The organism is Halomonas sp., assembly GCF_033549285.1.
GTDB lineage: Bacteria > Pseudomonadota > Gammaproteobacteria > Pseudomonadales > Halomonadaceae > Halomonas.
The window spans coordinates 1-90,646 of the sequence record NZ_JAWSUJ010000003.1 but is presented as its reverse complement, the minus strand read 5'-3'; the positions used below and the strand labels follow the sequence as shown (position 1 = coordinate 90,646).

The 90,646-nt window shown below is 62.0% G+C and carries 72 protein-coding genes and 1 pseudogene; 19 read left to right on the top strand and 54 right to left on the bottom strand.

Annotated features, from left to right (window positions below; genetic code table 11):
* Positions 1-54 precede the first annotated feature (54 nt).
* On the top strand, positions 55-432 hold the full coding sequence (locus tag SCI24_RS01600) for an ISAs1 family transposase (RefSeq protein ID WP_318723634.1): 378 nt from the start codon (positions 55-57) through the stop codon (positions 430-432).
* A gap of 186 nt (positions 433-618) precedes the next feature.
* On the opposite strand, the pseudogene SCI24_RS21510 reads toward SCI24_RS01600, so the two are convergent.
* The 7 genes and pseudogenes from SCI24_RS21510 to SCI24_RS01560 all read right to left on the bottom strand — a co-directional run bounded on the left by SCI24_RS21510 (position 619) and on the right by SCI24_RS01560 (position 15,933).
* Positions 619-8,156: pseudogene (locus SCI24_RS21510) on the bottom strand (SDR family NAD(P)-dependent oxidoreductase).
* Positions 8,153-9,757, bottom strand: coding sequence for an LTA synthase family protein (locus SCI24_RS01585; RefSeq protein WP_318723632.1), 1,605 nt, complete (start codon positions 9,755-9,757; stop codon positions 8,153-8,155). Before SCI24_RS01585 ends, SCI24_RS21510 begins: the two are co-directional and overlap by 4 nt.
* 5 nt (positions 9,758-9,762) lie before the next feature.
* Positions 9,763-10,539: an SDR family NAD(P)-dependent oxidoreductase gene (locus tag SCI24_RS01580; RefSeq protein WP_318723631.1), complete on the bottom strand. Its 777-nt coding sequence runs from the start codon at positions 10,537-10,539 to the stop codon at positions 9,763-9,765.
* Positions 10,518-11,750: a capsular biosynthesis protein gene (locus SCI24_RS01575; protein ID WP_318723630.1), complete on the bottom strand. Its 1,233-nt coding sequence runs from the start codon at positions 11,748-11,750 to the stop codon at positions 10,518-10,520. Before SCI24_RS01575 ends, SCI24_RS01580 begins: the two co-directional genes overlap by 22 nt.
* 27 nt (positions 11,751-11,777) lie before the next feature.
* Positions 11,778-13,814, bottom strand: coding sequence for a capsular polysaccharide biosynthesis protein (locus SCI24_RS01570; RefSeq protein ID WP_318723628.1), 2,037 nt, complete (start codon positions 13,812-13,814; stop codon positions 11,778-11,780).
* A gap of 771 nt (positions 13,815-14,585) precedes the next feature.
* Entirely contained in the window at positions 14,586-15,404 is an 819-nt protein-coding gene (locus SCI24_RS01565; RefSeq protein WP_318723627.1) for a GGDEF domain-containing protein, read from the bottom strand.
* Between the two features lie 217 nt (positions 15,405-15,621).
* Entirely contained in the window at positions 15,622-15,933 is a 312-nt protein-coding gene (locus SCI24_RS01560) for a transposase (RefSeq protein ID WP_318723626.1), read from the bottom strand.
* 514 nt (positions 15,934-16,447) lie between these two features.
* Here SCI24_RS01560 and SCI24_RS01555 point away from each other — a divergent pair.
* The 4 genes from SCI24_RS01555 (at position 16,448) to SCI24_RS01540 (ending at position 25,020) form a co-directional block, all read left to right on the top strand.
* Positions 16,448-16,975 (top strand): hypothetical protein, encoded by a 528-nt coding sequence (locus SCI24_RS01555; RefSeq protein ID WP_318723625.1) that lies wholly within the window; start codon positions 16,448-16,450, stop codon positions 16,973-16,975.
* A 1-nt stretch (position 16,976) separates the two neighbouring features.
* Positions 16,977-19,478 (top strand): hypothetical protein, encoded by a 2,502-nt coding sequence (locus SCI24_RS01550; RefSeq protein ID WP_318723624.1) that lies wholly within the window; start codon positions 16,977-16,979, stop codon positions 19,476-19,478.
* Positions 19,471-22,662 carry a tyrosine-type recombinase/integrase gene (locus SCI24_RS01545; RefSeq protein WP_318723623.1) on the top strand — a complete coding sequence of 1,064 codons (3,192 nt, stop codon included), beginning with the start codon at positions 19,471-19,473 and terminating at the stop codon, positions 22,660-22,662. The genes SCI24_RS01550 and SCI24_RS01545 overlap by 8 nt, the downstream gene beginning before the upstream one ends.
* Positions 22,663-23,193: 531 nt before the next feature.
* The gene (locus SCI24_RS01540) at positions 23,194-25,020 is read left to right on the top strand and encodes a diguanylate cyclase (RefSeq protein WP_318723622.1); all 1,827 of its coding nucleotides are present in this window, start codon (positions 23,194-23,196) and stop codon (positions 25,018-25,020) included.
* Between the two features lie 184 nt (positions 25,021-25,204).
* Here the strand turns inward: SCI24_RS01540 and SCI24_RS01535 are convergent, their stop codons facing one another.
* Together SCI24_RS01535 and SCI24_RS01530 are read right to left on the bottom strand one after the other, a co-directional pair.
* A complete protein-coding gene (locus SCI24_RS01535; RefSeq protein WP_318723621.1) occupies positions 25,205-25,903 on the bottom strand; it encodes a flagellar motor protein MotB in 699 nt (232 codons plus the stop codon).
* Positions 25,896-26,711: a motility protein A gene (locus SCI24_RS01530; protein WP_318723620.1), complete on the bottom strand. Its 816-nt coding sequence runs from the start codon at positions 26,709-26,711 to the stop codon at positions 25,896-25,898. Before SCI24_RS01530 ends, SCI24_RS01535 begins: the two co-directional genes overlap by 8 nt.
* A 265-nt stretch (positions 26,712-26,976) precedes the next feature.
* On the opposite strand from SCI24_RS01530, the gene SCI24_RS01525 reads away from it, so the two are divergent.
* Positions 26,977-28,161 (top strand): EAL and HDOD domain-containing protein, encoded by a 1,185-nt coding sequence (locus tag SCI24_RS01525; protein WP_318723618.1) that lies wholly within the window; start codon positions 26,977-26,979, stop codon positions 28,159-28,161.
* 43 nt (positions 28,162-28,204) lie between these two features.
* Here the strand turns inward: SCI24_RS01525 and SCI24_RS01520 are convergent, their stop codons facing one another.
* The 24 genes from SCI24_RS01520 to SCI24_RS01410 form a co-directional block, all read right to left on the bottom strand.
* Positions 28,205-28,906, bottom strand: coding sequence for an RNA polymerase sigma factor FliA (locus tag SCI24_RS01520; RefSeq protein WP_318723617.1), 702 nt, complete (start codon positions 28,904-28,906; stop codon positions 28,205-28,207).
* Positions 28,907-28,927: 21 nt separating this feature from the next.
* A complete protein-coding gene (locus tag SCI24_RS21505; protein WP_412928781.1) occupies positions 28,928-29,269 on the bottom strand; it encodes a flagellar protein FlhE in 342 nt (113 codons plus the stop codon).
* Positions 29,270-29,771: 502 nt separating this feature from the next.
* Complete coding sequence (gene flhF, locus SCI24_RS01515; protein ID WP_318723616.1) at positions 29,772-32,027, bottom strand: flagellar biosynthesis protein FlhF; 2,256 nt, start codon at positions 32,025-32,027, stop codon at positions 29,772-29,774.
* Positions 32,028-32,030: 3 nt separating this feature from the next.
* Positions 32,031-34,112, bottom strand: a complete 2,082-nt coding sequence (flhA, locus tag SCI24_RS01510; RefSeq protein WP_318723615.1) for a flagellar biosynthesis protein FlhA — start codon at positions 34,110-34,112, stop codon at positions 32,031-32,033.
* Positions 34,109-35,275: a flagellar biosynthesis protein FlhB gene (flhB, locus tag SCI24_RS01505; protein ID WP_318723614.1), complete on the bottom strand. Its 1,167-nt coding sequence runs from the start codon at positions 35,273-35,275 to the stop codon at positions 34,109-34,111. Before flhB ends, flhA begins: the two co-directional genes overlap by 4 nt.
* Before the next feature lie 144 nt (positions 35,276-35,419).
* Positions 35,420-36,106 (bottom strand): protein phosphatase CheZ, encoded by a 687-nt coding sequence (gene cheZ / locus SCI24_RS01500; RefSeq protein WP_318723613.1) that lies wholly within the window; start codon positions 36,104-36,106, stop codon positions 35,420-35,422.
* A gap of 42 nt (positions 36,107-36,148) precedes the next feature.
* Positions 36,149-36,538: a chemotaxis response regulator CheY gene (gene cheY, locus SCI24_RS01495; protein ID WP_089677136.1), complete on the bottom strand. Its 390-nt coding sequence runs from the start codon at positions 36,536-36,538 to the stop codon at positions 36,149-36,151.
* Between the two features lie 53 nt (positions 36,539-36,591).
* Positions 36,592-38,316, bottom strand: a complete 1,725-nt coding sequence (locus SCI24_RS01490; RefSeq protein WP_318723612.1) for a methyl-accepting chemotaxis protein — start codon at positions 38,314-38,316, stop codon at positions 36,592-36,594.
* A gap of 53 nt (positions 38,317-38,369) precedes the next feature.
* Entirely contained in the window at positions 38,370-39,431 is a 1,062-nt protein-coding gene (locus tag SCI24_RS01485) for a chemotaxis response regulator protein-glutamate methylesterase (protein ID WP_318723638.1), read from the bottom strand.
* A 96-nt stretch (positions 39,432-39,527) separates the two neighbouring features.
* Positions 39,528-40,379 carry a protein-glutamate O-methyltransferase CheR gene (gene cheR, locus SCI24_RS01480; RefSeq protein ID WP_232911451.1) on the bottom strand — a complete coding sequence of 284 codons (852 nt, stop codon included), beginning with the start codon at positions 40,377-40,379 and terminating at the stop codon, positions 39,528-39,530.
* Positions 40,380-40,402: 23 nt separating this feature from the next.
* Positions 40,403-42,586: a methyl-accepting chemotaxis protein gene (locus SCI24_RS01475; RefSeq protein WP_318723611.1), complete on the bottom strand. Its 2,184-nt coding sequence runs from the start codon at positions 42,584-42,586 to the stop codon at positions 40,403-40,405.
* A 61-nt stretch (positions 42,587-42,647) separates the two neighbouring features.
* Positions 42,648-44,366 carry a methyl-accepting chemotaxis protein gene (locus tag SCI24_RS01470; RefSeq protein ID WP_318723610.1) on the bottom strand — a complete coding sequence of 573 codons (1,719 nt, stop codon included), beginning with the start codon at positions 44,364-44,366 and terminating at the stop codon, positions 42,648-42,650.
* A gap of 18 nt (positions 44,367-44,384) precedes the next feature.
* Positions 44,385-46,040, bottom strand: a complete 1,656-nt coding sequence (locus SCI24_RS01465; protein ID WP_318723609.1) for a methyl-accepting chemotaxis protein — start codon at positions 46,038-46,040, stop codon at positions 44,385-44,387.
* 18 nt (positions 46,041-46,058) lie between these two features.
* On the bottom strand, positions 46,059-46,559 hold the full coding sequence (locus SCI24_RS01460) for a chemotaxis protein CheW (RefSeq protein ID WP_232911447.1): 501 nt from the start codon (positions 46,557-46,559) through the stop codon (positions 46,059-46,061).
* Positions 46,556-48,751 (bottom strand): chemotaxis protein CheA, encoded by a 2,196-nt coding sequence (gene cheA, locus SCI24_RS01455; RefSeq protein WP_318723608.1) that lies wholly within the window; start codon positions 48,749-48,751, stop codon positions 46,556-46,558. Before cheA ends, SCI24_RS01460 begins: the two co-directional genes overlap by 4 nt.
* A 42-nt stretch (positions 48,752-48,793) precedes the next feature.
* Positions 48,794-49,735: a flagellar motor protein MotB gene (motB, locus tag SCI24_RS01450; protein ID WP_318723607.1), complete on the bottom strand. Its 942-nt coding sequence runs from the start codon at positions 49,733-49,735 to the stop codon at positions 48,794-48,796.
* Positions 49,732-50,604 (bottom strand): flagellar motor stator protein MotA, encoded by an 873-nt coding sequence (gene motA, locus SCI24_RS01445; protein ID WP_318723606.1) that lies wholly within the window; start codon positions 50,602-50,604, stop codon positions 49,732-49,734. Before motA ends, motB begins: the two co-directional genes overlap by 4 nt.
* 126 nt (positions 50,605-50,730) lie before the next feature.
* Positions 50,731-51,315, bottom strand: a complete 585-nt coding sequence (gene flhC, locus SCI24_RS01440; RefSeq protein WP_318723605.1) for a flagellar transcriptional regulator FlhC — start codon at positions 51,313-51,315, stop codon at positions 50,731-50,733.
* Positions 51,308-51,640 (bottom strand): flagellar transcriptional regulator FlhD, encoded by a 333-nt coding sequence (flhD, locus tag SCI24_RS01435; protein WP_318723604.1) that lies wholly within the window; start codon positions 51,638-51,640, stop codon positions 51,308-51,310. Before flhD ends, flhC begins: the two co-directional genes overlap by 8 nt.
* 260 nt (positions 51,641-51,900) lie before the next feature.
* Positions 51,901-52,191 carry an EscU/YscU/HrcU family type III secretion system export apparatus switch protein gene (locus SCI24_RS01430; RefSeq protein ID WP_318723603.1) on the bottom strand — a complete coding sequence of 97 codons (291 nt, stop codon included), beginning with the start codon at positions 52,189-52,191 and terminating at the stop codon, positions 51,901-51,903.
* Positions 52,178-52,498, bottom strand: coding sequence for a flagellar hook-length control protein FliK (locus SCI24_RS01425; protein ID WP_318723602.1), 321 nt, complete (start codon positions 52,496-52,498; stop codon positions 52,178-52,180). The genes SCI24_RS01430 and SCI24_RS01425 overlap by 14 nt, the downstream gene beginning before the upstream one ends.
* 899 nt (positions 52,499-53,397) lie before the next feature.
* Positions 53,398-53,787, bottom strand: a complete 390-nt coding sequence (locus SCI24_RS01420; protein ID WP_318723601.1) for a flagellar protein FliT — start codon at positions 53,785-53,787, stop codon at positions 53,398-53,400.
* Positions 53,788-53,792: 5 nt separating this feature from the next.
* Positions 53,793-54,215 (bottom strand): flagellar export chaperone FliS, encoded by a 423-nt coding sequence (gene fliS / locus SCI24_RS01415; protein WP_318723600.1) that lies wholly within the window; start codon positions 54,213-54,215, stop codon positions 53,793-53,795.
* A 188-nt stretch (positions 54,216-54,403) separates the two neighbouring features.
* On the bottom strand, positions 54,404-56,086 hold the full coding sequence (locus SCI24_RS01410; RefSeq protein ID WP_318723599.1) for an HD domain-containing phosphohydrolase: 1,683 nt from the start codon (positions 56,084-56,086) through the stop codon (positions 54,404-54,406).
* Between the two features lie 588 nt (positions 56,087-56,674).
* Between SCI24_RS01410 and SCI24_RS01405 the strand changes: the two genes are divergently transcribed.
* Positions 56,675-58,015 (top strand): phosphodiesterase, encoded by a 1,341-nt coding sequence (locus SCI24_RS01405; RefSeq protein WP_318723598.1) that lies wholly within the window; start codon positions 56,675-56,677, stop codon positions 58,013-58,015.
* Here SCI24_RS01405 and SCI24_RS01400 read toward each other — a convergent pair.
* Genes SCI24_RS01400 through flgA form a run of 3 tightly spaced genes read right to left on the bottom strand, consistent with a single transcriptional unit; the run spans position 58,007 to position 59,541 of the window.
* The gene (locus tag SCI24_RS01400) at positions 58,007-58,456 is read right to left on the bottom strand and encodes a flagella synthesis protein FlgN (RefSeq protein ID WP_318723597.1); all 450 of its coding nucleotides are present in this window, start codon (positions 58,454-58,456) and stop codon (positions 58,007-58,009) included. The two genes, SCI24_RS01405 and SCI24_RS01400, sit on opposite strands and share 9 nt — an antisense overlap.
* Positions 58,453-58,794, bottom strand: a complete 342-nt coding sequence (flgM, locus tag SCI24_RS01395; protein ID WP_318723596.1) for a flagellar biosynthesis anti-sigma factor FlgM — start codon at positions 58,792-58,794, stop codon at positions 58,453-58,455. The genes SCI24_RS01400 and flgM overlap by 4 nt, the downstream gene beginning before the upstream one ends.
* 60 nt (positions 58,795-58,854) lie before the next feature.
* Entirely contained in the window at positions 58,855-59,541 is a 687-nt protein-coding gene (gene flgA, locus SCI24_RS01390) for a flagellar basal body P-ring formation chaperone FlgA (protein WP_318723595.1), read from the bottom strand.
* 173 nt (positions 59,542-59,714) lie between these two features.
* Between flgA and flgB the strand changes: the two genes are divergently transcribed.
* The 11 genes from flgB to flgL all read left to right on the top strand — a co-directional run bounded on the left by flgB (position 59,715) and on the right by flgL (position 70,008).
* Positions 59,715-60,122 carry a flagellar basal body rod protein FlgB gene (flgB, locus tag SCI24_RS01385; RefSeq protein WP_318723594.1) on the top strand — a complete coding sequence of 136 codons (408 nt, stop codon included), beginning with the start codon at positions 59,715-59,717 and terminating at the stop codon, positions 60,120-60,122.
* Between the two features lie 14 nt (positions 60,123-60,136).
* Positions 60,137-60,544 carry a flagellar basal body rod protein FlgC gene (gene flgC, locus SCI24_RS01380; protein ID WP_318723593.1) on the top strand — a complete coding sequence of 136 codons (408 nt, stop codon included), beginning with the start codon at positions 60,137-60,139 and terminating at the stop codon, positions 60,542-60,544.
* Positions 60,545-60,547: 3 nt separating this feature from the next.
* A complete protein-coding gene (gene flgD, locus SCI24_RS01375; protein ID WP_318723592.1) occupies positions 60,548-61,252 on the top strand; it encodes a flagellar hook assembly protein FlgD in 705 nt (234 codons plus the stop codon).
* 42 nt (positions 61,253-61,294) lie between these two features.
* A complete protein-coding gene (flgE, locus tag SCI24_RS01370) occupies positions 61,295-62,518 on the top strand; it encodes a flagellar hook protein FlgE (RefSeq protein WP_318723591.1) in 1,224 nt (407 codons plus the stop codon).
* Positions 62,519-62,534: 16 nt separating this feature from the next.
* On the top strand, positions 62,535-63,296 hold the full coding sequence (gene flgF, locus SCI24_RS01365) for a flagellar basal-body rod protein FlgF (protein WP_318723590.1): 762 nt from the start codon (positions 62,535-62,537) through the stop codon (positions 63,294-63,296).
* A 35-nt stretch (positions 63,297-63,331) separates the two neighbouring features.
* Entirely contained in the window at positions 63,332-64,114 is a 783-nt protein-coding gene (gene flgG / locus SCI24_RS01360) for a flagellar basal-body rod protein FlgG (RefSeq protein WP_232911416.1), read from the top strand.
* Positions 64,115-64,137: 23 nt separating this feature from the next.
* Entirely contained in the window at positions 64,138-64,821 is a 684-nt protein-coding gene (locus SCI24_RS01355; RefSeq protein WP_318723589.1) for a flagellar basal body L-ring protein FlgH, read from the top strand.
* Between the two features lie 61 nt (positions 64,822-64,882).
* Positions 64,883-65,965 carry a flagellar basal body P-ring protein FlgI gene (locus SCI24_RS01350; protein WP_318723637.1) on the top strand — a complete coding sequence of 361 codons (1,083 nt, stop codon included), beginning with the start codon at positions 64,883-64,885 and terminating at the stop codon, positions 65,963-65,965.
* A 1-nt stretch (position 65,966) separates the two neighbouring features.
* On the top strand, positions 65,967-67,058 hold the full coding sequence (gene flgJ / locus SCI24_RS01345; protein ID WP_318723588.1) for a flagellar assembly peptidoglycan hydrolase FlgJ: 1,092 nt from the start codon (positions 65,967-65,969) through the stop codon (positions 67,056-67,058).
* 62 nt (positions 67,059-67,120) lie between these two features.
* A complete protein-coding gene (flgK, locus tag SCI24_RS01340; protein ID WP_318723587.1) occupies positions 67,121-68,767 on the top strand; it encodes a flagellar hook-associated protein FlgK in 1,647 nt (548 codons plus the stop codon).
* 17 nt (positions 68,768-68,784) lie between these two features.
* Positions 68,785-70,008, top strand: a complete 1,224-nt coding sequence (gene flgL, locus SCI24_RS01335; protein ID WP_318723585.1) for a flagellar hook-associated protein FlgL — start codon at positions 68,785-68,787, stop codon at positions 70,006-70,008.
* Between the two features lie 99 nt (positions 70,009-70,107).
* Here flgL and fliR read toward each other — a convergent pair whose 3' ends face one another.
* The 13 genes from fliR to fliF form a co-directional block, all read right to left on the bottom strand.
* Positions 70,108-70,905, bottom strand: a complete 798-nt coding sequence (gene fliR, locus SCI24_RS01330) for a flagellar biosynthetic protein FliR (RefSeq protein WP_318723584.1) — start codon at positions 70,903-70,905, stop codon at positions 70,108-70,110.
* A 4-nt stretch (positions 70,906-70,909) separates the two neighbouring features.
* A complete protein-coding gene (fliQ, locus tag SCI24_RS01325) occupies positions 70,910-71,179 on the bottom strand; it encodes a flagellar biosynthesis protein FliQ (protein WP_232911406.1) in 270 nt (89 codons plus the stop codon).
* A gap of 51 nt (positions 71,180-71,230) precedes the next feature.
* The gene (gene fliP, locus SCI24_RS01320) at positions 71,231-71,929 is read right to left on the bottom strand and encodes a flagellar type III secretion system pore protein FliP (protein ID WP_318723635.1); all 699 of its coding nucleotides are present in this window, start codon (positions 71,927-71,929) and stop codon (positions 71,231-71,233) included.
* Between the two features lie 56 nt (positions 71,930-71,985).
* Positions 71,986-72,432, bottom strand: coding sequence for a flagellar biosynthetic protein FliO (fliO, locus tag SCI24_RS01315; RefSeq protein ID WP_318723583.1), 447 nt, complete (start codon positions 72,430-72,432; stop codon positions 71,986-71,988).
* A complete protein-coding gene (gene fliN, locus SCI24_RS01310) occupies positions 72,429-72,938 on the bottom strand; it encodes a flagellar motor switch protein FliN (protein WP_318723582.1) in 510 nt (169 codons plus the stop codon). The genes fliO and fliN overlap by 4 nt, the downstream gene beginning before the upstream one ends.
* The gene (gene fliM / locus SCI24_RS01305; protein ID WP_318723581.1) at positions 72,931-73,989 is read right to left on the bottom strand and encodes a flagellar motor switch protein FliM; all 1,059 of its coding nucleotides are present in this window, start codon (positions 73,987-73,989) and stop codon (positions 72,931-72,933) included. The genes fliN and fliM overlap by 8 nt, the downstream gene beginning before the upstream one ends.
* Positions 73,990-74,014: 25 nt before the next feature.
* On the bottom strand, positions 74,015-74,485 hold the full coding sequence (gene fliL, locus SCI24_RS01300) for a flagellar basal body-associated protein FliL (protein WP_318723580.1): 471 nt from the start codon (positions 74,483-74,485) through the stop codon (positions 74,015-74,017).
* A 118-nt stretch (positions 74,486-74,603) separates the two neighbouring features.
* On the bottom strand, positions 74,604-75,932 hold the full coding sequence (locus SCI24_RS01295; RefSeq protein WP_318723579.1) for a flagellar hook-length control protein FliK: 1,329 nt from the start codon (positions 75,930-75,932) through the stop codon (positions 74,604-74,606).
* A gap of 19 nt (positions 75,933-75,951) precedes the next feature.
* Positions 75,952-76,410 carry a flagellar export protein FliJ gene (gene fliJ / locus SCI24_RS01290; protein WP_318723578.1) on the bottom strand — a complete coding sequence of 153 codons (459 nt, stop codon included), beginning with the start codon at positions 76,408-76,410 and terminating at the stop codon, positions 75,952-75,954.
* Positions 76,407-77,798 carry a flagellar protein export ATPase FliI gene (gene fliI / locus SCI24_RS01285; RefSeq protein ID WP_318723577.1) on the bottom strand — a complete coding sequence of 464 codons (1,392 nt, stop codon included), beginning with the start codon at positions 77,796-77,798 and terminating at the stop codon, positions 76,407-76,409. The genes fliJ and fliI overlap by 4 nt, the downstream gene beginning before the upstream one ends.
* Positions 77,795-78,574 (bottom strand): flagellar assembly protein FliH, encoded by a 780-nt coding sequence (gene fliH, locus SCI24_RS01280; protein ID WP_318723576.1) that lies wholly within the window; start codon positions 78,572-78,574, stop codon positions 77,795-77,797. Before fliH ends, fliI begins: the two co-directional genes overlap by 4 nt.
* Positions 78,567-79,571: a flagellar motor switch protein FliG gene (gene fliG, locus SCI24_RS01275; protein WP_232911390.1), complete on the bottom strand. Its 1,005-nt coding sequence runs from the start codon at positions 79,569-79,571 to the stop codon at positions 78,567-78,569. Before fliG ends, fliH begins: the two co-directional genes overlap by 8 nt.
* A complete protein-coding gene (gene fliF / locus SCI24_RS01270) occupies positions 79,564-81,294 on the bottom strand; it encodes a flagellar basal-body MS-ring/collar protein FliF (protein ID WP_318723575.1) in 1,731 nt (576 codons plus the stop codon). The genes fliG and fliF overlap by 8 nt, the downstream gene beginning before the upstream one ends.
* A gap of 265 nt (positions 81,295-81,559) precedes the next feature.
* Here fliF and fliE point away from each other — a divergent pair, with 265 nt between their 5' ends.
* Entirely contained in the window at positions 81,560-81,889 is a 330-nt protein-coding gene (gene fliE, locus SCI24_RS01265; protein WP_318723574.1) for a flagellar hook-basal body complex protein FliE, read from the top strand.
* Between the two features lie 24 nt (positions 81,890-81,913).
* Here the strand turns inward: fliE and SCI24_RS01260 are convergent, their stop codons facing one another.
* From SCI24_RS01260 to SCI24_RS01240, 5 genes are all read right to left on the bottom strand, one after another.
* Positions 81,914-82,285, bottom strand: coding sequence for a flagellar protein FlaG (locus SCI24_RS01260; protein ID WP_318723573.1), 372 nt, complete (start codon positions 82,283-82,285; stop codon positions 81,914-81,916).
* Positions 82,286-82,412: 127 nt separating this feature from the next.
* Positions 82,413-84,392 (bottom strand): methyl-accepting chemotaxis protein, encoded by a 1,980-nt coding sequence (locus SCI24_RS01255; protein ID WP_318723571.1) that lies wholly within the window; start codon positions 84,390-84,392, stop codon positions 82,413-82,415.
* 212 nt (positions 84,393-84,604) lie between these two features.
* Positions 84,605-85,084 (bottom strand): hypothetical protein, encoded by a 480-nt coding sequence (locus tag SCI24_RS01250; RefSeq protein ID WP_318723570.1) that lies wholly within the window; start codon positions 85,082-85,084, stop codon positions 84,605-84,607.
* 100 nt (positions 85,085-85,184) lie between these two features.
* Complete coding sequence (locus tag SCI24_RS01245) at positions 85,185-89,375, bottom strand: EAL domain-containing protein (RefSeq protein ID WP_318723569.1); 4,191 nt, start codon at positions 89,373-89,375, stop codon at positions 85,185-85,187.
* Positions 89,376-89,387: 12 nt separating this feature from the next.
* The gene (locus SCI24_RS01240; RefSeq protein ID WP_318723568.1) at positions 89,388-90,545 is read right to left on the bottom strand and encodes a diguanylate cyclase domain-containing protein; all 1,158 of its coding nucleotides are present in this window, start codon (positions 90,543-90,545) and stop codon (positions 89,388-89,390) included.
* Positions 90,546-90,646 lie beyond the last annotated feature (101 nt).

Sequence of the window (90,646 nt, the reverse complement as noted above, 5' to 3'; positions counted from 1 at the left end):
AGGCGGCTCAGATTCTTGCCCCTTTGAGGGGCTAACAATATAAAGCCCCCGGCTTTGCCGGGGGATACTTACTGGCCAGGGCTGAAATCGGTAGGCGTGGTGATGAGTTTCCGCCAGGAAGGAGATGAGGTGCCAGAAGCACCGATGATCCGCTACTACATCAGCTCTGCCGATCTGAGCGCCAAGAAGCTCGCCGAAGCGGCCCGCCAGCATTGGCATGTGGAGAATAAGCTCCACTGGTCCCTGGACGTGGCGTTGCGCGAAGATGCCTGCAAAATCCATCGTGGTCAGTCTGCTGAAAACCTCGCCAGGATTCGTCATATCGCCTTGAATTACCTGAAAGGGGAGACCCGTTTCAAAGGCGGTATTCGGCGGAAACAGAAGAAAGCCGCGCTGGATGAGACCTATCTGGCGGACATTCTCGCGGTGTGATGGCTTTCATGCGTTTTCCCTGATAGCCCGGATGGGCATCGAAGCGTGTAAAGCGCTCCGGTACCGCGCGGCGAGGGCCTGCACCGTCGGGCATCTCTGTGGTGGCGTTGGGTGCGGCCGCGCGTGGCTTGCCTTGCTTGCGAGCCCGAGCCAGCAGCTGCTGTTTGAGGTCGGTGCGACGCTCCTTCATCGTGTGACCTCCTCCACGTTCTCATCAGGAGTTTCGAGCCCCTTGGCGCCGTGGCGGGCGGCGAGGGCAGCCATGCCATCGGCGCTCGTTTCCTCATCATCGCTGGCGTGCTGCTGCAGTTTCTGGATCAGCACACCGGCCAGCTTGTCGAGGGTTGATGCCTCACTGAGCACCATCACCGGCACCTGGACACCCAGGCGCGATTCGATGGCGGTCATCAGCTCCACGCCCATCAGCGAGTCGAACCCCATGTCGTAGACCGAGCGATGCACATCGATCTTCTCTTCGTCGAGCAGCAGAATACCCGCCAGTTCGGCCCGCAGCAGATCAGTCACCGCGCCATGCAGTTCTTCCGGGGAGAGAGCCGCGAATAGATCGGCGAGATTGTCGCCGCCATCGTCGGCTCGGCCATCGTCCTCAGCCTCGCGGGCAAGCTCACTGAAGCGCGGGCTCGCCGCCGTGGGCAGGAAGCGAGCCAGGGCGCTCCAGTCGAGCTCCAGCACGCCAAGGCTGCGGCCTCCCCGCTCGCCATGCACCAGCAGCTGTTCGAGTACACGTAGGGCATCGTCCGACTGCAAGGCCGAGCCGCCCAGGCGTTCCTGCAGGGCATCCCGGGTGCGCGTGTGGCGGGCCAGGAAGCCGACGTCCTCGATGGCGCCCCAACGCAGGCAGGTGGCCGGTAGGCCCTGGCGGCGACGCGCGGCGGCCAGCGCCTCGAGCCAATGGTTGGCCGCCACATAGTTGGCTTGGCCGGGATTGCCGAACAACGTGGTGGCCGAGGAGTACATGACAAAGAAGTCGAGACGGTCGTCACGGGTCAGGGCGTCGAGGTGGCGGGCGCCGTCGATCTTGGGCGCCAGCACGCGGCGGATGCGTTCGGTATCGAGATTGCGGATCAAGCCGTCGTCGATCAGCGTGGCGGCATGCACCACGCCACGCAGCGGCGGCAGTGTCTCGCGGCAGGCATCGAGCAGGGCGGCCAATGCTTCGCGACCGGTGACGTCACAGGCGGCGGCTTTCACCGTCACGCCCTGGGCTTCCAGTTCTGCCACCCCGGCCTTGGCCTCGTCACTTGCCGCGCCGCGACGGCCGATCAGGATCAGGTGGCGCGCGCCGCAGCTGGCCAGCCACTGGGCGGTCTTCAGCCCGAAGCCGCTGAGGCCGCCGGTGATCAGATAGCTGGCCTCGGCTGGCAGCGCCAGGGTGTCGCGTGACCGATGGGACGTCGGAGGGGACAAGCTAAGGGGCTGCTCGTAGGTCACGACCACCTTGCCGATCTGTCGTGCCTGCTGCATGTAGCGGAAGGCCTCGACCACCTGGCGGGTGCTGAAAGCGGTGTAGGGCAGGGGGCTGAAAGTGCCGTCCTCGAACAGCGCCATCATCTCGCCAAACAGCTGACCGGTGAGCTCGGGCTGTTCCTTCATCAGCTGATCGGAATCGATGCCGAAGTAGCTCAGGTTGTTGCGGAACGGGCGCAGGCCGATATGGGTGTTCTCGTAGAAGTCCCGCTTGCCCAGCTCCAGGAAACGCCCGAACGGACGCAGCGCCCGCAGGTTCTGGTTGATTGCTTCTCCAGCCAGGGAGTTGAGCACTACGTCGACTCCGCGGTCGTCGGTGGCGTCGAGGATCTCTTCGGCGAAGGTCAGCGAGCGGGAATCATAGAGGTGCTCGATGCCCATCAGGCGCAGGAAGTCGCGCTTTTCGGCTGACCCCACGGTGGCATGGACCTCCGCGCCCAGCCACTGGGCGACCTGAATGGCGGCGATACCCACGCCGCCGGCGGCGCCATGGATCAGCACCTTCTCGCCCGGTGTGAGCCGGGCCAGATGCTTCAGCGCGTAGTAGACGGTAAAGAAGGTCGTGGGGATGGTCGCGGCAGCGGCGAAGCCCACGCCCTCGGGAAGCGGTGCGATGGCGTGCCGGCTGGCGATCAACCGGTCGCTGAAGCTCGCCGGGCCAAAGCCGACCACAGCATCTCCCACTGCCACGTCGTTTGTCCAAGGCCCCACGGCCTCGACGATGCCGGCGAACTCCAGGCCCAGGGTAGGACCGGCGAAGCCGTTCTCGATCGCCTCGTCGGAAAGCAGTCCGAGGGTGTACATCACGTCGCGGAAGTTCAGACCGGTGGCCTGCACCTTGATGGCCACCTGGCCCTCGGCCGGCTGAGGCAGGGACGTGGGGGTCCAGGTCAGGTTGCGCAGCTGGCCGGGCAAGGGGAATCCCAGCGTCATGGCATGCTGCGATGCCCCGTTTTCTTGCGCTGTTGCGCCGGGGGCCGGCAGGGTGCGCAACCGCGTCGCGAAGCGGCGGCCTTGAGCGTCCAGCACGAGCTCGGTTTCGGCATCGGGCTGGCTCAGCTCGTCGAGCAGTGCCCCGATCAGGGTGTCGTCGAGGTCACCCTCGGGCAGGTCGAGCAGCCGCACCGGGTAGCCGGCGGATTCGTTGGCCAGCGAGCGGGCGAAGCCCCATAGCGCGGCATCCGGGCCAGGGAGCCCCTCACCACTCCCTCCTGACTCCTCACCACTCACCGATTCCCCATTCTCCCACATGCGGGCCACGCCCCGGGTGATCAGCCATAGCGCGCATTGGTCACCGTGGGCCTCGAGATCCTGTGCCCACTGCATGGCCTGTTCGCAGCGTGCCTCCCCTTGTCGCAGGTCGACGATGTGGACCGGGGCTTGGCCTTCGTTCGCGAAGGCGTCAACGACACGGGCCTGCTGGCCGCGTTCGATCAGGCCGGCAGCAAGCCGTTCGGCCAGCGCGCGCGTGCCGGCATCCGCCACCAGCTGGACGCTGCCCCGGTTAAGCGCGATGTCTGTCTTCCGCGTTGGTTGAGAGGTCTGAGGCCACTGGGCGTGGATCAGGTAAGCACCGCGAGACTCGTCCTCCAGCGGGATCGGCTGGATGTGGGTGGCCCCGAGACGCCCGAGGGTGTCGATGACATCGGCTTGTTCCGTTACGAGCAGGGGGGTGCCGTCGTCTTCGAGGCCCGGCGCGGCCAGCAGGGTGTCGAGCCAGGCGCTGGGGTGCACGCCGAGCAGCACCAGTTGGGCGCCCGCGGCCAGGCGGGTGGGCAGCGCCTCCAGCAGGCGGCGATTACGCTGGCGGTGGCCCACCTCGAGGCTGATCAGGGCAAGCTGGGCTGGCTCAGCCTCGTCGGCCAGGGCCTCGAGGCGCTCGATGTCGACCAGCGGGTGGCGCTCCTGGAGCTGCTCGGCCTGGTGCCAGGCGCCGTCGCCCACTGCCAGGATACGGTAGTCGCAGCGGTCGGGGTCGAGCAGGTCGCTGAGCCGCTCACCCAGCGCCGTGGCTGCGGGGCCAGCTTCCAGCAGACGCAGGCGTTGGCCGCTAGGCAAGCCGTCGAGGACCCCTCGCAGGGCGTCGTGCAGTCCACCGGCCAGCGCTTGCCAGCCTCGCGCATCGACCAGTTGGCGGTTGAGCGAGGCCACCGCATTGGCATCGAGGCCCAGCGTCTCGGCGTTTTCCTGGCCCATCAGCAGCGCCGGCAGGTGCAGACCGAAACGGCCCATGCGTTGCACGGGAGCAAAGTAGTCCGGGTAGTCGCGTACCAGCAGCTGCCAGATGGTGGCCGCCGTGACGGCGTCGTTATCCTCGACCAGCGCCCAGCCTTGGTCGTTTTCCACCAGCCGTTCGTTGTTGATGAGTAGGCGGATCAGCTGATCGAGCAGCGGCTGGCTGGTGAAATGGGTGCGCGTCAGTTCCCGATAACGGGTATGGCTGAGGTGCGAGCCACCGGCCAGCGCCTGTAGCGTTTGCGAGGCGAAGGCGTCGGTCAGGCTATCGAGCAGCGGATCGACCTCGAGGGCAAAGCGTTGGCCGGTGAAGCGGGCGAAGTCGTCTAGCAGCCCCGGCATGGCGGCATGCAGCGGCGCCAGGTCGAGCGCGGCGGCATCGCTCTGGCGCGGCATCGGGGACAGCTCGACATCCAGGTAGCTGAACCGCTGGTGGTGTTGACGCTTGAGACGAACCGCCTTGAAGCGGGTCTCGCTGAGCACGCGATGGCGCGGCCCTGGGCGTCGAACAGCGCGAAATCGGCGGTGAAGGAGTGCGGCGAGCGTTTGTCCAGGCGGGCCTGGGCGAGCGTTGGGGTGCCGGCGCCAGGCAGGAACTGCACGCGGCCGACACGGACCGGCACGAAGGCCAGGTCATCGTCCTCGCGGCCCTGGGCGCGGGCCTCGAGGGCTAGCAGCGGGATGAACAGCTGGAAGGCGCTGTCGAGGATGCCGGGGTGCAGATGTAATGCCTCGAGGCTTGCGCTGAGGGTCTCGTTCAGCGTGATCTCGCCGATCACGCTGTCCCCCTCGACCCAGGCGTGGCTGATGGCCTGGCAGGCGGGGCCGTAGTGCAGCCCGAGGTGTTCGGCCATGGCCAGGTGGTCGTCAAGCGTGACGTCGGGCGCGCGAGCCGGACGGACCGGTGCCTGGCGGCGCAGCAGGAACCCCCGGCTCTGTGCCATGACGCGGGCCACGGCGTTGAGCTGCCAGTCGCTGCCGGTCACCGGCTCGCGGGAGTGGATCGCCACGCGGCCATCCTGGGGGGACACCTGCACCCGCACGCGACGTCCGTTGGCGGCATCGAGCAGCAGCGGTGCCTGGATCTCGAGCTCTTCGATATCGACCAGCGGTGCTTCCTTGCCATGCTGGGCGGCGGCCAGCGCCAGTTCGATGAAGCCGGCGCCCGGGAACACCGCCCCCTCGCCGACCACATGGTCGGCCAGCCATGGCACGCGGCCGGTATCCAGCTGGCTTTCCCAGGTGTTGGCCTGTTGGGCCAGTCGGTAGCCGAGCAGTGGGTGTTCGTAGTAGCGGTCGAGCAGCCCCTGGCCGTCGTTGGTGCCTTGAACCCAGTAGGATTCGCGCTGCCAAGGGTAGCGGGGCAGGTCGACGAAGCGCCCCGCGACCGGGAAGTGGCGCGAGAGGTCGACGCCAATGCCGGAGAGCAGCACCTGGCCAACCGTGCGGGTCATGCAGTGGGCCGCGGGCGTGTCACGCATCAGCGTGCCGATGACCTGGCCGTCGCGCGCTCTTTCACGCAGGGTATCGGTCAGGTAGCGGCGCAGGATCGGGTGGGCGCCGATCTCGACGAAGACATTGATGCTGTCGTCGATCAGCGCCTGGATGGCCGACGCGAAGCGGACGGGCTGGCGGATGTTGTGCCACCAGTATTCGGCGCCGAGCTCGCTGCCGGCCAGCTCAGCGCCGGATACCGTGGAGATATAGGGCAGCGCCGTCTCGTTGGGGGCGATGCCGGCGAGGGAGTCGAGAACGCCGGCCTGGATGGGGTCCATGGCCGGGCTGTGGAAGGCGTAATCGAGCGGCAGGCGCTTGGCAAAGATGCCCTGCTCGCCGAGCCGCTGCTCCAGGCGAGCCAGCGCGGCAGGGTCGCCGGCGAGCGTCACGCCGTTCGCGCTGTTGATGCCGGCGAGGTCTACACCTTGATACTCAGGGGCGGTGAGAAGCTCGCTGACCACATCAGCGCCCATCGCCACGGCGGTCATCTCGCCCTGGCCTCGTGTCTTGCCCTGGTAGTGGCTGCGATAGTAGATGACCTTGACGGCATCGGCCAGGCTGAGCGCACCGGCCGCCCAGGCGGCCGCCACTTCGCCAACGCTGTGGCCGGTCACGGCGATCGGCGCAATGCCGTGGTCGCGCAGCAGGGCAGTGAGGCCAACCTGCACGGCGAACAGCGCAGGCTGGGCGACCTCGGTCAGTGCGAGGCGGCTGCTAGCGTCTTCCGGGGCGTTGATCTGATCTTCAAGATTGCACCCCTCGAGCTCGGCACGCAGCGAGAAGTCGCCGTAACGCTGGAACAGCGCGTCAACCTTGTCCACGGCGGCGGCAAATACCGGGGCGCTTTCGAGCAACTCGGCGCCCATGGTCTCCCACTGGCAACCGTTGCCGGTATAGATGAAGGCCGGCCCCTTGGCGTTCTCCAGGTGCTGGCCTCGAGCCAGACCGACCGGCAGCTCAGACGCTTGCTCAGCGGCGCTGGGATCAGTCCAGGCGGCGAGGATCTCGGCGGCTTGCTGTTTGGTGTCGGCGAACAGCAGGGCACCATCGCTGTGCGCATCACGATGGGCGTTCAGGGTATGGGCGATGTCGTAGAGGCTGACTTCAGTGCGCATCAGCCACTCGGCAAGCTCACCGGCCATGGCCTTGAGCGCGGGCTCACCGCGGGCGGACAGCCGAAGCGGCAGTGCCCCGTGCGGCTCGCCCTGGTACTTGTCGCAGTCGGCGCGTTCGGGTGGGCTTTCGAGAATGACGTGGGCGTTGGCGCCACCGAAGCCGAAGGAGTTGACGCCGACCACCAGTCGTCCGTGCGATTTGAGCGGCTGGGCCTGGGTCACCACGCGCAGGTTCCACTCATCGAACTTGATCCGCGGGTTGAGGGTCTTGATGCCGATCGTTGCCGGCACCTCGCGGTGGCGAATGCTGTAGAGCGCCTTGGCCAGGCCCGCCGCGCCGGAGGCGGTTTCCAGGTGGCCGACGTTGCTCTTCACCGAACCGATGGGCAGCGGCGTGTCGCGGTGCTTGCCCAGTGCTTCGCCGATGGCGCGGGTCTCGATGGGGTCCCCAACCGCCGTGCCGGTGCCGTGGGCTTCCAGATAATCGATCTCATCCGGCGAAATGACGGCCTGTTCATAGGCCTGGCGCATCAGCGCAATTTGCGCTGCGGGGTTGGGCACGGTCAGCCCCGACTTGTGGCCATCGGTGTTGACGGCGGAGCCTGCCACCACGGCCAGGATATTGTCGCCATCGGCCACGGCGCGGTCGTAGTCCTTGAGCAGGAACAGGCCCGCGCCCTCGGAGCGCACGTAGCCGTTGCCAGCCTCGTCGAACACCTGGCAGCGGCCGGTGGGCGAGAGCATGCTGGCCTTGGAGAAAATGATAAAGCCGTAGGGGTGCAGGTGCAGGCTGATGCCACCCGCCAGCGCCATGTCGGTCTCGCCGGCGCGGATCGCCTGACATGCCTGGTGGAAGGCCACCAGCGAGGAGGAGCAGGCGGTATCCAGCGACATGCTCGGGCCGTGCAGGTCAAAGATATAGGAGAGCCGGTTCGAGGCGATGCTGGAGGTGTTACCCGTGGCCGTCGAGGCGTCGATGGCGTCAAGATCGTCGGCCAGGCGGTAGGCGTGGTCGACACTGGCGATGCCCACGAAGACCCCGCACTGGCTGCCGCGCAGTCGCGAGGGCGGCACGCCGGCGTTTTCCATGGCTTCCCAGGCGAGCTCCAGCAGCATGCGCTGCTGCGGGTCCATATGGGCGGCCTCACGCGGTGAGATGCCGAAGAAGCTGGCATCAAAGCCGCTGATATCCCCCAGGCTGCCAGCGGCGAAGGTCACGCTGGTGCCGGGGTGGCGCTTGTCGGGATGCTGGTAAGCATCCTGGCTCCAGCGGTCCTCGGGGACCTGGCTCACCAGGTCACGGCCCGCCATGAGGTCGGCCCAGAAGGTCTCCGGGGTGGTGCCGGGAAGCCGGTGGGCGGCACCCACGATGGCAACGCGTCGTGTCATTCCTGCTCCTGCGTGTGACGACTGGGCGTCGCGTTCTTTTTGAGAGGGTGATTCCCTGTCGGGGTTAGGGCGCTGTGCTCGGCGTGGGCGTGAATCCAGCCAAGCAGCTCGACGCCTAGCCGTGAGACGTCACGCGCCTCCGGCTGAGACCTGAGGGCCACGTCAGGTCGGGTCGACCAGATCAGGTAGTCGGTCGTGCCATCCGGTTCGCCCAGTGCCTGGTAGGCCTGGTCGAGGATCGGCACATGATCCCCGTACCAGCACAGCAGGCCGTCACGGGGGCCTTCGGCGAGCCGACAGCTGAGCGCGTCCAGCATGCGGTCGGCATTGGCCAGGTGACGCAGGTAGACCTGCAGGTCACGGTAGTGGGCCTGATGGGCGATCGCCTGGCCGGCGGGCGACAGGCGCCGTGCATCGGCTTCACTCGGGGTTTCCAGATGCAGGGGGCCATGGTTCTCCATGGTGATCACAAAGATAAACAGGGGTGCATTGTCCCTGTCATCGAGCAGGCTTCCAACCCGGCGGGCCAGGGCGGCATCGCCGATATATTGCCCGTCACGGTCGGCAGGGTCGAAGTCGCTGATGTCCAGAAAGTGATCGATGCCCAGAGACGGCAGGACACGGTCGCGCAGATAGAAGCTGGCCGGCCAGGGATGCAGGGCCACGGTGCGATAGCCGAGCCGGCGAGCGCTGGCCAGCAGGTTGGGCATGGGCTGGCGGGCGAGCTGCTGATAGGGGTTGAAGCGGTGGATGCCCATCTTGCCGGGGCCCAGGCCGGTGAGGAAGGCGGCCTCGGTCCGTACGGTGTTGGCGCCCCAGGCGGGCACGCGCAGCGGACCATGGGCGAGGCTCCCGGCGACGAGGCGATCCCAGTGGGTCAGGGTGTCCGGGTGGACATGATCGCTCCAGCGGCGTGGATCGAAGAAGGATTCGCTCTGTACCACCACCACATCGGGCAGCGCCTCGAGGTCAGCCGTGGTGGCTGGCTGGCGAAACTCGGGGGGCGAAAGCCGGCTGTCCAGTGGGCGTCTTGTCTGACGCCCATAGCTCCACAGGAAGGCGTAGAGGCCGAGCGGTGGCAGATCCTGCGACGGCACCAGCGTGACCGGCGGCAAGCGCCGAATCCCCGCCATGAGAAGGCCTACGCCGACCAGCCCCTCGAGGGAGAAGGCGAGCAGCCCCTCGCCTGGCGCGAGCTGGATGAACAGCCACGGCTCGAGCCAGAGGAAAGCGGCAATTGCGACAGTGCCGGCCAGCATGGCCCCGACGGCGAGCCACAGCCCGAAGAAGGGCAGGTAGAGCCGTGGGTGACGGATGGCGTCCAGGAAGTAGTCGAAGTCCTGGTAGAGGAAGGGCTCCTTGAGCGAGCGCCACTTGATCAGGCTGGTCTGGATGACCACCAGTTGCATACTGAGGATGAAGGCGCTGGCGAACCAGGGGCGCTGGAGCACGGCGAGAAAGCCCGCATGCAGCAGGCACCAGCTGCCCAGGTGAACCAGCAGGGCTGCCGTGGGGCGGCGCCACGGGGCCGCTACCCGCGGGCGCAGGAGGCCTTCGAGTGCAAAACTGGCCAATCCGCCGAGCAACAGGGCGAGGGCCATGGCGATCATCGCGCGGCCCCGAAGCCGAACCAGCGCACCAGGCGCTGGGAAAGGCTCGCCGGCAGCATGCCGAGCCACCAGCTGCCGACGTTCAATGGAAAAGGAAAGCTGATCCGTGCCCGGTCTTGTTCGATGCCCCGGCGGATGACGCGGGCGGCCCGCTCGGCCGACCACTGCCAGGGCTTGGGGCCGGGCATGGCGGCGGCCATGGGGGAGGCAACATAGCCGGGCATCACCACGCTGACCCCGACCCCGTAGGGGGCAAGCCAGCCCCGCAGGGCTTCGCCATAGGCCTTGATGCCGGCCTTGCTGGCGCTGTAGCTGGGCGTGACGGGCAGGCCATGCCAGGCCGCAAGCGAACTGATGAAGACCAACTGGCCGCTACCGCGCGCCTTCATGCGCGGCGCCAGAATAGTGGCCATGGCCATGGGGGCACGCAGGTTCAGGGCCAGCAATTGTGCCGACTGCTCCCAGGCTTCTCCGGCGCCATCCTGGCCGATGTCGATATTCATGCCGGCGCAGGCGATGACGAGATCGGGCAGGGCGTCATGGTGAAGTTGCTCGAGCCAGTCGTGTAGCTGGTGGTCGTCGGTGAGCTCCACGCTCGTCAGCTCTGTGTGGGCGCCAAGGGCGCGGCAGCGGTCGGCTATGGCCTGGAGCGCCGTGGTGTTGCGGCCATGCAGCAGCAGTTGCACGCCGGGCTCGGCGAAGGCGCAGGCCAGGGCTCCTCCGATGGCGCCGCTGGCCCCGGTGATCAGGATCAGGCGGCGATGGGCAGGCATGTCAGCAGCTCTTCCAGCGGGGAGTGATCCGCTTCCAGGCGGTGCAGGGTATTTTTCACGGCGAGCTCGGTTCCGGTGGTGCAGTAGAAGTCTCCGTTGACCTGGACGGTGTGCAGCAGGGTCGTCCGGAAGGCCTGGACCAGCGCTGCCTCGGGTGGCGTACCAGCTCGCCAGAAGTCATCCAGCCGGCCCTGGAAGGTAAGACCTCGAATGGCATAGATGGGGGTGCTGAGCGTCAGTGTCGGGCAACCCTGCTCCAGGGCCACCAGGCCAGCCGTGCTGTTGACCGTGACCAGCCCGGCGGCACGGGGTAGCAGGCGATTGAGGTCACCGGTTTCCAGGTAGTCGACGCGACCACCGATGCCATAACCCTCGGCTAGGCGATGGATCACTCTGGGGTAATTGACCAGCCCCATGTCGAGGGGGTGGTTCTTGATCACCAGGCGGGCGTTGGTGGGGGCATGCCGGGAGAAGGAGGCCATCGCGTGCTCAATGACCTCCTCCATGCCGGAAAACGGGGAGTGGTCGCGGATCTGGGCGTCACTGTTAAGCTGCAGTGGCAGCACATAGTAGGGCGTGTTGTCGCCCGCCAGGCGCTCGATGCAGCGAGCGTCATGGGCGTGGCGGCGTTGCAGGCGCAACTGGAGGAAGCGCTTGAGGTAGCCCGCATACTCGACCGGTGCCGTGACCGGGGCATGGTTGCGGTAGCGGGGAAACCCTACCGGATTGGCCAGGCCGGCCAGGTGATAGGCCACATCATGGGTCGCGCGGACCTTGAACGAGGAGCGGAAACGGACCGCGGACGGTGGCGGGCCCAGGCGCGCGGCGGCCTCACGGAACCAGTCGGGGTCGCGAGGCAGCAGGGAGTGGCCGTTGACGCCCTCGCGCTCCAGGGTGATCCAGAAGGGCCGCAGGTAGCCTTCCTCGAAGATGTGGTTGCGGATGTCGAGGTTCGCTGCCCCCTCGATGGCGGGCCGGTGTACCGCCCGGCGGTCACCGAACATCAGTTGGTCGGTGATGCCGTGGCGCTCCCATATGCTCTCCAGGAACGCCGGTAGCTCGCTCGGACGGCCGCGAAAGGCATAGGACGGGAGACCGCGGCGATAGGCGCGATCACCGCAGTTGAAATCCACGAGGGTGACGCGTTGCCCCTGGTCTACCAGGCGCTGGGCGAGGCGTCGGAAGAAGGGCGTGCAGGGCCCCTGCAGCAAAAGAAAGGATCGTCCTTGACCGTGCATCTAGTGCCTTCCGATGAATGTGTTGCGATACCAGCGATAGAGTCGACGCGAAACGGGCCGCCGAGCGCGCTGCTCGCGGCGCTGCTCCAGGTACTCCACGACCGTTTCCGCGTTGACCAGTTGGCGTGAGCGCGGATCGACGTAGAGGGGATAGCGAATAAGGCAGCCGGCGACCAGCTCGTCCAGGCTAAGATGCCGCTGCCGCCGCGGGCAGGCTGACGCCCGATCCTCGGTGAGTCCCCAACCGGCATAGAAGGGCAGGCCGTAGGTGACCACGTGACAGCCGCGTAACAGCGCCTCGAAGCCGGCCAGCGAGCTCATGGTATGAAGCTCGTCCACCTGAGGGAGCAAATCGGTAATGCTTGCGTCGGTGGCGGCCTCATCATACAGCTGTTCGATGCCGGCTTCGAGTCGTCCCAGGCGCGCACCGCTGACCACGTCCGGGTGGGGCTTGTAGATCACCCAGGCATCAGGAGCAGCGTCACGAACCCGGCGCAGCAGCTCGCTGTTGGTGGTGACATGCGGGGAGCCGAAGCATACTGAAGCGTCGCTCTCCACCTGGCCGACCACGAGAAGGCAGCGGCAGTCGGCAGGCCGCGTGGAATGGGAAACTCGGGAGGTGCCGACGTTGTACTTCGAGAGCCGGCTCTTGACCAGACGTTCGCGCAGCCGGCGAGCCCGCTCCAGCAGGTGGGGCGAGAACGTTTCTGTGGATAGCAGGTGTTCCAGGTCACTGGGCTGACGCGGGTCATAGTGGATGCCGCGGCTGTCCAGCGCCAGGGAAAGCGGCTTGACCAGGTCGACCCCGAGGCCGATGGAGCGGATAAAGCCATCCTCCATGCGCCACAGTGGCGCGGTGCGCGCCGAGTCTGGCAGCCTTTCGAATGTCTCCTGCTGGCTTGACCAGAGCAGCAGCCGCTCGCCTTCGGCAGGTCGAGCCCGCGCGACACGCGATTCGTGCCGCAGCTTGGCCTGCTCTCCCAGGAAGTTGCCGACGAAGCTGCGTTTCCAGGATGAGAAGCCCACACCTAGCCAGTCACCGGCTAGTTGTGCGTGTCGGCGGCTTTGATCGGCGATCAGGTCGATGGTGGTCTCGAGGCTGCAGGCCTGGCCGGTATAGGGGTTGGCGTAGCGCGCATAACGCAGGTAGGCGGCAGCGAACAGCTGCAAAAGGCTGCGCCGCTGATTGCGTCGCGTACAGTGAGTGCGGTCGTCTGTCAGCCCCCAGCCGGCATAGAAGGGCATGCCGTGGCAGATGACGCGCTTGCCCGCGAGCAAGGCCTCGAAGCCGAGTTGGCTGGTCACCACATGCACCGTGTCGACAGTATCGAATAAACACCAGGGGTTGAGGTCCTCGGCGATCAGTCGGCAGCGAGGATGCTGACTGGCAGTGTCCAGCAGGTGACCTTGCTTGCGACCGGCCACGACGTCCGGGTGCACCTTGACCAGAATCTCGGCCTCGAGGTTCTCATCCAGCGCCGCTTCGAGCATCGAGCGGAAGCGCTCGGCATCGGCAAGCCCGTAGTGAATCGAGGCATCGCCGGCCGTTTGATCGACCACCAGCACTCTCCGTTGCTGGCTGGGCGGCAATGCGCGATCGGGAGCATGGTTGTACTTCGAGAGCCGGTAGTGCCGGATCAGCGTCATGCAGTGCTCTGCGCGCTTCAGCTCATCCTCGCTGAACCGTGCTTCAAGTATTATCTGCTCAAGATCGGATGGGCGTGTGGCGTCGTAGTAGATGCCCATGGTGTCCACGATCAGGCTGTGAGGCTGATAGCCGTTGACGCCCAGTCCCCAGGAACGCAGGAAGCCATCTTCCAATGAGATATATGGAATACCGCGTTGCCCAGCCAGACGCCTGGCTTTCAGGCTGGTCGGCTTCAGCCCCCATCCCAAGGTGACATCGGGACGCTGCCAGGGCTTCAGCGGGGTAAAGCCTTGGTACTCACTAAGACAGGCGGGGAGGATGGATAGCCTGCTGATGCCTCGGGAGGCACAGGCAGCAAAAAGGAGTCCCATACGGCTGGCGCTTTCCATGCGACCTCTGGCGTAGTACTGCTACGTCGGCATGAAGCAGGGGCGACCAGTAGCAGGAGAATCAACAACGAGGGCACATGATGCCCGAAGGGTACCCGAGTATGAAGCAGGGTTAGCCGCCTGGTAGCAGGACTGTCACAGCCCATCCTTCTTGCCGGCAACGACAAGGAGTCAGGCCAGTAATCCACTGACCTGCTTTTCTGAAATTTGGTAGCGGGGACGGCTGAATCTGGAACGACAGGGAACCGATGACCGACGGCCATACCGCATATGAAAAAGCCGACTCCCGCAGGGTTCGGCTTTCTCGGTATCTGGTCGCGGGGACCGCTGAATCTGAAACGACAGGGAACCGATGACCGACGGTCATGCCGCATAAGAAAAAGCCGACTCCCGTAGGAGTCGGCTTTCTCGGTATTTGGTAGCGGGGACCGGATTTGAACCGATGACCTTCGGGTTATGAGCCGGATTTCCAAAGCTGTCGCTAACCTGTGTTGATTGTCACAATATCACGCCAAGCCCCGTGGTTGTAGGGTTTTGGGGGTAAATCCTACGCGGGGGTTACCTCCATCGACATCACTTTACCCCCATCGGTGTTGTCACAAAATGAGAGGCGAGTTTTTCCGCATTTTTGACCGTATGGCTACCCCTATATATAAGTGATTCATGATATTATGGTAGCTGAATTAGTACTACCTGATGCATTGGTCCGATATCCTTCGCCCCCGGCTCAGCGTCCCCCTAACTCCAGCGGGTGTTTATGACTCTCGTGCATCACGCCCCCTCCCAATGCGCCCGGTTACGTCCCGCCTGTTTTGCGGAGTAGAGTCCCTGGTCGGCACGCTTGATCGCCGGTTTCAATGAGGTTTCACCTGCCTTGACCAGCGAGACACCCAAGGATGCTGAATACGACAAAGTCCCGTCAGCTGTTGAGTCCAGTCCGACCCTGGCCGGGGTGGTGGCAACTGCCTCGCGTAGTCGCTCTGCGATCTGCAGGGCCTCCCCGCGGGTCGTGTTTGGTACCAGCACGGCAAACTCCTCGCCGCCCATTCGACATAGCACGTTACCGTCGCGCAGCACCCGGCGAGCCGTGTTGGCAAAGGCCTGCAACACCAGATCCCCCACATCGTGCCCGTAGGTATCGTTGATGCGCTTGAAGTGATCGAGGTCGATAGCAATCAGCGTCAGCGGAGTCGCGCTGCGCTCGGCACGCGCAATCTCCATGGCCACCTGGTTTTCCAGGTAACGGCGATTACCCAGGCCGGTGAGGGGGTCGGTGAGCGCCTGCTTCTCAAGCCGTGCCTCCAGCGCCTTGCGCTCGCTCAGGTCGAACACCGTGGCGCGTGAGTGCTGGAAGCCGTCCTCGGTCACTTGAGCGGTGGCCTGGATCGCTACCGGCAGTCGGCTGCCATCACGACACAGCAGCTCGCACTCGGCGCTTCCCTCTTGCCCCTCGCCCAGCACCTGGTGGAAGGCGGCGTCGAAGGCCGCACGGGTCTCGGGTGTGACGAATTCACGATAGTGGAGCTTGTCGATCACCTCATCGGCGCGATAGCCCAGCCAGTCGAGCTCGGTACGGTTGATCTTGACCACCCGGCCATCGCAGTTGGGCAGCAGCCACCTGTAATGACCCCCTGGTTTCTGCACACCCTCGCGGCTAATGCCGGGTGTGCTCGGGGTGCCACATTGATCACACGGCGACGCGGCTTGGGTCGGTAGTACACCGACCTGCGCGAGAGGCCAAGCCACTGACACAGCTTGACGAGTGATACCGCATGGCCCTCCTGGGCCAGTTCCGCCTGCAGCGACGTTACGAGTTCTCGTCCTCGTCGAGCAGGCGGCGCCACTTTTTTAGCGCGTAGATCTGCAAATGGGCCTCGCCCAGTGCCTCCTTGGTTTCCCGCAGCTCGGACTCATACTGCTCGCAGCTGTCCTTAGGTCGGGCCCGGAACCTGTTTTTCATGCTGCGCTGGGCCTCCTCGATCCAGCCTTCGACCTCGGAGAAGGTGAGGTCATGCTGGCGAGCCACTTCAGCGACCGTGGTCTTGCCCTTGAAGATGTCCATGACCACGGCGGCTTTGCGCTTTGCGGTCCAGCGTTTGACGGTGGGGGCGTTGCTCATCTCATCCTCCCGATCGCTGCACTATAGCCTGTGCAGCTCTGGAGGGGGGGCACTTCACACCTAATCTGCGCATCCAGCAGTGCTTCGCCAAGGTCCGCCACCAAGGTGCACCTTTGACCTGTGACCGCCCTAACCGATAGTGGCCGGGACGGAGAGGTTATGGAGGCTTTATGGCTTCGGTGGAAGGCACGGAATCATGGTGGGGTTGAGAGGAAGTATGCTTGATTTGGTGGTCTTATCTTCCCCTTGGAAATGCTAGCGTTATCTGGAATTAATGATTTTTAGTTAAAAAAATCAACAACTTATTCAGTATTTTCTTTTAATTTGCTTCAGCATTAAAAGGAAGTGATTGGGTGTTTTTTTGCTATTAATTTTGCAAAATACATAGCAATAAAATTAATACTATTAGATAAAACTTATTCGGTAATTTACGGAAAAATTTTGGTCTTTCTCACAAAAAATGGTGTCAGGGTTGATAGCATGGAACAGACATCATGCTGCATGAGGCCTGTGCATGGAGAACGTGCCACTGACCAGAATTCACGTGCCTGAAGGAGCGCTAGGCAGAATTCATGAGGCCACCCTGACGATGGCCAATCGCATCCCCGTCTCCGAATGGTTGGCAGATGCCACCTGCCCGGCGCTGGGCTTCCACTACCCGATCTGTGTTCGCCAGATGCAGCGTCACTACGAGGTCGTCAGTGGATTCCGCAGTTTTCAGGTCATCCGTGCTGCGCTGGAACCAGGAGATGAGGTCGCCGTCCATCGGGTGTCCGGTAGTGAGGTCGAGCTGGTTCGAACCGCCTTATTCCACCTCGTGCTGGATTCGTTGATGCATTGCCCTGACTCATACGACGCCAGAGAGCGGGTCTATCGACAGCTCACCGAGCTGACCCGTGCCCTGCGGAAGGAGTTTGAGATACGGCTCCCGCGGGAATACGCCTCCCGGAACCTCAAGCGATGCATGGGGATTACGCATAGAAAGCTACGCCACAAGCGCTCTCGCAGGAGTGAGCTGGAGAGATTGGTGGAGAGAGATTGAGATGAATATTTCGGTGGATGTCGAGCGTCTGGTAGAGCTGAGCCAGGTTTCCGGGAGTGAGGTGGCGTCGCTGCTGGAGCTCCTGCGCCCGCCTGAGGATATGACACATCTCGAGCTGGTCATGTCGAACCTGCAGAAAGCCCTGAGGGCTTTGTGTGACACGCCGGGAGTCATGCACTCCCTGCAGGAAGAGGCGTCGAAGGGCGAGAGCCGGACAGGAATCCTGGCTTATCAGGATGTGCTGGACCGAATCGTGGCGGTTCTTGCCGGCGGCAGGGTGCCCGGCAGCCCTGATTCCTGGTGGAGCCGTACAGGGCGTCAGCGCGGCATCATCAACGAGCACCCCGAATGGGCGATGCTGATCCTCCTTCCCGATAGTGCGTGCCACGACAGCTCGGTCTACTGGCAGCATGCGGGTGTGGTCCTCGCCTGTGCTGCGCTGCAACGGGCGCGGCATGGCGGCGGGGTTGGCTCGGAAATTACCGCGGCGTGTCGCGTCATCCGTTCGGTCGCCAACGGCAACCAGCCGATGGGCCTTTTGAATCCCGTTGCGGCCGAGTTGGCCCTGACGGATTACCACGCCCAGCATCTGCTCGAGGCAGGAGAGCCCAGGCATGGTGTGGAGGGCGTCGAGCTGCTGGTACGCAAGGTGCTGGTCTACCAGGGCAAGTCACGGGAAGGCGGCGGCGGGGGTGGCGGTGGCCATGCCTCACCCCCTTCCACCGAAACGCATGTCGAGTCGCGCGATGAGGCCGATCCTGAGCCGGAGGGGCCGGAGCGCTCGGTTCAGGTCATGGAGGTTCCTGGGGGGCTTCCGGCGCAACGCCGGCAACTTACGGTCGGGCTGCATCCGGATGAGATGCAGACAATGCGAGGGGTCACGTTCGTCGAGCGGAAAGCGTCGCCGACGGCGGGACATGACCTTGTCGATGTGTATCGGTATCAAAAAGGCCATTTGCACCACATCAGCCGTAACAATCAGCGATTGCCATATCGCTACGCCAGCCTCAGCCATATAGAGCTGGCTGTCGTTGCCCAGCAGGCCTACGACCTTTATGCAGGAAAGAAGAGATTCGAGGACAGGGATGCCGATGGGGAGCTGGCTGGCGTGCTCCTGATGCTGATGTTGTGGCTGGGGCGCCCGGTCGACCAGCTGCTGACGATGCGCATCTATTCCGGAAGACAGGCACTGCCGAAAAATCGTAAGGATCTGCTTGCCTATCTGTTGGAGGAGGAGGCCTTCGTATTACCGATCCCCTCGCCTGCTGCGCGAAATACGCTTCAGGATGACGCCAAGCGATTACTGGAGCGCGCCGGCGAGGCGCCGCCTGCATTGACCGATGAGGTTGTGATCATCGGCCTCCCGGTGAGGGTGGGGCAATTCATTTCGCGGATCCAGCGGCAGCATCAGGGACGCTCACGGTACGCTGAATTGTTTCCCGCCGATCGTCGGGAGGCCATCCACACCGCCATGTCTCAGGCCGTATCGACGATCAATCGGGCTCACCGTATGCGGCTGACTCCCTTGCGCATTTCCCAGACGCTGTTCGATGAGATCGTCAGGCACTCGAGTGACTGGGTAGATGGCTACCTGTTGACGGGGCACGCCTTCACCGTCACCGAGGTTGCAGTTCACTACTACAGCGTGCCGGCGACGTATCTCGAGTCACTGTTCTGTCGTGCCGTGGCATCGCTGCGTGACGCCCTGTATCGCCATCTCACTATCGAGGAGGCGAACGCTCTGGAACCTGTTCGGCCTCCATCGAATGCGGGTGACCATGGCAGCAAGTTGAATATCCGGCCGCGTCTCGTGAGGCGGCTTGTCGACCATCTGCAGCATGAGCTCAGAGCGGCCCGCCGGTTACCACCCAGTGAGGAGTCGGCGCGCCAGGTGCATAACCACCTGGTGGCTTATATCGCATTCTGGGTGTTGTTCGCCACGGGCTATCGCGCGGTCAACGACTTGGTGTTTCGCTGGAGAGAGATCGACCTCGAGACCGGCCTGCTGGTGATATCGGACAAGGAACACGAGAGCATGAGCCAGTCGCGGGTTGTCTGGCTGTTGCCGCAGCTACGCGAGCAGCTGCACCTGTACGCCTGGCATCTGGAAGTGTTGCAGATGCAGCTCTATCAACGGGTCACCCTGTACGATCACATCGAGTCATTGTTGGGCGACCCGTGCCCTGACGTGCCGCTGTTGTTTTTCGTCAGCGAAAGCTGGCAGATGGTCAAAATATCTCCCAAGAATCTGCGTCGGCAAGTGCCGCTGTTCAGCCTGCCGATCAATGCTGGCCGGCATTACCTGCGCAGTCGACTGCGGGCGGAAGGATGCCGTGGAGAGCTGGTCAATGCATTCATGGGCCATGCCCAGCATGGGCAGGAGCCATTCGCGGCGCTTTCGACCCTGTCGCCCGTCTCGATGTTTGCCGAGCTGGCGCCGGTAATGGAAAAGCTGCGTCGTGAGGCCGGCTGGACGCCGCAGAGGGGGATGGCAGATGTCTGAGCCATTCAGCTCCGTATGGAAGGGCTGGAATCTCCTGGTGCTACCGGAAGCCGCCGGCGGCGCAGAGGCGCGGCGTCGGCAACAGCTGCGGCCACGGCAACAGGGGCAGCTCGAGGTGCTGGCCCAGGTCAATGAGTTTCATCCCGGGCTGGTCAGCGGTGAGCGCGACATCACAGTGCCAGATGACCTGCCTCAGCAGTGGGTGGATCACATCCTGAGCAAGGCAGGCGCTTCAGCGGCCGCGAGTCGCCACAAGGTGAATTTCCTGGTGCAGGGGCTGCGCCAGGGAGAGCGGCAGCTGGGCTGGAAGGTCAGGGTGCCTGCGCCCATGCACCATGTGCAGCCGGAGGCCAGCCCATTTACGCCTGACGCACTGGTCAGACTGAATGCCTATCGGGATTGGTGTCGCCTGGTCCTGGTGGAGGAGGGCCTCCAGACGGATCAATTCCACGACCTACTGCAGCAAGGCAATGGGCTCAAGGGGCATCGGCGCCTGGAGTCCGAGCACATCAGCTGGGGACTGTTGATGTACCTGGCCATCACCCGTGATGGCCTGCTGGCCAGGAAGGCGGTCAACTCGCTGCCACTGGCGGCAGCTACGCTGGCGACCTACGGTGGGACGGCCTGGTGCCTGCTACATGAGTCGCCGCCTGAGGATATGCCTGAACCGGTGCCACCGCGCAGCCGCTGGCTGCTCGGAGCGTCGACGCTGGCGGTGCTGATGCGGCATCTCGACCGATATGGAGACCCACAGCAGCAGGCGAAGACCACCTCCTACAAGACTGCCAAGGAGTTCTCTGCCACTGCGTGGAGTGCCTTCTGCCGCGCCGTGGGGGCGGACAAGAGCATGACGCTGCCAGCATGTCAGGCGATGGCGGCTACCGCCTTGCGACTGCATGTGCCGCGTTACCTGGTGGATAGTACCCTCGGCAAGCATGCAGTGACATCCATCGACGAGCCGCGGTGGCAGCAGCTGCTGTCGGGTGGGTATGTCCAGCACGCGGGGCTGGCGGAGGATGAGGAGGAGAGGCCACCTTTCCCCGGCAGCCAGCCGGCTGTACCGGATATGCCGGTGGAGCGCGACCAGCCAATCTACAAGGCACGGGAGCTGTTGGCGGGCCTGCGTGGTTGGTTGAGCCCGACGCGGGAGACGAAGCGCCGTACCTACGCTGCCATCACCGCGCGTCTGGAGGAGACGCTTGCCGAGACCCGGCGCATGGTGCCCATTGCTGAATGGATCTGTCGTTGGCTGTATTACCTGCACGTGGACATGAAACGGAAGCAGTCGACGCTGCATACCTATCTGGGATCCGCACTGCCGATATTGAAGTACATCGGTGATACACCGCTTTCGCCATCACGTCTCACCGAGCTGGTAGATGCCTATCAGCAGGTCATCGAGGAGGGCAAAACCGAGAAGAACCGTCACTATCGCTGGACAGTGCTACATGGCTTTCACAATTTCCTGGTCAGCGAGCTGGGGCTGGCCAAGGTGAAGATGGAGTTGGTGGGCAGTGGGGCGGGCGTCACCTACCATGCCGATGCCAACATCCTCTCGGAGACTGAATACCAGCTCGTGGCCGAAAGGCTGAAACTCATGGATCCCAGCATACTGGGCAAGATCCGCTACTGGGTCTTCGTCCTTGGGTTTCGTGCCGGGTTACGGATCGGTGAGGTACTCTCGATCCAGATCTGCGATGTCCAGCTCAAGAAACGGGTGCCGGATACCGATGTGGTGCTATTGGTGCGTGACAACGAATACGTTGCCAACAAGAGCTACAGCTCGCGTCGGCAGCTCCCCCTGCACCACTTGTTGACCGAGGAGGAGCTGGGGCCGTTCAAGGACTACGTCATCAATCGCCAGGAGATGTCGCGACACCCTCGTGTCATGCTGTTCGGCGAAGGCGGTGAGTCACTGGCTCCGTTGCGCGACGACAAGGTCTCGCCAGCGATTCATGAGGTGATGCGGCGCGTGACAGGGGATCCCAGTGTCCGCTTTCACCATCTGCGCCACTCGTTGGCCAACAACCTGCTGCTGGCATTCCATGGCATTCCGGCGCCCTGGGCGGCACCGGCTCACCTGAACACGTTATGGCATGAAATCACCGGGGGCGTGGTCTCGCGCCAGGGGCTGCACTTTATCGCCCAGGTCATGGGGCATTCATCTCCGGACGTTACCCTGCGCAGCTACCTGCATTGCACCGAGTGGCTGATGGGGCATTACCTGCAGCACGAGCCGCATTCGGTGGAAGGGGCGCGGCGTCCCTCGCCAGCCGTGGAGCTGGAAGCGCTGGCGGAACTGCTGGGGCTGAAGCCCGCGCGGGTTCGCAAATGGAAACAGCGTTATGGCGAACGGTCGGCGATATGGTTGAGCAAGGCCTTCAAGGCGTGTCCGATCACCGATGTGGAGGACCGTGAGCCCCAGCCATTCCCGGCGCTTGCGGGCATCACCCCTATGGAACACGATCGCCTGCATCACCTCTCGCTGGAGAGCCTGGAAACCCTGCTGGATGCCCGTAATCGTTACTCCCCTGAAGAGCTCGAGCGAATTTTCAGCCTGAGGGAAGGGGAGGTGGCGCGGCTGATGCAGGCCGAGCAGCGTGTGTTGTCGGTGCGGACGCGGCGCGGCAGCCGCGCCCACCGCCACTGTCGAGCCACCAAGGGCAAGCAACAGTTTGAAGCGCAAACTGACCTGCCTCGATTGCCGCGACCCCATGCCGTATCGGAACGGCGTATCATCCAGGCCCTGTACCACGCCATCTGGAAGGACTGGTACGAAAAGTCGCCCGATGTGCTGCTCGAGCACTTGCGCTATTTCTACGCGTACCATCGTGCGACAGAGGGCCATGTGTGGATACGGGATGCCGATGCTGGGCTGGCATTTGTCAGTTGGGTGCTGAGTCTCCACTCGGGGGTGCGGGCTAACATCGAGGTGACCCCCACTGCGCGCTCGCCATTGACCGCAAAGCAGCAGCTCAGTGAGTGGAAGAAGCGCCTGCCATCGCAGCGGCACAAGGTGCAGTGGCGAACAAAGCCCGCCGGTAGGCGTTATGCCAACGAACTGGGTACGGGCAACGTCGCGCTGCGCGTGGTCAACGAGGGGAAAGAGGCGTTGAGCGTGTATCCCGTGCGCTATGTGCTGGTGATGGCGTGCATCGTGATGACTGCACAGCAAAGTGCTTAGGAGCGCTATCGTTCAGTAACAGAAGGTCGAGACTGTCTCAGCCAGGACATGCGTAAGGCTCTCTATGCGATCTCACGCGATGGAGTGCAATAGCTGGCGGCCCCACTCGACTCTGGTCTACCAGTCGCCGGGGAGATTGAATTGGCAACTGTGGCTTGAAAATGTGTCCGCTCTGACTTGACCAGGGTGGGTCGAACATGCATCGGGGAGAGACACATTATCTCCGATCACTGCCACGGTGTCTTGGTGACGTGGGGCGGTTTTTTTTGGATACTTCACCTGCGTGGTGTGCAGGCCCTTTCGGACCTGCTCCTGAGACTCTGAACCATTTGCCTGCACGAATCGCGGCTGACCTGATTTGAGGTTTTGCCATTGAGCACCAACTCCCTCTGGGCCCGTCTGACGTTTGCCGTCGTACTTCCCGTCGCGCTGGTCACCTTGACCCTGACGCCGATCTTTACCTCGCACCTCAAGGAGCGAGTTGACAGCACACAACAGTCTGCTGAATCGCTGCTCGCATCCGAGTACGATTTGCTCCTGCGAAGTATGAATGACAGCTTCAACCAGGTGCTGGCTACCGCGGAGTTCCCGTTGCTGAGGCGCTTCCTATCCCGACAGGCGTCCGCCGATACGCCTGCATGGGGGCTTGCTGCACAGAGCGACTGGAAGCAGCTGGAGGGACTGTTCGATACCCTGCTGACCCACTTCGGTCGCTACACCCGCCTGGTAGTGGTCGATCCTCTGGGGCGCGAGTGGGTTTCCACCTCCACGGTGCCACTGCTGTCACGGCCACCGGTCATTGATCACCGGGAAACCACCGCCTTCCAGGCGGCCATGGCCTTGCAAGCGCGTGACCTCTACGTCTCGCCGCCACGCCTGGGTGTCTCCGGCGCGGAGCAGGCGCTGGTGACCACCGTGATCGACATCGCCACACCCATCGTTGGTGACAGGGGGGAGCACTTGGGCGTGCTGCTGTTCACCCTCGACTGGTCACGTCTCACCATGACGCTGCCTCATGCACTGGATAAAGGCCCGGGGGAAGCCCTGCTGGTGGATGCCCAGGGCCAGTGGTTGCTTCCTGAGGGAGATGCGCCGGGCGAGCGTTTCGGCCAATCACTGGGAACACACTGGCCTCAGGCTTGGAAGGCGATGTCCGATCGCAACCAGGGTACTGTCACCCTGGACCAGCACCAGCTCACTTTTCGCAGCCACGACCTGCGCACCCAGCACTTCCGTAGCCAGGCGGGGATGATCCTCGGCGAACCGGATACCCAGCCCTGGCGACTGGGTATCCTGATGCCGCGGCCCAGCCTGTGGGGGCTGCTCAAGGAGAGTCCGGTGCAGCTGCTGGCCATCAGCCTGGTCTATGTGCTGTCGGTGGCCTTCGGTGTGTACTGGGTGCTCAGCGACCACCGCCTGCGTGGACTACGACAGCGCGCGCTGCTGTTCTCGCGTGAGGCCCGCCAGTACGCTGGTGAAGTGCAGGACCTCTACCAGCATGCACCCTGTGGCTACCACTCCCTGGACAGTGGCGGCCGGGTCATCAAGATCAATCGTACCGAGCTCGATTGGTTGGGCTATCGCGCCGACGAGGTGATCGATAAGCGCTTCTACCGCGACTTCGTGACCCCGGAGTCCCGTGCGGCCTTCGATGTGGCCTTCCGCCAGGTACTGGGCGAGGGCCAAGAGGGCAGTGCCGAATGCGAGCTGCTGTGTCGTGATGGCACCCGACTGCCGGTAGCCATCCAGGCCACCGCCCAGGTCACCGACGACGGCTTCCAGTATTCCCGGGCCACGGTGTTTGACCTCAGCGAGCGCAAGGCGCTGGAGGCGCGACTGGAGAAACAGGCGCTCACCGATCCACTCACCCACCTGGGCAACCGTCGCTACCTTGAAGGCCAGGCGGCCATGGAGATCGCCCGCGCCGAGCGTAGTGGAGCGCCACTGTCACTGGTCATCGTCGACCTCGACCACTTCAAGCGCATCAACGACAGCTACGGCCACGATGTGGGCGATGTGGTACTGCAGGCCTTCGCCAGGCTGGCCCGTCAGGTGCTGCGTGATGGTGATGTGCTGTGCCGCATGGGCGGCGAGGAGTTCGCCGTGCTACTGCCCGATACCAACCGTGAGCAGGCCCTTCAGGTCGCCGAGCGGCTCCGCGTGGCAGTCGCCACCACTCCCGCTCAGGTCGGTGAAGACACGACAGAAGACGGTAAACTCGCCTACACCGCCTCACTGGGGGTGACGCTAGTGTGTACCGGGGAGACCACTCTGAAGCCGGCCATCAAGCGCGCCGACATGGGGCTCTATGCCGCCAAGGATATGGGGCGCAATCGCGTGCAATGGGAAGAGGTCTGATCCCATATGAAAAATACTCTGGTAACAGGACAGGCAGCAAGGACAAGCAGGGACATACTCAGTTCATGGAATTGCCTCTTGGTTGGAGGCGGGGTGTCAATGTTTATGCAGGGAAAAGCTGGCTGAAAGATATTAATTGACCTGTATAAAGAGCATAAAGGTAGGATGTATCTCGACATGCTTCCTATTCGATAGGGGATTTAAGCAATAGTTCGACGCGGCGGTTGGTCGCTCGCCCTTCTGTACTTTCATTGCTTTCCAAGGGTTGAGTATCAGCATAGCCGATAGCACGTAGCCGGGATTCAGGAATATTGTTACCGGCCAGGTAACGTAGTACTGAAATAGCTCGGCCGGTAGACAGTTCCCAGTTTGAGGGGAAGCGGGCAGTACTGATCGGCACATTGTCAGTATGGCCTTCAACCGAGATGCTACCATTAAAGCTATTCAGGACATCAACGAGGCCCTTTAGCACATCCTCACCACGCGCCGTGAGCGCGGCCTGTCCACTGGCGAATAGGAGGTTATTGTCAATACGCAGAGTTACGCCTTCTTCGCCTTCTGCCACACTGACGCCTTCCATCTCCAGTCCCCTGAAGCGTGGCTGAAGACCAGAGTTTCGTGGTTGTAATCCAAATGTCTGTGGCTTAATTCCTGGGGCAATGGAGGAAGCTGCCCTCATGGCGGCTGGTGAGATCTCGCTAGCGGCTACACCGGCATACTCACTGCCTTGGGTGGCCTGGCCATTGCCTGCCATGGAGAGCAGCAAGACGAAGAGCGTGATGAGCAGTGTCAGTACATCCAGGTAGCTCATCAGCCAGCTCTCTCCATCGCCATCTCCCTGGGGTGTCGGTGTGAGGGCATCGTACGTGCTGCGATCAAGCATTCGCCGAGGCCTCGTCGCTCTTACGTCCAGGCCTTTCTGGGTCGCGAATCTCATCATGGTAATTGGCTACGAAGGAGTGCAGCGTCTCCTCAATGAAGGAGGGTAGGCGGCGCTTGGTGATCAGCGAGATGCCCTCCAGCACCATGTTCATGGCAATCAGACGTTCTTCGGTGCGGCGCTCTAGCTTTACGGCGATGGGCTTGAATACCAGGTTAGCCAACAGGATCCCGTAGAAAGTGGTAAGCAGCGCCACGGCCATGCGCGGACCGATGACGTGCAAGTCGCCGGCCTCCATGACCTCTAGCATATTCACCAGGCCCACCAGGGTGCCGATCATCCCGAAAGCCGGGGCGTAGGTGGCCATGGTGCGAAAGATCTGGGCTTCGGCGTGCTCGCGAGCTTTCAGCCTGGCAATTCGCCATCGTAGCAGGTCATATATCTCATCTTCCTTGGTGTTGGCGATGACCAGCTGGATGCCATTGCGCAGGAAGGGGTTACGGGTCTTCTCCAGCGCGTTCTCCACAGCGCGTACGTCACCCTTGAGCCACAGCCGTGACAGGTCGACGAGCTCCTCGATGTCGTCTCGGATATAAGTGTTTTCGCGCCGGAAGACGATGCCCACCAGGCGGACAACCCTGAGTACCTCCTTGAGGGGGTAGCTGATGAAAGTGGCAGCCAGGGTGCCAGCGACAACGATGCCGAGCCCCGGCAGGTTGATGAAGCTCTGCGGAGATTCGGCAGTGAAGAACAGAACGCTGGCAAGCAGCACACAGCTGGCCAGGATGCCAATCAGCGTAGAAGGGTTCATGGGGGCTCCGGTGTTGGTGCAGGCGAGTGAAGGGGCAACAGCATACCCAAAAGAAATTATCGGCGGAAATAGCCAAGACTTGAGCTTTCACGTCTGTTGCGAGGTACCTTGCGGGGGGGGGGAGGCGCCGCGCCACCGCAGGCGTGATACGCTTGTGGTTACTAAAAGCAACATTAAGCCCCCACCCGCATGTCGGGTATGGAGAGGGGTTGACGCCGGGATAGAGGGAGAGAGACGCATGAGCCGTCAGCAAGCCGCCGCAGGGGTGACCATCGCCCTGCAGCCCATCCATGACGATCGCTACCGCCACGTAGCGGATCGCCTGGTCTATCGGCGCCACGACGAAGAAGACTCGGGGGCAGACAAGGATGACCCGGTCAGTCAGGTGGCGCAGGCTCTCTCTGGCGTGATCTACGAGGGCGAGGGAGGGCACCCCCTCGGTGAACGCGAGCTCTTCATTGAGCTTCCTCAGGAGTGGCTGGTGCGCACCGAGCTTTTGCCGACGCCACCGTGGCAGATCATCATCGGACTGCCGGAGACACTTGATATGACGCCTGAGGTGGCGGCCAGCCTCGCCGAGATCAAGGATGCTGGCTACCGGCTCGCTGTGCATGAGCCTGCGCTGGAGAAGGACGCGATCAAGGCGCTGGTTGACTTGGTGGTGGTGGATGTCGCCGAGGGGCTTGAGGGGCTTGACCTCGAAACGCTCAAGGCCGCCGGCTACTGCCTGATGGCTGAGGGCATCACTGATCATCAACGGCTGACGGCCTGCCAGGAGGCGGGATTCAGCTGGTTCAACGGTCGCTATCTCGGCGACCCAGGCTTCCATGCCACCCGCCCCCGGACCCGTCACGGCAACCGGGCTGCGCAGCTTCGCCTGGTCAACGAACTCTATCGTGAGGATGCCGACCTCCAGAAGCTGCATGACCTGCTAATTCAGATGCCTGCCCTGCACATGGCGATTCTGAGGCGAGCCGGTTCCAGCTTCTACGCTCGCGGAAATAAGCCACCCACCGAGTTGAAGCGGGCGCTGTCAATGCTGGGGCTGCTCGAGATCCGTCGACTGGTGATGACACTGTCGTTGGCCAGTGAGCTGCCTTCTTCGCGATTGACGGTTCGTCTGGCGCTGATCCGCGCTTTCATGTGCCAGAAGCTGGCGGCACCTTTCTCCGGCATCGACCCGGAAGATGCCTTCACCACCGGCCTCTTCTCGCTGATGGATACGTTGCTCGAGGAGGACCAGGAGGCGATGTTGGAGCAGGTGTCGCTGGCCGAGCCAATCCGCGTGGCGCTGCAACGGCGGGAGGGCCCACTGGGCGCGCTGCTGAGCCTTTGCGAGGAGCATGAGCACCAGCTGGCCGAGCGGCCACCCGAACATGGCGCTGATCGCCTGCAGGCTTGCTATCTGCAGGCGCTGGCCGAGACTGATAGCTTGATGAGCTTGGCGTGATTGACGACGTTTCGATTAATCGAGAGTTGGCATGGACTGAGTTCTACTCGGCCAACCGTGTGCGCAGCCGGCTCACCGCCTGGCTGTGGAGCTGGCACACGCGGGATTCCGTCACGCCCAGCACGGCGCCGATCTCCTTGAGATTTAGCTCTTCCTGATAATACAGAGCCATCAGGAGTTTTTCGCGTTCTGGCAGGGCGGCAATCGCTTCCACCAGGCGCCCGCGCTGTTCTTGGTCGATCAGCTGTGCATAGGGCGTTGTCTGGTTGTCGCCCACCGGAAGCCGACCCTCACCTCCTTCCTCCATCAGCTCTTCGAAGGGGAGTAACTGTCCGTTATTAGTGTCGGTCAGCAGTTTTCGATACTCCTCCAGTGGCATATCCAGTTCTTGCGCGATCTCGGTTTCTTCGGGGGGGCGCCCATAACGCTGTTCAAGCTGGCGGATGGCTTCATCCATGGCACGCGCACTGCGACGTACGCTGCGGGGCAGCCAGTCCCGAGTGCGCAGCTCGTCGAGCATGGCCCCCCGAATGCGCTGGCTGGCAAAGGTGGCGAAGCTGGCTCCCTGACCTGCCTTGTAACGTTGCAAGGCTTCAAGCAGGCCCACGGTGCCGGCCTGAATCATGTCGTCTAGATCAATGCTGGCAGGTAGCCGAACCTGAAGCGCCAGTGCCTGTCGGCGCACCAGAGGAAGGTACTGCTCGATCAGCTGCGTCTGGTCGATTTTTCCGTGTGCTGTATACATTCGTCTGCCTCCCAGCTAGCCCTAACGGTAGTTGACGATGACCTGCAGTCCTTCCGTTTGGACTGCGGGGCCGACGGCCACTAGGCGGAAGTGAAATGCCAGAGGGACGTCAGCGTCGAGGCCTGCCAATGCCTCAGTAAGCCCGCGCTCATCGCGAATTGGAACGCAGCGTACGGGATGGCAGAGGCGAGCCAATACCCTGTGACGAGAAGCGTCGGGCAGTGAAAAACGCCAGCTCACGCTGGTGATGAGGTGGCCCCTGGCCTCATCAGATGGAGAGGCAAGAGGTAACGAGCGAACATCAGCATCGGCCAGGGCAACTCTGGGTCCTTTCTGATTCGCCACCCAGCTGCCGGCTCCCATACTAGGTAGGGGCAGCAGTGTCAGACACAAGGCAAGTATCAGCAGGAGGTAAGGGCGTTCCGTCATCGTGCGATCACCAAAAGGTCAATGCCCAGGCGACTGGCAGCCGCCTGACGCAGGTTCTCGAGAAGTCCACGGCGGGGAACGTCAGGGTGGTGCACAGCAAGGAGCCGTTGTGGGGCACCGCCTTGGCGCAGGCGAGTCAGTGTTGCCAAGCCACGACGAAATGCTTCGGCGTCCCTGTCGACCCATATCGCCCAGCGTGGTTGCTCGCTGGCGAGCGTCGAAAGGTGGGGACTGTCCGGGGATAAGGGCACTATACGCCAATCATCCGGGTCACCTACCCAGCGGTAGCCTTCAGCCTGCCAATGGTCGAGCAGGCTGCGCACGGTGTCGATGCAGCGCTCGGGGCCTGCCACGATCAAGGTGGTAGACGTCCCTGTAGAATGCTGCCGTCGCGATACATTGGTCGCTCTGGCCCGCAGTCCTGCCGCCTGATCCATCACTGCGCATCCTCACTGCTTTGGATATGGCGTATCGCCTCCCGAGTGGCGAACAGTTGCAGTAGGGCTTGTAGCAGGGCAGTGTCTCGACGGCGTCGGCGAGTGCCCAACAACTCCAGCAGCTCGGCCCTGAGGTCCATGGCGTCCTCATCTCCTGCATGCTCCAAATGAAGCGTGACCGCAGCGATACCCGCTGCCAGAGCCAAGAAAAGCTCGGCACGCGTCCCGGCAGGAAGCCAAGCGGTCAGTGTCGACATGGCCTCTCGAGTCAGCTGCTCTAACCCTTCGCTGTTAAGCGCGACCTGAAGTAGTGGTCGTGCACTGTGCGTTTCCTCCAACGGACTCAGCCAATAGCGTTTGCCTAGTTGTTGCCCACGCTCCTTGTCATACAAAGTGGCCTGCCAGAGATGCACATATTGGCAAGCCTCGTCGCTGTCTCGCTTCGATGGTGGCAATGACACCCGTAGTTTTGCCAGCGACGCCTTGACCGCCTTGCCGCGCAGTCGGGTATCAAGATGTCCGCTGCCTTCGAAAAGTGACGCTAGCCGAGACACTGAGCGTGATTCCCCTTGATGAATCACTCGCGTTGCCGGCTGGGCGCGTGCAAGCCAACGGATCGAGGATCCGTCGAGCTCGTCACGAATGGTCGACCCTGGCAGGGTCGGGAATAACTGGAAGGGCGAAGACTCATTGGCTTGATGTGCCAGTGCTGCCTTCAGGCGCTCCAGGTCACCCGCTGGTTGTCGATGCTGTAGTCGCACTGGCAGACGGGGCAGACCTTCGGCATCCACGCACAGGTCAGGCAGGCGCCAATCACTTCGGCTAGCTGCGCGGCGGGGAGACCAAAGGAGTCCGGTAGCGGGTGTCGCGTGGGAGGAATGTTCCAGCAGTGAGGACAGATTGTCCTGCTGCTCTGCCGTAGAGGCGGCACTCAGGTCCCAGGCCCTTTCGAGCATATTAAACCCTGGGACTCTTGCGCGAAGACGGGTTAAGGATAAGGCGATTCGACGCCCTTGCCCGAGCAACTGGCGCCCAGCAAGGGGCGATCTGGCGGGTGCCGATTCCTCACCTTCGGTAAGTGGTGAACGTGTGGCCAGTGCGCGAGCGGCTAGCGAAGCGGCATCGGGCAGGCTCAAGTCCTCCGGTACCCGCTGGCCGTGGGAAACAAAGCATAGAGTCAAATCGTGACGTATGATCGTTTCCAGCACCGGCGCAAGACGGCAGGCCTCGTCCTGCTTCGATACCAGGCAGCGGTCAAGCCGGGAGTTGGCTGAGATGGCGGCCGCCCGGTATCGCTGCACCACCTCGACGAGCGTTTCCGGCTGGCTGGCGGCATTGAGCAGCAGGACCATGTGTACCTTGACTCGACCTCCCTGCAGCTGGGCAATCTGTTCAACGATTCTCTGATCGCGTTGGCTCATGCCGACAGTGTCGATAATCACCCAGCGTCGCCCCATCAGCCGGGTAGCCAGGGAGTCAACGGGTTGGTCCGGATCGAGTGCCACCATCGGGATGCCGAGCAGTTCGGCATAGATCCGCAACTGCTCGTGCGCGCCGATACGGAAGCTGTCAGTCGTGACCAGTGCCACCCGGTCAGCGCCATGGCGCTCGACGTAGCGTGCTGCCAACTTCGCCGTAGTGGTGGTCTTGCCTACGCCAGTGGGACCGACCAGCGCGGTAATGCCAGGAGCTTGAAAGAAGGCGTCCTCATCTGTCCCGATGCTCAGTTGGCTTGCCAGCTGACGCTGCAGCCAGGCCAGTGGGCGCTCATCGTCGGGGGCGGTCTTGTCTAGTTCTCGTGGGAGGCCAGTAACGAGCTCCTGAGCGAAGTCATGACTGAAGCCGGCCTCGCGCAGGATGCGTCTTAGACGGCCGGTACAGTCGACCTCAGGATGGCGGCGTGACTGTTCGCGTGCCAACAGGGCGCGCATATCCTGCATTTCACTCAGCAACCGTGCACTCATTGAGCGAAGGTCTGCTGACTCTTCGTTCGCATCAGGGGCGGCAGGCAAGTGCGGCTCTGTCCGAGCAGCCTCATTGTCAGATTCAGCTGTCGCCGACCTCGGTGACGCGGCGCGAGAAGCGGGGGCAGGGGTGGAGGTAAGGTTGCCGACGGCATCATCGGCCATGGCGAGGATCTCTACCCCATCGTCTGTGGGGCGGTTGGCCAGGATAAGGGCGTCGTCGCCAAGTATCTCACGTACCTGACGCATGGCATCGCGACTGTTGGCTCCGGTAAAACGCATAACGCCCATCGATTAGCGACCTCCAATCAGGGTGGTGACCCGCAAGTGGCGATCATCCGGGATCTCGGCCTGGGACATCACCACCAGATGACGCAGACGGCGTCTCAGGAAGCGTGATAGCAAGGCCCTCAGATTGTGCTGGACTACCAGCACCGGTGGCTCGCCGCTGGACTCATGACGTTCCAGTGCCTGCTCGGCTTGGGTCATTAACGTTTCGGCCAGGCCGGGTTCGAGAGAACCATTGCCATTCATGGCTTGGGTCAACACCTGCTCTAGCTGGCTATCGAGGCCTATGACGTTGAGCTGTTCCTGACCGCCAAACCACTGCTGTGTGATGGCGCGTCCCAGTGATATGCGCACCAGGGCAGTCAGCTCATTAGCATCCTGCTGCTGAGGGGCATACTCGGCGAGGGTATCCAGGATGGTGCGCAGGTCGCGAATGGTGACTTCTTCCTCCAGCAGGTTCTGCAGGATGCGCTGGAATACCGTTAACGTGATGGCCTTGGGGATCACATCCTCGACAAGCGCCTTGTTCTCCTCGCCCAGCTTGTCGAGCAGCTTCTGCACTTCGCTGCGGCCCAGCATCTCGGCAGCGTGGCGTTGCATCAGGTGATTGAGGTGGGTGGCGATCACGGTGCTGGCATCGACTACGGTGTAGCCATAGACCTGAGCATGTTCTCGCTGATCGCTATCAACCCAGACCGCCGGGAGGCCGAAGGCCGGTTCCTTGGTTGGGGTGCCTTTCAACTCGCCGGTCACCTGGCCAGGATCGATGGCCAGCCACTGGCCTGGGTAGGCGTCAGCATGACCGATTTCTGCTCCCTTGAGGCTCAATACATAGGTATTGGCACCTAGCTCCAGGTTGTCACGAATGTGAACCACGGGGGGCAGGAAACCCATCTCCTGGGCGAACTTCTTGCGCACACTCTTGATGCGACCGAGAAGCTCGCCCTGCTGGCGGGAGTCGACCAGCGGTATCAGGCGGTGGCCGACTTCAAGCCCCAGGATGTCGACCAGTTGGACGTCTTCCCAGCTCGCCTCGGGGGCTTCCTGCACCGGCGCAGGTGCGTCGCTGATCTCTTGCTCGACTAGCTTGCGATCACGTTCACGCAGGAGCCACCAGGCCAGGCCGCCCAGCAAGGCAGTAAAGATCAGGAATACCAGATTAGGCATTCCCGGAACCAGGCCGAGCAGGCCCATGACACCGGCAGCAAGAATCATTACCTGCGGGTTGACGAACAGCTGTCCGATCATCTGCTGGCCGACGTCCTGGTCGGTGGTCACGCGCGATACCGTGACGCCGGCGGCAGTGGAGATCACCAGGGCTGGTATCTGGGCCACCAGGCCATCGCCAATGGTCAACAGGACATAAGTCCGAGCGGCGTCACCGAAAGCCATGTCGTGTTGCAGCATGCCGATCAGCAGGCCGCCGATGATGTTGACGACCATGATCACCAGGCCGGCCATGGCGTCGCCACGCACAAACTTGCTGGCACCATCCATGGAGCCGTAGAAGTCTGCCTCTTGAGACACTTCGCTGCGGCGTTTCTTGGCATCTTCTTCGCCGATCAGACCGGCGTTGAGGTCAGCATCGATGGCCATCTGCTTGCCGGGCATTGCGTCGAGCATGAAGCGGGCGCCCACCTCGGCGATACGGCCGGCACCCTTGGTGATGACCATGAAGTTGATGATCACGAGAATAAGGAAAACCACCAGGCCGACGGCGAAGTTGCCACCGACCAGGAACTGGCCGAAGGCCTCGATCACCTTGCCTGCCGAGTCACCCCCGGCATGGCCCTCCATCAGTACCACGCGGGTAGAGGCAACGTTCAGTGATAACCGCAGCAGGGTGGTGAACAGCAGCACTGCCGGGAAAGCAGCAAAATCCAGCGGTTTCTGAGTGAACATGCTCACCAGCAGTACCATGACTGCCAGCGCAATATTGAAGGTGAACAGCAGGTCCAGCACGAAGGGAGGCAGCGGCAGGATCATCATCGACAGGATCATGATGATCAGCACTGGGCCGGCGAGGACCTTCATCGGGACCTTTGACATCCAGTCGCGCTGTCCCAGGTATTGGCTCCAGGCCTTCATTGGCGTGTCTCGTCGTTCTCGCCACCGGATTCCGCGACATTCAGCTCATCGGGTATCGGCAGGTCGTGAGGTGTTGGGGGCGCCTCGCCACCTTCCTGACTGGCGCGCCGTAGGCCGAAGGCCCATGCCATGACTTCGGCCACGGCGGAGTAAAGCGTCATCGGGACTTCCTGGTCGAGATCCACATGGTGGTACAAGGCGCGTGCTAGCGGTGGGGCCTCAAGGAGGGGAACGCGATGCTCGTCCCCCAGTTCACGAATCCGTGCGGCCACCGCATCGGCACCCTTGGCAACGACCCGGGGGGCCTGCATCCCCTGCTCGCGGTACTGCAGCGCCACAGCATAGTGAGTCGGGTTGGTGATGATCACGTCTGCCTCCGGTACTTTGCTCATCATCCGGCCCCGGGCCATGGCTTGCTGCTGCTGACGGATGCGTGCCTTGATCTGAGGATCCCCCTCGGACTCCTTATGCTCGCGTTTTACCTCGTCCTTGCTCATGCGCAGCTTCTTGGCATGACTCCAGATCTGGTAGGGCACGTCGATCAGAATCACTACCAGTAGAGTCAGTACCATAAGGCCACTGGCCTGAGCCGCCATCCACAGTGCCTGGGCGAGAGCTTGGCGCACAGGCTGGTCCATCAAGTCCATGAAGGTGCCGCGGTTCAGGTAGAGGAATGCGATACCCACGCTGCCCACCAATAGTGACTTGGCGATTGCCTTGGCCAGTTCCACCAAGGCCTGGACGCCAAAGATTCTCTTTAGACCCTTGAAGGGATTGAGCTTGCTTAGCTGTGGCTTTAGTGACTTGGCAGATATCAACCAACCACCGAGAAGCGCCGGCGCGACGAGGGCGATCACTGTCAGCAACAGAAAGAGCGGCAGCATGGCATACAGGGTACGGCTGCCGAGATCCAGCGCCTGGGCTAGCATCGGCGTGGTTTCCATGGCATGTCGGCGCTCGAACAGGAAAGCCTGTTCCATGACCAGGCCGAGCTGGCCGTAGAGCATCTCGCCCATGGTCCACAAGCCCACGACACCACCGAGGAGCAGCATGAAGGTGGCCAACTCACGGGAACGAGCAACCTGGCCATCCTCGCGCGCCTTTTCCAGGCGTCGGGGTGTGGCCTCTTCGGTCTTTTCCTGATCGCTGTCCTGATCCGCCATGATGGTTTACCGGGCACTTGTCTGCACCCTGGCTATTGTGACCTCGGCGGGGAAGAGGTGATGCGTCAAAAAGGGCCGTTAATCGCAGTCTTATCCGCGAGGCACGGCCTAATCAGGGAAGTTGGGGGAGGGAAAGAGTCAGCGTCAGAAGCCGAGCTGGTCGAGCAGATCGTCAACCTGGTCCTGGCCAGTCACGATATCCTCACTGTCGGGCTTGACTTGCGGGCCGTTGAGAAGGCCCTCTTCGCGTCGCCTGTCGTCCGTCTCCCACTGGCCGCTGGCTTTCTTCTGGAGGTCGTCACGTGCCTGTCCTTCAGGCACGTTGTCGATCAGTACCTGAACCAGCTGCTGCTCGATCTCGCGGATCACATCCATCATCTTCTTGATGACCTGGCCGGTCAGGTCCTGAAAGTCCTGGGCCATCATGATTTCGAGCAGTTCTTTGTTGGTAGCCTGGGTTCTGTCCGGTACTGAGGCCAGGTACTGGCGTGTTTCGGTGACCAGGTCGCGTGCCTCGTCCAGCTCCTTGGGTTCGGCGAACCACTCGGCCCAGCGGTTATCCAGAGATTGGGCCTGTTCGCTTAGAGTATCCTGTAGCGGCTGCGCCCGGTCGATGGCATTGAGGGCGCGTTCTGCGGCCTGCTCGGTCATGGTGGCGACATAGCTCAGGCGGTCGCGAGCGTCCGGGATCGCCTCTGCCGCGCGTTCGATCTCCTTGTCGAGACCGAGCTCGCGCATGCTCTCGCGCAGCATTCGGGTCAGCTGGCCGATCCGCTGGACCAGGTCATCTCCGTGAGTCGCCTGGTTACCCTGGGGAACGTCGTTGCTCATGGTAAATCTCCTCGCCGAAGAGCCAGTGGCTCTCCGGTGTTATCACATACCAAGTTTTTCGAAGATCTTGTTGAGCTTCTCTTCCAGGGTGGCCGAAGTGAAGGGCTTCACCACGTAGCCATTGGCGCCGGCTTGGGCCGCTGCGATGATGTTCTCCTTCTTGGCCTCTGCAGTAACCATCAGTACTGGCAGATCCTTGAGGGCGTCGTCGGCGCGGATCTGCTTGAGCATCTCAAGGCCGTCGAGGTTGGGCATATTCCAGTCAGACACCACAAACTCGAAGCCGCCGGCCTTGAGCTTGTTGAGGGCGTCCTGGCCGTCCTCGGCCTCCTCGACGTTGGTGAAGCCCAGCTCCTTGAGCAGGCTGCGGACAATCCGGCGCATGGTCGGGAAGTCATCCACTACCAGGATGCTCATGTTCTTGTCTGCCATCGGGTTTCCTCATGTCGTGTCATGGCAAATGGCGCCGGCACGGCCGGCGTCGCTCAGAATTCTTCCCACTCAGCCTCGGCGGGCGTTTCCCGCCGAAGAGTGCTTTGTGGCTTGCCGGGTGTGCCGGCGGCAGTCGCTATCCGCCCAGCCGTTGCGGAAGAGGCAGCTCTGGTAACGTCCTGCTCACGAGGCACTGAACCAGCGGCCTTGGGGGCTGCTTCGTTAGCCAAACGAAATACCGCCACGGCCTTCTCCAGGCGACTGGCCTGATCTTCGAGCGAGGCCGCAGCGGCAGAGGCTTCTTGAACCAGAGAAGCGTTCTGCTGGGTTACCTGATCCATCTGTCCGACAGCCTGGCTCACTTGTTCGATGCCATCGCTCTGTTCCTGCGAAGCAGCAGAAATTTCATCCATGATATCGGTAACGCGGCGAACGGCCGCGACGACTTCCTGCATGGTTTCGCCGGCCTGTTCTACCAGGGTGGAGCCTTGAGTTACCTGACTGACGGAGTTCTCGATCAGCCCCTTGATCTCCTTGGCGGCATCGGCGCTGCGACTTGCCAACTGACGAACCTCACCGGCGACTACAGCAAAGCCTCGGCCTTGCTCGCCGGCGCGAGCTGCCTCTACCGAGGCGTTGAGGGCCAGGATGTTGGTCTGGAACGCGATGGAGTCGATCACACCTGTGATATCGGCAATCTTTTTTGAGCTGCCGGAGATGCCGTGCATGGTGCTGACAACCTGCTGAACGACATCACCGCCACGCTCGGCAGTATTGGAGGCGTCAAGTGCCAGACCGCTGGCCTGGCGGGCGTTGTCGGCGTTCTGCTTCACAGTGGAAGTGATCTGTTCCATGCTCGAGGCAGTTTCTTCCAGGGACGCCGCCTGCTGCTCCGTGCGAGAGGAGAGGTCGGCGTTTCCGCTGGCGATCTCGCGCGTGCCCAGATGGATCGAGGCGCTGCTGTCACGGACGTCGCCGACGATGCGGATCAGGCTCTGCTGCATGTCGTGCATGGCGGCATACAGCTTGCCGATCTCGTTGCGGCTGAGCACCTTGATCTCTCTAGAAAGGTCGGCCTTGGCAATAGTCTCCAGCGTTTCCACTGCCTGGTTGAGAGGGCGAATCAAAACACCGCGGAGGCCCAGGTAGATCAGTACCACCATAAGAGCAATTGTCACGAGCACAGCGAGTGCCAGTTTTTCGTAGAAGCTGGTGACGCTGGCGTAGTCAGCCTGCAGCTCGTTGCCCCGCTCATCCGCATAGCGCACGAATTCCGTTAATGCGGCTTCCTGCGCCTCTGCTGGGCCGGCCATCTGCTCGCGAAGAACATTGAAGCCGGTGGAGTTCATTTGATCCAACGCTTGATGTTGCTGGCGTGCCAGGTCGAGTACGGCGGCGAAGGTCGACTCCACGCGGGCCCCCAGCTCCTCCCCGGCTTCGGTTCGTGGCACCGCGCTGAAGGCCTCGAAGCGATCTTCGGCGCGCTCCATCTGGTCAACAGCGGAAACTAGTCGCGCGTCTGCCTCACCTCGGCGCCCCATCATGGAATGATTAGAAGCTGTCTCGAGGTCCACGAGTGCGCCACTTAGCAGCGCATCTGCGCGGTTGATCTCATTGAGCTGGTTGATATTGATCTGTTCCAGCGTTGCCATGGTCTCGTTAGCCTGCTTGCTGGCCAGGAAGCCCATGGCAGCAACGCCCGTGATGGCTGCTGCAAAGCAGACCAGCACTATGACCATGGCGGCGTGGATGCTGATGTTGCGCAGGAGTCGTGTCATGCCGAGCTTCCTTCTTTGTGTTGTAGTGTCAGAAACTGCCGCGGCTCGCGACGTTAAACACGCTGGGCGCGGCCGGAGGCGGTGACCAGGGAGAGAAGTCGCGGGGCGATCTCCTCAAGAGACAGCACTTCGGCGGCGCCACCCAGGGAGATGGCCTCTCGCGGCATGCCGAAGACCACGCAACTTGCTTCATCCTGGGCGATGGTTGGAGCGCCGGCCTGGCGCATCTCCACCAGGCCCGCAGCACCGTCCTTACCCATACCTGTCAGCAGCACGCCGATGGCATTACGGCCGGCCTGGGTGGCAGCAGAGTGGAAGAGGACATCCACGGAAGGGCGGTGGCGATTGACTGGCGGACCCTCGTCCAGGCGTGCCACGTAGTTGGCCCCGCTGCGGGCGAGCTTTAGGTGGGCGTCCCCCGGAGCGATGTAGGCGTGGCCGGGAAGGATGCGCTCGCCGTCGCTCGCTTCCTTGACACGAATCTGACACAGACGATCGAGGCGTTCGGCGAAGGAGCGGGTGAAACCGCCGGGCATGTGCTGGGTGATCAGGATGGCAGGGCTATTGGCGGGTAAGGGCTCGAGTACCTGGCGGATCGCCTCGGTGCCGCCGGTGGAAGCTCCGATGATGATCAGCTTCTCACTGGAGATAAGCGGAGCCTTGAGACATTCGGGCGGTGGTTCGTTGCGGCGCCGTGCACGATGAGGGCGCGAGCGAGCCGCCGCTCGAATCTTCTCGGCGATCTCGTTGGCATACTCAAGCATGCCGCTGCGAATGCCCAGGGAAGGCTTGGCGACGAAATCCAGAGCACCGAGCTCCAGGGCGCGCAGAGTCACTTCCGAACCGGCCTGAGTCAGCGAGGAAACCATCAGCACTGGCATGGGTCGCAAGCGCATCAAGCGCTCGAGGAAATCCAACCCGTCCATGCGTGGCATCTCGACGTCGAGTGTCAGCACATCGGGATTGTGGCGCTTGATCAGATCGCGGGCCGCGATGGGATCGGGCGCCACGGCCACGACTTCCATGTCGGGCTGGCTGTTGATGATCTCTGTGAGCAGGTCGCGTATCAGCGCCGAATCATCGACACACAGCACCTTGATTCTACTGGCGCTCAAGTGGTCTCTCCTGTGGTTCTGGCAGCGCAAGCTGTCCGGTCAGGGCATGTCCTGTGATATCGGCCGCCGGAGAGAGAACTTTAGTGAAGATGCGGGCTATGGCTTACGGATGTAGACGGTCTGGCCACGCAGACGAAAGCGGTCGGTGATATAGGAGAAGTTTTCGGAATGGCCCGCGAACAACAAACCGTCAGGCTTAAGCAGAGGAGCAAAGCGCTCAAGGATGCGGGTTTGGGTCGCCTTGTCGAAATAGATCATGATGTTGCGACAGAAGATGGCATCGAACGGGCCCTGTACCGGCCAACTAGGGGCGAGCAAATTCAGTGGCTGGAAGTCGACCATTGATGCCACTTCGGGACGGACGCGCGCCAACCCCTGATGAGGGCCGCGCCCACGCTGGAAGAAACGCTTGATGCGCGACTCTTCCAGCTTGCTCACCTGTTCCAGCGGATACACACCGGCCCTGGCCTTGGTTAACGCGTCGGTATCGATATCGGTGGCAACGACTTCTGCACGCTGGGGAGCTTGCTGGCCCAGGGCCTCCATCAGGGTCATGGCGATGGAGTAGGGCTCCTCACCGGTCGACGCGGCAGCACTCCAGACGCGGATGCGCCCTGGCCGGCTACGGACGTGGTCGGCCAGCAGTGGGAAGTGGTGCGCCTCGCGAAAAAAGGCGGTGAGGTTGGTGGTCAAGGCATTGGTGAAGGCCTCCCATTCCTTGGCATCGGGCTGTCGCTCCAGGCGAGCCAGGTAGTCACCGAAGCGTGTCAGCCCATAGTGGCGCAACCGCTTGGCGAGACGGCTGTAAACCATCTCGCGCTTGTGCTCGGCCAGCACGATGCCGGCGCGCTGGTAGATGAGCTGGCGGATTCTCGTAAAGTCCGTATCCGTCAGCTCTAGGTCGCGCTCCAGCTTGCTGTCCGACCAGCCGGATCCTGGGTTCGACATGCTGGCACCCTCCCTGGGTACATTCAAAACTCTTCCCACTCCTCTACGTTTTCTGTCGTCGCCTGTGGCTTGACGCTAGGGATAGGGGAGTCATCGCGTTGCGACGACTTCATCTTGTTGGTCCGAGATGATGAGGTGGCAACCGCTTGTTTGCGCTCCCGCTTCGGTGCCTGTTCCATGCCACTACCCTGCAGCCGGAACGCCGCTACTGCGTTGGTCAGCATCTCGGCCTGCTGCTCCAGCTCCCCGGCGGCCCGTGCCGAGCTCTGGACCCGCGAGGCGTTTTGCTGGGTTACCTGGTCCATTTCCGTCACTGCCGAGTTGATCTGGGCGATCCCGTTGCTCTGCTCTTCGGAAGCGGCAGTGATCTCGCCGAGGATGTCGTTGACCCGGGTGGAGGCATCCATGACTTTCGAGATTGCAGCTTCCGCCTGATGAATCAGGGTGGCGCCGCTATCGATCTGACGTGCGGAGCCGTCGATCAGATTGCGAATCTCACTGGCAGCATCGGCGGAGCGACTGGCCAGGTTGCGCACTTCCTGAGCCACCACGGCAAATCCGCGCCCCTGTTCCCCCGCCCGCGCTGCCTCGACAGAGGCGTTGAGGGCCAGGATATTGGTCTGGAAGGCGATGGAGTCGATGACGTCGATGATCTCGGTCATCTTGCGTGAGCCCGCGGTGATTTCATCCATGGTCGACACCGCACGCTGCATCAGCTCGCCGGATGCCCGTGACTCGTTGGCGTTCTCCTCGGCCAGGCCACTGGCCTGGCGCGCATTGTCGGAGTTGTGCTGAACCGTCGTGGTCATTTCCTCCATGCTGGCGGCTGTCTGTTGCAGTGAAGCCGCCTGCTGCTCGGTGCGTGCCGAGAGGTCTTCGTTACCACGGGCAATGTCCCGGGCCGCCGGAGTGACGATTCCAATACCGCCGTTGACGTCGTTGACAATGCTGCCCAGGCTCTTGCGCATGATATCCAGCGCATCAACTAGCTGCCCCAGCTCGTCACGACGGCGGGCAGGTGCATCCGCTGCCAGGTTGCCTGAGGCGATCTGCAAGGTGAAGGCACGCGACTCGCGAACGGGTCGAATGACTGCACGCAGCGTCATGCCGCCGATGGTGACCAGCAACAGCAGCCCCGCACCCAGCAGGGCTGCCAGGGCGATCAGCATCTTCCTCTGTCCCTCGCGGGCCTGCTGGGCGAGTGTGCCGGCGGCATCCTGCTTGCTCGCGATAAGCTCATTGACGCTGCCAGCGAGGGTCTCGCCTTGCTCCTGCATCTTTTCGATATGCTCTGGAAGCTTGCTGAAGATATCGAAATTATCTTCGCTTTGAAGCAACGTGATGGCGTGATTGATGCCATCCTGGCGATAGGCAGCCAGCTCGGCATCGAAGGCATCGGCGATGCTGCCTTGATTGGTTTCCCGAGCACGGAACGTTGACCATAGCTGGTCAAGATCACCTTCGATGCTGGCCAGCTGTTCGGCGTATCCCGATTTCTGGTCAACGAGCTCGAATCGATCGCTGCGGGAAAGTAGCTGGTGCGCCTGAGTGGTCAGCTGGTCGATCTGCTGCAGACGTGCGACATCCTGTAAACCGTCGCGATCCAGGGTACGCAGCCGTTCCCCCGAGGTTTGGAGGCCGAAAAGGCCCAGTGCACCGCTGGCGACAAGAAGCACTCCGGCCACCAAGACCATGGAGACGATGCGAGCACGCAGGCTGGTCAGACTGGCGCCTGCAAACCAGCCGGCCAGGCCTCGGCGCTTGAGCTGACCCTTGTCCAACGTGAACCCGCGACCTTTCCCGTCACGAATTCGAGCGTAAGCAGCTTCAGCACGCTCGACATCCTCGCGTGAAGGCTTGACGCGCACAGATGCATAGCCTTTTACCTCTTCCCCTTCGACGATAGGGGAGACGTTGGCCTCGACCCAGTAATGGTCACCGTTCTTGCGCCGGTTCTTTACCAATCCCTTCCAGCTCTCGCCGGCCTTCAGCGTATCCCAAAGATTCTGGTAGGCCACTTCGGGCATGTCAGGGTGACGTACGATGTTGTGTGGGGCCCCCAGAAGTTCATCGTGATCGAAGCCGCTAACCTCGACAAATGCCGGGTTGGCGTAGGTAATACGTCCCTTGAGATCGGTGCGTGAAATAAGGAAGTGGTCGTCGTGAAGCAGATATTCCTGCTGAGTGACTGGCTGGTTGTTTCGCATGGTGTTCCCCTGCAGCGGCGTACGTCGATATCGTTGTTATTTAGTGGGGTGGCTCGAGTGTCTAGAACGACTCCCAGTCGCCGTCGCTCCGGGTCGTCCGGGCCGTGTCGGCGGGAGGTTTCTCTTGTGTACGACGCGTCATCAAGGCTGGCATCCAGCGCGATAAGTCATCGTTATCATTGATGGGCCGGTTGTCTCCGGCAGCACCCGAGGTCTCGAGTTGAAACCGGTTAACGGCGGCTTTGAGGCGGCTGGCCTCGGCCTCCAACTGGTTCGCGGCACTGGCGGCCTGCTGGACTAGATCAGCGTTTTGCTGAGTGACTTGGTCCATCTGGGTGACGGCATCGTTGACCTGGCCAATGCCGCTGCTCTGTTCATTCGAGGCAGAGGCGATTTCGTCCATGATGTCGCTGACACGCTGTACCGCCGCCACAATCTCGCCCATGGTCTTGCCTGCCTGGTCGGCTCGGGATGTGCCGCGATCGACCTGGCTTACCGATGTCTCGATCAGTCCACGGATCTCGCGTGCAGCATCGCCGGACCGGCTGGCCAAGTGCCCCACCTCTTGAGCTACCACGGCGAAGCCCTTGCCGTGCTCGCCGGCGCGAGCTGCCTCCACGGAAGCGTTCAACGCCAGGATGTTGGTCTGGAAGGCGATACTGTCGATGGTCCCGATGATCTCGGCGACACGATGGGAGCTCTTGCTGATATCGTGCATGGTGCTGACAACGTCGTTGACCACCTCACCCCCTTGCTGGGCTGTCCTTGAGGCCTCCGCGGCCAGCTGGCTGGCTTGGCCGGCATTGTCAGCGTTCTGGGTCACGGTGGAGGAGAGCTGCTCCATGCTCGAGGCGGTTTCCTGCAAGGAGGAAGCTTGCTGTTCGGTGCGGGCCGAGAGGTCGTTGTTGCCGTGCGCGATGCTTTGGGTTCCCTGATAGATGGCGTTGCTGCTGTCGCGCACTGTCGAGACGGTATCGGCCAGGCCGTGTTGCATGGACGCCATGGAGGCGTAGAGTCGACCAATTTCGTTATTGCCGCGCTCAGGGATATGTTGTGCCAGGTTGCCCTGTTGCATTGCCTCGAAGTAGCCAACCAATTTGCCGAGCGGGCGGATGACATTGACTGTCACCCCCCAGAGCACCACCGCCACGGTGCCGGCAGCGATCACCAGGCCGGCAATCATCATCCACTCAAGCACCTCGACCAGGCCGAGAAAGCCGTTGTAGAGTCGGGCACCGCTCTGTTCGGCGTCGACGAAGAACGTGACCGCATCGTCGTAGAAGGTCTCGGTAAGTGCTTCTACATCGGGGGCGAGCGCCTGAAACTGTTCTGCATCTCCGGCCACCAGTGCCTGCTGCTGTGGCCTCAGGCCATCACTCATCAGGCGGGCGAAGCTCACCTGTAGTTCATCGATCATGACCGCCCGGTCGCCGGTTCCCGGCAGTGCCAGGAACTCCTGGAAGGTAGCTTCAACCTTCGTCAGATTGCCCTGCAGCTCCACGGCCTGGCGTTGAATTGCCTCGCTATCCTGTGGCCCATCGCTGTCCAGCAGGCGCGCTTGCAGGTCACGCAGTGCAACCTGCGTGAACAGCATCTGAGTATTGGTGCGATTGAGCGAGGACTGCTGGTCCACGTTGACCTGGTTGAGTGTCTCCAGTGCGGCCTCACTGTGGCGAGCGGCATACAGCCCCAGGCCGCCCAGCGCGATGATCAGTGCGGAGAACACTGCTAACACCAGGCTCCAGCTGAGGCGCACCGTCATGTTGTCGAGTAGTTTCACGTTATCGTCCCTGAGCGGTCAGGTGGTGGTGGCGGATTCGCGCGGTGTGACCCTGTGTTCAGCGGTGCTGGATACCTGGGGACCCTGGGCCGGAGATGTTTGGTCATCCCGCTCGGACCGGGCCTGACGCGGACTCAGGTGAAAGTGAGCTACCTGATCACGTAGGTGCTGGGTCTGTATGCTCAGTCGCTGCGATGCCTGAGAGTGCTCCTCCACCAGCCCAGAGTTTTGCTGGGTCATCTGGTCCATCTGGGTCACTGCCAGGTTAACCTGCTCGATACCGTGGGTTTGCTCCTCTGAGGCAGCCGAGATCTCGCCGATCAAGGTGGTCAGCTGTTGGATATCGCGCACCATGCCGGTAATGATCTCTCCGCTCTCCTGTACGAGGCGGGTGCCCTCGGTCACCTTGGCGTCTGAACCGTCGATAAGTGTCTTGATCTCGCCGGCGGCCTCAGAGCTCCGACTGGCCAGCTTGCGCACTTCCTCTGCGACCACGGCAAAGCCCCGGCCATGCTCTCCGGCTCGAGCGGCCTCCACCGAGGCATTGAGGGCCAGGATGTTGGTCTGGAAGGCAATTGCGTCGATGGTGTCGATGATGGTCGACATCTGAGTCGCACTATCGTTGATCTCGTTCATCGAAGCGGCGACCCGATCCATGGCGTCGTGACCGCGTTCCGCATTGTCGGCGGTTTCGTGCGCCAACGTACTGGCCTTGCCGGCATGGTCAGCATTTTGACGTACGGTGGCGGTGAGCTGCTCCATGCTCGAGGCTGTCTCGGCCAGGGACGCGGCTTGTTGCTCGGTGCGGGTGGCCAGCTCGTCGTTGCCAGCGCTGATCTCCTCGACTACGCCATTGACCTCATCCGTACTGCGGTGGATGTGCCCAATGGTATTCTCCAGATTGCTTCGCATGAGCTCGATGTCGAACAGCAGGCTCGCCTGGTCTCCCTTGCGGAGTCTGACAGACCGGTCGAGGTTACCTTGAGCAATGTGACTAACCACTTCGGCCGCATAGGCGGGGTCGCCACCCAGGCGGCGGGTAACGCTACGGATGACGAGGCCCATCAGCAGCGTCAGAGGGATACCCACTCCAAGGAGAGCCAGCAAGCTGCGGGTCAGGCGATCAACGAAGGCGGCATCGATATCATTGATATACACCCCAGTGCCGACATACCAGCCCCAGGGTTCGAACACTGTGTTGAGCGACGACTTTTCTGCCAGGGCATCCTCTTCTGAGGCGTGTGCCCAGAGGTAATCGACGATACCATCGTCGTTGTTCACGTCCTCGACGAACTCACGAAACAGGTAGCGGCCTTCTTCGTTCTGGAAATCACGGACGGAGGTGCCGACGGGCAGGCGAGGGTGGGCGAGTAGCTCATAATCGCCGTTGAAGATGTAGACATAGCCGCGGCCCTCGTCATAGGTCATCTCGCGGACTGCGCTGGCGGCGCGAGTCCGGGCCTCCTCTAGCGATAAGTCGCCGGATTCGGCTTGCCGGGCGTGGTCGCGGACAACGTTCAATGCCATGTCGACATAGTCACCCAGCGCGTTCCGCCGCTCTTCAAGCATCGTCTGGCGGTTCTCCCAGGCGCCCCAGGCCATCAGGCAAATCATGCCGATCCAGATGATGCCCAGCGAACCCCACAGTTTCTTTGTCATTGTCAGCTGTCGCATGCTCGTTCCGTCTCTGCCTTACTCGCTGGCTTGTTCCACGAGGGCCATTTCGTCACTGGTCAAAAGCTTGTCGATATCCACCAGCACCAGCATCCGGTCCTCCAGGCTACCCAGCCCGCTGAGGAAGTCTGAGGAGAGGGTCACGCCAAACTCTGGGGCCGGCTTGATCTGCTCCGGCGTCAGGGTCATGACGTCGGAGACACCGTCGACCACGATGCCAACAACGCGGTCGGCGACATTGACCACGATCACGACTGTTTGACCGCCATACTCGACCTTGTCGAGGTGGAACTTGATGCGCAGGTCGACGATGGGCACGATCACCCCCCGCAGGTTGGTGACCCCCTTGATGAAGTCCGGCGCGTTGGCAATGCGGGTGACGTTCTCGTAACCGCGGATCTCCTGCACCTTAAGGATATCGATTGCGTACTCTTCCTCGCCGAGCGAGAACACCAGAAACTCGCGGCTCTGAGCTTCCAGGGTTGCCGCATCGAGGCTGGGGTTGGTGAGGCTGCTCATGAGACTTCTCCTTCGGTTTGGAGACGACGCTCCAGGTCGTGATGAGGACGTTGCTGATGCCGCGCCTCTTTCTTGGCGCGGTTGAGACGGTGTAGATCAGCGATGTCGAGGATCAGGGCGACGCTGCCGTCGCCCAGGATGGTCGCGGCGGAGATGCCTGGCACCTTGCGATAGTTGGTCTCGAGGTTCTTGACCACCACTTGTTGCTGTCCGACTAGGTCATCCACCAGCAAGGCGTAACGACGTCCTTCTCCCTGCACGATGACGGCGATGGTGTCGTTGAGCTCAGTCTTGGCATTGGCCACGTCCAGCGCTTCGTGCACGGCAACGACCGGCAAATACTCGTCGCGCACCTTGAGCACCACGTCGTCACCAGCCATGGGGTAGAGGTTGTCTCTGGAGGGCTGAAGTGATTCGAGTACGGTCGAGAGCGGCAGGATGAATACTTCGTTGCCGACCTTGATTGACATGCCGTCAAGGATGGCAAGCGTCAGTGGTTGCACGATACGAATGGTGGTGCCCTTGCCCCTGGCCGACATGATCTGCACCTGTCCGCCCATGCCCTGGATATTGCGCTTGACCACGTCCATCCCGACTCCGCGGCCGGATACGTCGGTAACTTCCTTGGCAGTGGAGAAGCCTGGCGCAAAGATCAGCTGCCACACCTCGTCATCACTCATGTTCTCCGAGACAGGCAATCCGCTTTCCTGAGCCTTGGCCAGGAGCTTGTCACGGTCGAGGCCTGCGCCGTCGTCACTTACCTCGATAATGATGTTGCCGCCTTGATGCCTGGCTGAGAGTGTCAGCTTGCCCGTGCGAGGCTTGCCATTGGCCTCGCGCACTTCCGGTGGCTCGATGCCGTGGTCGAGGCTGTTGCGGACCAGGTGGGTAAGGGGGTCGATGATGCGCTCGGTCAGGCTCTTGTCCAGTTCGGTGGACTCGCCCTCGGTAACCAGCTCGATCTCCTTGCCAAGCTTGCTGGATGTCTCTCGTACTACGCGAGGAAAGCGGCTGAAAACGAAGTCCATGGGGATCATGCGTACTGACATGACGGCTTCTTGCAGGTCACGGGCATTGCGCTGTAACAGGCTCATACCGTTGAGCAGACTGGCGTTGCTCATACCGTCCATCTCGCTGACGGTCTGGTCGAGCATCGACTGAGTGATGATCAGTTCACCGACAAGGTTGATGATCTGGTCGACCTTATCCACCGACACACGGATTGAGCTGGATTCGCTTGCCTTGGCCTTTTTCGGCTTGGGCTCGTCGGAACTGGGCTTGCCAACCTTGGATGCATCCGCCGTGGTGTTGCCGCCATCGGTCTTGGCTGGTGCAGCAGCGGCTTGGGCGGGGGGCTGTGCGGACTCGCCGGACATGCTGCTATCAGGATCGGATGTTTCACTGACATCGCCGCCTGAAGCCGGCGTGGAGGGCGGAACAATGGCCTCCTCGCTCTCGTCGACGCGAATGTGCACCTGCTCGGGTTCGGTGATGAAGCACATTACGGCTTCGATATCGTCGCGGCTCACAGCCGTGGTCAAGGTGACCTCATAACACTGCTGGTTGCCATCCTGGGCCTGTATCTCCCCTAGCTGCTCCAGCTCTTCGACCAGTAACGCACGGTCCTTGTCACTGACATCGAGAAGCGCCACTACCAGCCGCTGCTCACCGTCTGCGTCTGCCACGCTTTCAGGGGGGGTGGTGGTGCTGATCCCCCCAGTGTCTGGCTGTGTGGTGTTATCCGGGGGAGTCTCCGATGCACGACTTGGTGCTGGCACGTCCTCGGCCCCCTCGAGCCCCTTGCCGATCTCCTCCAGGGCGAGTTGCTGGAGGGTCTGACAGATGCGGGCGAAGGCCTCCTGATTCGGCTCCTCGTCGTTGCGGTAGGCGTCGAGCTGGTCGTGCAGCATATCCTTGGTTTCCAGGAAGGTGTCGATGATGTCTCGGCGCAGCGTCATCTCACCGCGGCGGGCATGGTCGAGCAGGTTCTCGAACAGGTGGGTGGTTTTCTGCAGGACATCGAAGCCGAAGGTGCCAGCGCCGCCCTTGATGGAGTGGGCCGCGCGGAAGATGGCATTGAGCTGTTCGGCATCCGGCTCGTCGATATCCAGCTCGAGGAGGTGACGCTCCATGTCGGCGAGAAGCTCTTCCGCCTCCTCGAAAAATGTGTCATAGAAATCGGTGATATCCATGCGCTACCCCTGCCCTGAAAATGTGATGCCCAGTGTCGGGCCTTAGTCCGTGCCGAGGGCGCCCCGAAGGCTCTCGGTAAAGCGTTCCACGGGAGCCGTATCCACCTGTGGCATGCGTCGACCTAGTGGCGATGGCGCTCCTGCTCCGTTGAGAGTGCCCGGTCGACGAATTCGCTGAGCGACTTCATCGAACAGCACCAGCAGTTCGATACGTCGATTGATCGGGTCGCTGGCATCGGTTTCCGGCATAGGTACTCTGTCTGCAAAGCCGGAGACGCGTAGCAGCTTGTTCGGATCCAATCCGCCGGCGACCAGTTCGCGCCGTGAAGCATTGGCGCGGTCACTGGAGAGTTCCCAGTTGCTGTAGCCGCGATAACCCGTCAGGTACGCCAGGTTGTCGGTATGGCCACTGATGCTGAGGTCGTTATCGAGCTCATTCAGCAGCGGTGCTATGGTTTGCAGCAGGTCGCGCATGTAGGGGGCAATCTGGTTGCTGCCGAGGTCGAACATGGGACGTTGATCAGTATCCAGGAGCTGAATACGCAGTCCCTCAGGCGTCATCTCGAACCGCAGCTGCTGACGCAGCTGGCGAAGGTCAGGGTCGGCGTTGATGGCTGTCTCGATGCGCTGCTGGAGGTCGCGAAATGCGCGCCGCTGAACATCGCTGGGCCGGGTCTGCTGCCTGAGATCAATACGCGCTCGCTCCCCCTCCGCATGTGTGGGGTCCGGGCCGCCGCCAGGAATGACATTTTCGCTCTGGGCCTGGCCGTCGCCACCGGTGATCGCCGTGACTAGGGGAGTGCGGAAGTACTCGCCTACGGCCTCGCGCTGGGTTGGTGTTGACTGTGACAGGATCCACATCACCAGGAAGAGCGCCATCAGTGCGGTCATGAAATCTGCCAGGGCTATCTTCCAGCTGCCGCCGTGGTGCTGATGCACTACCTTCTTGCGGCGGATGATGATGGGTCGACGGTCGTTGCTCATGCGCCCCCTTCACTCGCTTTGGGGTTGCGCACATACTCCTCCAGTTCGGTGAAACCGGGGCGCTCTTCGCTGTGCAGTGCCTTGCGACCGAACTCCACTGCCAGTTGCGGTGCATAACCGTGAAGGCTGGCCATCAACGTGACCCGCATGCACTGAAGCACCTTCTCGACTTCTTTTGCCTGACGCTCCACTCGGCTTGCCAGCGGGTTGACGAAGCCGTAGCCGGCGAGGATGCCCAGGAAGGTGCCAACCAGAGCGTGTGCAATCATCTGGCCCATCTGGTCGGGAGCCGCATCGGCCGCGCTCAGCGCCTTCACCACGCCCATTACGGCGGCGACGATGCCGAAGGCCGGCATGGCGTCGCCCACCTTGGCGATGGCGTCGATAGGGATGTGTGCCTCCTGCTCGAAGGCTTCGATCTCATGGAGCATCAGTTCATCGATTTCCATGGGCTCCATGGTCCCGCTGACCATCAAGCGCAGGTAGTCGGTAAGAAAGGCCATGATGGTAGGATCGTCCAGGATTCGTGGGTGCTCGTTGAACAGGGCACTGTCCTGTGGGTTATCAATGTCACGCTCGATGCCCAGCATCCCGTCGCGACGGATCTTGACCAGTATCTTGTACTGAACTGCCATCAGCTCCATGTACAAGGACTTGTCGTAGCGCTTGGAGCGGCGCAGACGGCCGAAGATGCGAAAGGTGGCCTTGATGGCCTTGCCATTGTTGGCGGCGATAAAGGCGCCGATACCGGCGCCGCCGATCATCAGGAACTCCGTTGGCTGAAAAAGCGGGCCGAGATGACCGCCCGCCAGCGCGAAGCCTCCGAATACGGAAAGCAGTACCACAAGGTAACCGATGGGTATCAGCACAGCCGCTATCCCTTAACCGAATCGTGGGTTGAAGTTCTTTCCCAGTTATCGGCGAGGCGGTGGCAGACTTGAGGGAGGGGGCGAAAAGAAACGCCCCGGGAGGTTGGCTCTCGGGGCGTATCGGGTTCAGGCGAGACGTCGTGGCCGTACTTTTTCCAGATGCCTGCCATCGGTCTCGTGCATGTCGGCCTCGCGCCGACGTCGTGTTTTTCCGGCTCGGGAAGGGGGCTGGCAGATGCCGCATACGTAATCGTGCGTGGGGCTGTGGGCGTGCGCCACAAAATGCCCTGAACAGCGAGTGCAGGTAGAAAGCTGCAGCAGGTCGCTCTCGAAGAAGCGAATCAGCGTCCAGGCGCGAGTCAACCCGAGTGCGGCCTCGGCGTTGTCGCTGTCGATCTGTTCTGAATAGAGGCGGTAGGCCTTGATGAAGGCGGTCATGCGCTCGCAGCCCTGATCCTCTCGAAGGCGGATGTAAATGTTGTAGAACAGCGACGAGTGGATGTTGGGCATCCAGGTGATGAACCAGTCGGTGGAGAAGGGCAGCATCCCCTTGGGGGGCGACATGCCGCGAATTTCCTTGAACAGCCTCACCAGGCGCGCTCGACTCAGGTCGGTCTCTGTCTCCAGTACCTGCAGTCTCGCGCCCAGCTCGATTAGGTCGATCGCCAGCTGCACCTGCTGCATCTCTATCAGAAGGCTCTTGTCAGGCATGGCGATCGCCTCGGGGCTGGTCATTTGCCCTAGAAGCCATCAGCAGCGAAGCATGCAGCGAGGCGAGACCCTGCTCACGAGGGTTTTCCGTTATCTGACGCAGCTGTTCGGAACTATTGATGCTGAAGTGGCAGAGCAACTGGTTAGTGCGTGATAGGCGAGTGAGCTGACGAGCATTCAGCCCTTCAATCAGAGCGGCAGTCTCGTCATCGAGCTTCAAGCGGAACATCGCCTCATCGCGATCCGCACCGAGCAGGCGCTGGGCGAGCAGCAAGTAGGCCAGGTTCAGCTCCTGGATCTCTTCGCACAGTGTGTTGGATGTCATGGTTCCCTGGCGACGTCTTCTTGTCCGGCCGTCGGGCGGCCAGGTGATTTTTTAGTCCGCGGGGCGTGCCGGCGGCCTGTCGTGGGAGCCATTGTCATCGCCAATCATGGCGATGCAATCTTCCTAAAGAGGTAGGGGAGTGGCGGAGGTGCGACGGATGATGTTTCTAATGCTCAAAAGATGAACAGAATCAGATGGCTAATGTGTTGCTGGTTGTTGCTAACCATGCTTAGCTTTTTACATTTCTTTACATTATCAGGCTATGTGACGGGTTCCTTTTCTCGCGGTGCGCGCTCGTATACCCACACCAGAAGCTCAGCGATGACCTGATAAAGGCGAGGTGGTATCTGGTCGTCCAAGTCGAGTTGCATCAGCAGTCCCACCAACTCCGGGGCGTCGTGGACATGGATGCCCTGCCGCTTTGCCTCGGCAATGATGCGTTCCGCCAGCTCCCCATAACCCTGAGCGATGACGCGTGGGGCGTCGTCGCTACCCTGATAGGCCAGAGCTACGGCCTGGCGGCGCTGTTGGTTCGGATCATGAGGCGGCATCGGTAGGCTCCGTCGTCAGGCGCGACAGTGTAACGGCTACATCCTCGAAGCCATGGCCACTCAGGCGGGCCTTGAGAGGAGCGAGCCCTTCCCGCAGGCGTTCAAGGGTGTCGCTATCGGCAATCTGCATATCGATCTCGAGTTGTGTGGCCTGCATCCATACGGCGGCCTTGATGCGCCCGGCGCCTTGGACATCGAGGTCGATGTCGGAACGCCAGGTGCGCTGAGAATCCTCTCCGGCCGATTCATCCTGCGCTCCTTCCCTCGATTCCTGCTGCCCGGCGGGTGGCTGAATCAGCAGAGCCATAAACAAGCCGCTCCAGACATCACCTTCCCAGCGAAGCGCCGGAGTCACGAGCATTTCTAGCTGGTGGCGAACGATTCCCTGCAGGCTCTCGTGAACGGGGTCCGGCAAGGCAGCGGGCGGCTGTCGCAGCGTCAGAGGCTCGCTGCCGGTGCCACGAGATGTTTGCACGGTTTCAGCTGGCTGACTGCCTGTAGAGGCCGTGGCTGTAACCATAGCAGGAGCATTGGTAGAAGGTGTCGGGGAGGTGGGTGTCGTGGCGGTGTGTGGTGCGGATGAATGGACAGGCTGATGAGCGACACTCGCGTTGTGTGGGCGAGTGTCGGGTGGCAGCAGAAGTCTCTGCTCCTGCAGGCCGCCAGCGCCAGGTGCCACGGCGGGCGAGAAGCGAAGCACACGCCACATCTGAGGCTCTCGTTCCAGCTGTTGCCGTGGTAGCTCGCCCTTGTACCAACGGTTCAGGTGGGACTCATAGAACAAGCCACTGTCACGCACACTGCCTTCCAGCCGCGAGGCCACATGAGTAGGGTCGGGTGCCTGGCCTGCTGGCACCAGTGGAGTCTTCGTCGTAAGGATTGAGGGTGGTGCAGGAAAGCGCATCAGCAGGTCGGCGATCGTGCGGCCGGCGCTACTCAGGTGCGTCTGGGACGAGGCCGGCGGCGCACCCTCTTGACGGGGAAGTGGCGCCGAGCTTTCAGCGACGCTCGTCGCGGTTCGGGTAGTGGTCTGGGTTTGTGTGGTGCCGGTGCGAGCATCCAGCCTCGAGTCGCTGTGCAGGGCGCGCGGAGCATCAGCCGGGGAGGTTGGCTTGACCGGCTGGTTCAGGTCCTGGGGAGGCGGCGTGTCGACGCGCTTCCCTAGTACCTGATGAAGGAGTGTGTCCAGCAGCGGCGTGATTCCGCTCACGTCAGGCTCTTATTGTCCGGCGACAGACTAGAGGTGTGTTTACCCGCTCTGACACCGTAGGCGCGGCTGAGGTTTCGTTGACGGCGAGACGTGTCGATCAGCTCCCCCAACTCGTCGCGCCTCGCCATCAGGCGATCACGCACGTGAAGGTTGTTCTCGAGGATCTGCTCGATCAATTCTGCCTTGCGCCGTTGATGTTCCTCCGTGAGCGGCACCGTTGCGTCCAACCGTTTAAGCTGCTCTGTCTGTAGTACGTAGTACGCTTCGTAGGAGACCAAGGTCTCCCACTCCTGTCGGCTGGTAGCCTCCAGCATGCGGCGAGTTTGTTGCAGCAGGGTCTCGTAACCGGCCACCACATCCTTGGACGAAAAGGCATAGGAGGTCATGGAGGTTAGCCTTGAGCCGATGCAGGTCCGCCGATCTCTTTCCAGGCGCCGGCAATATCTTCGAGGATTGCTTCCGCTTGGTTGAGGCTCTCGACATCGTTGCGCAGATTGGCCGCCAGCAGCAGGCGCGTTGTGTAGTCGTAGAGTGAAGCCAGTCGCTCGGCGATCTCACCGCCTTTTTCGGCATCCAAAGCAGCTGACAGGCCGTTATTGATGATATCCATGGCCTTGGAGATCGCCTTGCCTTTCTCGGCAGTATTTCCAGCCTCAAGATGGATGCGGGCCGTGCGGATCGCGGCGATGGCGCCATCGAACAGCATGACGATCAGCTGGTGGGGGCTGGCAGACATGACGCCACTCTCGACGCCGACTCGGGCGTAGGCACTGGCGCCGCGTCCGTACGCGGCGGCTCCTCGCATAGCTGACATGGTGTTGTCGCTCCTGTTTGGTTATGGCCGCAAGGGGCCAGGGCGAATATCGTGATGTGGCCAATTTGGGCGAAGTGTGCCAGATGTCGCCAAGTGCGGTGGATCGAACAACATCAAGCTACCCCATTATTTCGGTCTATCGGCATCGAGCGGCCGGACTTTAACGTGGCGGTTCCCCTCAGCAGGTTTCAAGTGGGAACGGGAATCTCGTGGACGACCTTGCCCAGGTGTCTCGAAATGTCTCCTTGCATGACCTCGCCGAGGGCTTGACCGGGCGGCTCGGTCTTCTTGGTCAGCTGAATACGGTTGGGGCGCCCTTGGCTGTCGAGGCCTTGTACCCAGCCCATATCGCCTGATGCGAACATCACTAGCGAGCCAACGGGGTATAGGCCGAAGCGCTTGATGTAACTTTTGACCCACCGTTGATCGAAGCGGTCTGGCTGGGACAGGAGGTGGCGATAGATCTCATCGATCCGGTGGGCGGAGCGATCCGGTCGGTCACGTCGCATGGCTTCGACCACATCGACAATGGCTGCGGCTCGCGCCAGTTCATGAAGTTCGTTGCTCTGCAACCTGCGTGGGTAGCCGCTTCCGTCAAGGCGTTCGTTTATGTTTTCGACAACCGAGGCGAGAACGCCGCGTGATAGCCAATGGCAGTGTGTCGTGCGCTCTAGCAGCAGAGGCACATGCTGTTGAAGGCGCGCGTATTGGTCAGAATCGAGCACTTTGGCTTCGAGCAGCTCGGTGGGAAGAAGTGCTTTACCGAGGTCGTGGATCATGGCGCAGGCAATCATGGCCTTGCATAAGTCCCGGGGAATTCCATCGAGGCCAGCCAGGTTCAGCAGTTGGACGGCGACCGCCAGGCAGTGGCGTACCAGGCGTGGTTCGTGTGGGAGGCAGCGGGTGGCGAACAGGAGCGCACTGCGGTCCTCGTCGTGAAGCTGGAGGAGGCGGTCGGCGTGGCGAGAGAGTTGTACCGAGTCGATAATGCCACCTTGCTGAAGTTCCAGCATCTGAGCGTCCAGGTAGCCGGCGATGCGAGCCAGCCGCTTGGCCATTGGCGTGGCGTACGCCTGGGTGTTGCGCCTCCCTATGCCAGGTGGGGCAGTGGTGCTGGCCTGGAATAACAGCGATGGCAGCCGGGACGCCTCTCCTCCCTCGTCGTAACGGGCGGCTTCGCGCTCAATCTCTCGTACCAGATGCCAGAGCTGACGCTCCTGGTCCGGGCTCCCCCCCTTGAACTGGAAGCCGACCTGGAGGCTCTGGCGCTCGGTGTCGACTTTCTGGTGGCGTGATTCGGCGTGTGCTAGAAACCGTGTGCCGTCGGGAAAGCAGAGCTCTATCTCGAGCGGTTGGCCGGCCTCTGCTAATATCCCGCCTGCGGTCAGTGGCAATTCGAGCTGGCAGCCTTCCAGTGAAAGGTCCTTGAGATCGCCCTGGGCAGAGTGCCCGTGGTCATCACGCAGGACTCCACCGACCTCCATTCCCATGCGCAGGCGTGCTCTGAACGAAGAGCGCCGCTGCAGCTCTTCCAGGTGCAGCGGGTAGTCACTGACGCACAGCAGGCGACCGTCTTCCTCCCGGCAGGACTGGGCGGTAATGGCTGGGGTTCGTAGCATCTTGCCCTGGACTTGCCCCAGAATCCGAAATGGATGCTCCTGGCGTAGCGTGATGGCGAGTTCACGGATGGCGCTGATGTCCAGGGTCAGGGATTCGCCGGGTATCTGGTCTATCAGAAGCACTGGATCCGGCTTGCCACCAGCGTCCAGTAACTGCAGAGAGGCACCGCCCGGCTCCATTAGCGCATCCAGCAGCGATTCTACCTCGTTGGGGCGCTCGATCCGGGTATAGCCATCATCGGTTTGCGACATCCTTGCCTCGTGCTGGTCATCGTATTGATCTCGCTAGATTATCGGCCGTTTCAAGAAAGTCTTTAGTGTTCTGATATCTGTGCGAAAGCAGACTCAAGTCAAGGCTGGTTCGGTCGATAAGGCGTTGTAATATGGCAAACGTCTAATTCTTTGCCTCCGGCTGGCGCGAGAGCGCCTAAACTCAAGTGAAGAACGCACATACCGATGTGCCGGGGCAGCGATATGGCATATGAACCACGTGGACCATCAGGCAAGCCTGGCGCTCAAGGTGTTGCCCTTCATCCGGTGGCTCTGGCCAGAGCAGTGGGTGAGGCAGAACCCGTTGCCCATGTCCTGCTTGATGTGGATAGTCGTATTCTTTGGGCGAATCCAATGTTCTGGCGGCTTCTGGGGCAGCAGGAGCCGCTAGCTGCTGGTGCCCGATTTGGCGATATTGTGACGCTGACCAGCTGGCTTTCGCATGGTCGCGACCTCGAGATGGAAGGGCCATGGCACCGTGTGTGGCTCAGTGCAGCTGGTAGCCAGTCTCCCAGGCCTTTCCTTATGGCGGAAACCTGCCCTGTAAGCGATGAGCTAGCAGGTGCGAGGATGCTTTCTTTCATCGACCTGCGGGCGGGAGGAGGTGCTCGGGTACCGCCTTTCGCCGATCCTGTCACTGGGCTTCCCAGTACCTGGATATTCGAGGATCGGCTCCAGCATGCCATGGATCGTGCCGACCGCCTTGAGCAAGGGGTGGCGGTGATGTTGATCCGCCTCGATCGTGCTAGCCGGGTGCTACGTGAGCACGGCGAGGCGATGGTTCATCAGTTGTTGCAGCAGGTCAGTCGTCGCCTGGCGAGCACGCTTAGGGTAGAAGACAGCATTGCGTATCTGGGACGTTATCGCTGGGGGGTACTGGTTGAGCACCCGGTAGCGCCTGAGAGTCTGCAGACCGCGGCGCTGAGGTGTCTGGAGGCGATGGATGCCCCCTTGTCGGTGGATTCCCCGCCGCTGTTGATGAGTTTGTCGATCGGGATTGTGTTCTACCCCGATGATGGTGGCTCGCCCGCTTCTCTGTTGGCCGGGGCTGAGCAGGCGCAGCGACATGCCGGGCCAAATGGCTATGCCTTCCTTGACCGAGCGCTGAAGCGCCAGTTGGCAGACAGGTCTGCATTCCGTGAAGAGCTTCAGCTTGCCCTGATGGAGCCTGGTCGTCATTTTGGTCTGGTCTACCAGCCTCAGTGGAGCCTGGAAGAGGCGCGCTGCACCGGCGTGGAGTGCCTGGTGCGCTGGCGTCACCCTCGGCGAGGGTGGCTGCTTCCCGGTGAGTTTCTTCCTGAGGTCCGGGATATGGGGCAGATGGTTCGCCTCAATCGCTGGGTGCTTCAGCAGGTGGTCAGCCAGCGGCAGCTCTGTGCGGCGAAGGGGTGTGCACTGGCCAGGCTCGAGCTGTCGGTCAATGTCGATGTGTCTCTGCTGTCGCAGGCGCTTTTTGATGGGCGTACGCTGGATCGCTTCTTGCGCGAAATGAAAGAAGATCTCGCGGGGATAGTTCTGGAGTTCGATGGTGAGGTGCTTGCCGGGCTGGATGAGTCCCATGACCTCATGTTGCGAAGGTTAGCTCGCGCGGGGGTGCGGCTGGTGGCCGATAATCTCTGCGGCGACGTGTTGGCGTTGCCCAAACTGGCGCAACTGCCGATCTCCGGAGGAAAGGTAGGGCGGGAGTTGGTAGCGTCTCTGGGGGCTCCCCAATCTGACGCGGTTCTCGCAGCGCTGGTCGCTGCCTTGGGTGCTCTGAATATCGAGATGACGGCCGTTGGCGTTGAAGATCTTGCTCAGCAGGAGGTGGTTGATCGCTATGGGGTGACCAAGGCTCAAGGGTATTTCATTGCCGAGCCGATGGCTGTGGAAGTCCTGGCTGACTGGCTAGAGGCTCATTCCTCAGGCTGAAGCGTTGAGTTGTCCCTCGCCTCCGCGCTGGCGGCCCTTAGCGGTGTAGGGGCGGGCTTCGACAATGCTTTGCAGGTAGTCAAGCATCTGGCGATTGTGTTGGGTGCGAACAGAGATAAGGCGGCCATTACGCTGGTTCTGGCGTGCAGTTTGCTGCGCCAGTTCCAGCATTGTCTGCCACTCTTCCAGGCAGCCAGCATCCTCTGCGGCTTGACGCGAGCCCTCGGCATCGGCGGTGTAGCCAAGTCGGCGTTGCACGGACAGGCGGCTTTTCTCAGTGGCTTCCAGCGACTCCAGCAGGGCCTGCTTGTCAGCAGCCAGCTGCTCAAGTGCCGTTCCTTCCACCTGGCCGGCAAGCAGCAGCTCCTGCTCTTGGGTGAGCAAGCGGGTAAGCGCCTCCAGTCGGGAGGCTTGAGTCTCTATGAGTCGTGACAGGCTCACTTGCTTCCGCCTTCCTGGTTGAGGAGATCCTGGACGCTGGCGATCAGGCCATCGGCGATGCGTTCTGCGCGAATATCCAGCTTGCCTTCACGAATGGCTTCACGAATTTCCTCGACGCGGGCGCTATCGATGTCCTGGCTGGTGTCGGCAGCCGCCTGACTCAGATGCGTCATGCTGGCGGGGCCGGCGTCCTGCTGCTTGCCCCCCTGGAGACCCTGGACCTTCTGAGTCTCCTGGCGTGACTCGACCTGCGTCGGGCGGGTCAGGTTGGGGTGCTGGTTGTCAATTTTCACGGTGGTTAGCCTCGTGAGCAATGCGTTACACAGGCTATCGGCCATCCGGGCGAGAACTTTAGCCCCTATGGCGATTGTCTTGTCTCAAGTGTGGCGGTCGTGGTTTCAGAAGTCCACAGAGACCCGCCCCGGTCCCACAACCCTTCCTTCGAGTATGAGGCGGTCGGGAAGTCTCACCCGAACGCTGTCGCCCATGCCGCCTTCGTCAATGGCCTCGCCCTCGCGCTGTACTCGAAAGCCGGTACCGGCGGCTTCCACTTGCACGCTATCCCTGCGATAGACCAGGCGTGGCGACTGCACATGGTGCTCCTGGAGTGTCTGTCCCGGGGCAAGAGGGCGGGTGGCATGCTGGCCGATGGCGTCCTCGAGCGCCATCACGGTACCGCCTGGCAGTCGCCCCAGGTTGCCGCGTGCCAGTGTCAGGTCGCTTTCGCGCAGAGGCTGGCCCCGCTCAACGCGTTTGACCACCTCGACATAGCGGCCGACCATCTCGACGCTGGCCTGCAGGTATCGCACCTGGCGAGCGTCTTCTCCGCATCGCACGCCCACGGAGACGCGGCTGCGCAACTCGGTTTCTGGGTTGGGCAGGAACGGGGTGGGGTTCTCACACTCGCCCAGCCGCGCGCTGGGGGGTGAAACCTCGATAACCACCTCCTCACCGAAGGTGCTGGCGCGTTCGTAAAGTAGAGCCTGTACCCGTTCCAGCATCAGGCGCTCGTTGGCCGCCGAGGGCAGAGGCAGCGCCGTGAATAGCAGGAGCCAGAGGAGTCGTTTCCAGAGAGGGCCGGGCATGTGGACACCGCCGGGTTGTAGGTGGAAGTAGTTTCGCTGGTTGATTCTAGACCTCAGGCAGGTTCGGTATCTCGTGAAATAGGCGTATCGAAGTCGGCTGTTCTTGCCTTTGGGGTGACGGCTTGCGCACTACTCTTCAGCATCGACAAAACCCCTTTTTGGAGAGTGCGGGGATGATCGACCGGCTCGAAGCATCATTGAACTTGCACCAGCAGGCGCTGGGGCTACGCCAGGAGCGCCAGAAGGTGCTGTCCAGCAATATCGCCAATGCCGACACCCCCGGCTACAAGGCGCGTGACATGGATTTCGCTAGTGCCCTCAAACAGGCCGTGTCCCGCACCGGGCAGGATGGTGTGTCGCTGTCGAGAACCTCTGAGCGTCATCTCGAGGGCAGTGGTGCACCCCTCGGCTCGCGGGACCTGCTCTATCGCGTCCCGGCGCAGCCGAGTCTCGACGGCAACACCGTGGACATGGATGTGGAGCGCTCGCAGTTCGCCGACAATTCGGTTCGCTACCAGTCTGCGTTGACCATCCTCAATAGCCGCATTCAGGGCCTCAAGAAGGCCATGCAGCCCGAATAACCAGGAGCGAGTGCATGTCGATGTTCTCCATCTTCGAGATTTCCGGCTCGGCCATGAGTGCCCAGTCGCAACGCATGAACGTGACCGCCAGCAACCTGGCCAACGCCGATAGCGTGGCAGGTCCCGACGGTGAGGCCTACCGCGCCCGCCAGGTGATGTTCGAGACCCGCGCCCAGTCCCGGGAAGGCATTGGCGGCGTCGGTGTGCGCGAGGTGGTGGAAGACCCCTCGCCAATGCGACTCGAGTACCGCCCCGAGCACCCCCTGGCAGACGGGGAGGGCTATGTAACCATGCCCAACGTCGACCCGGTGGGTGAGATGGTCAACATGATCTCTGCCTCGCGCTCCTACCAGGCCAACGTCGAGGTGATGAACACCAACAAGCAGCTGATGCTCAAGACGCTGACGCTGGGGGAGGGCTAAGCCGTGGCAGCCACAATCGATAACAGCGTGCTCAATGGCATCAATGGCGTCAGCGGATCGCGTGCGGGTGTCGGTACGAAGAGTAACGATTCCGAGGCACTCAACGATAACTTCATGACCATGATGATCGCTCAGCTGAAGAACCAGGATCCGCTGAAGCCGATGGACAATAGCGAGATGGTCTCCCAGCTGGCACAGATCAATACGCTCAATGGCGTCGAGGATCTCAACGAGACCCTGCAGGGTATCGGCAGCCAGATCGATGCCGGCCGCGCCCTGGAGGCCGCGGGCCTGATTGGCCAGGGCGTTATGGTGCCGGGTGATCGGGTGTTGGTGGGGCGTGACGGCGAGGGCAACGTGAACGCCACGCCGTTCGGCATGGAGCTCAGCGAGCCGGCGGAGAACGTCAAGGTCACCATTACTGACGGTGCGGGCCAGGTAGTGCGGCGGTACGACATCGGAGCCGTGGATGCGGGTGTCTCCTCTTTCCAGTGGGATGGCGAGACAGATCAGGGCAACTTGGCTCCCGACGGCGCCTACCGCATTAATCTCGAGGCGAGTCAGGGCGGCGAGGAGCTCTCTGTCGATGCCCTGAACTACGCCATGGTCAATGCAGTGACGCCCACCGATGAGAGCGGCGGCTTCGCTCTGGACCTGGGTGCCGTGCAAGGACAGGTCGGTCTGTCCGCCATCAAGCAGATTCTCTAACCAACAACCACCGGTTACGGCTTACGCAGAGGGAACATCACCATGGGTTTTTCACAAGCGCTCAGCGGCCTGAATGCCGCCGCCTCCAGCCTGGATGTCCAGGGCAACAACATCGCCAACTCCCAGACCGTGGGCTTCAAGAGCTCCAGCGCCCAGTTCGCCGACGTCTTCGCCAATTCCAAGATTGGCCTTGGCACGCGCATGTCGACGGTGCTGCAGGACTTCGGCGAGGGCAACCTGGAGAGCACAGGCCGCAACCTTGATCTCGGTATCAGCGGCGAGGGCTTCTTCCGCTTCAGTCAGAACGATCAGGTGGTCTACTCCCGCAACGGCCAGCTCTCCATGACCGCCGATGGCTATCTGCAGAACGCTCAGGGCGCACGGATCATGGGGTTTGATGCCAATGATGATGGTGTGGTTCTGGCAGGGGGGCAGCCTGAGGTCTTGCAGATCGGTACCGAGGAGTTGGGAGCTAAGGCAACGCAAAATGTGAGCATGGTGGCAAACCTCGACTCGCGTGTTACTGACGATGACTTAAATACTGCTGATATTGGTGGGGCTGAGGTCGATTATCACTTCTCGAGCAACTTTACAGCCTTTGATTCGCTGGGGAACCCCCAGAATACAACTGTCTACTTTAGGAAAACTCCGACCGACAATCAGTGGCTCGCTAAGGTGGCCATAGGTGGTGAGCTCGTCCCACCCGCGACTGCTACAGATCCCAATGCCGGTACAACTCTGCAGTTTGATGCAAACGGTCAGATTACAACCACGCCGGCTAGCATCATTGTGGAAGGTTTCGGTCCAGGTACTGGCGCGAATGACCTTGATTTCGAGATTGATGTTGCCGACTTCACCCAGTTTGGCAACACCTCCCGTACCACCGACCTCCAACAGGATGGTTACACCTCCGGCGCCTTCGTAGGCATCAGCATCGAAGCCGATGGCACGATCATGAGCAACTTCTCCAACGAGCAATCGGTGGCGGCGGGTCAGATCGCTATGGCCAACTTCCGTAACCCCGAAGGCCTGCGTCCGGAGGGCGATAACGCCTGGTCGGCAACTCAGGCTTCCGGCCAGGAACTTGTTGGCGCGCCTGGTACCGGCCTGCTGGGCAGCATCGAGTCTGGTGCCATTGAGGCCTCTAACGTGGACATGGCCCGCGAGCTGGTGGACATGATCGTTACCCAGCGTGCTTACCAGGCCAACTCCCAGACCATCAAAACCCAGGACGAAGTCCTGCAGACCGCTATCAACCTGCGGTAAGAGCGGAGACTGAGTCATGGATCGCATCCTTTATACCGCCATGAGTGGCGCGCGCCAGAGCATGGAGCAGCAGGCGGTGGTCAGCAACAACCTGTCCAACGTCAGCACCACCGGCTTTCGCGCCCAGCTCCACGCCATGCGCGCGGTGCCAGTGCAGGGCGATGGTCCGCTCGACACCCGTGTATCTGTAGCCGCCTCCACGCCTGGGTCGGACTTCACCAGTGGGCCAATCAACCGCACTGGCCGAGCGTTGGATGTCGCGGTGGAAGGTAACGGATGGTTGACCGTACAGGCGGCGGATGGCGAGGCCTATAGCCGCCGCGGCGACTTGCAGGTCGATGGTGACGGCATCCTGATGACCGCCAACGGCCGGCCGGTAATGGGCGAGGGCGGTCCGATACAGATTCCGCTGGGTGCTCAGGTTTCAATCGGTGCGGACGGCACCATCAGTACCATCGGTGCCGGCGAGGATCCCGATGCTCTCGTGCCAGTGGACCGGCTCAAGCTGGTCTCGGCCCCTGAACAGGGCCTGCTGCGCGGCGATGATGGCCTCTTCCGTCCGGCACCAGGCCCCGAGGGAGAAGCCCCCGCGGTGCTGCCGCTGGATGAGGAGGTCTCCCTGGTCAGTGGTGCTCTGGAGGGCAGCAATGTCAGTGCCGTCGAGGCAATGGTGTCGATGATCGACGTGGCGCGCCGCTACGAGATGCAGATGAAGGGCATCAGCACCGCAGACGAGAACGCCCAGCGCGCCAACAGCCTGCTATCGATACAGGGCTAGGTAAGCGCCACACGCTCATTAGCTAGGAATACGACATGATCAAGTCACTCTGGACAGCCAAGACCGGCCTAGAATCTCAGCAGGTCAACCTGGACGTCATTTCCAACAACCTGGCGAACGTCAGCACCAACGGCTTCAAGCGCTCCCGTGCAGTGTTCGAGGACCTGCTCTACCAGAACATGCGTCAGCCGGGCGCCCAGAACAACATCCAGGACCGGCTGCCTTCCGGCATGCAGGTGGGTACTGGCGTGCGCCCCGTGGCCACCGAGCGACTGCACACCCAGGGCGGGCTTGAGAACACCGAGAACTCCCGTGATCTTGCGATCAACGGCCAGGGTTTCTTCCAGGTGCTGATGCCCGATGGCAGCACCGCCTATACCCGTGACGGCAGCTTTCAGCTCAACGAGAACGGTCAGATGGTGACTGCCAACGGCTATCCCCTTGAGCCGGCGATCATCATTCCCGATAACGCCCTGTCGATCTCCATCGGCGAGGATGGCGTGGTCAGCGTGACCGAGCCGGGCACTAGCCAGCCCAACGAGGTGGGACAAATCACCTTATCCACCTTTGTTAATCCCACCGGTCTCGAGAGTGTCGGCGGCAACCTTTACATGGAGACTGCGTCTTCAGGGCCCCGCAATGAAAATATGCCCGGCATGAACGGTGCGGGCCGCCTCTTCCAGGGCTACGTCGAGACCTCCAATGTCAACGTGGTGGAGGAGATGGTGAGCATGATCCAGACCCAGCGTGCCTACGAAATTAACAGTAAGGCAGTGCAGACCAGCGATGAGATGCTGGCACGCCTGAGCCAGCTCTAAGCGATGATGGCAGGAGAGACGGCATGACGACCGGGCGTTTGGGCACACCGAGCCTTTTGCTGGTGGCAGCGCTGATGCTGCTGATGGGCGGCTGCGCCCAGATTCCGCGCGCCTCGGTGGTGGGCGAGCAGGAGCGTATCGAGATCCCTCAGCCGCCGCCGCCGCGGGCCAACGGCTCCATCTATCAGGCTGAGCGCGGTTACCGCCCGCTGTTCGAAGATCGGCGTCCGACCATGGTCGGCGATATCCTGACCATCGTGCTGGACGAGGAGGTCAGTGCCAGTAAGAACAGTCAGTCCAATGCCGATCGTAACGGCTCTTCGAGCCTCGACCTGGCCCAGCTCCCCGATGCACTTGAAACACTCTCAGAGTACGGCTTCGACGTCGAGGGCAACAGTGACTTCAGCGGTGGAGGCGGCTCCGAGGCCAACAACTCGTTTACCGGCACCATTACCGTCTCTGTGCTGGAAGTGCTCAACAACGGCTACCTGCGTGTGCGTGGCGAGAAGCAGATCGCCATCAACCAGGGCACCGAGTTTATCCGTTTCTCCGGGGTCGTCGACCCACGCACCATCACCGGCCAGGGCGCCGTGATGTCGACCCAGGTGGCCGATGCCCGTATCGAGTACGTAGGCGACGGATATATCAGCGAGGCACAGCATATGGGTTGGCTGCAGCGATTCTTCCTCAACGTCTCGCCCTTCTAGCAGGAGTTCGATAGTGAAGCCATCTCCGCAGGTGCGACTCAACTGGTTTTTCACCACTTCGATGGTCTTTTTGGTGCTGTTACTGGCAGCTACCCCGGCGCGTGCCGAACAGATCCGTGAATTGGCGAGTTTTTCCGGCGTTCGAGACAACGCTCTGGTGGGCTATGGCCTGGTTGTCGGGCTGGACAACACCGGTGACCAGACGACACAAGCACCGTTTACTGGGCAGAGCCTGACCAACATGCTCAATGAACTGGGCGTGACAATACCCGAGGGGACCAACATGCAGCTGCGCAACGTGGCAGCGGTGATGGTCACGACGGATTTGCCGCCGTTCTCTCGTCCCGGTCAGCGGCTGGACGTCAATGTCTCCTCTGTGGGCAATGCCCGTAGTCTGCGTGGCGGTACGCTACTGATGACGCCACTGAAGGGGGCGGACGGCGCCACTTACGCCATCGCCCAAGGCAACTTGCTCGTCAGTGGTGCCAGTGCCCAGGGCGGTGGCAGCAGCGTGCAGATCAATCAGCAGGCTGGTGGTCGCATCACGGGTGGCGCCATGGTTGAGAGGGAAGTGCCGCTGGATCTAGGCGCTCGTGGTGGGCTTCTGGAGCTTGAGCTGAACCGCTCAGACTTCGGCACAGCCCAGCGGGTGGTGTCAGCCATCAACCAGGAATTCGGCCGTCCGGTGGCCGCAGCACAGAACGGCCGTGTGATCGCTCTCGATGGCCCCCAAGATAACAACGCTCGGGTCAACTTCATGGCGCGCATCGAGCAGTTGCGTGTCACGCCGACCGAAGCGGCAGCCAAGGTCGTGCTCAACTCTCGAACCGGTGCCATCGCGATGAATGGTCGTGTCACCCTGCGCCAAGCCGCCGTGGCCCATGGGAATCTCGCCATCACTATCGACACCGATGTGGGAGTAAGCCAGCCCAACCCCTTCGGTGGCGGCCAGACCGTGGTAGTCCAGGACACCGAGGTGAGCATCGAGCAGCAACCCGGCACGTTGAAGGTGGTGGAGGGCGCCGAACTGACGGAACTGGTAGATGCGCTGAATACACTGGGGGCAACCCCGGCCGACCTGATGTCGATCCTCGAGGCGCTGAAGGCCTCGGGCTCACTACGCGCGGAATTGGAGATCATCTGATATGGCGCTGAGTAGCGGTCATGGAATTGAAGGCCAGTTTGCTTTGGAGATGCAGGGCCTGCAGCGGCTCAAGCATAGCGCCCGTCAGGACCCTGCGGGTGGTGCCGAGGCGGCGGCGAAGCAGTTCGAGGCCCTGTTCATACAGATGATGGTCAAGAGCATGCGCGATGCAGTGCCGACTACCGGCCTGCTCGACAACAAGCAGAGCGAGCTCTTTCAGTCGATGCTCGACCAGCAGTGGTCTCAGACCATGGCGAGTCGCGGTATCGGCCTCGCCGACAAGCTGGTGAGTGAACTGGAGAACCGTGGCCTGGTGCCGCAGCAAACATCTCAAGCTGAAAACGACCTGATTGCCGGGATTCCGCGTGGAACACCCAAGCCCCTACGTGATGCGATCCAGCCGGATACCGAAGCCTTGCCTGCTGAGGATTCCGCGCCATCTGAACAGAGCGATGCCAAGGGCTTCATGGCCGAGCTTGACGCACGGCCGATGACGAGCAGCCTGACACCCTCTTCTACAGCTGAGGAAGCCATTCAGCGAGCGGATGCGGCCCCGGCGTCTCGAGAGCGCCACGATCTGCCCGATCATGTGCGTACTTTCCTGAGTCGCCTCGAGGCTCCCGCCCAGGCTGCCAGTCGAGCCACCGGGGTGCCGGCCGAGCTGATCTTGGCCCAGGCGGCGCTCGAGACTGGATGGGGGCGCCACGAGATCTCCACACGTGATGGCGGCAACAGCCACAACCTCTTCGGTATCAAGGCCGGTAGTAGCTGGCAGGGAGATACCACCGAGATCGTCACCCACGAGGTTTATGACGGGCGTCGTCAGAAAATTCGGGATGACTTTAGGGTCTACGGTTCCTTCGAGGAGGCTTTCATCGACTATGCCAACCTGATCGGGAACAATCCCCGTTACCAGGCGGTGACCACGGCCGGAAGCCCAGCCGAAGCGGCGCATGCCCTGCAGAAGGGGGGCTACGCCACCGATCCAGCCTACGCCGACAAGCTGATTGCGGTCATGAACAGCATGGGTCCCCTCGAGCAGTCACTGAATCTGGCCAGTGCAGGGTCAATCGGCCTTGGGGCACTGCGATGATTCGACCTCAAGATTTTCGCGGTGCTGCCGATTAACTGGGTAATGGCCAAGGGAATCCCCTCATGAGTATCTTCTCGACCGGGCTCAGCGGCCTGAATGCCGCCCAGAGCGCCCTCAACAGTACCAGCAACAACATCAGCAACGTCTATACCCCGGGGTACAACCGCGAGGTAACCCAGCTCGGCGAAGGCCGTGCTGGTGGCGGCGTGCAGGTCAACGACATACAGCGCCAGTTCAACCAGTACGTGGCTTCACAGCTCAACGCCGCAACCAGCAAGTCCAGCGCGCTGGAGTCGTATAACCAGCAGGTGGAGCAGATCGACAGTTTACTGGCGGATCGAGATGCAGGTCTGGCACCGCTGATGCAGAATTTCTTCTCTGCCATGGAGGACCTGGCAAGCGCGCCTTCGGATCCCGCCGCTCGCCAGGGTGTTTTGGGCGCAGCCGATACCCTGACGGCCCAGTTTCGCTCCTTCGACGGTTACTTGCAGGATATGCAAGAAGGCATCAACGGCCAAATAGCCGATGAGGTCACCCAGGTCAATAATGCCACCGAGCAGCTGGCCGATATCAACCGCGAGATCGCGCTGGCCCGGGCGCGCAGCGGTGAAGCACCCAATAGTCTACTCAACCAGCGCGATCACATGGTCCATGAGCTTAACGAGCGCATGGATATACGGCTAAATATCCAGGACGGCAAGACCTACAACATCAGCCTGCCCAACGGCCAGCCACTGGTCGCTGGCACCCAGCATTACAGCCTCGAAGCGATGAAGGCGCCTAATGACCCCGAGCGCACCGTGTTGGGCTACCGCGACTCCAACAATGATCTAGTGGCGCTGGATGAGGATACTTTGACCGGTGGCACCCTGGGCGGTTTGATGGACTTTCGCAGCGAGACCCTCGACAAGACCCAGAATCAGATCGGTCAATTAGCGGTTTCCTTCGCCGGTGAGCTTAATGCCCAGCATGCCTTGGGTGCCGACCTTGACGGCGAGCAGGGTGGTGACCTGTTCCGTATCGGTGAGCCTCAAGTCTATTCGTATGCCGGCAATGCTGATCCCGGGGCCACGGCAACGGCCAGCTTCGACGAGGCCCAGCTAAATAAGCTAAGAGCTACTGACTATGAGGTGCGGTTAACCGCCACTCCACCAGGAGAGGGTGATTTCGAGGTGGTTCGCAAGGGGAGTGGTGAAGTCGTGGACACCACCTTCGATAACGACACCAACACCTTGAGTTTCGGCGGCATCAACCTCGAGTTTACGAATCTGTCTGGTGCTCAGGCCGGCGATCGTTTCGAGGTGCAGCCGTTACGTCGCGCAGCGGCCGAGATGAAAACCGCAATCGATGATCTGGACAAGATCGCGGCGTCCGGCAATGCCGATTTCGGCACCGGGAATAACGTGAACGCCCTGGAGATGCAGGCACTGCAGGACAAGCTGACGGTGGGCGGGAGTGCTTCCTTCAGTGGTGCCTACGGTGCCATGGTCAGCGACGTGGGCAACCGCACCAATATCGTCCAGGCCAACCTCGATGCCCAGCAGGGGCTGACCAAGCAGCTGGAAGCAGTGCAGCAGTCGGAGTCCGGCGTCAACCTGGACGAGGAAGCGGCGAACCTGATCCGCTACCAGCAGTTCTACCAGGCCAACGCCCGCGTCATCGATACTGGCACAACCATACTCGACACCATCCTTGGCCTGCGTAACTGATCCGGAGAGAGAATACGATGCGAGTCAGCAGCGTTACCATGTACGAGCAGAGCATCTCGTCCATGAACCGTCAGCAGAACGACTTTCTCAAGGTCAGCCAGCAGATTGCCAGTGGTCGCCGTGTGGTCAATCCCTCAGATGACCCCCAGGCCGCCTCGCGGGCGGTGGGCGTTGATCAGGCCCGCGCGGTGACCCAGCAGTTCGCCGACTCCCGAGTCAGCGCGCGTAACTCCCTGGCCCAGACCGAGAGCGTGCTCAACAGCATCGGCGATGCCATCACCAGCGCCAAGACGCTGATGGTGCAGGCCTCCAGCGATACACTGAGCGATGCCGATCGTGAATCCGTGGCCAGTGAGCTGCGCGGTATCTACGAGACGGTGATCGGCCAGGCCAACGCCACCGACGGAAACGGCCGGCACCTCTTCGGGGGCTATCAGGACAGTACCGAACCCTTTGTGCGCAAGACGGTGGGTGACGAGACCTTCATCGAGTATGTCGGTGACGACAAGGGGCGCGAGCAGCGCATCGACGCCTCACGGAAGATGAAGGTGGCGGAGAGTGGCTTGTCGATCTTCGACAGCGTGCCCAGCGGAGCCGGCTATGTGGCCGAGGCGGGTGCTGGCAACGGCGGTGGCATCACCTTTTCCGGCCCTCAGGTGATCGATGCCGACCTGGCTTCCCAGGGTGTCGCCTACTCTGTGGCTATCAATGAAAGCGGTGATGTCACGGTTACTGATGGCAACGGTGACACGGTCACTTCCGATGTCGTGAAGAAGGACGGTGTCACCAGGGTGGAATTCGGCGGTCTGGCGCTGGAACTCAAGGGCGAGCCTGGTGCTGATGGCGATGACACCATCGCGGTCAACCCGGCCGACCAGGGCAACACCAATCTCTTCGAAAGCTTCGAGAAGGCCCTGGCGGTGCTGGAGAATCCCGCCGAGACCGGTGCCAAGAAGGCGGCGCTGCGCAACACACTGAATACCGTGATGCGCGAGTTCGATAACAGCCTCGACAACGTATTGACTAAGCGTGCCTCCGTCGGTGCCCGTCTCAACGAGTTGGACGTGGTCGACAGTGTGGGTGGTAACCGCATGCTCAACTACGAGCAGACCCTCTCCGACCTCGTCGATCTGGACTACGCCGAGGCGATCGGCGACTACAGCCTGCGCCAGGTGGGCCTGCAGGCCTCCCAGAAGGCCTTTGCCGATATGAAGGGCATGTCGCTGTTCAATTATCTCTGAGGCCCGTTCCCTGTCGGCCATGGCAAATCCCTGTGCGCCATGGTCCTTGTCCCGCTTCGGTGCCATGCCCCGGCCGAAGCGGTTTTTTTGGCTTCGCGTTCAGGGCGGCGGGAGTGGCGCCATCATCTCCAATAGTCCCTGAAGGAATCTAAGACCGTTTGCGAAGTGGCGCTCCAGGAAGCTGCCCAGATCGATCATCAGTACCATCAGCAATACCAGGCCCACGGTGAGCGAGGCGGGAAAGCCGATGTTGAATACCGTCAGCTGGGGAGCAGAACGGTTGAGGATGCCCAGCGCCAGGTTGATGATCAAAAGCGAGGCGACCAGTGGCAATGCCATGAGCATGCCGACGGAGAAGATGGTGCCACCGTAGCGGGCCAGCATGATAAAGGCATCGGGATTGAAGCGCCCAATACCGATTGGCAGCGTCTCGAAGCTCATCACCAGGATTTCCAGCACCATCAGGTGGGCATTGAAGGCCAGAAACATCAGCAGGGTGATCATGTAGAGTATTCGTGACAGCACCATCATGTTGGTGCCGCTAGAGGGGTCGAAAAAGGTGGCAAAGGCCAGACCCATCTGCAGGCCGATAAACTCCCCTGAGGCCTGCACCACCGAGACGATGATGCGCACCGTGAGCCCGATGGCGGCGCCGATCAACATCTGTTCGACCAGAATGCCCAGGCCTGCCCAGGAATACAGCGGAATATCCGGCATGGGGGGGAGCACGGGGGCTATCACCACCGCGATCGCACCGGCGGCGGCGATCTTGGCCTGGCGAGGCACGCTGGAGTGCCCCCAGAGTGGCGCGCTCAGCATCAGGGCGGTGATCCTTGTAAAGGGCCAGAAGAAGGCCACCAGCCAGCCATGCAGCTGCGCGAAGGTCACCTCCACCATAGGGCTACATCAACATCGCGGGGATATTGGTGAACAGCTCCCGCGTGAAGGTGGTGATCAGCTTGAGCAGCCAGGGGCCCGCCAGAACCAGGACCGCGAATACCGCCAGGATCTTGGGAATGAACGACAGCGTCATCTCGTTGATCTGGGTAGCAGCCTGGAACAAGCTCACCAGCAGACCGGTTGCCAGTGCCGCCAGCAGCAGGGGTGCCGCCAGCAGCAGCGTGACGCGCATCCCCTGATAGGCAAGGTTCATCACCATTTCCGGTGTCACGAGAGGCTCCCTGAGCGATGGTGAGTGTGCAATGCTAAGACGTGATGATGGCTAGAGGTAGAAGCTCTCGGCCAGTGAGCCGAGGATCAGCTGCCAGCCATCTACCAACACGAACAGCATCAGCTTGAACGGTAGTGAGATCGTTATCGGCGGCACCATCATCATGCCCAGCGACATCAAGGTACTGGCGACTACCAGGTCGATGATCAGAAACGGTATGAAGATGGTGAAACCGATCTGGAAGGCCGTCTTCAGTTCGCTGGTAACGAAGGAGGGCACCAGGATGCGCAGTGGTACATCCTCGGGGCCCTGCAGCTCGCCGACATCAGCCAGGCGAGCAAACATTGCCAGGTCGGGCTCACGAGTCTGGGCCAGCATGAACTCTCTGAAGGGCCCCTGAGCCAGCTCCAGGAACCTGCTGAATCCAATCTCGTCATTGCTTAGCGGCACCCAGGCCAGCTCGTAGACCTGGTCGAATACCGGCGCCATGATGAAGAAGGTGAGGAACAGCGCCAGACCGAGCAGGATCTGGTTTGGGGGGGTGGCCTGGGTACCCATGGCGGTGCGCAGCAGGCTCAGTACGATAATGATGCGGGTAAAGCTGGTCATCATCAGCAGTACTGCCGGCAAGAAGGCCAGCGAGCTGAGCAGCAGCAAGGTTTGCAGGGATAGCGACCAGCGCTGCCCACCGTCTTCCGTGGGCTGGCTCACAATGCCGGGGATTTCCTGGGCCATGGCCAGGCTCGGCATCAGCAGGCCGGCGGCAAGCAGCAGCAAGGCAAGCCATTTCACGGGGTCGCGCGTGATCACGAGCCTCTCCTGCCATCCATTCCTGCATTGCGCTTCAGTGCCTTGGCAAACCGCGTGCCGAAGCTGTCTCCAGCCTCGAATAGGGGAGGGGACTGCGTATCGCGTGCACCAGTGGCAGTGTCCGGATCGGCGGGCATGCTGTGCAGCATGTCAACACGACCGTTACCGATGCCGAGCACCAGCCAGGTGTCCTTGATCTGGACGATGGAGATTCGCTCCTTGGGGCCGACCATGGTGCTGTCGATGACCTTGAGCTGGCCGCCACGGCGACGCTGATAGGGGCCCCAGCGGCGCAGTGCCGCTGCCGCGAGGAACAGGATGGCCAGGATCAGGCCCAGTGCGGCGGCCGTCTTGCCCAGCATGGCTAGCCCGAGCAGCGATTCGCCGCCGGCGGCCGCGGCCTCGATGCCGGCCTGTGCCTGTTCGCCACTGTTCTCACTCATCTGTTCAGCTTCTGCACTCGCTCGGAGGGGGTGATGATCTCGGTAATACGGATGCCGTACTTGTCCTCGACTACGACCACCTCACCCTGGGCGATCAGGTAGCCGTTGATCAGGATGTCCATGGGCTCACCGGCCAGTTCATCGAGCTCAATCACCGAACCCTGGGCTAGCTCCAGCAGCTGCTTGATGGTCAGCTTGGTGCGGCCCAGCTCCACGGTGAGTTTCACCGGGATGTCCATGATCATCTCGAGGTCGCGGGCTTCGGTCGTGCCTTGGGTCTGCTCCAGCGGGCGAAACACGCTGCCGCTGGCAGAGCGGGCCTCGGGCTCCGGATCGTCAGGCGTCTTGGACTCCTGCTCGGAGGCTTCAACCGCCTGCTGTTCCGCGAGGGCTTCGGCCCAAGGGTCATCATCTGCACCAGGCTGAGTGTCGCTCTCCTGCTCTGACATGGCGGCGGCCCAGTCATCTTCGCTGATGTTCTGATCGGGCTTGTTGGGATCAGTCATGATTCGATTCCTTAGCTTTCTGTGCGGCACCCCGCGGTGAGGATCCCTTGATGAAAGTATCGGCAGGTGCATGGTCGCCGGCATGGTCGAATACCCGCAGCACGCGCAGTGCCCGCTGCTCATGCTGACTGCCGTATTCGCACTCCATCACTGGTACACCGTCAACGCTGGCGGTGACCTTGTCAGGCAGCTCCAGCGGCAGCACGTCTCCTGCCTTCATCGACATGACGTGGGAGATGCGACTGGGAATCTCGGCAAACTTGGCTACCAGCTCCACCTCTGAGTGACGGATCTCGCCGGCGATGCGACGTGTCCAGGCGCCATCCTGGCTGTGATTGCCGTCGCTGAGCGGGTTGGTCAACAGGTCACGCAGTGGCTCGATCATCGAGTAGGGCATGCAGATCTGGAAGTTGCTCGCTAGGTTGCCCACCTCAAGGTTGAAGCTGGTGTTGACCACGATCTCATTGGGCGAGTTGGTAATGTTGGCGAACTTCGACTGCATCTCGCTGCGCAGATACGAGATCTCCAGTGGGTAGACCGACTTCCAGGATTCGCTATAGGCATCGATGGCCAGCTGAAGCAGGCGCTGGATAATGCGCTGCTCGGTATTGGTGAACTCGCGCCCTTCTGACTTGGTGACGAAGCGACCATCACCTCCGAACAGGTTGTCTACCACCATGAATACCAGGCTGGGTGGGAAGACGATCAGCGCCGAGCCGCGCAGCGGCTTCATGGCGATAAGGTTGATATTGGTTGGCACCGGGACATTGCGTGAGAACTCGCTGTAGCTCTGATAGCGCACCGAGTCCACGGTGATATCGGCGCTTCGCCGGATCAGGTTGAACAATGCCATGCGGAAGTGGCGGGCAAAGCGCTCGTTGATGATATCCAGGGCATGCAGACGCTCGCGGATGATCCGATGCTGCGAGGCCGGATCATACGGACGGATTCGAGAGGAACCATCGCTTTTGGCTTCGGGCTCGTCATCGCCACTGACGCCCTTGAGCAGGGCGTCAATTTCTTCCTGTGATAGCAGGTCGTCTTGGGACATGGCGTCTCGGGGGTCTCCTGCCCGACTACTGAACGATGAACTCGGTGAACAGTACGTCTTCGATAGCCAGAGGCGCCTGGTTGGTTTCCAGTGGCGTCTCCAGCACGTCGATGATGTCCTTAGCCAGCCGCTGCTTGTCCTCTGAAGAGGTCAGCGCACTGGCCTGCTGCCCTGAGAACAGCGTCAGCAGCCGGCTGCGTACCTGAGGCATATACTCCTCGAGCAGTTCGCCGGACTCTTCGTCGCCGAGCTTCAATGTGATACCGGTATAGAGCAACCGCGAGCCGTAGTCGTCATCCGCGACATTGACGGTGAAAGGCTCGATGGAGAGGAAGATTGGCGCACTGCGTTCGACGGTGGCCGAGGTCTCCTCTGCTGAAGCGTCGCGCTGGTCGAACACCATGAACAGGGCCACTGCCGCCGCCGAGGAGGAGAGCGTCAGCAGCAGAATCATCACCCACATCAGCTTGCGGGATCCGCCGGCAGATTTCGCCATTCGCTTACCTATCATGTCGTGTCATGCCTGGGCCAGAGTATGCGGCCGATCAGGTCATGATGATGAATCGAACAGGCCCGTCTTGCGGGCGCATCTTCATAGTTTGAACGCCTGGGGTTCAGGCGTAGAGGTCGACCCGACCGTGGAGTCTGATCTCGCGTCCAGACGCTATCTCGGACACACCCTCCAGGTCCGAGTCGACGCCTTCGCCCAAGGCTCCGCCTGCCATCATCGGCTGACTACCCTCGCCGGATTCGCCCCCCTTGCCATCACCAGTGCGCTGTTCGCCTACCGTGGCCTCCCCCAGCTCGATGCCTTGCTCGGCCAGTGCCTCACGCAGCTGGGGCAAGGCCTGCTCGAGAACCTGGCGGACTTGGGCATGGGCAGAGAGGAACTGTGCCTGCGCCCCTTGGTCGCCGAACTTGAGGCTTACCGACAGCGGACCAAGCTCGGCAGGGTGAAGCTGAAGCTCGACGCGCTGCTCTCCGCCACTCTGGCTCATGCGCACCAGTTGCTGGCCCAGTTGCTGAGGCCAGGCTGGACTATTTACCGGGGCGCTCAAGCTGGCGGTGCTCTGTGCCGAGGCGTTGGCCGGCTGGGCTCCCGCAGCGGTATTACCCGTCAGTGTCGACAGCCCTTCCAGCAGGCCTCCGCGTTGTGCGTCGGTTTGACTGTTCCCCATTACGCTGGGTGCTGCTTCAGCCTGACGGCCGAAGGCGGCGGTAAGGGCGTCGGCGCTCGACAGACGAGCAGGGGAGGAAGCATCAGTCTGGGCCTGGCTGCCGCGCTGCATGGCCTCAAGGATTGCGCCCTGCAGGCTGATACGCGAGGGAGCCTCAGCATGGGATTGGCCGCGGCCGCCCTGACCGCGACGCAAGGCGTCGAGCTCCCGGGCCCCGTCACCCTGTGCCAGCTGGGGCATCAGGGTGGTTAAGGCCGGTGCAACTTGCTCGTCACGCTCACTCTCAGCGGTCCGACCGGCCTGGTCGATCAGGGACAGGCGTTCGCGCAGCGCAGCCCACTCGTCTGTCTCGCCCGCTGCGTCCTGGGTTGGCTGTCGGGCGTCGTCGTGGCCTGCCAGGTCGAGCTGGATGGGCAACACGGTCGTTTCATTGTTCTCAAGTTGCTGCATCAGGGCCTTCGCACCGGCGAGCAGCTCTTCGGTCTGCGCCTGTGCCATACCGGCTTCTCCCAGCCAATCGAGCAGGGCGCTCATGTCACCGCTGCCGAAGGCTCGGCGGAGTGCCTCGAGCCCCGCCTCGTCAAGCGCAGGCAGGGCCTCGGAAGGGGCGGTCGATGCCTGGGTGAAGGGCACCTTGGTCTTGCCACCCATCCCCGCCTGGGCAAGCTCATTGGCGAAGCCCCCCGAACTGCTGGAATCGCCGCCTCGCCAGGCGGGTGCCTTGGCCGGTATGGCGGCGATTGTCATGAGCTGCTGGATATCCATTGGAATTCTCCTCGGGGGCTCAACGCTCACCCCGTGTGGGGCGGCGGGCCAGACGACTGTTCACCAGGTCATCGCTGATATTCTGTTCACGCCGCTGCTCCTTGCGCTGTTGTTCCTTGGCACGGCGCTCAGCCAGGGTGTCATAGGAGCTCAGTTTTCGCTGTTCCTGCTGCCAATGCTGCCGAGTACGGTCCACTCGCTGCTCCTGTGCTGCCACGGCTCGACGGGCGCGCTCAAGAGCCTCATCGAGGGAGGAGAGGAACTGTTGGTAGTTGCGCATGGTGGCGGGGTCGATCCCGTCGCGCATGGCAGCATTGAGCTTGTCGGCATACTCCTGCCGGTAGCCGCTCAGTGCCGCCAGTTGTTCGGCGACCTGCTGAGCGTTGCGTTGTTCGCCGGCGAGTGCCTGGCCGGCCTGGTCGCGAGAGTCTCGAGCCAGGTCGATCAAGGTATCGAGTGGCTTATTTGACTGACTCATGCCTGACCTCCGAGCGTACTGGAAAGTGCTTGTCGGGATGCGTCTACGCTCGCATTCTCATCGATGCCTTGCTGGAGGAAGGCTTCGAGCTGGGGAAAGCGGCGTACGGCTTCATCAAGTTGGGGGTCATTGCCGGGATGGTAGGCCCCGACACTGATCAGGTCACGGTTGCGCTGATAGCGCGAGAACATGCCTTTGAAGCGCTGGGCCAGCCGCTGCTGTGAGCCCTCGGTGATAGCGGTCATGGCGCGGCTGATGGATGCTTCGATGTCGATGGCCGGGTAGTGTCCCGCCTCGGCGAGCGTGCGTGAAAGCACGATATGGCCATCGAGAATGGCCCGAGCGGAGTCAGCGATGGGGTCCTGCTGATCATCACCTTCCGTAAGCACCGTATAGAAGGCGGTAATCGAGCCTCCACCGGGCGCGGCGTTGCCGGCTCGCTCCACCAGGCTCGGCAATTTAGCGAATACCGAGGGTGGATACCCCTTGGTAGCGGGCGGTTCGCCGATGGCCAGGGCAATCTCCCGCTGGGCCATGGCGAAGCGGGTAAGCGAATCCATGATCAGCAGCACGTTCTTGCCCTGGTCACGGAACCCTTCGGCCAGGCGGGTGGCATAGGCCGCCCCCTGCAGGCGCTGCAATGGCGAAGTGTCGGCGGGGGCGGCGACCACCACCGAGCGAGCCAGGCCCTCTTCACCGAGGATGTTGTCGATGAAGTCCTGGACCTCCCGGCCGCGTTCGCCGATCAGCCCAACCACGATGACATCGGCTCGGGTGTAGCGCGCCATCATCCCCAGCAGCACCGATTTACCGACACCGGAGCCGGCAAACAGCCCCATGCGCTGGCCCCGACCGACACTGAGGAGGGCATTGATGGCGCGGATGCCGACGTCGATCTGCTCATTGATAGGGGCGCGGGAGAGAGGGTTCAGCGGTGGTGTGGCAAGCGGCGCACGGCGTGCCTCCTGTAGCGGTCCGAGGTCATCCAACGGATTACCATTGCCGTCCACCACGCGGCCGAGCAGGCTCTCGCCAATCGGAAACCGGCGTGCCGCATTCTGGCTGCCTTCCACCAGCGGCAGCACCCGAGCGCCGGGGGAGAGGCCGCTGATCTCCGCCAGCGGCATCAGATAGAGCCGGTCGCCGGCGAAGCCGACGACTTCGGCCTCGGCGAAGCGGGTAGGCTCGCTGGGAAGTGAAGGAAGCTCGATGCGACAGGCGTTGCCCAACGCGACCTGCAACCCCACCACCTCGATCACCAGGCCGGTCGCGCGTACCACCCGGCCGCTGGGGCGGCAGGGGGGCAGCGGCGCCACGCGCCGGCGCACGCCGCGCAGCGCTTGCTGCCAGCGTGCCTGATGTGGGTTGGTGGCGAGGCCTTCGTTCACTGCTGGCTCTCCTCCCGGTCAGAAGAAGATGGCTGGCTGCCAGGCTCCCTTACGGGTTGGCGGCGGCGTACCTGCGCCTTGACCGCTTGCCAGCGTGTCTCCCATGTAGCATCGAGCTCACCGCTGGCACTGGTCACCCGGCAGCCCCCGCGGCTGAGCTGGTCATCGGGTTGCAGCGTCCAGCCCGCAGCAGACAGCTCCTCGCCGAGATGCTTTTCTACAAGCTTGTGGTCCAGCGGGTGAAGCCACAGTCGCTGCTGGCCTACCAGTGGCGGTTCGGTGTGGAGCAGAGTGCGTACCAGCTCGAGCACCTGGCGCGGCCGGGTTTTCAGCGCTTCCCCGGCGAGTTGTCGACCCGTTTCCAGTGCCAGATCAACCATGTCTTCGGCGATGGTGTCGTCCAGAGAGTCGAGTGCTTCGGAGAACTGCTGTGCCAGCTCGCCCAGAGGAGCGAGTAGCTCGCGTTTGCGAGCCTCCAGCTCTTCCTGGGCCTGGCGTCGGCCTTCCGCGAGGCCTTTCTCCAGTCCTTCGGCGTGCCCCTGCTCAAGGCCCTCCTGGTAGCCGTCTTGGCGCCCCTCTTTCATGGCGCGCTCGCGCAGCGCCTGAAGCTCCGCCTGGCGACGCGACTGCTCGCGCCGTTGCGCCTCGATGCCGGGGTCGGCACTGGCCGCTTCGGCATGGCGCGCGGCTGCGCGAGGGCTGCGCAGCTCGCTCATCTCCCAGCGCTGCCAGGGACCTTGCTGACCGCCCGGGTCGAAGCGGGAAGTGTCAGACATAGGTCTCGTCTCCACCGCTCAGCACGATTTCGCCGGCATCGGCCAGGCGCCGGACCACCTGCAGAATCGTCTTCTGCTCGGCTTCCACCTGGGATACCCGGATCGGACCACGTGCGTCCATATCCTCGCGCATAAGGTCGGCCGCACGCTGGGACATGTTGCGCATGAACTTGTCCATGAGCACCTCGGGTGCCCCCTTGAGTGCCACCACCAGGGAGTTGGTATCGATTTCCTTGAGGATGATCTGGATGCTGCGGTCGTCGAGATCGATGAGGTTCTCGAACAGGAACATCTCGTCGATGATCTTCTGGGCAAGATCCTCGCTGTGGGAGCGTACCGTCTCGATCGCCGCCTCTTCCTGACTGGTATTCATCAGGTTGAGAATCTCGGCTGCAGTGCGGGCACCACCCATCTTGCTGCGCTTGAGGTTCTGGCCGTCGAGCATGTTGGTCAGCACCTCGGTCAGCTCCTGAAGGGCCGCGGGCTGCACGCCGCTGAAGGTGGCGATCCGCAACACCACGTCGTTGCGCAGCTTCTCGTCGAGCAACGCCATCACGTCGGCTGCCTGGTGGCGTTCCAGGTGGATCAGCACCGTGGCGATGATCTGTGGGTGCTCGTCGCGGATCAGCTCGGCTACCATCGACGGCTCCATCAGGTTGAGCGCATCGATGCCAGAGCCGCTGCCTCGCGTCTCGAGCACGTCCTCGATCAGGCTGCTGGCTCGGTCCGTGCCCAGTGCCTTGGTAAGCACCGAGCGGATATGGTCGCTGGAGTTGAGATTCAGGGCGATGAACTCCTCTGTCTCATCGCTGAATGCCTGCAGCACCTTGCGCATCTCATCGTGGGAGACCTGCTCGAGGCTGGCCATCTCCATGCTGATCTGCTGGATTTCCTGCGGGGAGAGGAACTTGAAGACCTCCGCCGCGCTGTCCTCGTCCAACGCCAGTAGCAGGATGGCACTGCGGCGAACGCCGCCCATTTCCTGGAGCTTACTCATTCCGGTTCATCCAGCCGCGTACGATCATGGCCACCATGCGGGGATCCTCCTCGGCCATCTCACGTAGGTCGTTGAGGTTCTGTTCATAAGCCGAGGCCTTGCGGCGTCGGCGAGGCTTGTCATAGGTGGAGGCGTCGTCATCCTCCTGGCCGCGTTCGTCATCACGTTCGTCATCATCACCGACGCGTGTGGTGACCGTAGCGGCCGGCGGCTGTTGCGTTGCCGGGGGAGGCGTTGCCGTAGCCCGCTTGATGAAGGGCCGCAAGATGAGCAGATAGAGCAGCAGGATCGCCAGGCCGATGAGCAGGTAGCGACCAAGGGTAAGGGCTAGCTGCTGGACCTCGGGGCGCTGCCACCACTCCAGCGTCTCCCGCTCGCGTTCATCCACGGCGAAGGGGCTGTTGACCAGCGCGATTTCGTCACCGCGCGCCTCTGAAAAGCCCATGGCTTGACGCACCAGGCGCTCCAGTTGGGTCAGCTCCTCCTCACTGAGCGGCACTGCCTCGGTGTCGCCATTTTCACCGATGGCTTCGCGGAAGTTGATCACCACGGCGGCGCTAAGCCGTTCAACTTCGCCGCGACGGTACTGGACATGGGAGACGGTGCGATCGACCTCGTAGTTGACGACATGGTCACGATCAAGGCTGGCATCGTTATCTGCATTGCCGTTTTCGCCATCGTTCGCGCCGTCATCACCTTCACCTTCCTCGGCGGGAGCTTCCACCGGCGAGGCGGCGATGCCGGGAGGGGTATTGGAGAGGGCGCCGGGAATCCCGCCCGCCATCTCCTCGTCACCGCGCCAGGTTAGGCGTGACTGGTGGCTACGCACTGCTGATTCATTGGGGTCCTGGTTAGGGCCGTACCTCTCGGCCGTCTCCTCGCGCTGGGAAAAGTCGATATCGGCGGTGACCTGCGCCTTGACATTACGCATGCCCAGAATGGGTGCCAGGATCGACTCGATGCGCCTCTGATAGGAGCGCTCGACTTCGGCGATGTACTCCAGCTGTGTGCCGTCGAGCCCCAGCCCGTTACTGGCGCTCCTTGTCAGCAGCTTGCCGTTCTGGTCCACGACCGTGACGGCGTCTGCCGCCAGATCGGGTACGCTGCTGGAGACCATGTGCACGATGGAGTTGACCTGTCCTTCGCCGATGGTACGGCCCGGCTGCAGGGTGAGTACTACCGAGGCCTTGGCCGGTTCGCGGTCACGCACGAAAACCGAGTCCTTGGCCAGCGCCAGGTGGACGCGTGCACGTTCTACCGGGCCAAGAGATTCCATTGAGCGTGCCAGCTCGCCCTCGAGGCCGCGCTGGTAGTTGATCTGCTCGGCAAACTGGCTGATGCCGAATGCCTGGTCCTGCATCAGCTCGAGGCCCACATTGCCGCCCTGGGGCAGGCCTTGCTCGGCAAGCTGCAGGCGCAATGAGTGGACCTGGTTGTCCGGCACCAGTAGGGCTTGCCCACCTTGGCTGAAGCGGTAGGGGACACCGCGACTGTCCAGCTCACTGATGATGCGACCGCCGTCAGCTTCGCTGAGATTGCTGTAGAGCACGCGATAATCCGGGCTGCGTGCCCACATCAGCAGGGCCACGACTATAGCGATCGTGGCTGCGCCTGCGATCAGCAGTGCCACCATGGGGTTGCCCCGCAGCCGTTCGAGCACGCGCGACAGACCACCCGCATCCTGGCGAGACTGACTTTCTGTGGCCGAGGCGCCGTTACTCATCAACGCCTCCGGTCGGCTTGGCACCAGATGTGGCGCGCATCACGACCCGGTAATGGGGTAAAGAGGGCATCTGCTGCGTCCGTTCATCGCATTGAGCCGCTCGCAGGCACGGAGCGGTACTGTGATGAACGCCATTATCCGGCCTTGGCGCCACCCTAAAGGAGCGAATAGCCCTTCTTTTGCCGGGCATTTGCCCGTTTGGTCGAGATGGCTGGGCTGGTAGCCTTGCGAGTAACTTTCCGAACCCATGAATGAGGTGGTGGTAATGAGCGCGCCCGCAATCGAATCGGCCCTTTCCCAGTTGCAATCGCTGGCATCCCAGGCCTCGGGCCAGGCTGTCAGCGGCCAGCAGGTCGATACCCGTGTCGGCAGTGGCGGGTTCGCCGGTGAGCTGCAGGACGCCATCCATCGCATCAACGATCTGAAGCTCAAGTCCGCGGATACGGCCGCTGCGTTTCAGGCAGGCGAGCCAGGAGTTGAGCTTAATGACGTCATGCTCGACATGCAGAAGGCCAGCATCGCCAGCGAGATGGGCACCCAGGTGCGCAATCGTCTGGTCACCGCCTACAAGGACATCATGAACATGCAGGTATGATCCCTGCGACGCACGTCCCGGGGGTTACGCCTCCAGGCGAATCAAGCGTCCCTTCAGCTCCTCAATCCTCTCCGCCACCCGCAACACCTCTTCCGAGGGAATCTGGCGGATGGTTTCACCGCTGTCACGATCCACGATCCGCGTGATCGGGCGCTGATTCTCTTCCGACAGCTCAAACTCCAGCCCGAAGGCTCGCATGGCTTCGTTGATTCGCTGCAGAGGCTCCACCAGCGAGGCTTGGCCAAGCGAGTCATCGCCGCTGCCGCCTTCAGATACGACACCTCCCGCAGGAGGGAGCTGTTCCATCACGCTCTCGAGTCGCTGATGGGGAGTCAACTCTTGGGTTGGCCGGTTGAACAGGAGGGCCAGGGTGGCATCGGTAAGCGGTGACGTCATGGCAACTAACCTTTGTTATGATCTTGTTCGCACCGAGCGGCGCGGACGGTACTTATATGGAGTTACGTTACCCTTCTATCGGCCAGAGCCGCCGGCGCTTTAGGCGCCGGCGGCCTTGTGGGCGTCACTAGACCATCTGCTCCGATGCCTGGTGGGAGTGCTGCTGGCTGGGAGCCTGCCAGCCCATGTCACTCGAGCCGGATACCTTGAAGCGGCTGACCAGCTGGGCCATGTCGCCGGCCTGGTCGTCCAGGGAGCGGCTTGCCGCGGCTACCTGCTCGACCAGGGCGGCATTCTGCTGGGTTACCTCTTCCAGCTGTGTCACCGCCTGGTTGATCTGTTCGATGCCGGCGGACTGTTCCCCGGTAGCGGCGGACATGTCGCGAACCAGGTCTGCAACCTGCCCCACCTTGAGGGTAATGGTTTCGAGAGTGGCGCTGGTATTGCGGACCAACTCCTCACCTTCGTTGATGCGCGCCACGTTGTTGTCGATCAGGCGGCGGATCTGCTGTGCCTCGTCGGCGCTGCGGCTGGCCAGCTTGCGAACTTCCTGGGCGACCACCGCGAAACCGCGACCATGCTCACCGGCCCGTGCTGCCTCTACGGAGGCGTTCAGTGCCAGCAGGTTGGTCTGGAAGGCGATGTTGTCGATGGCCTCGACGATGCTAGTCACCTCCTGGTTGGCGGTGTGGATCTGTTGCATGGCGTCGCTGGCACGGCCGGCTACCTGGCTGGCTTCGCTTGCCTGCTCGCTCATCTCCTCGGTCATGCTCTCCGCCTGGCGGGCGTTGTCGGCAGTGTTACGCACGGTGGCGGTGATCTGCTCCATGCTCGAAGCGGTCTCCACCAACGAGGCTGACTGCTCCTCGGTGCGCTGGGCCAGGTCCTGGTTACCCTGGGCGATCTCGCCGCTGGCCACCTCGACGGAGAGGGCGCTGCGCTGGATGTTGCCGACCAGCGTCTCGGTCTCCTCGGAGGCGTCGTTGAAGGCGGCATAGAGGCGTGAGAGCTCGTCGTTGCCGGGTACCTCGAGGCGCCGGGTCAGGTCACCGCCACGTGTCTGGATATCCTTGAGATTGCGATAGAGCGGTCCCAGCAGGCTGCGCACGATGAGCAGTGCGAGCGCGATGGCGAGTATGGCGGCCAGGCCGGCTATGACCAGGTAGGCGGTAAGGGCCTGGTTGGCGGAGCTGCGGAGTTCGCTGGCCGAGGCGAGAATGTCGGCCGAGACATCGTCCTCGAGGCCCTTGAGCGCGTCGATCTTGGCGCTCTGCCAGTCGAACCACTGCTGCGGGTCGACGTTGTAGCCGCCGGCGACGCCCAGGCTCAGGGCTTTTTCGCGCAGGGGGGTGACCCGCTGCACGATGTCGCCCTCGAGGATGGCATTCAGGCTGTCGGCCATCCTGGCGTTGGCGAGGGTCTCGAAGGTCTCGAAGTGCGCGCCCTCCTGCCCTTGCATCGACAGCAGGCGCTGGTGCGTGGGGGTGCGCATCAGATTGGTGCTGAAGGCGTTGGCCAGTATCGCGCGCTCGATGCCGGCGAGGTCCTTGGCCTTGAGCAGGGTGTAGTAGGCGCCGAGGCGGCGCGATATCTCGGCGTCATCGGTGAGGTGTGCCATCTCCCCGACCATGCCGATCAGGGTGGCGTTGAGGCCGGTGAAGTGGTCTACCGTTTCTTCGGCTTCGACCTCCAGTGTCTCGATGCGGCGCCGCAGCGCATGGGTCTCGGCCAGTTGGCTTTCGACGTCATCGGCCATGGCCGCCAGCTCCGGGCTGAGCGCGGCAAGGTCGAGCTCGGTCAAGGTGGCCTGAAAGGCCGAAAGAGCCTGGTCGGTGGCCGGGAGCTGACTGTTCAGGCGATTGCCGAACGTCTCGCCGTTGCTGCCGATGTAGCCAGAGGAGATGCCGCGCTCGCGCTGCAGCTGGTGAATCAGGTTGCCGGCGCCCTGGGAGAGCCGGGTGAGCTGCTCCAGCTCCGCCATATTGGTGGCCATTCCCTTGCGTTCGGTGATGCCGGTGATGGCAAACCACGTCATTGCCAGCAATGGCAAGGCTAGGGCGAGGACGAACTTCCAGCCCATGGGGATTCGGTTCAGCAGTTGTGTCATGCCTGGATCTCCCGGCCCGAGTATGCGGACCTTCCGGTATTGCCAAATGTGTCGAGGGCAGGGGAGTAGGCGACCTGTGTTTGGAAGCTTTTTGAAGGATCGTGCGTCGCCTGCCTGGCCAGGCTATCGGCCGGGTTGGCTGCATCTTTAGTTGACGGGGTGCGGTGTGGAGGTTGCTCTGATCTGCGTCAAGAAAATCTCGGGCGAGACGGTTAATGCACTACCTCGATCCGAAATTCTCCGCATGCCTCACCCACTCCGAGCTCCAGCCAGATGGCGTAGTGACAGCCCAGGCGCTCGTGGCAGCCACGCAGCTTGCGCAGGTCCTGATGACGACCCTGCCGGTAGCTGCTCTTGCCGAGCTCGATCACCGCCAGCGGCTCGCTGCTGTCGCGATGGTGAATCAGGATGTCGGGGTAGATGGTGCGGGCGACCGTGGCATCGCTGGTGGTGGGGACCACCATATGGCCCTTGCGCTGGATCGGTGTTTGCCAGCAGTTGTATTCGCAGTCCACGTCCCACTGAGGAAGGGCGCTCTGAAGGTAGATGGCGAGCCGGCATGCCAGGCTGCGTTCATTGGCCTCGTCCACAAGCAGGGACTCATCGCGGGTGGTCAGTTGCTTCAGTGCCTGCTCAAGGATGTGGTGGATCTCTGTGCTGGGTACCGGATGAAAGCGCTCCATGACGGACATCGACAACTCTCCTGTGCCAGATGGTGATTGGCGATTCCTCTGTGTCCTTAAACTCATCGGCCGACGACGGGAAAACTTCAGGGCGATCTTCACAGTTCCGCTAGATTCTGTGTTTCGTCAAATAGGGGATCAGGTCCTCCAGCGGCATGGGGCGGGCGAAGTAGTAACCCTGGAACGACTCACAGCGCTGCTTGAGCAGATAGTCATACTGGGCCTCGGTCTCGACCCCCTCCACTACCAGCTCGAGTCCCAGCTTGCCGGCCATGGAGACCACGCCTTCGATGATGGCGGCATCACGGTGGTCGCTGACCACCTCGCGAACGAATGAGCGGTCGATCTTGATCTTGCTGATCGGCAGATATTTCAGGTAGCTGAGGCTGGAGTAACCGGTGCCGAAGTCGTCGATGGCCACCCGGATATCGTGCCGGCGAAGCTCCTGAAGGGTCTCGATCACTCGCTCGGTGCTGTCCATCAGCACCCCTTCGGTCAGCTCCAGCTCCAGCAGGGATGGCGACAGGCGGCTTGCTTCCAGCGCCTGCATCACGCCGGTCACGAAGCCAGGGCGCAGGAACTGCATGGGCGAGACGTTGACGGCCATGCGCAGTTCTCCCATGTCCATCTCGTTGAGCCGCTGCGCATCGCGGCAGGCGGTGGCCAGAACCCAGTCGCTGATCGGAATGATCTGGCCGGTATCCTCGGCGAGGCCGATGAAGGCGGCCGGCGAGATGAAGCCGCGTTCAGGGTGATGCCAGCGCACCAGTGCTTCCAGTCCGGTCACCAGCCCGCTGGGGCCATGGATCTGCGGCTGATAGTAGAGCTCGAATTGCTGCTCCTCGATGGCGCGCTGCAGGGCGTTGCGCAGCGAGACTCGTTCGCTGACTTTCTGATTGAGGTCGCCGGTATACCACTGAGAGGTGTTGCGGCCCTGGTGTTTGGCCTTATACATGGCTAGATCAGCCTGCTGGATCAGTTGCATGGGCCGCTCGATCTTGCCATCGCTCAGGGTGATGCCGATGCTGGCTGTGATGCGCAGCTCGTTGCCGTCGATGTGATAGGGGGCCGAAACTCGAGCCAGCAGGCGCTCGACCACTGGCATGACGTCGTCCTCGTGGGCGAGGTCCGGCAGCAGGACCACGAACTCGTCGCCGCCGAAGCGGGCCACACTGTCGCCGGGACGCAGCTGCGCCTCCAGACGTTGCGCTACCTCCTTGAGGATGCGGTCGCCGGTGTCGTGGCCCAGGGTATCGTTGATCGGCTTGAAGCCGTCGAGGTCCAGGAAGACCACCGCCAGATGGCGCTGATAGCGCCTGGCGATCTGGCAGCCCTGGGCCAGTCTATCCTCCAGTAGGGTGCGGTTGGGCAGGCCGGTCAAGGCGTCGTGGCTGGCATTGTAGGCCAGCCGTGACTGGTACTCCTTCTGGGTAGAGATATCGTTCTGCACCCCGATAAAGTGGGTGACCACCCCACTCTCGTCGCGTACCGGTGAGATGTAGAGGTCGTTCCAGAAGGTGGAGCCGTCACGGCGGTAGTTGCGGATGACTATGTGGACGTCGCGCTGGTTCATGATGCCTTCGCGCAGTGCCAGCGTGGCTCGAGGCTCGGTGTTCTCACCCTGCAGAAAACGGCAGTTGCGGCCGATGGCTTCCTCACTGGGATAACCGGTGATTCGCTCGAAGGCAGGGTTCACATAGACGATAGGCATATCGGGCAGGAGGGCATCACAGATCACCACTCCGTTGATGCTCGAGGCAACACTGCTCTCGAGGATACGCAGCTGACGCTCGGTGGCCTTGCGCTGGTTGATGTCGCGGAAGTAGACGGCCAGCCCCTCCTCGGAAGGGTAGGCGTGCACCTCCACCCACAGGTCAAGACGTGGGTTGCACGCCTCGAAGTGGGTGGCCTGGCCGGTGGCGATCGCCTTTCGGTATTCGCTCTCGAAGCGGGAACCAGCGGCCTCCGGAAATTCCTGCCAGATATGGCAGCCGAGCAGAGATTCGGACTCACGCTGCAGGAGTCGCCCCGCCTCCCGGTTGACGTAGGTGAACCGCCAGTCGTCATTCAGGGTGAAGAAGCCGTCGGTAATGCTCTCCAGGGTGGTGGTCAGGCGTTCGGCCAGCCGAGTGACCTCGGCGATGAGGCGGCGCTGCTCGGTGATGTCTTGAGTCGAGCCCTGGGCCTGCACGATCCGCCCTTCGGCATCGCGGACCGCCTGGCCGATGACGCGCACCCAGAGGTGGCGTCCCTTGTTGGTGATGACCTGGAACGTCTCGTCGAAGGGGTTGCCGTCCTGACAGCAGCTCTCGAACAGGGCCTGAAGACGTTCCCTGTCGCCGGGCGCGTAGTAGCCGAGGGCCTGTTGCAGGCTTGGCTGGAAGCCAGGAGGCTCGTCGTGGATGGCGCACACTTCGTCGGACCAGATCGGCAGGCCATCCGCCATGTCGACATACCAGCCGCCAATCAGCGCCGTCTGCCCCACGATCTCGAAGAAGTGCTCGTGGCGACGCATCGCCAGCTCGCTCAAGCGACGCCCCGTGATATCGCGGGCCACCACGTAGATCACCTGCTCCTGGCCCAGCGCCGCGTTGAGCTCGACCCAGCGGGCTTGGCCCTGCCGGTCGCGGATTCGCGCCGCCAGCTCGTGTACCTCGCCCCCTTCAGCCAGCTGCTGTATGGCCTCGGCGATGCGTGGATGATCCTCGTCGAGAACCAGCCGGGTGTAGGGCTGGTCAATCAGTTCCGAGGCGGGGAGCCCCAGCTGGTGCTCGAAGGCGGGATTGACCTGCAGGAATCGCCCCGTGAGGTCGACGCGGCAGAACAGATCGGCCGACAGGGTGAAGAACTGGTCGCGTTGCTGCAGCGCTTCCCGGGTCGCTCGCTGGGTTGCTTCGAGTCGGCGTTGACGCCGCTCGGCGATCCGGAACAGCTCCTGGCCCATCATCACAACCAGCGTCAGCACCAGGCCTGCCAGCAGCAGCAGGGTGGGTAGCAGGTCCAGATGGCGAAGCTGTCGGCCATCCAGTTCGGCCGAGAGCTGCCATTCACTGCCGCCTGCGAGCGACACGGTGCGGCTGGCGAGGGTTACCGAGCTCTTCGATGACCCACCCAGCTGGGAGCGGAAGAGCAGGGTGTCGCCCTTGTGCAACTGGATGTTCAGTGAATCACCCTCTCGGCTGGCTAGTTCGCCGATCAGGGTGGCGAAGTTCAGTCCGACCACCAACCATTCCGCTGGGCTGTCGGCAATCGCCAGTGGCACCGCCATCAGCGTCAGCGGCTGGCCGTCTTCGCCGGCAACCACCGGCCCGACGCGTTCTCCCTCTGGTTGGTTTGCGTGGCTAAGCCACTGGCGACGTTCAGCCTCGTCGAGATAGCGCTCGAGCCAAGCCAGAACGGATGCGTTACGGCCCTCGAATCGCACTGGGGAAAGCTCGCTATCGAGGATTGTGACCAACTCGAAGGCGGCGATATCGCGCAGGTAGCTGTCGGACTCCTGGCGCCATAACTGGTCGGGCAACGCTCCCAGGCTGGCCCAGCGCTCCGCCTGGCGCTGCAGCAATTGTTCGTGGCGCGTCAGAACCGCCCGCGCCTCTTCCTGGGTTCGGACCAGAGTCTGCTCGCTGCGGCTGACCTGCGCTGCGAGATGCTGGTGGCTGAGCAGGTACCATGCGGCGATGGTCAGCAGGCTGCCGGCCAGGGCAGAGACCTGTGTGGAAAGGGTCAATGACGAGGGCCTGACGGTGCGTGCTGGGCGTTCCAGAAGGAAGAGAACGAGGCCGCCAACCATCAACAGCAGGCTTCCCGCCGTGGATGCCAGGTGGTGTCCGGGCCAGGTGATGACGCTCGGCATGCTGCCCGGCAGCCAGCCGAGCAGCAACGTCACGCCTCCCATTATCAGAAGCGCGACACCGATGCCCCGTGATAGCTGGCGCGCGGGGTTTTCCCAGGTGCTTGCCGCCAGACCGATCGCCGCCAGGCCAATCAGCAGAGTGCCAAACAGCTCGGTATGTGGATATCCCATGAACTGCCAGTCGCCATGGGGTAGCAGCCGGTAGAGGATCAGTACCAGCACCAGTCCTGAAGCGGAGCGGCTGGCGACCAGCCGGCCGCGCTGGCGGCATAGCAGGGCGAGGCCGAATAGTCCGATAGCCAGGGTGCCGTCCGGAAGAAGCAGAGCGGCGCGGGCGGTGCGCTGCGCATTCATGGCCGCGTCGAGCAGGCCGAAGGCCGCCAATCCCAGGCAGGCCAAGGCCAGTAGCGGTGGAAGACAGGATCTGACGAGTTGGCGACGGGTCATGAAGCTCTTGGCCTATGTGGGCAGGGGGCTGTTCTGGATAGAAGGCTGGTCGTAATAAGCCTGTATTTGGTTTCGCCCGTTGGCTTTGGCCAGGTATAGGGCCTGATCAGCGGCACGCATGATGTCGCCTGGCGTTATGAGCCCCGGCCGCTGGACGGCAACGCCGATACTAACTGTAACTTGGTTGCTTGTTGGGGAGCAGGCATGGGGTATTCTCAGCTGATTGATGGCTTCAAGCAGGTTGTCGCCATACGTTAGCGCGGTATCTAAGGTTGTGTTAGGAAGCAGTACGCTGAACTCTTCTCCCCCGGTGCGTGCCAGGAGGAAGCCAGAGGATCTTAGCTGTTGATCCATACACTGAGCCAGAGTGATTAAGCAGTTATCACCCTCCTGGTGGCCATAGTGGTCATTGTATAGTTTGAAGTGGTCAATATCGATCATCATGGCCGCTGTGCCAGGCTGGCGACCGCGTGATTGCAGTGCTTGAGCAAAGCGATCATCGAAAAGACGCCGGTTGGCAACGCCAGTCAGAGGGTCGTGTTGCGAGAGGTCAAGTAGTTCGTCGGCCTGTTGCTTCTGGAGCGCCAATAGCTTCTGAAATTCACGCGCAAGTGTACCTATCTCATCATTGCGTTCCAGCAGGGAGCAAGGTGTGTTCTTGTCGAAAGGAGTGCTATTGAGTTTCTGTGTAAAGCGGGAGAAGTGCCGAAGAGGAGCTAGAATCATGCGTTCGAGCAGCAGAAGAACTAGGGCGATAACTAGAACCAGAAGCCCTGCTGTCCATGCAACAGCATATCGAAAAGTGGCAGAGCTGGCACGAAAACTGTCGCGTGGAATATGCGTGACAATTTCAAGTGGTTGATCCATCAATGGACTCTCAAGTTGGCGTCTTGCTATCAGTTGAGATCCCTTTCTGATAAGCGTTTCTTTTGCTGGCTTATCTCCAATTGAACCTGCGGGCATGATCTGAAGCGGTTGCCCGGTTTGCTGCTCAATCTGCTCTATGAATCGCTCATCAATGCTGCGCATCTTGGCAAGCCAGCCTTGGGCTGGGCCACTCCGGTCGGTACGTAGGATGGCGCTGACAGCCACAACAGCGGGTATCGGTTCTTTCAATACCAGTACGAACTCGTCTTCAGGGTTGTCAAGGCTGGAGCGCAGGCTATCCACGAAACGGCCAGCCCACTGACAGTTGTTAAGTGGTTATTCAAAATTAATCGCGCACTCAGCCCCGTAGCCGCCGAGTAGGCGATAGACCTCGTTGCAGAGGT

Excerpts from the sequence above, each read along its gene's own strand:
- flgJ (WP_318723588.1), top strand. The coding sequence starts at position 65,967 with ATGGCGCTGAGTAGCGGTCATGGAATTGAAGGCCAGTTTGCTTTGGAG.
- SCI24_RS01465 (WP_318723609.1), bottom strand. The coding sequence starts at position 46,040 with ATGCGACAGCTGACAATGACAAAGAAACTGTGGGGTTCGCTGGGCATC.
- fliE (WP_318723574.1), top strand. The coding sequence starts at position 81,560 with ATGAGCGCGCCCGCAATCGAATCGGCCCTTTCCCAGTTGCAATCGCTG.
- SCI24_RS01430 (WP_318723603.1), bottom strand. The coding sequence starts at position 52,191 with ATGCCGCCTCATGATCCGAACCAACAGCGCCGCCAGGCCGTAGCTCTG.
- SCI24_RS01460 (WP_232911447.1), bottom strand. The coding sequence starts at position 46,559 with ATGAGCAGCCTCACCAACCCCAGCCTCGATGCGGCAACCCTGGAAGCT.
- fliJ (WP_318723578.1), bottom strand. The coding sequence starts at position 76,410 with ATGAGTCAGTCAAATAAGCCACTCGATACCTTGATCGACCTGGCTCGA.
- fliH (WP_318723576.1), bottom strand. The coding sequence starts at position 78,574 with ATGTCTGACACTTCCCGCTTCGACCCGGGCGGTCAGCAAGGTCCCTGG.
- SCI24_RS01550 (WP_318723624.1), top strand. The coding sequence starts at position 16,977 with ATGAATATTTCGGTGGATGTCGAGCGTCTGGTAGAGCTGAGCCAGGTT.
- flhA (WP_318723615.1), bottom strand. The coding sequence starts at position 34,112 with ATGAAGGCCTGGAGCCAATACCTGGGACAGCGCGACTGGATGTCAAAG.
- SCI24_RS01475 (WP_318723611.1), bottom strand. The coding sequence starts at position 42,586 with ATGCGAAACAACCAGCCAGTCACTCAGCAGGAATATCTGCTTCACGAC.
- flhF (WP_318723616.1), bottom strand. The coding sequence starts at position 32,027 with ATGGGCGTTATGCGTTTTACCGGAGCCAACAGTCGCGATGCCATGCGT.
- motB (WP_318723607.1), bottom strand. The coding sequence starts at position 49,735 with ATGAGCAACGACCGTCGACCCATCATCATCCGCCGCAAGAAGGTAGTG.
- flhC (WP_318723605.1), bottom strand. The coding sequence starts at position 51,315 with ATGCCTGACAAGAGCCTTCTGATAGAGATGCAGCAGGTGCAGCTGGCG.
- SCI24_RS01255 (WP_318723571.1), bottom strand. The coding sequence starts at position 84,392 with ATGACACAACTGCTGAACCGAATCCCCATGGGCTGGAAGTTCGTCCTC.
- fliR (WP_318723584.1), bottom strand. The coding sequence starts at position 70,905 with ATGGTGGAGGTGACCTTCGCGCAGCTGCATGGCTGGCTGGTGGCCTTC.
- SCI24_RS01245 (WP_318723569.1), bottom strand. The coding sequence starts at position 89,375 with ATGACCCGTCGCCAACTCGTCAGATCCTGTCTTCCACCGCTACTGGCC.
- flgL (WP_318723585.1), top strand. The coding sequence starts at position 68,785 with ATGCGAGTCAGCAGCGTTACCATGTACGAGCAGAGCATCTCGTCCATG.
- cheY (WP_089677136.1), bottom strand. The coding sequence starts at position 36,538 with ATGGCAGACAAGAACATGAGCATCCTGGTAGTGGATGACTTCCCGACC.
- flgG (WP_232911416.1), top strand. The coding sequence starts at position 63,332 with ATGATCAAGTCACTCTGGACAGCCAAGACCGGCCTAGAATCTCAGCAG.
- fliL (WP_318723580.1), bottom strand. The coding sequence starts at position 74,485 with ATGGCGAAATCTGCCGGCGGATCCCGCAAGCTGATGTGGGTGATGATT.
- SCI24_RS01585 (WP_318723632.1), bottom strand. The coding sequence starts at position 9,757 with ATGGCCCTCGCCCTGTTGCTCGGCGGATTGGCCAGTTTTGCACTCGAA.
- flgK (WP_318723587.1), top strand. The coding sequence starts at position 67,121 with ATGAGTATCTTCTCGACCGGGCTCAGCGGCCTGAATGCCGCCCAGAGC.
- fliP (WP_318723635.1), bottom strand. The coding sequence starts at position 71,929 with ATGCCGAGCCTGGCCATGGCCCAGGAAATCCCCGGCATTGTGAGCCAG.
- flgB (WP_318723594.1), top strand. The coding sequence starts at position 59,715 with ATGATCGACCGGCTCGAAGCATCATTGAACTTGCACCAGCAGGCGCTG.
- SCI24_RS01490 (WP_318723612.1), bottom strand. The coding sequence starts at position 38,316 with ATGACACGACTCCTGCGCAACATCAGCATCCACGCCGCCATGGTCATA.
- fliM (WP_318723581.1), bottom strand. The coding sequence starts at position 73,989 with ATGTCCCAAGACGACCTGCTATCACAGGAAGAAATTGACGCCCTGCTC.
- cheR (WP_232911451.1), bottom strand. The coding sequence starts at position 40,379 with ATGTCGAACCCAGGATCCGGCTGGTCGGACAGCAAGCTGGAGCGCGAC.
- fliF (WP_318723575.1), bottom strand. The coding sequence starts at position 81,294 with ATGAGTAACGGCGCCTCGGCCACAGAAAGTCAGTCTCGCCAGGATGCG.
- flgE (WP_318723591.1), top strand. The coding sequence starts at position 61,295 with ATGGGTTTTTCACAAGCGCTCAGCGGCCTGAATGCCGCCGCCTCCAGC.
- SCI24_RS01350 (WP_318723637.1), top strand. The coding sequence starts at position 64,883 with ATGGTCTTTTTGGTGCTGTTACTGGCAGCTACCCCGGCGCGTGCCGAA.
- SCI24_RS01555 (WP_318723625.1), top strand. The coding sequence starts at position 16,448 with ATGGAGAACGTGCCACTGACCAGAATTCACGTGCCTGAAGGAGCGCTA.
- flgC (WP_318723593.1), top strand. The coding sequence starts at position 60,137 with ATGTCGATGTTCTCCATCTTCGAGATTTCCGGCTCGGCCATGAGTGCC.
- SCI24_RS01250 (WP_318723570.1), bottom strand. The coding sequence starts at position 85,084 with ATGTCCGTCATGGAGCGCTTTCATCCGGTACCCAGCACAGAGATCCAC.
- cheZ (WP_318723613.1), bottom strand. The coding sequence starts at position 36,106 with ATGAGCAACGACGTTCCCCAGGGTAACCAGGCGACTCACGGAGATGAC.
- SCI24_RS01535 (WP_318723621.1), bottom strand. The coding sequence starts at position 25,903 with ATGCTTGATCGCAGCACGTACGATGCCCTCACACCGACACCCCAGGGA.
- SCI24_RS01405 (WP_318723598.1), top strand. The coding sequence starts at position 56,675 with ATGCTTTCTTTCATCGACCTGCGGGCGGGAGGAGGTGCTCGGGTACCG.
- SCI24_RS01420 (WP_318723601.1), bottom strand. The coding sequence starts at position 53,787 with ATGACCTCCTATGCCTTTTCGTCCAAGGATGTGGTGGCCGGTTACGAG.
- flgF (WP_318723590.1), top strand. The coding sequence starts at position 62,535 with ATGGATCGCATCCTTTATACCGCCATGAGTGGCGCGCGCCAGAGCATG.
- flgA (WP_318723595.1), bottom strand. The coding sequence starts at position 59,541 with ATGCCCGGCCCTCTCTGGAAACGACTCCTCTGGCTCCTGCTATTCACG.
- fliO (WP_318723583.1), bottom strand. The coding sequence starts at position 72,432 with ATGAGTGAGAACAGTGGCGAACAGGCACAGGCCGGCATCGAGGCCGCG.
- SCI24_RS01580 (WP_318723631.1), bottom strand. The coding sequence starts at position 10,539 with ATGCCTGCCCATCGCCGCCTGATCCTGATCACCGGGGCCAGCGGCGCC.
- SCI24_RS01560 (WP_318723626.1), bottom strand. The coding sequence starts at position 15,933 with ATGAGCAACGCCCCCACCGTCAAACGCTGGACCGCAAAGCGCAAAGCC.
- fliG (WP_232911390.1), bottom strand. The coding sequence starts at position 79,571 with ATGAGTAAGCTCCAGGAAATGGGCGGCGTTCGCCGCAGTGCCATCCTG.
- SCI24_RS01355 (WP_318723589.1), top strand. The coding sequence starts at position 64,138 with ATGACGACCGGGCGTTTGGGCACACCGAGCCTTTTGCTGGTGGCAGCG.
- SCI24_RS01260 (WP_318723573.1), bottom strand. The coding sequence starts at position 82,285 with ATGACGTCACCGCTTACCGATGCCACCCTGGCCCTCCTGTTCAACCGG.
- cheA (WP_318723608.1), bottom strand. The coding sequence starts at position 48,751 with ATGGATATCACCGATTTCTATGACACATTTTTCGAGGAGGCGGAAGAG.
- SCI24_RS01545 (WP_318723623.1), top strand. The coding sequence starts at position 19,471 with ATGTCTGAGCCATTCAGCTCCGTATGGAAGGGCTGGAATCTCCTGGTG.
- SCI24_RS01570 (WP_318723628.1), bottom strand. The coding sequence starts at position 13,814 with ATGGAAAGCGCCAGCCGTATGGGACTCCTTTTTGCTGCCTGTGCCTCC.
- SCI24_RS01530 (WP_318723620.1), bottom strand. The coding sequence starts at position 26,711 with ATGAACCCTTCTACGCTGATTGGCATCCTGGCCAGCTGTGTGCTGCTT.
- SCI24_RS01425 (WP_318723602.1), bottom strand. The coding sequence starts at position 52,498 with ATGGCTCTGCTGATTCAGCCACCCGCCGGGCAGCAGGAATCGAGGGAA.
- flhD (WP_318723604.1), bottom strand. The coding sequence starts at position 51,640 with ATGACATCCAACACACTGTGCGAAGAGATCCAGGAGCTGAACCTGGCC.
- SCI24_RS01410 (WP_318723599.1), bottom strand. The coding sequence starts at position 56,086 with ATGTCGCAAACCGATGATGGCTATACCCGGATCGAGCGCCCCAACGAG.
- flgM (WP_318723596.1), bottom strand. The coding sequence starts at position 58,794 with ATGGCCGATAGCCTGTGTAACGCATTGCTCACGAGGCTAACCACCGTG.
- flhB (WP_318723614.1), bottom strand. The coding sequence starts at position 35,275 with ATGGCGGATCAGGACAGCGATCAGGAAAAGACCGAAGAGGCCACACCC.
- SCI24_RS01295 (WP_318723579.1), bottom strand. The coding sequence starts at position 75,932 with ATGGATATCCAGCAGCTCATGACAATCGCCGCCATACCGGCCAAGGCA.
- SCI24_RS21505 (WP_412928781.1), bottom strand. The coding sequence starts at position 29,269 with ATGGGAGCCGGCAGCTGGGTGGCGAATCAGAAAGGACCCAGAGTTGCC.
- fliS (WP_318723600.1), bottom strand. The coding sequence starts at position 54,215 with ATGTCAGCTATGCGAGGAGCCGCCGCGTACGGACGCGGCGCCAGTGCC.
- SCI24_RS01520 (WP_318723617.1), bottom strand. The coding sequence starts at position 28,906 with ATGTATACAGCACACGGAAAAATCGACCAGACGCAGCTGATCGAGCAG.
- fliN (WP_318723582.1), bottom strand. The coding sequence starts at position 72,938 with ATGACTGATCCCAACAAGCCCGATCAGAACATCAGCGAAGATGACTGG.